Raw genomic sequence first — 111,004 nt, 5'->3', positions numbered from 1 at the left:
CGCCACACCACGTACCCGGGCGGTATCCGCGAAACGAACTTCGAGAAAATGCAAGAGCGTTTTCCCGGTCGCGCCATTCAGAAGGCCGTCAAGGGCATGCTGCCCAAGGGTCCTCTGGGCTACGCCATGATCAAGAAGCTGAAGGTCTATGCTGGTGCCGAGCACCCGCACACCGCCCAGCAGCCCAAGACGCTGGATATCTAAGGAAACGCCATGATCGGTAACTGGAATTACGGAACCGGCCGTCGCAAAACTTCGGTGGCTCGCGTTTTCATCAAGAAGGGCACGGGTAAGATCGTTGTCAACGGCAAGCCCGTCGACGATTTCTTCGCCCGCGAAACTGGTCGCATGATCGTGCGCCAGCCGCTGGAATTGACCGGCCACCTGGAATCGTTTGACATCAAAGTCAACGTCCACGGCGGCGGTGAAACCGGCCAGGCCGGCGCAGTCCGTCACGGCATCACGCGTGCCCTGATCGACTACGACGCGACCCTGAAGCCCGCACTGTCGCAAGCTGGCTTTGTGACCCGCGATGCCCGTGAAGTCGAACGTAAGAAGGTCGGCTTCCGCAAGGCACGTCGTCGCAAGCAGTTCAGCAAGCGTTAATGTTGCTGCAAAAAACCCGCTTCGGCGGGTTTTTTGTTTTTGGGCGTCTCGCGCGCTATCGCTCGGGACGCCTTGCGCGGAACTCTGCGCGCCCTCGTCAGGTCGGACAACGGGGTTAGTGCACCAAATTTGGCACGGTGCCGCATGACCCCTTTTTCGAGCGATACAATCTAGCCTCGTTCTACGAAGAGCACATCATCATGGCCCAAGCATCGAACACCCGTATCAAGGTTGGTATCGTCGGCGGCACCGGTTATACCGGCGTCGAGCTGCTGCGCTTGCTGTCGCAGCATCCCAATGTGGAATTGACCGCCATCACGTCCCGCAAGGAAGACGGGCTGCCGGTTGCTGATATGTATCCGAACCTGCGTGGCCGCGTGAAGCTGGCATTTTCCGCACCGGAAAAGGCCACCCTGACGGATTGCGACGTGGTGTTCTTCGCCACGCCCCACGGTGTGGCGATGGCGCAAGCCCAGGAACTGATCAACGCGGGCACCCGTGTCATCGACCTGGCCGCTGATTTCCGCCTGCAAGACATCCCCACCTTTGAACGTTGGTACAAGATCCCCCACACTTGCCCGGACATCCTTGCGGAGTCCCAGTACGGCTTGGTGGAACTGAACCGTGAAGCCATTGCTAAGGCGCGTGTCATCGGCAACCCCGGCTGCTATCCCACCACGGTGCTGCTGGGCTTGGCCCCGCTGCTGGAAGGCGGCAAGTCGCTGGTCGATGCGCAAACGCTGATCGCCGACTGCAAGTCGGGCGTGTCGGGCGCTGGCCGCAAGGCGGAAGTGAGCTCGCTGTTCTCGGAAGCATCCGACAACTTCAAGGCCTATGGCGTGTCGGGTCACCGCCATCATCCTGAAATCGTGGCGCAGCTGGAAAAGATCTCGGGCGGCAAGGTTGGCCTGACGTTCGTGCCGCATCTGGTGCCGATGATCCGTGGCATGTTCTCCACGATTTACGCGCGCATCCTGCCGGAAGCGCGCGACACCGACTTTCAAGCCCTGTTCGAACAGCGTTACGCCGACGAGCCCTTCGTTGACGTGATGCCTGCCGGCAGCCTGCCTGAAACGCGTTCGGTGCGTGCGTCGAACAATCTGCGTATTGCGCTCAGCCGTCCGGGCAATGGTGATCAACTGATCGTCATGGTCGTGCAAGACAACCTGGTCAAGGGTGCGGCCGGCCAAGCCGTCCAGAACATGAACCTGATGTTCGGCATTGCCGAATCGACAGGTCTGGATCAGGTGGCGATTCTGCCCTGATGCCTCGTAAGGGCGAGGGGCTGCGCGCCGCTCGCCCTGCGCGCTCTATGCCAACTGACGCTCCCGTTCCCTCGCAACCCCGCCCCGCAGGCGGGTGGCTGCGTGTGATCGCGGGTTTGCTCGTTGGCGTGTTGCTAGGCGGTTCGGCGGGCTATTTCCATGCCATGCGACAAGCCCGCCCGCAGGACGCCGTGGTGATCAGTACGCAGCAAGCCGAGGCGCAGGCGGATGCCATGCGCCAGCAAGCCACGCAGTTGCGGTACACCCAAGGCCAGTTGGACACCGCGGATGGCGAGCTCGTCATCGAGCGCGCCGCCCGCGAGGAACTCGAAACCCAGTTGCGTGCGGCGCAGGCCGAGGTCGGCCGTGTGCGCGACCAACTGGCTTTCTATGAACAGCTGCTGCCCGCCGGGCCGGAAGGCTCTGTCGATATCCGTGGGGTGCAGATCGACCGCGAAGGCGGCGGGCTGCGCTACAAGGTGCTGCTGATGCGCAGCGGCCGCAATGGCGGAACGCCGTTTGCGGGCGCCTTGCGTTTCCAGGCGACGGGCGTGCTCAAGGGCGAAACCGTAACGGTTGATTTGGCGCCCATGCAGGTCAAGGCGGAAGTGGGCCCGGTGACCGCTACCGGAGAATCCACGTCGGCCGCGTCGTTGGCCCTGCAATTCGACCAATATCAGCGCAGCCAGGGCATCCTGGCAGTGCCTGAGGGATTTGTCCCCGAAAGCGTCACCGTCAGCGTGCTCGAGGGGGAAACCGTTCGAGCATCCCGCAGCGTGAAACTGGAACTTTGAGTCTAGTCAAGCCCTGCGCTATAGTGACGCTATGCGAGCGCCGTTGCCGCTCACCGAAATATGGCCGATCCGGCCAGGAGTGAACCATGAATGCAGTAACCGAAACCGTCGATCTCCAGGCCGCCCCGCCTGTGCCCTTGGTATTTACCGACTCGGCTGCCGCCAAAGTGAAGGACTTGTTGGCCGAAGAAGGCAACCCTGATCTGAAGCTGCGCGTGTTTGTCCAAGGTGGCGGCTGTTCGGGCTTCCAGTACGGCTTCACGTTTGACGAAGTCGTCAACGAAGACGACACCGTGCTGGACAAGGCGGGTGTCCAACTGCTGGTTGACCCCATGAGCTTCCAATATCTGGTCGGTGCCGAAATCGACTACAAGGAAGACCTGGAAGGCGCGCAGTTCGTCATCCGCAATCCCAACGCCAGCACCACCTGCGGCTGCGGTTCCTCGTTCTCGGTGTAATCACCCTGAGCAGGAAAACAAAAGCCCTTCGGCATGCCGAAGGGCTTTTTGTTTGGTGCTGACCGGACGCAAGGCGCCGGCCACTGCAAGCTGGCCACTGCAAACCGGCCGCTGCAAGCCGACCGCTGCAAGCCGACCGCTGCAAGCCGACCGCTGCAAGCCGACCGCTGCAAGCCGACCGCTGCAAACCGACCGCTGCAAACCGGCCGCTGCAAGTCGGCCACTTCACGCCGGCGACTTCACGCCGGATACAGCGCACCCAGGATACGAGCCCCGCGCGCGCCAGTGACCGCAGGCAACCCCGCGGGCCGGCGTTCAACGAACGCCTGCGCGAGCCATGCGAAGGCCAGTGCCTCAACTTGTTGGGCGGGCACGCCCAGTGCATCGGTGGCCTGCACCGGGCGTTGCAGGCAATAGGCCAGTTCGCGCATGAGTCCGGCATTGCGGGCGCCACCGCCACACACAAACACCTCCTGCGTGGCCGCAGCGGCTGCGTCGATGGCGTTGGCGACCGTTCTGGCGGTGAGCCGTTGCAGCGTTGCCTGCACGTCTTGAGGGGCTGGTTTGGGGCCGTCAAATGCACGCAGCCGGTCATCCAGCCATTGCATGTTGAACAGATCGCGCCCGGTGGACTTGGGCGGAGGCAGGGCGAACCACGGCTCGCTGGCGATCAGTTGCTCAAGCAGTGGCGCCAACACCTTGCCGGTGGCGGCCCAGCGGCCATTGGCGTCATAAGGCTGGCCTAGGTGACGTTGGCACCAGCCGTCCAGGAAAACGTTGGCCGGGCCGGTGTCAAAGCCACGCACGGGCTGGCCCGGCGACAGCAAGGTCACATTGGCGATGCCGCCCAGGTTCAGCACGGCGCGGCCATGTTGCGCGCCGAAGATCGCCGCATGGAAGGGCGGCACCAGCGGCGCGCCCTGGCCACCGGCCGCCACATCGCGGCTGCGGAAGTCCGCGATCACGTCGATGCCGCTCAGCTCCGCCAGCAGCGCGGGCGCATTCAGTTGAACGGTGTAGCCGCTGTCCGGACGGTGACGAACCGTTTGGCCGTGCGCACCGATTGCCTTCACGTCGCTGGCCTGAACGCCCGCCTCCCGAAGCAGGGTGGCGACGGCATCAGCGTACAGCCGGGCCAGCGCATTGGCGGCCAACGCGGCGCGCGCGAGCTCGTCGTCGCCTGACACGTTCAAGGCCAGCAACTCGCGGCGCAGGTTCTCGGGCATGGGCAAGCTGGCGCTGGCCAGCACCTGCGGCGGCTGATCGGCGTCAAGGCGCACGAGCACGCCGTCCACGCCGTCCACGCTCGTGCCGGACATCAGGCCAATGTAGAGCGTTGCGTTCCCGTGCGTGGTGGTTTGCGTAGCGTTCACTGGCGGCCTCAAAAAGAAGAAAGGCGGCCGGCAGAAATGCGCGGGCCGCCTTTTTGGGACGATAACTGATGGGGCCGGTTAGCGGCTGGCCACGTTGGTCAGTGCGTCGGGCAGGGTCTGCTGGAATTCGGTCAGCAGTTGGATCTGCTGCTTATACGGCGCCACGGCCTGATTGAACGCGCGGACTTCCGCAGGTTCCAGGGCGCGGGCGACCGGCAGGTCCACCGACAGCGGGTCGATCGGCTGATTGTCGACGCGGAACTCATAGTGCAAGTGCGGCCCGGTGGCCCAGCCGGTGGAACCGACGTAGCCCAGCAGTTGGCCTTGCGAGATCTTGGAGCCCTTGGTGATGCCTTCGGCGATACGGCTTTGGTGCGCGTACAGCGTCGAATACTTGCCATGGTGCTTCACGATCACGACGTTGCCGTAGCCGTTCTGCCAGCCCGAGAATTCAACCGTGCCATCCGCAGTGGAATGGATCGGCGTGCCCGAAGGCGCGGCGTAGTCCACGCCCTTGTGGCCCGTCCAGGTCTTGTGGATGGGGTGCATGCGCATGCCGAACGTCGAGCTGATACGGCTGAACTTCAGGGCAGTGCGCAGGAACGCGCCGCGCAGGCTGGTGCCGTCAAAGTCGTAGTACGAACCGCTCTTTTCGTCGGGGCTGAACCAGACGGCGCTGTAGGTCTTGCCGCCGTTGATGAATTCCAGGGCCAGCACGCGGCCGGCGCCGGCGTAGCGGCCGTCGTGCGAACGCACTTCGTACACCACGCGGAATTGGTCGCCCTGACGCAGATCGCGCAGGAAGTCGATCTTGGCGCTGAGGATGTCGGCCATCTGCATGGTGACCGAGTCTGGAATGCCAGCGGAGTCCGTCGCGCCGAAGAGCGACGACTTGATCGTGCCCACGGCAACGCGGGTCTGGCGTTCGGTGCTTTCGGTGACTTCCTCGGCCTTGTAGCTGTCGCCGGCGGGGGCCACGTGCAGCATGCGCGTCACGACCTGGCCGTCGGTTTCATTGCCAGGGGTGTGGATGTAACGCAGCCAGATCAGGTTGCCCTGTTCGTCCGTGGCGGCTTGCACCGAGCGGCCCGGGTACAGCTTGTAAATGCTGCGGGCGCTGGCGTCGTGCGTCAGGAAGGTCTGCAAATTGGGGGCGTCCAGCTCCAGGCGCTGCAGCACGGCGGCCAGCGTGTCGCCCGCGCGGATGCGGGTTTCGCTGATGTACGGCGCGGCGCTGGGCGTGCTGACTTCGACTTGCTCGGCAGTCAGGGGCAGAACGCTCTGGATGATGCGGGACGGGGGGAGTTCGGTACGGTCGGGTTGCTGCACCATGCCCAAGGCGGCGGCGCCAGCAAACAGACCAATAGCGGAGACGAGAAGAGTGCGACGGAAAAGTCCCGAGCGATGGGGCTTGGGCTCAACGGGCGCAAACAGGGCAGCAACTTTGCGCTTGATGCTACTCGCCAGTTCGTGGAGGCCACGATTCATCGTGAAGATACCCTCTCAGGTGGCTTGAGCTCGCAGGGTGCGTGACACGAACGGCCCCCGCGCGCCACGAAATCCGGGGCAAGGGCTGGCGCGGGGCGCATCTTGTGAACAACGGGTGGTAGGCCGAACCGCAACTGCGTATATATGGCATTTGCGTATGATTGGGCGGTATCCTAGCTGATTCGGCTAGAATTTTCGATAGTTTTCGTCACTTTTTACACCTTTTTGTCGGCTGAAGCCGCTTTGGTCCCCCTGCCATGTCTCCCTCTGAAGCCCCTATCACTCCTGAAGTTGAAGCCGATCTGCGTATAGCTAAGCGCGGCTGCGATGAACTGCTGGTTGAATCCGAATTCGCCCGCAAGCTGGCCAAGAGCCGCGCCACTGGCGTGCCGCTGCGCATCAAGCTGGGGCTGGACCCCACCGCGCCGGACATCCACCTGGGCCACACCGTGGTGCTGAACAAGATGCGCCAGCTGCAGGACTTGGGCCACAACGTCATCTTCCTGATTGGCGATTTCACGTCGACCATTGGCGACCCCAGCGGCCGCAACAGCACCCGCCCGCCGCTCACGCGCGAGCAGATCGAGTCGAACGCCAAGACCTATTACGCGCAGGCCAGCCTGGTGCTSGAYCCGGCCMGKACSGAGATCCGYTACAACWSYGARTGGTGYGAYCCGCTGGGCGCSCGCGGCATGATCCAGCTGGCCTCGCGCTATACGGTGGCTCGCATGATGGAACGCGAGGACTTCACCAAGCGCTTCAAGGGCGGCATCCCGATTTCGGTGCATGAATTCCTGTATCCGCTGATGCAGGGCTATGACTCGGTGGCGCTGAAGTCCGATCTGGAGCTGGGGGGCACCGATCAGAAGTTCAACCTGCTGGTTGGGCGCGAGCTGCAAAAGGAGTATGGCCAGGAGCCCCAGTGCATCTTGACGATGCCGCTGCTGGTGGGCACGGACGGGGTCGAGAAAATGTCCAAGTCCAAGGGCAACTACATCGGCATTTCGGAGTCGCCCGATTCGATGTTCGGCAAGCTCATGTCGATTTCCGACACGTTGATGTGGCGCTACTTCGAGCTGCTGTCGTTCCGTTCGCTGGAAGACATCGCCGCTCTCAAGCAAGAGACGGATGGCGGACGCAACCCGCGCGATGCGAAAGTCATGCTGGCTCAGGAAATCATCACGCGCTTCCATTCCGCCAAGGCCGCCGACGAGGCGCTGGCTTCCTTCGAGGCCCGTTTCCGCGATGGCGCCATCCCGGAAGACATGCCCGAAGTGAACATCGGCGGTGCACCGGTGGGCATCCTGAAGCTGCTGCGCGAAGCGGGTCTGGTCGCCTCTGGCTCGGAAGCGCAACGCAATGTGGAGCAGGGTGGCGTGCGCGTCAACGGCGACCGGGTTGAAGATAAATCGTTGCAATTGCCCGCTGGGACATACGTCGTACAGGTGGGCAAGCGCAAGTTTGCGCGTGTTAACTTGAACCCATAATTGCGAAGTTTTGATACGCTGAGGGTACAGACAGAGGCAGGGACGCCTTTCTCGGCACTTCAAGGAGCACGACATGAAACTTTCGAGTTTGTCTTTTTCCGATCACGAGTCGATTTCGGAACGCTACGCGTTCGGCAAGATCGATGCGCAATCGCACGTCGCGCTGGCAGACAACAACAACCCGCAGTTTTCCTGGGACGATGTCCCGGCGGGAACGCAGTCGTTCGCGTTGATCTGCCATGACCCCGACGTGCCGTCGCGCCCCGATGATGTCAACCAGGAAGGCCGCGAAGTGCCGGCCGACTTGCCTCGTGTGGATTTCTTCCACTGGGTGCTGGTCGATCTGCCCGCCGACCTTCGCGAGATTGACGAAGGCGCCTTTTCCAACGGCATCACGCCGCGTGGCAAAGGCGGCCCGCTGGCGCCGATGGATGCGCGCCAGGGCATCAACTCGTATTCGTCATGGTTCGCCAATGACCACGACATGAGCGGCGACTACTTCGGCTACGACGGCCCGTGCCCGCCCTGGAACGATTCCATCGTGCACCGCTACATCTTCACGCTGTACGCGCTGGATGTGCCCAGCCTGAATCTGAACGGCTCTTTCACTGGCGAAGACGCATTGCGCGCCATGCAAAAGCACGTGCTGGCGCACGCTTCGGTCACGGGCACCTATACCCTCAACCCGAAACTTGCTCCCAAGCAGATCGGGGCGACATCGGCGTAATCCGCTACGCCAAATCAAAAAGGCCGCAATCGTTGCGGCCTTTTTTTATTTCCGGCTATCGCCGGCCTCAAACGGTGGATCGCTTCAGGCGCAGCAGCGCTATGCCGAAGGCGACGAAGATCGAGCCGACCAGGCGGTTCAGCCACACGACGATGCGGGGACGCCGCAGCGCGTTGCGGGCGCGCCGGGCCAAGGCGCCATAGGTCAAGAGCGACACCAGAGACATCGCCATGAAGATGCCGGTCAGAACGAAGAACTGCGGCAGCAGCGGCTCCTGTGCGTTCAGGAACTGCGGGAACAAGGCCGTAAAGAACAGGATGGGTTTGGGGTTCATGGCGGCGACGAAAGTGGCTTCCAGGTACAGGACGCCCGCGCGGCGTGGCGGCAGGTTGGCGGCCAAGGCTTCTGGCGGCGCAATGTGGGCGCGGCCCAGCAGATGCCGCAGGCCCACATAGATCAGGTAAGCGGCGCCCGCCACCTTCAACGCCATGAACAGCATGGCGGACGATTGCAGCACCACCCCCAGCCCCAGCATGGCCGCGGCCGACAGCAGAAATAGTCCGGTTACGTTGCCCAGCGTGGAGGGCACCACGGCGCGCACGCCGCCTGCCGCGCCGTTGCGAATGGCGAGCATGGTGGCGGGGCCTGGGCTGATGACGCTGGCGGCAGCTACTAGCGAGTAGGTTATGAGTGTGGCGCTTTGCATGAAAGTTTCTCAAGTCGGGTTGAGAGCGGTTTTCGGGCGTCGCGCGATGGCGTGGTTTTCGCGCCCGTCCGCCGTATTTTGCTCGCCTTCGGCGCATTTTGGCGGCAATTGATTCCGCTTGACGGGGTAAACTACAAGAATTCTTCGGGTTTACCCCCGACACTGCTTTCTCCTCTCTTACCGCCTCAGGAATCCCCCGTCATGTTTGACCGCAACCTCACCTTGTCCAAGGCTGACCCGGACGTTTGGGCCGCCATCCAGAAGGAAGACGTTCGCCAAGAGCAGCACATCGAGCTGATCGCTTCGGAGAACTACGCCAGCCCGGCCGTCATGGAAGCCCAGGGCACGCAGCTCACGAACAAGTACGCCGAAGGCTACCCGGGCAAGCGCTATTACGGTGGTTGCGAGTACGTGGACATGGTCGAGCAACTGGCCATTGACCGCCTGAAGCAGATCTTCGGTGCTGAAGCCGCCAACGTGCAGCCSAACTCSGGYTCGCAGGCCAACCAGGGCGTGTACATGGCCGTGCTGAAGCCGGGCGACACCGTGCTGGGCATGAGCCTGGCCGAAGGCGGCCACCTGACGCACGGCGCGTCGGTAAATGCTTCGGGCAAGCTGTACAACTTCATCTCGTACGGCCTGGACGAAAACGAAGTCCTGAACTACGCGCAAGTCGAACAGCTGGCCAAAGAACACAAGCCCAAGCTGATCGTGGCAGGTGCATCGGCCTACGCCCTGCACATTGATTTCGAACGCATGGCCCGCATCGCCCGTGAAAACGGCGCGCTGTTCATGGTCGACATCGCCCACTACGCCGGTTTGGTTGCTGGCGGCGCCTACCCCAACCCGGTCCCGCACGCTGACTTCGTCACGTCGACCACGCACAAGTCGCTGCGCGGCCCGCGCGGCGGCGTCATCATGATGAAGGCCGAGCACGAGAAGATCATCAACTCGGCGATCTTCCCCGGCATTCAAGGCGGCCCGCTGATGCACGTCATCGCCGGCAAGGCCGTGGCGTTCAAGGAAGCGCTGGAGCCCAGCTTCAAGGACTACGCGCAACAAGTGGTCAAGAACGCCAAGGTGCTGGCCGACACGCTGGTCAAGCGTGGCCTGCGCATCGTTTCCGGCCGTACCGAAAGCCACGTCATGCTGGTTGACCTGCGTGCCAAGGGCATCACGGGCAAGGAAGCGGAAGCCGTGCTGGGCCAGGCCCACATCACGGTCAACAAGAACGCCATCCCGAACGATCCGGAAAAGCCCTTCGTGACCAGCGGCATCCGTCTGGGCACGCCGGCCATGACCACGCGTGGTTTCACGGAAGCCGACGCTGAACTCACCGCCAACCTGATCGCCGACGTGCTGGACAACCCGCGCGACGAAGCCAACATCGCCGCCGTGCGCGCTCGCGTCAATGAACTGACGTCGCGCCTGCCGGTTTACGGCGCGAAGTAAGCGGTTTTGATATCGGCCCGGCGGGATATCCCCCGCCAGGGCCAGACCAAAGGGACGGCCCCGTCAGGCGCCGTCCCTTTGCTTTCGTGGCGGCAGCGGCTATCCTCCACCGATTCCGTCCTGGATATTGGGGACGAATTAGCCCGTATTGGCGCTTCCCGAGCGGCGCATCGTTACAATATGCTTGTTTTTTGCAATCCGTGCCTTTAGGGAACACACATGCGGTGTCCATTTTGCGGCAATGCCGAAACGCAGGTTGTCGACAGCCGGGTCTCGGAAGAGGGCGACGCCATCCGCCGCCGTCGCCGCTGCCTATCCTGCGACAAGCGATTCACCACGTATGAACGGGTGGAACTTGCCATGCCTTCCATCGTCAAGCGCAATGGCAGCCGCAGCGACTACGACCCGACTAAACTCCGCGCCAGCTTGAGCTTGGCGTTGCGCAAGCGCCCCGTCAGCACGGAAGACGTGGATGCCGCCGTGGCGCGCATCGAAGAACAGTTGCTGGCAAGCGGGCTGCGCGAGGTGCCGTCCGAACAGATCGGCGAACTCGTCATGAACGAACTGCGCAAGCTCGACAAGGTGGCGTACGTGCGTTTTGCGTCCGTCTACAAGAGCTTTGAGGACATCGGCGAGTTCGTTGAAGCCATCCGCGAAATGCAGGGGCCGTTGTTGCCGGGCAAGCTGCGCAAGGAATAAAAGCCCCGGCTGGGCATTTGGCAGGAACATAACGGCGCTGCGGCGCCGTTATTCGTTTTGGCTCGGGCGCTGCGGCGGCGTGATTCGAATTGGCACGTGTGCGGCGGCGCGATTCGTTTTGGCACGGGTGTGCCGCAGCGCCGTTATTGCATGGGCGCCGACCGCGCCAGGCTGGGCGTAAGCGGCTGAAATTTGCGCCAAACGCGGCGCATGTGCTGCGCCGAGCCAAAGCCGGATTTTTCCGCCACGCGCTCCAGGTCCAAGCGGGTTTCGCGCAGCAGGTCGCGCGCCAGCGCCACGCGGATTTGATACAGGTAATCCATCGGCGTGCAGCCGGCGTGTTCGCGAAACAGCCGCGTCAGGTGGCGGGCGCTGGTGTGCGCCTGGTCTGCCAGCGATTGCGCGGACCACGGCGCGGCCGGGTTGCGCACCACGGCGTCCTGCACCCGATGCACGCCGGGGTGCATGTGGCTGCGGTGCTCGAGCCAGGGCGACAACGTGGAATCCGTGCCTGCGCGGCGCTGATAGACCACCATGTCGCGCGCGACCTCACTGGCGACGCGCGGCCCGCAATGGCGCGACACCATATGTAGCGCCAGATCGATGCCGGCCGTGATGCCGGCGCTGCTGACCAGGTTGCCATCTTCAACAAAGATGCGGTTGTCGTGCACGCGGGCGCTGGGGTCGATGCTGGCCAGTTGTTCCAGGCAGGAATGGTGGGTGGTGCAGTCGCGTTGCCGCGTCAGCCCGGCCGATGCCGCGAATAGCGCGCCCGCGCAGACCGTCATCAGCGTGAACTCGTCTGCGGGATGGCGCTGGGCCAGCCAGTCGATGATGGCGTGGGCGTCGGGGTCGTCCAGCCGGGTGTGTTTACCCACCACGCCGGAAATAATGACAAGCGCCTGTGGCGGCAAGGCGGCAGGCAGCGGCTGAATGTGCGCCAGATGCAGCCCGGGAATGCCGCTTTCCACCTCTTTCGACGGGCCGCAGAAATGCTGCTCGAACGTGCCGGGACACAGCTTGTTGGCCACCCGGAAAGCCTCAGCCGGGCCAGCAAGGTCCAGCAGAACGATGCCCCGCGGCAGCACAAAGTACACGGGAATCATGCGGCTTTCCGATGGGTCAAGCGGCAAGCGCGTCGGCGGCGCGCACGATGCGGGCAAAGCGGCCTTGCAGCACAAGTTCGGTGTGGTCGCGGATTTCGGCGGGCGTGTAGTGCTTGCCTGACGGGCTTTGCATGGCGAAAGTCAGCGTGGCGTCGGTGGGAAACACGACTTTGAAGCCGGCGTCGCTGGCGTGCCGCGACGTGGTTTCGCAGCACTGTTCAGTGCGAATGCCGCTGACGATGATGCCTTCGATGCCGTTGTCGCGCAGCCAATCATGCAGCGTCGCGCCGTTGGCGTCTTTGGCGTACAGCGAGGAATGCACCGTCTTGTGGAACACGGCGGCGGGCGCAATGCGCACTTCTTCAAGCGTCTTGACGTGGCCTGAAGCCAGCGAGAACGGGTTGGCGGGGTCCGTGGATGGGCTGATATGGAACACCTGAAGCACCGGAATGCCTTGGGCCGTTGCCGAATCAATTAGCCCCTGGATCTGTTCCACAAAAGCCGGATACTCGGTTTCATCCCAAAACGGACGTTGCCGGAAGGAATCTTGTACGTCGATGACGATCAGTGCTTGTTTCATGTTTCGGCCTCCGGGCCTGGGATATCAGCAGGTGTAGCGCTATTCTGAAACGGAAGTCCCGCCCGCGCGAGATCGTCCCAAGCCACCTGGCGGCCCAAAACGGACATTCGCTGAGCATACCCCTTCCGGCAGCGCCGGGTTGCACCACGTCATCCGGGCCCGGACATACAATTCCTGCCATGACGACCCCAAGCGAACCCGACGATATCTTCTGGATGCGACGCGCCCTGGCGCTGGCCGAGAGCGTGCTCTACACCACCGCGCCCAACCCCCGTGTGGGATGCGTCATCGTGCGCGATGGGCGCGTGCTGGGCGAGGGTGCTACGCAGCCCCCCGGCGGGCCGCACGCCGAAGTCTGCGCCCTGCGGGACGCTCAGGCCCGCCAGGAAGCGGTTCAGGGCGCCACGATGTACGTCACCCTGGAACCGTGCAGCCATTTTGGCCGCACGCCGCCGTGCGTGGATGCGGTGCTGGCCGCCAAACCCGCGCGAGTCGTCGTGGCCATTGGCGACCCGAATCCGTTGGTCAACGGGCAGGGGCTGGCCCGTTTGCGCGCCGCCGGCATCGAGGTGACAACCGGTGTGTGCGCCGAAGAGGCCTTGGCCATCAATGCCGGTTTCATTTCGCGGATGAGCCGCGGCTTGCCCTGGGTGTGGATGAAGATGGCGGCGTCGCTTGATGGCCGCAGCGCCTTGCATAACGGCATGTCTCAATGGATTACCGGCCCCGAGGCCCGCGTGGATGGCCACCGCTGGCGTGCGCGCAGCTGCGTGGTGCTGACCGGCATGGGCACCGTCCTGAAAGACGATCCGCAACTCAACGTGCGCGGGGTGGACACGCCGCGCCAACCGCGCAAAGCGGTCGTGGATGGCCGTTTCGATATTCCCGAGGACGCTCGCCTGTTTGACGGCGCGGAAGTCATCCTGTTTACGGCCCGTGAAGATGCCGCCAAAGCCGCACGGCTGGCCGACAAGAATGCCCGAGTCGTCGTCCTGCCTGGCCAGGAGCCAGGCCGCGTGGACTTGCCCGGCGTGATGGACTGGTTCGCAAAAGAGCAGTTCAACGAGGTGCATGTCGAGGCCGGCGCGGGATTGAGCGGCGCGCTGGTGGCCTCGGGGTGCGTGGATGAGCTGCTGCTGTATCTGGCGCCGGTGCTGCTGGGTGACGCCGCGGGAATGGTGCAGCTGCCGATGCTCGAACATCTGGATGCGGCGCGCCGATACGAATTCATCGACACGGCGCGCGTGGGGGCGGACCTGCGCCTGCGTGCGCGGGTCGCAGGCACGTGGCAGCAACTCATGCAGCGCGTGGCGTTGCCGGCGGTGACCTAGGCCTGCGTTTTCTCGTGTGTTGGCTTGGCGGTGCGCTTGGGGGTGCGTTTAGGCATGCGCCAGGCAAACACGCATCCCCCGCCTGCAACAATCACCAACAGGCCCACCGCAAGCAGCAAGCCGGCATGATCGCGCCGTAAGCGTTCCCATGCCTTCCAGGCTTGTGTGTAGTGGAACCACGCGGCCCCCCGGAAATCAGGCTCGGCGCACTCGCGGCCGAACGTGCCGCTGAACGGCACCTGGGCGCCTTGATTCACATACCGCAGATAGATTGCCGAGGCGCGGTCGGGCGAGTCGTCGATGATGTAGCGCGCCCCTTGGCAAAGCACGGCCGCGAAGGCTTGGGAGCGGTTTGGCAATTGCCCGGCCGCTTGCAGTGCGTGGTCGGCCGCGATTTGGCGATAGTGAAAGCGGCCATAGGGGCGCGCTTCGCTAGCGGCAAATCGTTGACGTTCTTCGGGCGTGACCAGCGGACCCGGCAAGGCAGCGTCGGCGCGTTGGGCGGGTGTATCCGGCGTCTGACTGGCGTCGGCCCCCGCCGACTGGCGCCAGGGTTCGGGGCTGCGGCCCGCGCCGTAGGTGTAGTTGCCGTCATACACCGCGAAATCGGGGTCCTGTTCGTAACCCATGATCTCCAGGCCGTTACGGCGCGCGAGGCGCGCGGCGGTAAACCAGGCTTCGGCCCGTGCTGTCCGGCCCCATGCGTTGCCCGCTTTGTGAAGGGCTGCAATGTACTCCTCGACCTTTTGGTGGCGGCTGGAAGGCCTAACGCGCCAGACACCGGCCGCATCATCGGTGAGATCCGCGAAGCGGGCATCCGCGTCCGAGGGAAAGTAAGCCAACGCCTGGTCCATGCGGCCTTCTCGCATCAGACGGCGCGCGAGCAGCAGGCGCAGGCGGTCGCCATCGGGAATGGGGTGCTTCACCGCCCACTCGTAGAAGCGCTGGTAGTCGAATTGCAGAAAGCCCGGCGGGGTGGTCGGCATGGCGGATGCGGGCACGTGCTGATCCACGTAATGCTTGAGCTCATCTACCGTCAGCACGCGCTCGGCCACATACGCCGCGTCGTTCCAATAGGGCGACTGGAGCCAACCCCCTTCTGGCAAGTCGGCAGCAGACGGATCGTTGGCGTGCAGCAGCAAGTCCAGCGCTTCGACGTACTGGCCGCGCGACAGCGCCAACACGCCACGCTCGGCCGTTAGCCGGGCGATGCCGGGGGCGTCGATGCTGTGCTCGTCGGCGTTCGGAAAGCTGCTTGCGGCGCGTGCGTAGGCTTGCGCCGCGGCGGCCATGTCTCCCCGACGGATCGCCAGTTTGGCGCGAATCCACCAAGCTAGCGGGGTGTCCAGACGCTCGGCCAACGGTTGCGCCAGGTCATAGCGACCGACCCGATACGCTAACGCGGCCACGCGATCCGCGTTCTGATTCTTGCTCACATCCTGCTTGGCCAGCGCGGTGGCAAGGACCTGCAACGCCGGGTTGGGCGTCACATTTCCCCTGCCTGCCAACGCGGCCGCATCTGCATAACCCCGTTGGCCGTTCACTTCATACGTGGCGAAAATGTCATAGGCGCTGTCGGGATTGCCGTCGACGATGTCGCCCACCCGCGCCAGCGCATAGGCCACCAGCAAGCGTTGCGAGACCGGGTCGTCGATCAGCCGGACGGCGCGGGCAGGCGCGTTCAACGCCCAGCTCGCAATTAGGCGTAACGACGCCTGCCCGCTGCTGGAGCCCCGCGCGGCCTGCTCGGCATACAGCTGGATAGCATGCTTCAACGCTGTGGCAGGAATGGCGTCCGCGCACGAGGTGGCTGACTGGAAATCCTCGTACGTGCAGCCTCCTTGCGAGCCCCTCAGCAAGCCGCGTGCCTCTTGGCCAAAGCTGGCGATGGCGAGTCCCCACGGGTCAGGCGCGCCGTCTCGCGCCAATTGGCGGACGCGGGCATAAGCGGCAGCAGCGGCAGCAGCGGCAGAAGCGGCAGAAGCCGGCCCCGGAGGCGTGGCGTCGACGGGCATTGCGGCTGATGCGCCATTTTCCAGCTCGGCCAGCATGTAGGTAGCCCAGACGCTGCGCGCAGCGCCTTCGTTGCCCGGCAGCGCAAGAATCGCGTGCAGGCGTGCTCTGGCGCGGGATACGGCCACGTCGGTCTCGTCGTTCGCGGCAGCAAGGATATCGACGGCGGCAGCGGTATATAAACGCACGGCCTCTGGCAGCGTGGCGCCCGCCGCATAAGCCTGATCGCCGTCCGGCAATTGCCGCATCGCGCGCACGGTGGCGCGCTGCGCGGGGCTCAGCGCGGGATCGAAGTCTTCGGGAATGGCGTCCTGCCTATCGTTGCCGCCAGGCAGCGTTCGTAATTCCTGAGCGCGTAACGCGTCAGCCGGCACCACCAAGCGCGATGCCTCATAACTGAACGAATTGGCAGGCGTGCTGCGTAGCGTGCCCGCGCGGTCGTCCAGCAACTGCGCGGGAAAGTCCGGCCCGCAGGCAACGACGATTCCAGCGCCGATGGCGCAGGTCAACAGGGCAATTCGAGCGATGGTTTTACGGTTTTGCATGGAAAGTGGTGGGTGGCGTGTCGCAGCGTATCCAGCCGATATTGCGCAGGCTGCCGGCGCGCAGCAGGCCGTCATGCGCACGACGCAGATACCAGCCGGCGTTGTCTTGCTCAAGCGTGTAACCATTGATGCCGTCGGCGGCACGGCAAACGCCGTCCCAACGGATAATGAAGGGAAGCGTGGCATCGGCATTGCCGGTGTTGGACAACACCAGGTCAAGCGTCCCCGCGGTTGTGGCGCGTTGGACGAAGACTTTAAGCTCCGCCTGCAATGATTGGCGCGTCAATACCGCGCGCCACGTCGCCAGGCTCCACGCGCGTTCGTCGAGTGCCGTGGGCAGGCGAAACCAGACGATGCCGGTCAATCCTGCGGGCCGATCCTGGCGGATCTGCTCGGCAAAAGCCGCCATGGCAGCGGGCGCGGCGACGAGTTCGGTGGCGCGGGTTGCGGTGGTCAGCGTGGGCCGTTCGCTTTCGATTGCGATGATGTTGCCGTCGTCATCCCACGAGACACGGCTGCCATACGTTGGCAATGCAATCCGCCAAGGGCGCTGCGTGCGGCCGGCAAAAGCGCTGATCCACGCCTGTGCGCGCTTGGCGTCAAACAAGCCTTGTGTCGGGTTCAGCACGGCGTGAACCTGCAACATCGACTCATCAGGCACCTTCAGCAAGGCGTCGAGATCGGGGCTGTTTAACCATGTTGGCAAGGCGGTAATTGATAGCGGCGTGCCTGGTTCAAGGCGGTTTTTCAACGCCGTCAGAAAGCCGCGATAGGCCGCAAGCTTCGATGTTGCGCAGTCGTAATCGATTTCAACACCGGCCAGCGGCACGCCGGCTGCGCGCCAGGCCAGGGTTGTCGCGGCAATTCGCACCAACGTTTCGTCAACGTTCAGCGCATCTACGCGTCCATCCAAACGCAACACCATCACCGCCGGTTTTTGTGACGCCGCCAGCGCATTCACGTCAGGCCGGGCATCGATCCATCTGCCGCCAGCGCTCATCTCGGCGATCAGCACGCGCCAGGTTCGCACGGCATCTGCACTTGCCGCCAGGGCTTCCTGCACCGCCGGCGTCCAGCGCCGTTGCCATACATATGCATCATTCGGCAGGTCTGGAAGTGGTTTCCCGCAAGCTCCCAGCGCCATCAAAACTATGGCGAAAGCTGCGGCGGCGGCGAGTCTGGCCGCAGGCAATGCGCGGTTCCTGGTCAAGCCGAATGCGTGCCACAAGCGAAGCAACATGACGCTGCGAATCAAGGTGTGTAGTCAGAAAGCGAGAGATGCTAGCACTCTGCTTCATCGGCTGCTAATTCAGTGCTTGCATGGCGCGTTGTGGAAGATTCGCGTCGTATTCAACGTGGCAATTGCATCAAGTTTGCGAGCGATTCACACGCGCGAATTTTCATGATGAAAATCCGTATCACTATTTTGGGTGATGTGCCAAATGAATTGCCACAAAACGGTCAATTGGCTTTAGCATAGGCCCATGACTTGGCGATACGTGCTTACGGCCATCACCGCAAAGTGCCACGCGCCCTCGTCACCACGGATTCCCGTGCCGCGATATCGGCGCTTTTTCACAACCGAACCGGCACGCTGCTGAACGCAATCCCAAGGGGCCGTTCAGACCGTCCGCTGCCATCGCATAGCGGGCGCATCGGGTTAACGCCCGAATCATAAGAATCCACCGGGATATCGCTCATCCCTTCAAATCATTGCTGACCATTTCATGTGCGGCCGCACCAGGCGTGCGTGCCATAGCGATAAGCTGAAGGCGTGCGAGTTAACTTATTCACGTAAGTTGCATTCCCTGACGGAACTTGTGTCCGCCGGATGCAGCCTAAATGGAAAAGGCCCCAACGTGCTTCATGGATGATGTGTGGCGAAAGCAACATAACACCTGGCCGACAATGCTTATCGCGAGTTTGTCTAGTAAAGCGCAAGCACTAAGGCACAATGGGGACACGTAGGGATGTGCTGAATTTTTCGCGTGTTGTAGGAGGTTTCCGTGCAAAACATCGTCGAAGGCTTCAAGTCGCAGTATGCAAGAGAGCAGGAGTCAGAGCTTTCCCTTGAGGAATATCTGAACCTCGCCAAACGCGATCCCATGGCGTACGCCAGCCCCGCTGAGCGCATGCTGGCGGCGATCGGCGAACCCGAAACCGTGGATACGCGCAACGACCCACGTCTTTCCCGCTTGTTTTCCAACCGGACCATCCGGCGCTATCCGGCGTTCCAGGAGTTCTACGGCATGGAGGACGTGATCGGTCAGATCGTCGCGTTCTTCAAACATGCCGCTCAGGGGCTGGAAGAGCGCAAACAAATCCTCTATCTGTTGGGCCCTGTCGGCGGCGGCAAGTCGTCTATCGCGGAACGGCTGAAGGCGCTGATGGAAAGCTATCCCATCTATGCCTTGAAGGGATCGCCGGTCAACGAATCGCCGTTGGGTCTGTTCCATCCGGAACGCTTCGGCGACACGCTTGAAAAGGAATATGGCATCCCGCGGCGTTACCTCACGGGCATCATGTCGCCTTGGGCGGTCAAGCGCCTGAAGGAGTTTGACGGCGACATTTCACAGTTCCGTGTCGTGCGCTTGAACCCGTCGGTGCTGCGTCAGATCGCCATCGCCAAGACCGAGCCGGGCGACGAGAACAATCAGGACATTTCTTCGCTGGTGGGTAAGGTCGACATCCGCAAACTCGATCGCCATTCGCAAGACGATCCGGACGCCTACAGCTATTCCGGCGGCCTGTGCCTGGCGAACCAAGGCTTGCTTGAGTTCGTGGAGATGTTCAAGGCCCCGATCAAGATGCTGCATCCGCTGTTGACGGCCACCCAGGAAGGCAACTTCAAGGGCACGGAGGGCTTCTCCGCGATTCCGTTCAACGGCGCGATTCTGGCTCACTCGAACGAGTCCGAATGGCAGACCTTCCGCAACAACAAGCACAACGAAGCGTTCCTTGATCGTATCTATATCGTCAAGGTGCCGTATTGCTTGCAGGTGTCGGAAGAGGTCCGCATCTACGAAAAGCTGCTGCATCACAGCTCGCTGTCCAAGGCGCCGTGCGCACCTGGAACGCTGGACATGATGGCGCAATTTTCCGTGCTGACCCGCCTGAAGGAACCCGAGAACTCCAGCATCTATTCGAAGCTGCGCGTGTACGACGGCGAAAGCCTGAAGGACGTCGACCCGAAGGCCAAGGCCTTGCAGGAATACAAGGACTACGCCGGTACGGACGAAGGCATGAACGGGGTGTCGACGCGTTTCGCGTACAAGATCCTGTCCAGCGTCTTCAACTACGACCAGACGGAAGTGGCCGCCAACCCTGTGCATCTGATGTATGTGCTTGAGCAACGGATCGGCCGCGAGGACTACCCCGAAGAAATCCGCCGCCGCTACCTGGAGTTCATCAAAGGCTTCCTGGCGCCGCGCTACGCGGAGTTCATCGGCAAGGAAATCCAGACGGCTTACCTGGAGTCGTATTCCGAGTACGGCCAGAACATCTTCGACCGCTACGTGACGTTTGCCGATTGCTGGATTCAGGACGAGGAATTCCGCGACCCTGAAACCGGTGAAAGCTTCGATCGCAGCGCGTTGAACGACGAGCTGGAAAAGATTGAAAAGCCAGCGGGTATTGCGAACCCGAAGGACTTCCGCAACGAGATCGTGAACTTCGTGCTGCGGGCGCGCGCCAACAACAACGGCCGCAACCCGACCTGGACCAGCTATGAAAAGCTGCGCGAAGTGATCGAGAAGAAGATGTTCTCGAACACGGAAGATCTGCTGCCGGTGATTTCGTTCAACGCCAAGGCTTCGGCCGAGGACAAGTCGAAACACCAGAGTTTCGTGGATCGCATGGTGGAAAAGGGCTACACGGAAAAGCAGGTCAGGCTGCTGTGCGAGTGGTACCTCCGCGTGAGGAAGTCTTCCTGAGCGAGGTGAATCATGAATTCACTGATCGATCGCCGTCTTAACGGGCGCAATAAAAGCGCCGTCAACCGCGAGCGTTTTTTGCGGCGCTACAAGGACCAGATCCGCAAGGCGGTGCACGGGATGATCCGTGACCGCTCGATTCAGGATATGGATCAAGGCGGAGAGATCAACCTGCCCGCCCGGGATATTTCCGAGCCGACCTTTCGGCACGGATCGGGCGGCGACCGCGAGATGGTGCACCCTGGCAATCGTGAATTTGCCAAGGGCGACACCATCGACCGGCCGCAGGGCGGGCAGGGTGAAGGCGGCTCGGAGCCGGGCGAGGGTGAAGCGGTAGATCAATTCACCTTCAGCCTGTCTCGGGCCGAATTCCTGAACCTGTTCTTCGAGGATCTGGAACTGCCTCATCTGGCGCGCAACCAGCTGGGCGAAGTCAGCCAGAAGAAATGGCAGCGCGCGGGCTACACCACCACCGGTTCGCCCAGCATGTTGAGCATCAGCCGCACGCTGAAGTCTTCGCTGGCGCGGCGGGTGTCGCTGAACGTGAAGGCGCGCGCAGATCTTGAAGATGCCGAGGAAGCGCTTGCCAAGGCTCGCGCGGCGGGTGCGCCCGCCGCCGAGATCCGCACGCTGGAACAAGACGTCGAGGACTGCCGCGAGCGTCTTGCCCGCGTGCCGTTCCTGGACGATCTGGACTTGCGCTATCGCAACCGCGTGTCGGTCGCCATTCCGATGGCGCGTGCGGTCATGTTCTGCCTGATGGACGTCTCCGGGTCCATGGACGAAGGCAAGAAGGACCTGGCCAAGCGCTTCTTCACGCTGCTGTACTTGTTCTTGTCGCGCAAGTACGAGCACGTGGACCTGGTCTTCATCCGGCATACGGACAACGCCGAGGAAGTGGACGAGCAGACGTTCTTCTACGACCCCAAGAGCGGCGGCACGATTGTGCTGTCCGCGCTGGAGCTGATGCGCGAAATTCTGGAAAAGCGCTATCCGCCCTCGGCGTGGAACGTGTACGCGGCGCAAGCCAGCGACGGCGATTCGTTTGGCGCCGACGCGGGCAAGAGCGCGCGCTTCCTGGCGGAACACCTGTTGCCGTCGACCCGGTATTTCGCCTACATCGAAATTCCCGACTCGCAAGAGGCTCGCAAGAGCAGCCTGTGGGCGGAGTATGAACAGAAGTTGGAGCCGCATTTCGTCATGCGGCGCATCTGCGATCGCGGCGAAATCTTCCCCGTGTTCCATGACCTGTTCAAGAAGGAAACCGCATGAATGCCATCGTGGGTGCTCTCGTAGAGCCGGGATCGGCTGGCGGCGCTCGGCCGATTTCCCAGGGTTCCGAATGGACGTTCGAACTGATCCAGTCCTATGACGACGCGATCTCCAAGGTCGCTGCGGAATATGGGCTGGACACCTATCCGAACCAGATCGAAGTCATCACTTCGGAACAGATGCTGGACGCCTATGCCTCGGCGGGCCTGCCTATTGGCTATCCGCACTGGTCGTACGGCAAGGAATTCATCCGCAACGAGCAATACTATCGCCGCGGCATGCAAGGGTTGGCGTACGAGATCGTCATCAACTCCAACCCCTGCATCTCGTATCTCATGGAAGAGAACTCCATGACGATGCAGGCGCTGGTGATTGCGCACGCGTGCTATGGGCACAACTCGTTTTTCAAGGGCAATTACCTGTTCCGCCAATGGACGGACGCGGATGGCGTGCTGGACTATCTGGTGTTTGCACGCAAGTACGTGATGTCGTGCGAAGACCGCTACGGCATCGATGCGGTGGAGGCGTTGCTGGATTCCTGCCACGCGCTGTCGCATCACGGGGTTGACCGCTACAAGCGGCCGGCGCCGATGTCGTTCAAGGAAGAGGCCGCGCGCCAAGCCGAACGCAAGGAACACGCGCGTCTGCAATACAACGACTTGTGGCGCACGCTGCCGCGTCTTGAAGCAGACAAGGACACGCGCGTGGATGCGTCGGTCTTCCCGCCGGAGCCCGAAGAAAACCTGCTGTACTTTATTGAGAAGTACTCGCCCAAGCTGGCGCCGTGGCAGAAGGAGCTGGTGCGCATCGTGCGCAAGATCGCCCAGTACTTCTATCCGCAAACGCAGACCAAGGTCATGAATGAAGGGTGGGCCACGTTCTGGCACTACACCATTCTAAACCGCCTGCACGAAAAGGGGCTGGTGAACGACGGCTTCATGATGGAGTTTTTGCAAAGCCACACCAACGTGGTCAGCCAACGCGGCTTTGACGAGCGCGGCTATGGCGGCATCAACCCCTATGCGCTGGGCTTTGCGATGATGTCGGACATTCGCCGTATCTGCGAAGCGCCCACGCCCGAAGACCGCCGCTGGTTCCCGGACATCGCTGGCGGCGATTGGCTGAAGACCCTGGACTTCGCCATGCGCAACTTCAAGGACGAGTCCTTCATCTCGCAATACCTGTCGCCGCGCCTGATCCGCGAATTCCGCTTCTTCGCCATTTCAGATCATCAATCGAATCCGAAGCTGGAAGTCGCGGCCATTCATAACGATGAGGGCTACCGCGACATCCGCCGTCTGCTCGCCGCGCAGCACAATCGCGACAATCAGGTGCCGGACATCCAAGTGGTGCGCTTTAACCGCGACTCCGACCGCTCGTTGGTGTTGCGGCATTTGAAGAGCCGGAGCCGCCCGCTGGCGGGTGACGATGCCGAACAGGTAATGAAGCATCTGGCGCGGCTTTGGGGCTTCAAGGTCAGGTTGGAAGAGACCGAGCCGGACGGCACGATCAGTTCCTACCGTGAGCAGGAAGCGCCAGCGTCGATGTAAAGGCCGGATGATGGAAGCCGGGACGCCTCCAGGGCGTCCCTTTTTCTTTTAACGTTGGGCTCGCTTGTGTCCGCTACCCAGAATCTGCTAGAATCGCGGATTCGCAAATTTCGCAATGCTGGTTTACGCATAGTGAAGTGTTGATGTTGCGTTCATCAGCAAGCGACAAGGACAGGTGGCCGAGCGGTTGAAGGCGCACGCCTGGAAAGCGTGTATACGTCAAAAGCGTATCGGGGGTTCGAATCCCCCTCTGTCCGCCAAGATTCGTACCGGTATTGCCCAGCAATGCCTTGAAACCCGCACCAGCCTTAGCTGTGCGGGTTTTTTCTTGCCCAGGCTTGCCCATTAAGCACCACTGGAAGCACCCCTTTTTCCGGGTAGCTTTTCGATCACCACGGCGCTCCGATGGTGCGCGGCGCTGGCGCTGCTTCGCGCGTGACCTCTGACACCTTCACGTTTGACGACGCTGTACCCGTCATGGATCGGCGCGACATTCTGGATTACCTGGAGTGTTTGGATAACCTACTCTGGTACTAGCAACCAGTTAGTTTTGAAGGTCTAGCCAAGTCGTTTCGAGCCAGCACGCACCACAGCAGCGCCTTCATCGAGCGCCGTCTCATCCGCACGGGGAAGGATGGTCAGGTTACGCCATTCGCTGGCCAAATTCACGCGCGTGGGTGTGGAACCCGGCACGCACTTCTTTGTGCCGCACTCGCGCATCGAGCATCCATTCGAACCCGGCAGTGTCCGGCATTTGCGAAAGGCAGACATCAATCAGGAGGTGTACGGGCTGCCGGAATACCTCAGCACGCTTCAAAGCGCATGGTTGAACGAGAGCGCCAAGTTGTTCCGGCGGCGCCTACATCAACGGCAGTCACGCGGGTTTCATCGTGTACTTTACCGATGACGGCGCAAGCCAAGAAGACGTCGATTCCATCCGCACGGCACTGAAGAATTTAAGGGGGCGGGCAACTTCCGCGATCTGTTTCTCCACTCTCCCAACGGAAAGAAGGATGGCGTTCAGATCATTCCGCTCAGCGAAGTGGCGGCGAAAGACGAGTTTCTGAATATCAAGGCGGTCACCCGCGATGACGTGCTTGCAGCGCACCGCGTGCCACCGCAGCTCATGGGCATCGTGCCGGGCAACACGGGCGGATTTGGGGCCGTGATGCCCGCTGCTCAGGTGTTCGCACGCAATGAGATTGAACCGCTCCAGGCCAGGTTGTCCGAGTTGAATGAGTGGCTTGGTATGCCCGTCATGAAGTTCAGGCCATACATCGTTGGCGTCCAGACCGAGGACGGCACGGGCGACCGTTCGCCGCGCGTCTAGAGGCGGTCACCCTCAACACCAAGCCCCGCACTCGCGGGGCTTTTTTTTGTCCGTGCCGCGCTTACTCGTGCTCGCCGCGTCTTGCCCCGGGCTTGATGGCCAACGGCTCGTTTAGGCACGGTTCACCGGCCACATACCGCCGAAGCTCCGCAACACTGTCGATGATGTCCTGGCGGTGTCGTAGGCTGCCTGCGCTCTTCAAGCCGGCGTCCAGGGCCACGATGACGCGCTGAAGGCGCCAGATTTCCCAGGCTAGGGCACAGGCCTCGGCGGTGGGGTTTCGCGCGTACAGCTCGCGTATGCGGGCCGCATGCAGGGGCGCGGGAGGGGTCCGCTCGAACGCGTCCATATAGTGCCTCTCAACTACTGTACAAATACACAGCATATCGGGCATCACGAGGTCTGGCGCGCAGTTCTCCCCCCGCCGCGCCTGCGCGCTAAATGTGCGAGAAAAGACTCAACCATACGTCACCCCTTGCCGCCAGCGTTAACGCGCACTGCAAGTTGCCGCCAGCCTGGGAGGAGCGACGCAGAACGACGCGTTAGAGACGCATCTTTGTAGGATCTCGCATCGAGCAGGCGATAACATGCTGTGACATTTCAATCGGAGGGGCGCGCTGTGAAGAAGTTATGGCTTTTGACGTCGGTGCTGGCGCTCTTGGTGGCATGCGCAATCGTTCTGACTTGGGGCGGGTGGTTGCCGTACCCATCGGCAGTCACGAATCTGGAAAGCCGTGGGCAGTTCGGCGATAGCTTTGGGGTAGTTAATGCGTTCTTGTCCGGGTGTGCTTTTGTTGGCCTATTGGTGACGATCGCATATCAGCAACGACAGATATCCTCTCAGGGCGCGGAGATGGAAAGGCAGGCCAAGCGTGACGCCGTCGCCCAGTTTGAAGAGACCTTGTACCGCCTGCTGGGCCTGTATCAACAAAGCGTAAGTGACGTCGTCATCACACGCAGCAATCAGACATACAGGGGCAGAGACGCGTTGCGACATTGTGCACTCGCTGCGTGCAGGGAAATAAAAAGAAGCGGCGCTAGCTCATTGCCGCACGACGTAAAGACCCGGATGCGCAAGGGCAGTGCAACCGTAGAAGACAAGCTGTTGTTCGACCATCTTTGTATTCAGAATTTCATGCACATTGAGCATCTTGCCCTGATCCAAAGGCGGGTGATCTCAAATCTCGTGTTGCTGTTGATGCACCTCGAGCGCCGCATTCCGGAAGGGATAGACCGCGAGCATTACCGGAGGCTGGTGTCAGCTCAGCTCACTCACGTAGAGGTCCAATACATCTTTCTAGTTGCACTGGCCTTTGCGAATGAGGAAGAGCTTCGGGCGCTTTTGAATGAGGCTGAAATTTTGAAGCGCGATTCAAATCCCTTCAGTCTTGATCTGCACAGGCAAATGTACCTTCACTTCTACAACGTGGACCCGGGCGCGAAGGTGCAACCTCGAACTATGCCATTGCCCAAATCCAGGAAGAGGGAGCTAAAGCGTTCAGCCCTGCTAAGGCGCGTTCTCGTGGATCGGGGGTTGCAGCCCGACCAGCAAACCGGCGCGGATGTTTGATCAGATATAGACCGGTTGCTTATCGCGCTTCCGGCGCTGTGTATATTGACGCGCTCAATTCTTGCTCAGATTTAGGGAGGGGCTGGGGAAAACCTAACCTTCCTAACCGGGGCCGAAAATGATGTTTAAGTCATTGATTTATATGAATAATAATGGTTAGGCTTGAAACCTAACCTGACCTAACCTAGAACCTAACCTCACTGTAAGTCATTGATTTATATAGATATCTATTTTTTATGAGGTTAGGGTATCGAAACCTAACCGGGTTAGGCTTCGGTTAGAAAAAAGTTAGGTTTCTTCAAGGCTCGGAAACCCGCATGAATAAAGGCTCTCCGGCCATTTCGCTATGGGTGGTTAGGAAGGTTAGGTTTTTCCCAGCCCCTCCCGTAATTTTTGGAGGAGCAGCTTTCCCACGCCCGTTGGTGCATCATTCACCTCCATTCCTCCTGATTCCCGCACCGTTTTCATGGCCATCAAACTCAGCGAAAAGTATTTGCGACAGATAACTGACGTTGTTAATTCCGCCTCCGTTGCTAGGTGGTGGGATGTGCTGGAACAGCCGCAGTTCGATAACTTGGTGCTCAGTGTGGCGAAGCTCCATCACCTGCGTCTGTCAGAACGCGATGCGCATATGGCCCTTATTCGTGGCCTTTTGGATTGTATGGATGGCTTTGATCTGCCCTCGCTTAAGTCGCCGGTGCCTGAAGAACTAGAGCGAAGGGTGAGAAATGCGATTTTCGAGAAGCTGCGTACTCTCATTGAGTCGTTCCCGTGGGACTTCGAGGTCAAATTTCCGTTGCCGAGGTTCGAGAATTTCGGCCCCTTTGAATTTGACCTTAGTGAGTCGGTCGTCCTTCGGAACGCACTCGATGAGCCGCAACCTCATGGACTTCAGGCGCTACGAGTCTCGACGGGCAGGCGGCTCATACAAATTTGCGTGAAGGCAAACGGATATGCCGATTCCGATCCGGGTGGAAACGCGGTCAGCCAAGCTATCAGTCGAGCAAAGCAGGTCCTCTACTTCCTGGATACTTTTTCGTTGTCGACTTGGTTCCATGGCGACGTGCGTTCAGAGGAAACATACGCCATGGTGTCGCAGGAGAGGGTGGCTATCCGACTTCCCGATAGCCTTACGAACTATCTTTGCGGTCTAACGCCCAAGTCGGATCTGATGACGATTTATGGCGACGAGTCTGGAACCTTGCTAGGCGGGGCGCTGCGCGCCGCAGATACACCAGAAGAGCGAGTGGAGGCACTGAGTCTGAAACTAGATGCGGCCAAAACTTTTTTTTCTCGCGAAGCACACGCGGACTTTGAGGCAATCGGGGCCGCGATGGAGTGGTACATCGATTCCGTCACTGCCGACAATCAGACCTTTGCATACATTGCCGCTTGTATTGGATTAGAAGCTCTACTCGGCTACGGTACGGATGATCCGTCCGACAAGATGGAAGCAATGTCCGTTAGATTGAGTGACCGTTATGGCTTCCTACTAGGAGTGGGGAGAGCTGATAGGGAGAAGCTTTCTAATGAGTTTCGCGAAATGCTGAAGCTTAGAGGCAAGCTTGTCCACGCGCGCAACAAGAGACTGAATGCTGATCAGCGGGCGAAGCTGTATGGAGTGCAAAACATGCTTTCGAGTGTGATTCGCCAGGAGGTCAAAACGATGACAAGCACGAATACGAAGCGTGCTTAAAGAATGCTATGTAAGCAGGTACAAAATCGGGTACTTAGTAATATCCATACTGTGTAGATCACTGTTTTATGCGGGGTTCCGGCGATTGTACGAGTGACCCTCTGTCCGCCAGAATATGAAGGCCCCCGAATTCATCGAATTCGGGGGCCTTTTTGTTTGCCGCGCCGTCGTGGCCACAGGCTTTACAGGTAGACCAGTGAAATGGTGGCGCTGCCGTCAAAAGCAATGTCGGTGCCGGTCGGCAATGCGCTGCTGCGGTTAATCGTCGGGACGACGGTCAGCGCACCATTGACCGAGGTGATCGGAACGGGTGTGCCGTTGCCGCCGCCCGGCGATCCAATCACGAACGAGTACGTGAAATTGGGGCTGATGTAATGGCGCGAGGGGATGTCGGCTCGCCAGGTTTGCAGGTTGGCGCTGTAGATGACGTAGGCTTTGGAACCGTTCGCCATAATGTCGGGGTCCTTGAACCCAAACATGTAGCCCCCGATGGGGATTTGGGCGTCGTCCGCGCCAGCAACGGTTCCGAGCCCGTAGATGAAGTCGTCTGTGATGATGGAACTAGGGGTAGCCCAGGCGTTGACGTTCAGATCCGCCTTAGGCACTTTGCTGCTTGCGCGATTATCGACAACACGCAGCCCGATTCGGGTTTCGCCGTTGCAGGTGACTTGCAGGCCGATCGCCTTTTCGCCCACTTTGGTGCCATCGGGAGCGAGCGAGTTGAAGGGCCGCTCGCCGAAGTCCAGCCGGCCGTCGCTGTCCAGAGTGAGGTCGCATGATGGCGGTGTGAGGCGGCCAGTGACCGTAAGGTTTGCCGAGGGGGCCGCTTGAGTCGTTGCGGTTATCAGAACGCTCGCGGCAAAAAGGCAGCGCAGCGCGTGTGGGGATCGTGCCAGATAATTCATGAACATCCAGGGTCAAAAGGGAAAGAAGCACGCAGTCTTGGACCTGGCCGCCTTGCGGTATAGCGGCATGCGCCTGATACGGCTTGGCGGTCAGTCGTCGCGAAGGGGCGGCGTCAGAGGTAGCGCAGCGTGAAGGTGACCGAGCCGTCTATCGGAATCTCTTTCGCGATGGGTAGTGCGGCCGGTTTGTTCAGCAGCGGCAGAACCGCCAGGCTGACCGATGCATTCGTGATGGCTGCGGCGGCAGCCGGGGCGCCGAATGAATACTCATCCACCAAATTCAGGTTGATGCTGTCCTGAGCCGAATGAACCGGCCAGGAGGACGAGCTGCCAGCCGCGCGCGCCAAAATCTGCATGGTGTCGACGGCCGGCGGCTTGCCGTCAATCAGAGAGGCTTCGGGGCGAATCAGTAGCACTGCTGCGCCGATCTTGACGTCATCGATGCGGCCCAGCCCCCACGCATGAGGCATGCCGTTTTCGGGGTTTTGGTAGGGCCATTTCAGGCCCGCTGCGATCGCTTCCTGGTGCGTAATGGTGGAGTTCGCACGATTGTCCTGTGCCGTGAACGCCACGCGCGTTGGCCCGCCGCAGGCAATCTCCAGGCGGGAGTGCTGTTCTTTGAGCAGAGTGCCGTCAGGGTCCAGGGTTCGAAATGGGATATCGCCGAAATCGACCCCGCTTGCACCGTCGACGCTGACGTTGCAAGCGGGCGGAGTAATCTGTCCACCCACGATAAGGTTGGTTTGCGTAGTGTTGGCCTGGGCGCCGCCGACCGCAGTCAGGGCGAGGCAGGCGCATAGGTGAGGCAGATTTTTAATCATAGGAGCTGGCGCAAAGCGCTCTCTTTTAAAAGTCCAAATTCCGGCTACAGGTAGCGCAATGTGAATGTGATTGAGCCGTCCAGGGGGATTTCGTCCGCTGAGGGCAAGGTTGACGGTTGCCCGATCAGGGGGGCAAGCCCGAGCGCCACTTTGGCATTCGTAATGCGTCCGGGGGGGCCACCCGCCGCGCCGAATGAATATTCAAAGTTGGGGCTGAGGTTGACCGAGTAATGCGATGACGCGACTGACCAGCTGCTGCTGCCTGTGGGCCGCGCGATGATCTTTTGCGCACCTGCCTGGGTCAAGGGCGTGCCGTCGATGGTGGTGGTGGGCGGGTTGATCAGGACGATCAAGGCTCCCGTCTTGATGTGATTGCCGTCTGCAAAGCCCAGGCCCCAGGAATATTTGGGGCCGTTCTCGGGGTTTTGGTACGGCCAGTTCAGGCTGGGGGCTTCCTGGATGGTGATGCCGGACCCGGCACGATTGTCTTGGGCGACAACGCTGACGCGCGTGGGGCTGCCACAATCGATCTGCAGGGCAGCGTCTTTTCCGTCAAGCTTCGTGCCGTTGTTGTCCAGCGCGTTAAACGCAATAACGCCGAAGTTGAACGTTGAGTCGCTGCCAAAATGGACGTTGCACGCGGGCGGAGTCAATTTCCCAGTGATGGTGAGATTGTTACCGCTGATAGCGGGTGCAGCAGCCGTTAGCGCGGCAAGCACAATGCCGAGTTTGAGATGGGTTGTCATGAACGTTCCTAATTGCCAGGCATGCCGGGTCATGGCAGCAACGATCCGATGTGGCCGTGGCGAGCGCGAAGCAGGACGCGGCGCGGGCGGCTCCTGGGAGACGCTTTGTCGGACTGCACGGGTTTCGGTGATCGACAGCGGAGGGCTCCACAAGGCCCTCCGCACGGATTTCGGTGACCGACCGCGGAGGGCTCCTCAGAGCGCCATCCGCGTTGTCTTTACAGGTAGATCAGCGAAATGGTGGCGCTGCCATCAAAAGCAATGGCGCTGCTGGTCGGCAAGTCGCCGGAGCGGTTGATCGTCGGGACGACGGTCAGCGCGCCATTGAGGGCGGTAATGGCGATAGGCGTGTAGTTGCTTGCGCTGGGAGCACCGATCACGAAGGAGTACGTGAAATTGGGGCTGAGGTAATTGCGCTGCGGTACGTCGAATTTCCAGTTGCGCTTGTCGGCGCTGTAGACAACGTAGGCTTTGGAGCCGTTCGCGGTAACGTCGGCATCCTTGAAGCCAAACATGTAGCCGCCGATGGGTACCTGGGTGTCGCCGGCGCCGGTAACCGAACCCAGCCCATAGATGAAGTCGTCAGTGATCAGCGCGTTGGAGCTGCCCCACGCGTTGGCGTTCAGCGCAGCCTTCAGAACCTTGCTGCTGGCGCGGTTGTCTACAACATGCAGCCCGACACGGGTGGCGCCATCGCAGGTGACTTGCAGGCCGATGGCCTTTTCGTTCAACTTGGTGCCGTCGAGGCTGAGCGTGTTAAATGCACGCTCGCCAAAATCCAGATGCCCATTGCCGTCCAGCGTAAGGTCGCATGACGGCGGCGTGATGCGGCCGGTGACCTTCAGTTCCGCAGAGGTGGCCGCTTGGGCCGTTGCAGTAATCAAAAAGCTCGCGGCTAAGAGGTAGCGCAGAGCGTGCGGGGTTCGTGCTGAGTGATTCATGGCCATCCAGTTCAGATGTGGGGTGGGGGTAAACCACACACTCTAGGAAATGGCCGGCTTCCGGTATATAGGCGTGGGCCTAATCTTTACTGGGGGCGCGCAGATGGCTGCGCTACTATTGTTCACGCTGGTTTTGCGCTTAGCGAACAGCCGTGGAAAGTCTTAGGTTTGTCTTGGAATTCCATATTGTTAGCGTCTCAAATTCATCCGTTGCGTATCGCCCTACTTGATGACCACCCGGTAGTGCGGGCCGGGGTGGCCGCCTACCTGTCGCAAAATCGCGACATCGTCGTCTTGGGCGAGTACGAGTCCAGCCGCGACTTGATCTTGGCGTCGAGCACGCAGTTGGCCGATGTGCTGCTGATCGACTATTCGCTGGGCCCGACCGAGATGGATGGCATCTCGTTGATCAAGACGTTGCGCATCAAGTTTCCCGCAGCTCGCATTCTGGTGCTGTCCGCCCTTTATGACCCCGCCACGGTGGCGCTTGCCCTGCGTTCGGGCGCACATGGCTTCGTGGGCAAGGGTGGCGGCGCAGACGAAATCGTACGCGCCGTGCGCAAGGTCGCGGCGGGTGGCACGTACTGCGATGACCAAATGACTTACCTGCTTTCGGGCGCCACCACTGCACCTCAAGAACTGCAGCCAGCCGAGTGCGACCTGTTCGATGGCGCGTCCTTGTCTGCACGCGAGCGCGAAGTGATCCGCTGCTTGTTGGAAGGGATGACCATTTCGGAGATTGCGGCCAAGTTCGGACGCAGCCCCAAGACCATCAGCGCCCAGAAGGCCACCGCCTATCGAAAGCTGGGTGTGACGACAGACAACGCCTTGTTCAAGCTGCGCGGGATCTTGTAGTGCGTGGAGTGCCGCGTTGCTTGACGCACCGTGGCGCGGCGCCGCTTAACGCGCCGTAGCGCGCTCGGCATCCAGCAATTCGAAAAGCAGGGTGGTAGACCATTCAGTCTGGTCATGGACGCGAACATCGGTGTCTCTGACTTCTGGCGTCAGATCGATCTGTGCCGTGAACGTGCGTCCGCTGCGGCCGTGTTCCATGACAGCGACATCGCCCGGGCGCAGCGCGACTTGGGTTTGCGGACCGTGGTGAGGAATCTCCAGATTGATCAGGCGCGTGTCCTGGCCGTCTATCCTTCCCTGGCTCAGCACCACCCGCAGCTCACCCGCCTGGGCAAAACGCGCCGCACCGTCATTGCGGGTGGGCGCCGTGACGCGCAAGGCCAGGGGGCGAGGCGTGGGGCAATGAATCGTCAGCGGCACCGTGCGGGGTTGCAGCACGTAGCGGCGGCCTTCAAGAAAGGTCAGTTGGCCCGCAGTGAAGCTGCCATAGTCCACAACGCTCTGGCCGACGCTGATCTGACAGCCAACCTGCGACGGCACGGCCGGGCCGGGCGACAAGCGGGCCGGTTGCGAAGCAGCCGCCTGGCTGCTTGTCAGCAGCCAGGCCGTCATCATCAACGCGGCTAGGCGCGGCGTGGAGTGTGTGCGGCGAGTGGGCGTCATACATTTTCCTCTGTGGCGGGTGGGGCGTTGTCAGGATTCGACTGCGGTTCGCAGGTGGCTTGCGCGCGCTCGTACAGCGCATCCAGGTCAGGGGATGCCGCCAGGTTGTACAGGAGTTCGCATCTGGCGCCATCAGCCGCCGCCACGGTCAGCGGCGCGGCAAGCGCCTGAGCATCTGGCAGGAATATCTGACCGCCGCCGCCTACGAGCGTGATGAACGAACCGGTGGCGCTAAGTACGGCGGCGCCCTTGGGTACGACCTCTCCACCAGGGTAGGTTGCAGTCAACAAGGTGCGGCGCACTTTCACCACCGCGAAATCGATGGCCGATACCGAGCCGCGCGCGGGCTCCAGGCCGTAACGGCCATTGATCAGGTCCACGTTGCGCGCAAGCGTTGCGGTGGCCACCTGGATTTGTCCGTCTCGGTAGGCGGGCAACGAGGGAATGACGGCCCGGCCCCAGGGGTCGGTCCAGACGCTGCCGGAGGGCGTATTCAGGCGCACGCCGGACAAGTCTCCTACCGATGCGATGGCGAACGTGTCCTGCACGCGATAGGGCGAGAAGCTCAGCCCTTGCGCATGGCCGACGAGCGCACCGCGTACGCGTGTGGAATGACTGTATCCCCCGCTGAAGCTGCTGGCGGCAAGGTTGAGTTGCGTGAAGGCGGAGTTAACGCCGAGCGAGCCCGAGTAGCTGGCATGGCCGTTGGAGTTGGAGGAGGCCGAGAGCGAATAGGTGGTGCGGTCATCAATCGCCGCGCTGGTATTGACCCCGTAGCTGGTGCCGTTGTCTTGCCGCTGCATGGACGCACTGACGCTTTGCTTGCCCAGCGGAAAACTGAGGTTCAAGTACATGAAGCTGCCTTGATTGCGATGGCTGGAACCCACATCGCGTTCAAATGACAGAGACACGCTCGTGCGGTGAAAGGTCTTGCCCCAGTTCAACATGCCGCGCCGCGATGCGTGGCCCCGCGTATTGAGGGATTCGCTGTAGTTCGCGCTGAAGCCGCCCAGGGTGGAATGGCTCCAGCCCAGCCCGGCGCTGAGTTGCTGTTTGACGCGGTCGTCGCGATAGCGAGGCGCGCGAGGATCGTCGTGCGGCAGGGGGCGAGTTTCGCTCGTGCTTTGGATATCGCTATAGCCGTCCGTGCGCCGCAATAAAGAGACGTTCGAGGACAAGCCGGGCAGCAACATGGCGGAACCCGACAGCAGAAACTGCGCGCCGCTGCGACCCGTATGGGCGTTGTGGGACCACTGGCTTTGCAGCGCTGCCTGAGCGCTGGCGGGCAGAATCACGTCGGCGCGTGCGCCAATCGCGCGGTAATCGCGGCTGAACATGCCGCCCGCGGTCAAGTTGGCGCGAGAGCCCAGCGAGACGCCATACTCGGCCGATGCGACAGGGGTGGCGCCGCTATTCGAGAAGCCGGTCTGGCGCAACATGCCCAGTCCGCCGCTAAAGCCGACGGGGGCGCCCAGCCGGTCGACTTGCAGCGCGGCCGCCGGAACGATGAAGTCGCGGACTTCGCCCGATGTCTCGTGAATGACGACTCGGATATCTTGGGTCAGCGAACGCGGCACCACGTCGCTTAGCGTGAAGGGGCCTGGCGGCACGATGGTTGATGCCAGGGGTATGCCGTTTTGCAAGACTTCCACCCGCGCCTGGGTGTGGGCGATGCCTGAAATAGGCGCGCCTTCCTGCGTCCGGGTTTGCAGCGCGGTCTCGGGAAACAGTTGAACGCCGTTGACGGGAACGCCGCCAAACAACGCGCCCTGCAGGTTGATTTGCCCCGCTTGAAGGGTGGTTTCCTTCGTGTGGAACGTGCGCTGCGCATAGGCGTCGAGATGGTTCCAGGTCGACTTTCCGCCCACGCTGGAATAGGTGTTGTTGCTGCGAAGAATCCAGTCGTTCGCGTTCAGGCCGAATTCTGTGTATGCCTGCAGATAGCGATTCGCGCCGCTCAGATGGCGGGTCTGGCTGGACAGCACGTCGTAGTTAAGGATGACGGCACGCCCGCCCGATTGATAGGACACGGTGCTTTCACGCTTGGCCACGGCGCCAGGCGGGGCCACGATTTCCACCGCCATGCGCTCGGGTTGCAAGTCGATGGTTGTCGTGGGCCACGCACGCAAGAAAGCGTCAGGACAGGGGGCCGCGTCGCCGCCTTGTTCCTGGGGTGTCTTCAGCTGAGCAAGCGTCAGCAGATCATGGGTCAGGCACAGTTTGCCTTGGGTGTCGAACGTGGCTTGAGCGCGGCCCATCGGGCGGCCGTTCACGGAGATGCTCACCGTGTGAACGCCTTGCAGGAAACGCGCGCCGTTCTGAAAGTGCGAGGCGATGGCGGGGTTCAAGCCCCGGCTCTTCAGGATTTCGAGGTCAAATCCGCCGCCTTCGGCCTGTGCGCTTGCAGGATCGTGCGCGCAGAGCATCAGGCTTGCGGCGGCAAAGGCGCCACTGCAAGCCGCGCGGGCGCGCAGACGGAACGAGGTAGCCATCATCAAGCTCGACACGCCCAAATTGGGCCGTGGCATTTTCAGCGCTTGATCGGTGCGTCGAAAGACGAGACTTGATAGCCATAGACGGTGGCGGGATAAAGACGCACGGTCGTCTCGCCTTGCAAGCCGGCGCCTGCTGCGCGCAGTTCCAGCGTTTCGCCTGGCAACACGTAGGTCTTGGGCAGGATCAGCGGCTGGTTCGAAGGCTGCACGTGGACTTGCTGGTCCATCCGAACGACGTAGGGGCTGGGGTTGCGCACCGTCAGCTTGCCGTCTTGGGCCGCCCAGACGAGCTTCTTCCAGGGAGCGTTGTCGGCGGCGACGCCCTTGGGCAATGCGATGAGCGGCAGATCCTGGCGTATGGTCAGGCGCAGCTTGTTGGTCTGCTCGCCAGATTGCGGGATGCCTTCGAAGACGGCGCGCTTCATGCGTTGCGCGCTCAAGGGCTTGTCGTTGGTCAACAGGAAGCGCACCAATTGCGTCTTGCCTGGGGCAAGGACGGCGGCCGGCGGAGACACCGTGACCCAGTCGTCTTGGTCTTCCTGAATATGTTCGATCATGGACACCAACAGCACGGGCTCATCGCCGGTGTTCTTGATGCCGATCGTGCCTTCGCCGGTGGCTTCGTCCACGAGCACCACGGAGGTTTCGGGCTGGATGCCCATGGAATGCGCTTGGCTGACGGGAAAGAGGGCGACAAACAGCATCGCCGCGAGAACGCGGGAAAAGGAATTCTTGAACATTGGAGATCGCTAAGGCAGCGGCCCGGCGGGCCTGAGAAGCGTTGCAGTGTAGGGATGGGCTCGCGGCCTTGATATAGGCGTGGGCCTATTTCCCGTACCTTGCTTGTCCAATGCCGGGGCGGGCCTTGCGGCCTCGCCCCTTCACGCGCCGCAGGAAGCGGCTCGGGTATTATCAAGCCCTTGCGCTGGGCCTAGCCTTTGCGGTTTTCGTATGAGGTGTCCAGCACATCGTCCTCGGGTGTGATGACGCCGGGTTCACCAGGTTGTGCGATGGCGCGCCCATCGCGTGGCATGCCCGCCACTTGTTTGCTTTGATCGGGCATCGGCAGCGTTTCCGTGCCTTTGCGCGGGTCGACGGGCGCGCGGGGTTTGTCTTCCGCGGTTTTGTCCACGGCTTGGGGATCAGGTGCAGTTTTCAACATGGCGCTTGCTCCGCTTGCGGGCGTCCCAGGATGGCGACGCGCCTGGATATCTGCTTTCATCTTAGGTCTCGGAGCGCGCGTCGCGGCCATTGCGGCTGTCACGTTTGCAAGCGGCTGTTGCAGGGTCAGAACCTTATAATTTCGCGCGCCTCGCGGTTTAGCGGCCAGCGCTTGTCCAACCTTATTTCTCCGCCCACTTTGACCGAATCCGTCGAACGCTCTGTCCATGCTGAACTCGTCGCCGTGTTGGTCGCCGTGACCAACGGCGAGCCGCGCGTGTTGACGACGGATGATGCGCGCGCTCTGCCGGCGGGGCCTTTCGAGTTGTCGCATCGGTCCTTGCAGGCCGGGTTGCGCGCCTGGGTAGAGACCCAGACGCATCATCCGCTGGGCTATGTGGAACAGCTCTATACCTTCGCCGATGGCGACCGCTCCGATGAGTCGGGCGGGCGCGTCATGTCGGTCAGTTACCTGGGCCTGACGCGCGAAGCGGGCGAGACCGGCGTGGCGCAAGTCGGGTGGCAGGACTGGTATCGCTATTTCCCTTGGGAAGACCGGCGGGCCGGTACGCCTGCGCTGGTCGAGGAGCTGATCGTGCCGCAGTTGGCGCAGTGGTGCGAGGCCAGCGCCGACCTGGCGGTGCGCACGCGCCGTCATCAGCGCGCCGCGATCACGTTCGGGCTGGAGGGGGCCGCGTGGAACGAGGACATGGTGCTGCAACGCTACGAGCTGCTGTTCGAAGCCGGGCTGGTACCCGAGGCCGCGCGGCGCGGCGGCGGCAAAGCTGTGCTTCCGGGCGAGCCTATGCGCCATGATCATCGGCGCATTCTTGCGACCGGCATTGCGCGCTTGCGGGCCAAGATCAAATACCGGCCCGTGGTGTTTGAATTGATGCCGGCCGAGTTCACCTTGCTGCAGTTGCAACTGGCCGTCGAAGCGCTGGCGGGGCGCGGCCTGCACAAGCAGAATTTCCGCCGCCTGATTGAACAACAGGCGCTCGTTGAAGAGACGGGCGAGATGGCCACCGGCACCACCGGCCGGCCGGCCAAGCTGTTCCGATTCCGGCGCGATGTGCTGGCCGAGCGCGCCATTGCTGGCAGCAAACTGCCCCTGTCCCGTGCACTTTGATGCTTGACAGTGCTTATGCTCGTCTTTAGCATAAGTAGTGCGCAATCCTTGCGCGCCTTTTTTTAACTCACAAATACTCAAAATGAGCATTAAAGCCGAAGCGCCCTCGACCGCCTCCCGTCTGGCTGTTCCGCCCTTGCCCGACGTCATGTTGGAGCCGCTGGTGCGCGCGGCCCTGTTGGAAGACTTGGGGCGTGCGGGAGACCTGACGACGGATGCCATTGTGCCGGCGGACGCGATCGCGCAAACGCGGTTGGTTTCGCGGCAGGAAGGGGTGCTGGCCGGTCTGGATCTGGCCCGGCTGGCCTTTCGCGCCATGGACCCGAGCCTGGAATTCATCGTGTCGCAGCGTGATGGCTGCGATCTGGCGCCGGGGACGGAAATTGCGCGTATCCGCGGCAACGCCCGCGCCATGCTGACTGCCGAGCGCGTGGCGTTGAACTTCCTGTGCCACCTGAGCGGCGTGGCGAGCGCCACGGCGTCGATTGCGCGGGCGATCTCCAGCTACGGTGCGCGCGTGACCTGCACCCGCAAGACGATGCCGGGCCTGCGGGCTGTGCAGAAGTACGCGGTGCGCGTGGGCGGCGGCAGCAATCACCGCTATGGCCTGGATGACGCAGTGCTGATCAAGGACAACCACATCGCGCTGGCGGGGGATGTTGCCACCGCCGTGCAGCGTGCGCGCGCGGGCGTTGGCCACATGGTCAAGATCGAGCTTGAAGTGGACACGCTGGCGCAGCTTGAGGTGGCGCTGTCGCTGGGCGTGGATGTGGTGCTGCTGGACAACATGAGCCTGGACGATCTGCGCCGTGCCGTGGCCATGTCGCGCGGCCGCGCGATCACTGAGGCCTCGGGCCGCATCACGCCGGATACGGCCGCCGCTGTCGCCGCCACGGGCGTGGATCAGATCGCCGTGGGGTGGCTGACCCACAGCGCCAAGGTGCTCGATATCGGCCTGGATGCCTGAACCATCATGAAACGTCTGCTTCGATCGTCTCTTGCACTATCGGCGCTGTCCCTGGCGGCTTGCGGCAATTCGCCGTCGGGTGAAGTGGTTGCCGATGCGTCCTTCCCCACGCATCCGATCACAATCGTCGTGACCTTTCCACCTGGCGGCGGCACCGATCTGCTGGCGCGGCGTATTGGCGCCTCGCTGCAAGAGCAACTGGGCCAGCCCGTGGTGGTGGAAAATCGCCCCGGCGCCAGTGGCAACATCGGCGCGCGCATCGTCGCGGAAGCGCCGCCTGACGGCTATACGCTGTTGATGGTGAACAGCTCGTTTGCGATCAACCCCGGCGTGTATCGGAACCTGGGCTTTTCGCCCAAGCGGGATTTCACCGCAGTCATCAACGTGGCGTTCGTGCCTTCCGTTTTTGTGGTGCCTGCGGCGTCGCCGCTGGTGCAGCTGGATGATGCGCTGGCGGCGGCGCTGCCGGGCAAGCCCTTGCCGTTCGCCTCCTGCGGCAACGGTACGCCGCAGCATTTGGCGGGCGAGATGTTGGCGAGATCCAGCGGCGCGGTGTTGCAGCACGTGCCGTACAAGGGCTGCGGGCCGGCGCTGACTGATGTCACGGCGGGGCAGGTGGGGATGGGCATCGTGACGGCATCAAGCGCCGCACCGCTGATTGCCGCTGGCAAGCTGCGCGCTTTGGCAGTGACTTCCCCTGCACGTTCGCCGCTGATGCCGACCGTGCCCACCGTGGCCGAACAAGGTATTGCGGGAGTTGCGCTGGATCAGTGGCATGGCCTGCTGGCGCCGGCCGCCACACCGCCTGCCGTCGTCGAAAAACTGAATGCCGCCGTGGCGAAGATCGTGCGTCGGCCAGATGTGCAGGCGTCATTGCGGGAACAGGGCTTCACGCCGGCCAGCAGCACGCCGCGGGAATTCCAGTCGATGATCAATGCCGACATCGACCGGTATACGGCATTGACCGACGCGATTGGGTTGCGGGCGGACTGATGGGGGGACGGCGGGCAGGTGCGGCCGGCGAGGCGCGGCGGGCCAGGTGTGGCTGGCGAGGCGTGACCAGTCAAGTGCGACCCGCCAGGCGCGACCGGCCAGGTGCGGCCGGTGAGTTGCTGCCGGTAAGGCGTGGCCCGCCCAGGCCCGTCAGGCCACGGCCGTCTTGGCGTGCTGTTCCAGCTTTTCCTTCAGGCCGGGTTCCAGCTTGAGCTGGCGCGCCAGTTCGTCCAGGTAGGCGCGTTCCATATAGCTTTCCTCGTCCACGACGAGCAGGCTGGCCAGGTACATCTCGGCCGCCATTTCCGGGGTGCGCGCTGACTTCGCCACTGCAGCGGGGTCCAGCGGACGCGATAGTTCGGTTTCCAGCCAACGCTGGTCCTGGGCGTCGGACGACAGTTTGGACAATTCCGTTTCCAACAAGGCGCGTTCTTCGGGGCCGATATGTCCATCGGCCTTGGCCGCGCCGATCATGGCGGTCAGCACCGCGGTGCTGTGCTGTTCGGCCTCGGGCGCGGGCAGGCGGTCCAGCGTTTGGGGCGGGGTGGCCGGCGCACCGCCTGCCTGATTGCGTTGCCAGTCGCCGTAGGCGCGATACGCCAGCGCGCCGAGTGCGGCCATGCCGCCATACATGGCGACTTTGCCGCCGATCTTGCGGGCCTTCTTGCTGCCCATCAACAGGCCTAACGCGCCCGCGCCCAAGGCGCCGCCGCCCAAACCGGTCAGAAAGGAACCTTTGCCGCCATTGCCTGCACCGCCGGTTGCGCTTTGCACGCGGTTGGTGGCGTCGGAAAGCAGGCCTTGGCCCGATTGCAGTAGTTGATCCAGTAGTTGTCTGGCGCTCATGAGTCCCTCTTTATGTGTGCATGAATGCGGATAGGGATATCCGACACCCATCATCGCGATAAGTTCAGGTTTCTGTCAGTAAGCAAACCCGTCGGCGGGTGCTACAACGGGGGCTGGGGCGCCCGCGCCGGGCGTCCACCCAAGGAGAGTGATCCATGAGCATCCGCGTCCGTCAGAATGCGCCCAATACCCTGCAATTCACGGCGACGGCCGAAGGCCACGACTTGCCGCTGGCGATGCCGCAGCCGCAAGGCGAAGGCCCTGATCCGCATGATTATTTCGACACCGCGCTGGGCGGCTGCAAGGCGATGACCCTGATGGTCTACGCGCAGCGCAAGGGGTTGCCGCTGGAATCGGTGGGGGTGGAAGTGGTGCGCGACGCCGGCGAGGAACGCAAGGGCATCTACCGGCTGACGGCCAAGCTGACGCTGCACGGCAAGCTGTCTGATGCGCAGATCGACGAGCTGCTGGGGATTGCGGAGAAGTGCCCGATCCACAAACTGATGACGGCGGTGGATGTGCAGGTGTCCACGCTGATCGTGCGGCCGGCCTGAGCAGCCTGGCTGGGAAGACGGCCGGGAAAGAACGGCGGGGAAGAACGGCTGTAAAGAACGGCTGTAAAGAACGGCTGTAAAGAACGGCTGTAAAGAACCGCTGGAAAGAACGGCGAGGCGGGGCGTTTGGCGCCCCGCCTCGCCAGGCGATCAGTCTTCCATGCCCGGGACGATGGTCGAGAAACCGGCGTCCACATGGGTGATTTCACCCGTCACGCCGGCGGCCAGATCCGACAGCATGAAGGCGGCGACGTTGCCGACATCGTCAATCGTGACGTTGCGGCGCAGCGGCGCTTGCGATTCCACGAACTTCAGGATGGCCGAGAAGTCCTTGATGCCGCTAGCGGCCAGCGTCTTGATGGGGCCGGCCGAAATGCCGTTGGCGCGAATGCCGCGCGGGCCCAGCGCCGTGGCCAGGTAGCGCACGCTGGCTTCCAGCGACGCCTTGGCCAAGCCCATCGTGTTGTAGTTGGGGACCACACGCTCGGCGCCCAGATAGGTCAGCGTCAGTACCGAGCCATTGCGGCCTTCCATCAGCGGCAGCGCAGCCTTGGCCATGGCGGCGAAGCTGTAGGCCGAGATGTCGTGGGCGATGCGGAAGCCTTCGCGCGACAGGCCGTCCAGGAAGTTGCCGGCGATGGCTTCGCGCGGCGCGAAGCCGATCGAGTGCACCAGACCGTCCAGGCCGTCCCAGTGCTGGGCCAGTTCGGTGAACGCGCCTTCGATCTGGCTGTCTTCGGCCACATCGCAGGGCAGCACGATCTTGCTGCCGAATTCGGCGGCGAATTCGCTCACACGGTCTTTGAAGCGGTCGCCCACATAGGTGAACGCCAGTTCGGCGCCTTGCTGGTGACAGGCGCGCGCAATGCCGTAGGCGATGGATCGGTTCGAAAGCACCCCGGTGACCAGGATGCGCTTGCCGGCGAGAAAGCCCATGTTTGTTCCTTTGATTTTTTTCCTGCGAAAAGACCGCCTATTTTAAGGAGTTTGGCGGCTTCGCGTGCTTGGAAAAACGGCGCCCGGGTGGGGCGCCGTCGAGTTCGTGCAGGTGGCTGCTGTCAGTCGAGCCTGTCAGCCGCGCCCGTCAGTCGGGTCTGTCAGCCGCGGGCGTTGGTGCCCGGCACGCGCAAGGCCGTGCCGACCTTCAGCGCGCTGCCCTTCAGGTTGTTCAGCGAGCGCAGCGCGTCAACCGTGGTGCCGTACTGCTTGGCCAGCGAGAACAGCGTGTCGCCCTGGCGGACCTTGTGGGTGCGCACGTTCGGGCGGGCGCTGGCCACGCGGGCGGCGGGCGCCGGCGCGGCGCGGCCACGCGGGGCCACGGCCTTGTTGTCGGAAGGCGCCTGCTCCAGCGCGCCCACCGGAGCCGCCAGCGACGCCAGCTGCACGCCACCGGTGCCCGGTTCGCCCGGCACCAGCAGCGCCTGGCCCGAGGCCGCCTTCTGGCGCGAGCCGATGTCGTTGGTTTCACGCAGCTTGGACTCCGTCACGCCAAAACGCTTGGCGATCGACGCGTAGGATTCGCCACGGCGCGAGTGGTAGATCTTCCAGGCGCTCAGGTCGCCCTTGTAGTTCGTGAGGTTCGCGTTGAAGATTTCGACGCGGTCGGCCGGCAGCAGCAGGGTCGGGCCGTGATCGCCACGGATGACCGGGCGGTTGAACGAGGGGTTCAGCGCCTTGAATTCGTCCAGCGGCATTTCGGCCAGCTTGGCGGCAATTTCCAGGTCGATGTCGCTGTTCTTCTGCACCGTCACGAAGTACGGCGTGTTGCCCACCGGGGGCAGCGCCACCGCGTAACGCTGCGGGTCGGCAATGATGTTCTTGATGGCCTGCAACTTGGGCACATAGTTGCGGGTTTCATCCGGCATGTTCAGCGACAGGTAGTCGGTGTTCTGGCCGGCCGCTTCGTTCTTGGCCATGGCGCGCTGCACCGAGCCTTCGCCCCAGTTGTAAGACGCCAGCGCCAGGTACCAGTCGCCCTGCATCTCGAACAGCTTTTCCAGATAGTCCAGCGCGGCGTTGGTCGACGCGATGGGGTCGCGGCGTTCGTCGCGCCACCAGTCTTGCTTCAGATTGAAGTGCGTGCCGGTGGCCGGCACGAATTGCCACAGGCCAGAGGCCTGAGCGCGCGACAGGGCGGTCGGGTTATAGGCGCTTTCCACAAAGGGCAGCAGCGCCAGTTCCGTCGGCAGGCCGCGGCGGTTGATTTCGTCAACGATGAAGTACAGGTATTTGCCTGCGCGTTCGGCCATGCGCTGAACGGCCTCGGGGTGGGACGCGTAATAGTCGGTCCACTGCTGCGAGAGGTCGGTGTTCAGGTTGGGGATGGCGAAACCGCGGCGGATGCGGTCCCAGGCGTCGCTCGGCGGGTTGGTCAGGTCAACCGTTCGGGACGTATCCCGGGCGATGTAACGCCCTTGGGAATTGGTGGTGAGGTTCTTGCTATCGGGGGCTTTGGTTCCTGCGCAACCGGCGAGGACTGCCAACATGAGTGGCAGAAGGAGTCGGGATAGATTCATCAGGCGGTCACTTGAAATCGTTCTTCCATTCACGCAGGGAGGCGAAGACCTCTACCGGCGTAGGTTGATTGCGTCCGGCCCAGCTGGCTGCGGCTCGGATGACGTCGACTTGCTGCGTGCGCAAAAACGGGTTCGTCTCGCGTTCCTGACCGATGGTCGACGGAAGCGTGGGAAGACTCTCTGCTCGTAGTTGCTGGGCTCGCTGATACCACTGTTGCAGGGTGCGGTTGGCGGGGTCCACAGCCAATGCCCAGCGCAAGTTCGCTAGAGTGTACTCGTGTGCGCAAAAAACCTGTGTATCTGGCGGTAAAACGGAAAATTTTTCCAAGGAATCATGCATTTGCGCAGGAGTTCCCTCGAAAAGCCGGCCGCAGCCGCCCGCAAACAGGGTGTCGCCACAGAATAAAACGGGTTCTATTCCGGCCGCCCGGCCGGTGTACGCGATGTGGCCGGCGGTGTGGCCCGGCACGTCCAGCACGCCCAAGTCCAGGTCCAGTTCAGGCAGCAGCACGCGGTCGCCTTCCGAGAGCGGCACGTCGCAGCGCGGCAGCCGTTCCCGCGCCGGACCGTATACGGTAAGGTCCCCGATGCGTGACAATTCAAGCACACCGCCCACATGGTCGCCGTGATGGTGCGTGAGTAGAATGGCGCGCAGCCTCAAGCCTTCTTGCTCGAGCCATTTCAGTACCGGACCGGCTTCGCCCGGGTCCACCACGGCGGCGTTTTCACCGTGGACGATGGCCCAGATGTAGTTGTCAGAGAAAGCGGGTAGAGGCAAGACCGCGGCATGGCGCTCGCGGCCGCCTGCGGGGGCGGTCAAGGCTTGCATGAGATTCGAAGGAATAGAACGTGGCAGAAGAAACACCGCCGATTGTAGAACTGGCCGAATGGTTCCAGACGCCACCGGGGCAGTACGCCCTGGCCTGGGAACGGGCCCAGTTTGACGCGGCTGTCGCGGATGTCTTCGGATATTACGCCTGGCAGGTCGGGATGGCCGACATGAACCTGCTGCGCGCCAACCGCATGCCTTTCAAGGGCTACGTAGGCACCGAGACCCCGACGGCGGAAAGCATCGCCAACTGGCAGTCTCGCGTGGTGCTGGCCGAACCCGAAGCGCTGCCGTTCGAATCCCAAAGCGTTGACTTGCTGATCCTGCCGCATGCCTTTGAATGCACACAGGACCCGCACAACGTGCTGCGCGAAGTCGAACGCGTGCTGGTGCCCGAAGGGCGGGTGGTGATTTCGGGTTTCAACCCCTGGAGCATGTGGGGCGCGCGTACGCGCATGCCCGGCATGGAACCCTGGCTGCCTCAGCCGCCATCGGCCCAGGTGTCGCTGCCGCGTCTGAAAGACTGGTTCAAGCTGCTATCGCTGGAAGTCGAGGAAAGCAGTTTTGGCTGCTACGCGCCCGCCTGCCGCAGCGAAAAATGGTTGCAGCGCTGGGGCTTTCTGGAGTCGGCCGGCGCACGCTGGTGGAGCGTGGGCGGGGCGGTCTATATGGTGTCGGCCGTCAAGCGCGTGGCCAGCATGCGTATCATCGGCCCCGCCTGGAAGACCAAGCCCAAACGGGCGCGCGCCGCATCGGTGGTGGTCAACCGCCAGGCGGATGACGCTGTCGACCCGTCATGAAGGGTGGGCCAGTAACCCTCTTGCGGGCCGGCCCGGCATTCCCCTGATGGGCGTTGCGCCCGGATATTTACTTTGCACGAACAAGGATTACAAAGCAGCCCCATGCAGGACAACAAACCGAACGACCAGAAAGTGGAAATGTGGACCGACGGGGCCTGCAAGGGCAACCCGGGTCCGGGCGGTTGGGGCGTGCTGCTGCGTGCCGGCGGCCATGAGAAAACCCTGCACGGCGGCGAACTCCAGACCACCAACAACCGCATGGAGCTGCTGGCGGTTATCGAAGGCCTGCGCGCGTTGAAACGCCCCTGCGTCGTCACCATCCACACCGACTCCCAGTACGTCATGAAGGGCATGATGGAATGGCTGGCGAACTGGAAGCGCCGTGGCTGGATGACGGCCGATAAAAAGCCGGTCAAGAATGCCGAGCTTTGGCAAGCGCTGGACGATCAAGTCCAGCGTCATCAAGTGTCGTGGCGCTGGGTGCGCGGGCATACCGGCGACCCCGGCAACGAACGCGCGGATCAGCTGGCCAATATGGGCGTGGAAGTGGCCCGGCGGGCCTGACGGCATCGGGATATACCCTGAAATCCGCCTTGAGGGGCGGATTTAGTTCTTTCATCCGGCTTCTGGATTGTTCCAGTATGTAAATTCGGGTGCTACAGTGCCATCCCTCATTCCAGTTCCTGCGGCGTCGTCCTAGTGGGGAAATCCGGTCCGCGCCGCATCACCGCCACATTCGCGCATGAAAAAAGCTGTACTGCTGGCCGCCGTTGCGGCCGGGTTGGCCGCGGGGGCCGCATTGGGCGTTTTTGTGCCGCGATGGCTCGCGCCCGGGGCAGCGCCTGCCCAAACTGCCGCCAAAACCCAGGTCACCCCCGCCGCTCCCGTCCGGGTCGAAGTGGCTTCCGTCAAAGAAATTCCGTTTGCGCGCGGCCTGTCGGCCGTGGGAAGCCTGCGTTCCGACGAGTCTGTCGTGTTGCGCCCGGAAGTGGCGGGCCGCATCCAGTCGATTGAATTCAAGGAAGGCCAGCCGGTTACCCGCGGCCAGACGCTGATCCGGCTGGACGACTCCGTGCCGCGCGCCGAACTCGCGCAGGCGCGCGCCAACCTGACGCTGGCGCAGAGCCATTACCGCCGCGCCGTGGAATTGCAGGGCAAGGGATTCGTCAGCCAGCAGGCCCGCGACGAATCCGCCAGCACGCTGAAAGTTCAGGAAGCCGCCGTGGCGCTGGCGCAGGCGCGGCTGGACAAGATGACGATTTCGGCGCCGTTTGGCGGCATCGCCGGGCTGCGCAGCGTGTCCGTGGGCGACTACGTGAACCAAGGGCAGGACCTGGCGCCGTTGGAAGCCATCGACCCGCTGAAAGTGGACTTCCGCGTGCCGGAAATGTATTTGAGCAAGGTGGGTGTTGGCCAGCAGCTGACGCTGCGCCTGGACGCGCTGCCGGGCCAGGAACGCCAGGGCCTTGTTTACGCCGTCAGCCCGCTGGTGGATGCGGGCGGCCGCTCGATTCTGCTGCGCGCCACCGTCGACAACAAGGATTCGGTGCTGCGCCCGGGCATGTTCGCGCGCGTGCAATTGCTGTTCAATCAGGACAAGGCGCTGGTGGTGCCGGAAGCGGCGTTGTCGCCCTCGGGCGAGACCCAGTACGTGTACCGGATCAAGGATGGCCGCGCCGAACGGCGCGAAGTGACCATCGGTGAACGCCGCGAAGGCCGCGTCGAAATCTTGACCGGCGTGGCGGCGGGCGATCAGCTCGTGGTGGCGGGCATACAGCGCGTGACGGACGGCGCGGCCGTGAACGTCGTCGGCAGCGGCACGTGAGGCCGGCTCACATTTTTTCTTGGCGGTGACGCAATGCGTATCTCGGAAACTTGCATCAAGCGGCCGGTGTTTGCGTCGGTGCTATCGCTGATCATCGTGCTGATCGGCCTGATCTCGTACTCGCGGCTGACGGTGCGCGAATATCCGAAGATCGATGAGCCCATCGTGTCGGTGGACACCACCTACAAGGGCGCCTCGCCCGAGGTGATTGAGTCCCAGGTGACCAAGCCACTGGAAGACCAGCTGGCGGGCATCGAGGGCGTGGACGTGATGACGTCCCGCAGCCGTTCCGAACGCAGCCTGATCAACATCAAGTTCAACCTGTCGCGCAACCCGGACGCGGCGGCGGCCGAAGTGCGGGACAAGGTTTCGCGCGCCCGGCGTTTCCTGCCCGACGAAATCGACGAGCCCATCATCGGCAAGGTCGAAGCCGATTCCCAGCCCATCATCTACATCGCGGTGGAATCGGGATCGTTCTCGGCCATCCAGACGTCTGACTACATCAACCGCTACATCAAGACCCGGTTGTCCGTGTTGCCGGGCGCGGCGGAAGTCCGCGTGTTTGGTGAACGCCTGCCGTCCATGCGCATTTATGTCGACCGCGACAAGCTGGCCGCTTACGGCCTGACCGTGCAGGACGTGGAAGCGGCGCTGCGCAGCCAGAACGTGGAAATTCCGGCGGGCCGCATTGAATCGCGCGCTCGGGAATTCTCGGTGGTGTCATCCACCGACCTGCAAACGCCCGCGCAATTCGAAGACGTGATCGTGGCCAACGTGAAGGGCTATCCGGTCCGGCTGCGTGACGTGTCCAAAGTGGAAATCGCCGCCGCCAGCGACCGCGTGCTGTCGCGCTTTAACGGCAAGCCCGCCATCAACATCGGCGTGACGCGGCAGTCCACCGCCAACCCGCTGGAATTGTCGAAGGCCGCGCGCCAGGAAGTCGAGCGCTTGAACGAGACGCTGCCGGCCGGCATGAAGCTGACCATCGCCTATGACTCGTCGGTGTTCATCGAACGTTCCATTGATTCCGTCTTCCACACCATCGGCGAAGCCATCATTCTGGTGGTGCTGGTGATCTTCTTTTTCCTGCGCAACCTGCGCGCGAGCATCATCCCCATCGTCACGATTCCGGTGTCGCTGGTGGGCGCGTGCGCGCTGATGTACTTCTTCGGCTTTTCGATCAACACGCTGACCCTGCTGGCAATGGTGCTTGCCATTGGCCTGGTGGTGGATGACGCCATCGTGGTGCTGGAGAACATCTACCGGCACATCGAAGAGGGCATGCCGCGCAAGGAAGCGGCGCTGCGCGGCTCCAAGGAAATCGGCTTCGCGGTGGTCGCCATGACGATGACGCTTGTCACCGTGTACGCCCCGCTGGCGTTTGCCACCGGGCGCACGGGGCGGCTGTTCATCGAATTTGCGCTGGCGCTGGCGGGCGCGGTGTTGGTGTCGGGCTTTGTGGCGCTGACGCTGACGCCCATGATGTGTTCCGTGCTGCTGCGCCATGAAAGCAGCCACAGCCGCTGGTACAACCTGATCGAAGGCTGGCTCAATGCATTGAGCAACGGCTACCGCCGCCTGCTGGGCGCGTCGTTGCGCCATCGCTGGCTGGTGGTGGTGATCGGCCTGGCCGTGGCGGCCGGCAGCGGCGTGCTGTTCAAGGTGGTCAAGAGCGAACTGGCGCCTATCGAAGACCGCGGTGTGGTGTTCGGCATTGTCAGCTCGCCCGAAGGCGCCACCTTGAACTACACGCTGGACAGCATGCTGGGCATCGAGAAGTTCTATTCGCAGATTCCGGAAGCCAGCGGCAGCCAGGTCACCGTGGGCTTTCCGACCGTGACGGACGGCACCGCCATCCTGCGCTTGAAACCGTGGGAAGAACGCGACCGCAAGCAGCAGGCCATCACCCAGCAACTCCAGCCGCAATTTGCGTCGCTGCCAGGCGTGCGCGCCTTCCCGACGAACCCGCCGTCGCTGGGGCAGTCTGCGCGATCCAAGCCGGTGGAATTCATCATCATGAGCCAGGCGTCGTATGCGGAACTGTCGCGCCTGACCGAAGTATTCCTGACCGAGCTGCGCAAATATCCCGGCTTGCTCAACCTGGACACGGACCTGCGCTTGAACACGCCTGAGCTGCGCGTGCGGGTGGACCGCGACAAGATGGCCGACGTGGGCGCCAATGTGGATACCGTGGGCCGCACGCTGGAGTCGATGCTGGGCGGCCGTCAGGTCACGCGCTACAAGGACGAGGGGGAGCAGTACGACGTGATCGTGCAGGTGACGCCGCGCGACCGCGCCAACCCCACCGATATTTCGGGCATCTACGTGCGGGCGCGTGATGGCAGCATGGTGCAGCTGGATAACCTGCTGGGCGTGCATGAAGGCGTGTCGCCGCAGTCGCTGAACCACTTCAACCGCCTGCGCGCAGTGAAGATCGACGCCGCCGTTGCGCCGGGCTACGCGCTGGGTGAAGTGCTGACGCACATGCATCAGGTGGCGCGTGATGTCTTGCCCAACACCATCATTACCGACCTGGACGGGCAGTCGCGCGAATTCCGCGATTCATCCGGCAGCATCTATCTGGTTTTCGGCATGGCGCTGGCCTTCATCTACCTGGTGCTGGCCGCGCAGTTCGAAAGCTGGCGCAACCCGTTCATCATCATGCTGTCCGTGCCGCTGTCCATGACGGGCGCGCTGCTGGCGCTGTGGCTCACGGGCGGCACGCTGTCCATCTATAGCCAGATCGGGCTGATCACGCTGGTGGGGCTGATCACCAAGCACGGCATTCTGATCGTGGAATTCACGAACCAATTGCGCGACGAGGGCCGGGAGCTGTTCGCCGCCGTCACCGAGGCCAGCGTGCTGCGTCTGCGCCCGATTCTGATGACGACGGGCGCCATGGTGCTGGGCACGGTGCCGCTGGCGCTCTCCACGGGCGCGGGGGCGGAATCTCGCCAGCAGATCGGCTGGGTTCTGGTCGGCGGGCTGATGCTGGGTACACTACTGACCTTGTTCGTCGTGCCGGTGGCCTACACGCTGATTGCCACCGCACGCAAGAAACCCGGCCATGCCGGCAGCGCAGAGCATCCCCCGGCCCACCCGCCGGGCGCCCACACGCCGCCGGCTTCGGCCAATGCAGCGTCGGAATAAGTCATGCGCCAGATCATCTTTGACACGGAAACCACCGGACTGGACCCTGCCCAGGGTCATCGCATCGTTGAGATCGGTTGTGTGGAAATGGTCAACCGGATGTCCACGGGCAACAACCTGCACATCTACCTGAACCCGGACCGCGACAGCGACCCCGAGGCCTTGGCGGTGCACGGGCTGACAACGGAATTCCTGTCCGACAAGCCCCGCTTCGCCGATGTGGCGGACGAATTCGTCAAGTTCATCCAGGGCGCGGAACTCATCGCGCACAATGCCGCGTTCGACGTGAAGTTCTTCAACGCCGAATTGGCGAAGACGGGCCGCGGCCCGATCACCGACTACTGCGAGACGGTCACTGATTCGCTGCTGCACGCCCGTTCGCTGTTCCCGGGCAAGCGCAATTCGCTGGACGCGCTGTGCGACCGCTTCGGCATTTCCAATGCGCACCGCACGCTGCACGGCGCATTGCTTGACTCGCAGTTGCTGGCGGAAGTCTGGCTGGCCATGACGCGCGGGCAAGACGCGCTGCTGATCGATGTGGACGACAACGATGGCGCAGGCAGCAATGGCATTGTGCTGGCCAAGTTCGACGCGTCGGGCCTGGTGGTGCTGAAGGCCAGCGACGCCGAGCTCGCCGAGCACGAAACCTATCTGGCGGCGTTGGACAAATCGGTGGGCGGCGAGTGCGTGTGGCGCAAGATGGATGCGCCGGTCGCGGCGGCATAAATAATTTTCTAAGGCGACTTGCGCACGTTTTAAAAAACATGCTATTATTTCGCCTCTTTCAGGGTGGTTAGCTCAGTGGTAGAGCACTGCCTTCACACGGCAGGGGTCACAAGTTCGAAACTTGTACCACCCACCAAAGACCCTTGGAAGACAACGCAGGTGTAGTGAAGTTAAGTTTGTATAAGCGTGTTCGAAAGAGCGCGGGTTGTATGAATGAACTGAAACGAGCGCCATGGGTTGTCGACAAGCCGCACCGGGGGTGCAAAGCAATCAAGCCAACCTTAATCGGTTGGCTTTTTTGTTTTCCGGAGCCTTCTTCGGATTGATTCCGGGGTCATCGCGGGATCATCTCGGGCTCATCGCGGGCTCATCTCTTGATGTGGCGCAAACCGAGCTTTCGCGATTGCGTCGCAGCGCATGCCATTGGACGATCACCCTGCCTATCATGGTGATAACGAAGACAGTGCGTGGCCAAAAGAATGGCCAAAAGAATGGCCAACAGGAGACCTCCATGGATGCCCACACCAATACCATGTTGATCATTGTCGTCACGGGCGTGGCGCTGATGCTGGTCGGTTTCGGGCTGCGAGACCGCAATCTGGGGATGGGCCTGATGGGCGTGGGCCTGATTACGGCCCTCGGCACCATCCTGTACAAGGCCTACATCACTTTTTATTGAGCCGCGCGAGCAGCGAGTCCAGCTGATTGGCGAACGCCTTGCGGTCGGCCTGGCTGAATGACGGCGGGCCGCCCGTGTCCACGCCGCTTGCGCGCAATTCTTCCATCATGTCCCGCACCGCCAGCCGTTCCCGGATAGTCTCTGGCGAATAACGTTCGCCGCGCGGGTTGAGCGCCATCGCGCCTTTTTCCAGCACTTCAGCCGCCAGCGGAATATCGCCAGTGATCACGAGATCGCCCGGCTCCGCGCGCTCGACGATGTGCGCATCGGCGACATCAAAGCCGCGTGGCACCTGCACAGCGCGGATGAGCGGGGAAGGCGGCGTGAAGAGCATCTGGTTGGCGACCAGGGTCAGCGGCACCTGCCAGCGCTGCGAGGCGCGAAACAGGATGTCTTTAATGACCCCGGGGCAGGCGTCGGCATCGACCCAGATGTGCATTGCGCTTATTCGCCCAGCGACTTCTGCAGCAGCTCGGCCACGATGTCGTTGGTGGACACACCGCGTTCGGCGGCCAGGGCGCGCAGCTTGTCAGCATGGGCTTGCGACACTTTCAGCGGAAACGGCACCAGGCCGGCGGCTTGATCCAGCTTGCGCTGTTCGCGGCGGTCGGGGGCCTGCGAGGCGGTGCCGAAGCGGTCGGGCGTGGAGGACTGCTTCAACTGGCTGGCCAGCTTCAGGGCCTGGTTCTTTTGGAGATCAAATTTATTCATGGGAATTCCTGATTAGGAGCGCAATCATAAGCGCATCCGGCATCAACGCGGTTTGGCGTGCTCCAGCGCGGCCAAACCTTCCTCGGCGCCGTCGTGCAACGGCACGGTCAGCCCACGCCGGGCGTTGGCCACCGAGACCTGCGCGCCTTGCGTCGAGCCGGCAGCCAGCAGGTCCTGGCCGGTCTGGTAGACGGCGCGCACCACCATCAGCGCTTCGTCGCGGGTCAGGTTGGCCGTGGTCAGCAGCAGCGCCGCGGTGCCGATGGTGGGAATCGGTTCCGGTTGATTCGGATACGTGCCCGCCGCAATTTCCAGCGGCATCAGGTCGGCATCGGCCTTCGTCAGCGATTTGATGGCGGCCGGGTCCAGCGGCAGCAGCTTCAATTTCGCCTGGGTCAGCGCGTCGCGCAGGGGCGTGGCGGGTACGCCGATGACCTGCGCGGCGGCATCCACCGTGCCCGCTTGCAAGGCCGGCAGCGACGCCGCGAAGGGCGTGTCCGCGATCTTGTAGTCGCGCCCCGCTTGCAGGCCATGGGCCGCCAGCACGTTTTCCAGCGTGGCGCGCACGGCGGACCCTTCCGGCCCTAGCGCAATGGTCTTGCCCTTCAGGTCGCGGATGGTGCGCAGCGCCGGATCGTCGCGCACGACGACGTGGACAAGTTCGGGATACAGGCTGCCCAGAGCACGCAGCCCGGTGAACGGGCCTTCCGACGCGAACGGGCCACGGCCTTCGTAAGCCATGCGCGCGGTGTCGCCTTGGGCCAGCCCGACCACGGCGTCGCCGCTACGCAGCAGCGCAATGTTCTCGGCGCCGCCGCTGGTAATCAATGGCGCCACACGGATCTGATGGGTGCGCGCCACCGCGCTCAATGCGCGGGCAAAGGCCAAGTACTCGCCCCGGTCCGGTCCGCCCGCCAGCGGGTAGCCCTGTTGCAATCGGGCCAGCCGGCCATTGATACGCGCCACCGAGCGCTCCAGCTCCTGCTGCACCACGTGTTGCGCGGTGCTGGAGGCGCTGTAGGCGACCGAATGGGTGATCTGATCCAGCGTGTCCAGCAGCCGCTTGGTGACGGGCGGGGGGGCGCCAGTATCCAGCGAGGGGGCTTCGGCCGCCTTGAAGCCGGCCGGCGTCACCAGCTTCCAGTCATCGCCTTCCTGCCGGTAGATGGCGCTGGCGTGCGCGACGATACGGTCACCCGCCTGATTGCCGCCGGACTTCACGCCACTGATGCTGCGCGGGCCTGCACCCAGCAAGGTCACCAGCGACGCCGCACCCGGCTGATCCCAGGCGCCCAACGCGATATCCCGGCCCACGCCCAGCTCAACGTCGTAATAGACCACGCGGCGGGTTTCGCCAGCGGGCGCGGTGCTGTCGGACGCCGACCCCATGCGTTTGAGTTCGGTGATGCGGAACAGGCCGTCGCCGTAAGTGGAGGCAAGCACGCGCTCGACATCGGCGCGCAACGCATCCGTGTCTGGTGCGCGGCCGCAGGCGGCCAGCAGCAGGCACAGCGCAATCAGCAGATAGCGTTTGAAGTGGACCATGCTCACATCCCTCCCACGAACGGCAAGGAGATCAAGGACGTCAGCACGATCACGTTCAGGATGTCGACGAGGAATGCACCCGTGACCGGCACCACGATGAACGCTTCCGGCGCGGGACCGTGACGGCGCGTCAGCGCCTGCATGTTGGCAATCGCGGTGGCGGTTGCGCCCAGACCGAAGCCGCAGAATGCCGCCGACATGATGGCCGCTTCGTAATCGCTCTTGAGAATGCGGAACACCACCCAAGCTGCGTACAGCGCGCAGAACAAGGTCTGCACGATAAGCATCAGCGCCAGCGGACCTGCCAGGCGGGCAACGCTGGATAAGTCCAGCGTCATCATCGTCATGCCCAGGAATAGCGACAGTGAAATCGTGCCGATGATTTCGGTTGCGCGGTCATCCAGTTTCAGCCCCAGGCGCGCACCGCCATTGCGGATGATCACGCCGGTGGCCAGGCACCACAGGAAGTTCGGCAGGCTGACGGGCGCGTCTTCAACCAGCATCGCAAGATAACCGCCGAACACCAGGCACACGAATGCCGCCGTCAGCGACACGATGTACGAGCCGGCGGTGGACGGCGCGGCTTCCTCTGCCAGGGCGGCGGGGGCTTGCCCCGATTGCGCCGCCTGGGCTTGATGGTCCAGGCTGCCCGCCAGCTTGTGCCGGCGCATCAGCCATTCGGCCACCGGGCCTCCGACAACGCCGCCCAGCACCAGCCCCAGCGTGGCGGACGTCATCGCCAGCGCCATCACATCCTGAATATTGTTGAAGTCGGCAAAGCGCGTGGCATAGGCCGCACCGGTGCCGTGTCCGCCCACCAAGGTGATCGTGCCCCCCAGCAAGCCCATGAGCGGATGCATGTCCAGCAGCCAGGCCATGCCCAGACCCACGGCATTCTGCAAGACAAGGAAGGGAATCAGCGCCAGCAGGAATGCGATCAGGCGCGGGCCGCCTTTGGCAAGCAGCTTCAGGTTGGCGGTAAGCCCGATGCTGCCGAAGAACAGTAGCAGCAGCGTGGGCCGGATGCTGGTCTCCAGCGAGACCGAGACGCCGCCCCAGTTCGACAGCAGATACGCAATGACGGCGAATAGCAGGCCGCCCACGATGGGGTCGGGAATGCTGTAGCGGGCCAGGATACCGATCTTGGTGGTCAGCACGCGTCCAACGACGAGTACCAGGCAGCAAGCCAGCAGGGATTGAACGGGCGAAAGCGAAATCATATGGGCCTTCGCGCCCCAGACAGGGCGCCGCAATTCAGACTATCGGAACCGTTGCCGCCACATCATTCGAAATGTGCGCCTATCTTACGGCCACGCAGGCCGCAATGTATAGGGACGGGGCAACGCGCGTGCTCCCGCGTGGCGGGAGCCGCGTAATTGAAGGGGTTAAAGCGGAATGGCCCGGGCCATGTAGCGGGCCTGCGGACCGTAGCCCGCCAGCTTGTCGGCCAGCTCGGCGGCCAAGCGCTCGCCCTGTTCTGCGACCGGGTGGTAACCCTGGCGCAGCCAATAGCTCACGGCGGATTCCAGCGACACGAGGCTCGCGCGACGCAAGCCGTGATCCATCGCTGCCGACGCCGCGGTCCGCAGTAACGCCTGGCCCACGCCCAGGCCTTGCGCCGCAGGCACCACGGCGCAGTCATGCAGGAACCAGTGGTCGGCCTGCGCGGGCAACGTGGTCAGCGCCACGTCCAAGGCGGGCGGCAGCCCGGCATCCCAGGGGTAGGAAATCAGATAACCCAGCAGGGTGTCGTCGTCCTGCGTTCTGGCCACCCAGCAATACGCAGGCGCCAGCGCCAGGCGGTTCAGGAAGAAGGCCGCGCTTTCCAGCAGAAAGTCGGGGTAGGCCAGGGTCTGGGCATCCAAAATGCCGTCCACGTCGCTGGCCAGCATAGGGCGGACTCGGTATTGCATGACAACCTGTGAAAACAAAATCTGGGCGCATTTTACCGATGTCGGCGTTTGGGGCAGGGCGCCACTTTACGCAGCTTCACAAATCGGGGACACAGATTTACGCGATGTTTACGCGGCTTCATCGTTTTCAGCGTGCCGCTGCCTAGAATTCTCTTGCGGCATCGTGCGTGCAAGCGTGTGCCGCATTTCATGAAAATTCGACGAGGCGCTGCGCATACTGCTCGGCATAGCGTCCTGTATTTCGATCAAAGCGTCTTATGCACATCCAATTCCGGTCCGACCCGATTCCTCAGCAAGTGCTGACCAAAGCGTATCCCCTGGAGTCGCTCTGGTCATCTCGCGTTGCGGCCGTGCCGTATGACACCTGCGTGACGTGCGTCATTCCCTGCCTGAACGAGGCCGAGAACCTGCGCGTCTTGCTGCCCTTGTTGCGCGTGCGTCTATCGGCGCTGTGCACGGGCTGGGAAATCATCGTTGCCGATGATGGCAGCACTGACGGCACCGAGGCGCTGATGGCGGAATGGACGCAGCACGAGGGTTTTCGCTACGTGCAGCTGTCGCGTAATTTCGGCAAGGAAGCGGCGCTTAGCGCTGGCCTGGAAGCGGCCACCGGCAACGCCGTGATCTGCCTGGACGCCGATTTGCAGCATCCTCCCGCCCTGATCGAACAAATGCTTGCCCGCTGGGCCGCCGGCGCCGAGATGGTGTATGCCGTGCGCGAAACCCGTGAAGATGAGTCGTGGTTGAAGCGTTCTGGCGCCCGTTGGTTTTACAAGCTGCTGAGCAGCGCGCGTGGCGTCGATGTGCCCGCGCATGCTGGTGATTTCCGCCTGATGGACCGCAAGGTGGTGGACGCACTGATCGCGTTGCCCGAACGCACTCGTTTCATGAAAGGCCTGTACGCATGGGTGGGCTTCAAAGGTGAAGCACTGCCCTATACCCCCGACGAACGCATGCACGGCAATAGCCGCTTCAGCGGGATGCGATTGTTCCGCCTGGCTCTGGACGGGCTGACGGCATTCACGACGTGGCCTCTGCGTCTGGTCAGCCTGGTGGGCGTGGCCTTTGCATTGGTGGCGATGTCGTACGCGGCCTATCTGGTGGGTGACTACCTGATGTCGGGCAACCCCGTTTCCGGCTGGACGACTATCGTCACCGCGGTGTTGTTCTTTGCGGGCGTGAACCTGATCTCGCTGGGCGTGGTGGGTGAATACGTTGCCCGTATCTTTGATGAAGTGAAGGGCCGGCCGTTGTACGTCGTGCGCCGCCGTCAAGGCAAGGCGTCGAACGCGGACTCGGCTACAGGCTGAGCATGGCCGTCGGCCCCGTGTCCGTGGCGCGCTTCGAATGGACCCCGCCCGCGGGCCGATTCCTGCTTGTCGTTGGCGTGTGGCTGGCATTGCTGGCTTGGATTCGGCCGTTGACGCTGCCTGACGAAGGCCGTTACGCAGGCGTGGCGTGGGACATGCTTCGCAGCGGTTCGCACGCCGTGCCGTTGCTGGACGGCATGCCTTACTTTCACAAACCCCCGCTCTATTACTGGCTGACAGAACTGTCGTTCACGGTATTCGGCGCGCATCCCTGGGTGGCGCGGCTGCCGTCATGGCTGGCCGCCTGGGCGTCATCGGCGGCGCTGTACGCCTTTGTGCGCCGCTATCGCAATCACGCGGCGGCCACGCTGACCGTTCTGATCCTGTGCACGATTCCGTTCTTCTATGGCGGCGCGCAGTTTGCAAATCTGGACATGCTGGTCGCCGGCATGATCACGCTGTGCGTGCTGGCCGCGGTGGACACCATTCTGCGGCAAGAGCGCGGGCAGCCCTATCGCGTCATGTCGTTGGCCGCCGCCGCGCTGGCCGCGTTGGCGGTGTTGGCCAAGGGCTTGATCGGATTGGTGTTGCCCGGCGTCATCCTGTTGATCTGGATGGCATGGCGCCGCCGTTGGGCAGGTCTGGCAGCGGTGATGTGGCCGCCAGCGCTGTTGCTCTTCGCCATCGTGGCGGTGCCGTGGTTCGTGCTGATGCAGCTGCGCTTTCCGGGCTTCTACCATTACTTTTTCGTCTATCAGCATTTTCAGCGCTTTGCGGCAAGCGGCTTCAACAATGCGCAGCCGTTCTGGTTCTACTTGCCGGTCGTGGCGGGCTTGAGCCTGCCGTGGTCGCTGTGGGGCGGCGGCATCATGCGCAAGGTGTTTTGGCAGGACGATGCCACGCGAGACTTGCGCCGTTTGGCGTTGGTCTGGTTTGCGGTGGTGATCGCATTTTTTTCCGTGCCGCAATCCAAGCTTGTCGGCTATGTGCTGCCGGCCTTGGCGCCGCTGGCGTTTTTGCTGGCCGAAGTCATCCTGGGCGCATGGCGCGAGGAAGGCGGCGACGCCACCGCGCCGCGTCTGATCAAACTTAGCGCGGGCGTCGCGGCTGCGATCTGCGTCGTCGCCGTCGGGGTGGCCGCCCACAATGCGCGAGGCAGCGCCGGGCCCCTGGCCACGGTAGTGCGTGAGCACGCCCGCCCGGACGATACCTTTGTCGCCCTGCATACCTATCCCTTCGACCTGGCGCTCTACGCCCAAGCGCCGCGCCCGACGTGGGTGGTGGACGACTGGCTGGATCAGGACGTGCCGGTGCGCGATAACTGGCGCAAGGAACTCTACGATGCCGCAACGTTTGATCCCGCGCTGGGCAAGGAGCTGCTGGTCAGCTCCGCGGAATTCAGCTCGCGGCTCTGCGCCGCACCGGACGGCGCGCGCTATTGGGTCTGGGGCAGCCGATCTGACGGCCCCGTTTACGCGCCATTGCGGGGGCTGGACCCAATAGCAAGCGGTGTGAAGACCGTGATGTGGCGCGTGGACATTGACGACGCGTTCAGACAGCGGGCTTGTGGCGGAACGCCCAAAGCCGGCTAGCGATGAAGGTCGCAAACGCCAGCCCGATCAGAATCAGGGCCAGCAACAGGTCGTACGGAATGGCGGTGGTATGCAGCAACAGCGCGTAGGCGGATTCATTGATGGCGAAGCCCACGGCTGAAATCAGAAAGAAACGACGGACGGCTATCGTCCAGGGTGTTTGAGAATGTCTGAAGGTAAGCCGGTAGTGTCCGGCAAAAGAAACGACGAAGGCGATCAGCCAGCCGACCAGGTTGGCCGCCAGTGGTGGAAGGCCAAGCAGTTCGACACAGCCCACGGCAACGGCCCAGTGGGTGGCGGCGGCGGCGCAACCCACTGCGATGAAAAGGCTGATCTGCTGAAGAAAGGCGCGCATGGGTGCCGTGGTGAAATGGGAATGCGAGGTGCAGCGATGAGCAAACGTATCGTGGTCTGCGGTGACGATTTTGGCATGAATGCCGATATCGATGAAGGCATGATCGCGCTGGCCGGCATGGGCCGTATCAGCGCGGTAAGCGGCTTGTCGTTGGGCCCCACATTTGCGCAGAATGCGGGCCGTCTGGCGGCGCAAAATGTGGACATTGGCCTGCACGTGAATTTCTCGGAAAACCTCAGCGCCGATGCTGCGCCGATGCCGTCGCTGCGCAAGCTGATCTTCAGCGCCTATGCCGGCCGGCTTGATCCGGCGTGGATCGATGCGCAGCTGAATCTTCAGTTTGACGCCTTCGAAGCGGCGTTTGGCCGCGCGCCCGATTACGTGGATGGCCACCAACACGTGCATCAATTGCCCGGCATCCGTGAACAGGTGCTGGCGCAATTGAAGCGCCGCTATGGCGACGCCATGCCGTGGTTGCGCCAGACCGCGCCGGGCGCACTTTGCGGTATCCCCCTGAAAGAATCGATCAAGGCGCGCATCATCGGCGCCTTGGGTTCAGGCGCGTTGGCCCGCCAGGCGCAACAGGATGGGTTGCGCACCAATCGCCGGCTGCTGGGCGTGTATGGATTCGAAGGCGGCAAGCGGCGCTACGCTGACCTGTTGCAGAACTGGCTGTTCAACGCGCGCGACGGGGACTTGTTGATGTGCCACCCCGCCATGGATTGCAAGGACGGCAGCCCCATGTCGCGCCAGCGCCGCGCCGAGTTCGACGTGCTGGCCAGCCCCAAGCTGGGTGAGTGGATAAGCGCCAACGGCGTGCGCATCTCGCGCTTGCCGGCCACGGCGCGTTGATATCGTGCGTTGGTACGGGGCGTTGATACGGGGCGTTGATACGGCGCCTTGATATGGCGCCTTGATACGGCGCGGTGATACGGGGGCGTGCCGTTTAATGTCTAACCGCGAGCCAGGCTTTCCAGCAGCCACGCGCCTGCAGGGCCCAGCGCGCGGCGCGTGGACCACACGGCGTCTACGCGGATGTGGCGAGGCCAGCCCGGCACCGTCAGTTCGACCAATTGGTCGCGCCCGAAACGTTGGATCATCCAACGCGGCAATTCCGTCCAGCCAAATCCCAGGCTGGCCATTTCCAGCAGCATCAGATAACCCGGCGCCGACCACGTTGCGTGCGGCGGCGCGGTGTCTTTGTCGTTGAGTTCAAAAGTGCTCAGGCGCAATTCGCGTTCGGTTCGCAGCTCATCGGTGGTGACGCACGGGCGGCCCGCCAGCGGATGGCTGCGCCCCACGCACAACACAATTTCCGACCGCTCGGCCAGCGTCGCGTATCCCACATCCGGCGGGTAGGTGTCTTGCGCGGCCATCAGGCCCAGATGCGCGCGGCCTTGCTGCACCAGCGCCACCACGTCTTCGTATTCGGCGATCAGGCATTCGAAGCGCAGCGCGGGGTAGCGCTGGTCGATCTGGCTGAGCATGTTCTCAAACGTTTTTGACTGGAAGGTGTCCGACAGCACCACGGTCAGGCGGGGCTCCAGCCCTTCAGCCAACTGGTTGGCGCTGCGGTTGAAGCGGTCGTTGGCCGCCAGCACCTGCAATGCCTGACCCAGCAACACCTGGCCGGCTTCGGTCAATGACGGCTGGCGCTGGCTGCGATCAAACAGCGCCACGTTCAGGTCCACTTCCAGATTGGCGATGGTTTCGCTGATGGTGGACTGGCTTTTACCCAGCTTGCGGGCGGCAGCTGAAAACGAGCCTTCAGAGGCCACTTGGGCGAAGGCCGCCAAGGATTCAAGCGAGTGGCGCATTGGTATCGGTTTTTCCGATGGATAGTATCTTTATCGTACCGGAAATATCGACGAAAATCGCTCCCACTTTATTGAAACGACCTCGGTGGGTCATGACGCAAGCCAAGAAAACCCTGAAAGAACGCTTTTTCCACGCATTTTTGTTTGAAATTCTCGCCATCGGTCTGTGCGCGCCTGCCGCAGCCTGGGCCATGGGCAAATCCCTGTTTGAAATGGGCGTCCTCACGGCCGTCATCGCCTGGATCGCGCTCGTCTGGAACATGATCTACAACGCCGGCTTCGACCGCGTTGAAAACCGGTTCGGCTTCAAGCGCACGATGCGCGTGCGCGTCGTTCACGCCTTCGGCTTTGAACTTGGCCTGATCCTGATCGTGATTCCGCTGGCGGCGTGGTGGCTCAGCATCAGCCTGTGGGAAGCCTTTGTGCTGGACATTGCGCTGGTGCTGTTCTATCTGCCCTACGCCTTCCTGTACAACCTGGCCTACGACCGTTCGCGCCCTCGCGTGATGGCGTGGCTGAAGCGGGGCCGCGCGGACGCCGTTGCGCCTGCGGCTGCCACCCTTGGCACGCCAGAGGTCGCACCGGCCGCTACGCGTCAATCACCTTGCGCGTAAACATCTCCAGGTAGTCCATTAACGAATCCGCGCCCTTGATGGCCGCGGATTCGTTGCCTGTGGCGATGCCCTGCGCCATCAGCATGTGGCGGCGGGCGCCTTCGGCAATATCGCCCTCGTGCTGGTAGGCGTACCAAAAGCGCCGGCACTGAATGATCAACGGTTCCACCGCGTTCACGGCGGACACATTGCGGCTGGCTTCATGGCAGACGTAGTCGAGCAACTGGTCGGCATGCATGTAGTCGTCCAGGTTGCCGCCTTCGGAAGCCCGGATCATCTGCGCCGCGCAATCCACGATCTGGGTGCGTTGCGGGGGCGTGGCGCGGCGCGCGGCGCTGGCGGCAATCAACTGCTCCAGCGCGCGGCGGGTCTGGATCAAGTCCATGTGGTCCGCCAGCTGGATCATCGATACGCGCAGGCCGCGCCGGGGTTCCTGGCGGATCAAGCCGGCCGCGACCATGCGCAGCAGCGCCTCCCGCAGGGGCGTGCGCCCCAGGCCGGTTTTCTCCACCAGATCCGCTTCCACGACCGCACTGCCAGGCTGCAATTGCAACGTGGCGATCATGCTTTCGATCTGGTCGTACGCGACATCCGCGGCGCGTCGTTTGGGTTCTGCTCCTGCCATCAATTATTGTTTTCCTTCGTTTTGCGCCACTGCGTGTAGGCCAGCCATTCGCCGACGAACCCGCGTCGGAAGAACGACACGCACAACACGAATATCAGCCCGATGACGATGGTGACGACATCGCCCAGGGTGGCAAGGTAGTTCTGCAAGCTGACGACCAGCGTCGCGCCGACCACCGGGCCCCACACGGTGCCGATGCCGCCCAACAGGGTCATCAGCAGCACTTCGGTGGAGGTAGCAAGGGACACATCATTCAGCGCTACCAGTTGCAGCACCAGCGCCTTCAGCGAGCCGGCCAGACCGGCGACCGAGGCCGACAGCACAAAGGCCAGCAGCTTGCACCGATCCGTATCGTAACCTAGCGAAATCGCGCGCGGCGCGTTGTCCCGGATGGTCTTGAGCACCTGGCCGAACGGCGAATGAATCACCCGGTAGACGAACAGAAAGCCCAGCACGAAGACGCCCAGCGCGAAGTAATACATGTTGGTGTCGATGCTCAGGTCCACCAGCCCCAGGAACTTGCCGCGCGGAATGCCCTGCATGCCGTCTTCACCGCGCGTCCAGCCCACCTGCACCGCCATGAAGTACGCCACCTGCGACAGCGCCAGCGTGATCATCGCGAAATAGATGCCCGTGCGCCGGATGGCCAGCCAGCCGATGGCATAGCCAATGGCGGCCGCCATCGCCACGCCGCAGAGGATGGCGATCTCGGGCGGCAGGCCGCGCGCGCCGAACAAGATCATCATTTCGCCCGCGGCGTAGCCTGCCCAGCCGAAAAACGCCGCGTGGCCGAACGACACCAGGCCGGTGAAGCCCGTGAGCAGGTTGAAGGCCAGCGCAAACAACGCGAAGCACAGCACCTTCATGACAAACACGGGGTAGATGATCTGGGGAAAGAACGGCACCAGCAGGGCAGGCACCAGCAGCAAGGCCAGGATGCGGATGGAAAATGGAATGCGCGACACCTTATTTCTCCTTGCCGAACAGGCCCGCGGGGCGCATCAGCAGCACAACGGCCATCACGATGAACACGACAACGGTGGACGCTTCCGGGTAGAACACCTTGGTCAGCCCTTCCAACAGGCCCAGCGCCAGACCCGTGACGATGGCGCCCATGATGGAACCCAGTCCGCCAATCACCACCACCGCGAACACGATGTTCAACAGGTTCGACCCCATCAGCGGGTTGATCTGCATGACGGGCGCGGCCAACACGCCCGCCACGCCCGCCAGCGCCACGCCGAAGCCATAGGTCAGCGTGATCATCACCGGCACGTTCACGCCAAACGCCTGCAGCAGCTTGGGGTTTTCAGTGCCTGCGCGCAGCATCGCGCCCAGCCGGGTGCGCTCGAACAGATACCAGGTGGCGATGCATAGCGTCAGCGACGCCACCACCACGAAGCCCCGATACGCGGGCAGGAACATGAAGCCCAGATCGAAACCCCCTTGCAGGATCTCGGGCGGCTCGTACCCCACGCCGGATATGCCGTAGAAGTAGCGAAAGCCGCCTTCCATCATCAGTGCAATGCCGAAGGTCAGCAGCAGCCCGTACAGGTGGTCCAGGTGATAGAGCCGTTTGAGCAGCGTCTTTTCGATCACGACGCCCACCGCGCCCACGACCAGCGGCGCAAGAATCAGCGCCGCCCAGAAGTTGATCTGCACGCCGGGGCCCAACAGTTGCGGCAACTGCGTGAAGCCGATCCACGCCAGGAACGCCGCCATCATGAACTGCGCACCGTGCGTGAAGTTGACGATGTTGAGCAGGCCGAAAATGATGGCCAGGCCCATGCTTAGGATGGCGTAGAAGCAGCCGTTGATCAGCCCCACCAACAGTTGGGCCAGCAGCGCGGGAAGCGAGATGTCGAACATGATGGGCTTACGACTTGTTCAGCGGGCAGGCGGCCTGGGGCTTGGGGAATACCTCGTCGCCCTTGAGCACGGATTTCACGTTGTAGTAGTCCCACGGGGCCTTGGATTCGGCGGGCGTCTTCACCTGCAACAGCAGCATGTCGTGCACCAGCGCGCCGTCGGCGCGCAGTTTTCCGTTGCGGATCACGGCGTCGTTGATGGTCATTTCGCGCAGCTTGGCCATCACGGCGGGCGCGTCGTCAGTGCCGGCCGCTTCAATCGCCTTCAGGTAGGACAGCGTGGCCGAATACACACCGGCTTGCGAGGCCGTTGGCATCTTCTTGGCTTTTTCGAAGAACTTCTTGGCCCAGGCGCGCGAGGCGTCGTCGTAGTCCCAGTAGAACGCTTCGGTCAGGTACATGCCCTGCGCTTTGGGCAGGCCCATGCTGTGCACGTCCGAGATATAGGTCAACAGCGGCGCGACGATCTGCTTCTTGTTGATGCCGAACTCGTTGGCTTGCTTCACGGCGTTGACGGTGTCGTTGCCGGCGTTGGCCAGCGCAATCACGTCCGCCTTCGAGGCCTGCGCCTTCAGCAGGAACGACGAGAAATCGTTGCCCGGGAACGGGTGGCGCGACACGCCCACCACGGTGCCGCCATTTTCCTGGATGACTTCGGTGGCGTCCTTTTCCAGCGAGTGGCCAAAGGTGTAGTCAGCGGTGATGAAGTACCAGGTCTTCTTGCCTTCCTTCACCAGTGCGCGCGCCGTGCCGGCTGCCAGCGCATAGGTGTTGGTCGTCCATTGCGCATTCAACGGCGAACATTTTTCGCCCAGGATCGCGGTGGACAAGCCTGCCGACGGCATCGTCACGCGGTTTTTCTGCTTGGCAATTTCCATCACGGCCAGCGCGGTGGACGCAGTGGGGAAGTCGGTGATCATGTCGACCTTGCCCTGGTCGAACCATTCACGCGCCAGGTTGGCGGCGACGTCGGGCTTGTTCTGGTGGTCGGCGGCAATCACTTCAACCGGCTTGCCCAGCACCTTGTTGCCCATCTCTTCGGCGGCCAGGCGCGCGGCTATCACCGAGCCGTTGCCGGCCAGGTCGGAATACACGCCGGACAGGTCGGTCAGCACGCCGACCTTGACGACGTCGTCGCTGATCTTGGCTTGCGCGTGCGCGGCGCCCGCAGGCACCGCGCCGGTGAAGCCCAGGACGAACAACGCTGCTGCGATTCGATTCAATTTCATCTGACTACGCTCCGTGGAGGAATGGGGGACTGCGGTCGGAAGGAGTACGGCGGAAATCTCAAATACCGAGCAAGGCGTTCAGCTTGTCTTGCGATTGCTGGACCTCGGCGCGGTCGATCACGGCTACCACCTGGCCGTGCTCAATGACGTAATGGCGGTCGGCCAGGTGCTGGGCGAAGCGGAAATTCTGTTCGACCAGCACGGTGGTGTAGCCGCGCTCTTTCAGTTGCCGGATCACGCGGCCCAGCGATTGCACGATGACGGGCGCCAGGCCTTCGGTGATTTCATCCAGCAACAGCAAGCGGGCGCCGGTGCGCAGGATGCGCGCCATCGCCAGCATCTGCTGTTCGCCGCCTGATAGCCGCGTGCCGGGGCTGTGCGCACGCTCTTTCAGGTTGGGGAACATCGTGTAGATCTCTTCCACCGACATGCCGCCTGGCCCCACCGAGGGCAGCAGCATGAGGTTTTCCTCCGCGGTCAGCGACGCGTAGATGCCGCGCTCTTCCGGGCAATAACCGATGCCCCGGCGCGCGATCTTGTGAGTGGGCATGCCCACCGTTTCCTGTCCTTCGACCTTGATGGAGCCGCTGCGGCGGCCGACGAGGCCAAGGATGGATTTCAATGTTGAGCTGCGGCCCGCGCCGTTGCGCCCCAGCAGCGTGACGCATTCGCCGGGCTTCACGTCCAGATCGATGCCGTGCAGGATGTGCGATTCGCCATACCAGGCGTGCAGGTTGCGAATTTCAAGCATGTTGCCGGACGCGCCGGCCAGGGCTTCATTCATCGTCGGCTCCCATGTAGGCTTCACGCACGGCCGGGTTCTCGGACACGGTCGCGTAGGGGCCTTCGGCCAGGATCTCGCCTCGCTGCAAGACGGTGATGGTGTCGGAGATGTCCGCCACCACTTTCATGTTGTGTTCCACCATCAGGATGGTGCGCCCCGCCGACACCTGCTTGATCAGATGTTTGACGCGGTCCACGTCCTCGTGGCCCATGCCCTGCGTGGGTTCGTCCAGCAGCAGCAGCTCGGGCTCCAGCGCCAGCGTGGTGGCGATTTCCAAGGTGCGTTTGCGGCCATAGGGCAGGTCACCCGCCGCCACGTCCAGATGCGTGCGCAGGCCCACCTGGTCCAGCAATTCCTCAACGCGGTGATGCAGGCTTTCCAGCGTGCTTTCGGATCGCCAGAAGCAATAGTCCACGCCCAGTTTGCGCTGCAAGGCCACACGCACGTTTTCGCGCACGGACAGCTGAGGGAACACCGCCGAAATCTGGAACGAGCGCACGATGCCGCGGCGCGCGGTTTGCGCGGGGCGCTCCTGCGTGATGTCCACGCCGTCGTACAGGATTTCGCCGCGCGTCGGAATGTGGAACTTGGTCAGCAGATTGAAGAACGTCGTCTTGCCGGCGCCATTGGGGCCGATCAGCGCATGGATGGCGCCGCGCCGCACGCTCAGGTCGACGTTGTTGACCGCCACGAATCCGCGGAATTCCTTGGTCAGGCCACGTGTCTGAAGGATGATGTCGCTTTGCATGGTGTCCGATAGGCGTGCGTGGGACAGGGCCTGGCGCGCGGCGGCTAAGCCGCGCGCCAACGCGTTCGTGCTGCGGTTGGCTCAGCCGGAGCCGGCCGCTTACGTCGATTGGTATTGCTTGGGGCGCTTGGCGATGGCGGCCTGGATGATGGCGGTGCAACGCTCGCGTTCGGCGCCGACCAGCGGCAGACGCGGACGGCGCACGTGTTCGTTGCCCACACCGGCCAGCGTTTCGGCCAGCTTGATGTTCTGCACCAGCTTGGTGGAAACATCCAGGTGCAAGAGCGGCGTGAACCACTGATACAGCGCCAGCGCCTCTTGCCACTTGCCGGCTTTCATCAGGTCATACAGCGCCACGGTTTCACGCGGGAAAGCGGTGACAAGGCCTGCCAGCAGGCCGTCTGCGCCCAACGCCAGCGCTTCGAACGACAGGTCGTCCACACCGATGAACAGCTGATAGCGGGTGCCCAGCGCATTGCGCAGATCGGTCACGCGGCGGATGTCGTCGCTGCTTTCCTTGATGGCGACAAGCCACGGGCAGTCGGCCAGTTCGACCATGTGCTCGGGCTTCAGGTCCACGCGGTAAGCGACCGGGTTGTTGTAGATCATGCAGGGCTTTTGCGCCGCTTCCGCCATGGTGCGGATGCTTTGCATGGCTTCACGCGCGTCGGCCACGTAGATCAGCGATGGCATCAGCATGAAGCCGTCCACGCCCAGCTCGACCGCGCCCTTGATGAAGCGCAGCGCTTCGCGGGTGCTGGTTTCGGACACGTTGGCCAGCACGGGAATACGGCCGGCGCTGACTTCGATGGCGCAGCGCGTGACCTCGAGCTTTTCTTCCAACGTCAGGGTGCTGGCTTCGCCCAGCGAGCCGCAGGTGACAAAGCCGTGAACGCCGTTGTCGATCAGGAAGGCGAAGTGCTTGCGCATCGCTTCGAAGTCGAGGGTTTCGTCGGCATGGAACTTACTGGTAACGGCAGGAAATACGCCCTGCCAACGCACGTTACTCAACTGGCTTCTCCTGAAGATGCCGTCGCTGCCAAAGCGGCGCGGCGAGCAGGAGCAAAGTCTAATATTCGTTAAATATATTTAGTAGATATTTTTATATAGGAGTTTCCCGAGAACGGGTTTTCCCGGCGGTCAGAACAAGCAGGGGGAGAAGGCCGCGTCAGCGTCAGCCGGACTTGCGTTTGTAGGCGCGTGAGGCGTCTTGCATGAAGGCCTTCACGGCGGCGTCGTATTGCGGCCCGCTGCGGAAAGCGCCCGAGTGCGACGCGCCTTCGATCTTCACCAGCCGCTTCAGATCCGGCGCCACGTTGCGAGCGGCAGCGAAGAGTTCGTCGCTCATGGTGTGCGGCACGACGCGGTCAGCGGTGCCGTGCATGAACAACATGGGCGTGTGCATCTGGGCCAGCTTGTCGACGGACGCAAACGGCTGCGTTACCAACAGGCTGGCGCCCGGCACCTTGCCCCAGCGCAGGGTGCCGAGCATGGCGCCGATGCTGGTGAAGCTGGATTCCACGATCAAACCCGCGAATTCCGGCTGTTCGGGCCGGGCGGCCAGATCGATGGCGATCGCCCCGCCCAGGCTGTGGCCGTAGACGAAGCGGCGTGCCGGGTCGGGTTGCAGGCGGGCCAGCTCCTTCAGCCCAGCCATCGCGTCTTCCAACGCACTTTCTTCCGACGGCAGGCGCGGGGTGGATGCGCCAAAGCCGCGGTAATCGATGGCCAGCACCGAATAACCCATGCGGGTCCAGCCGTCGATGCGGAAGGCGCTGCCGTTCAGGTTCCAGCGCGCGCCATGCAGGTACAGCACCGTGGGTGCGTCGGCCTTGGGGCTTTGCCAGTACCAGGCGCGCACCTTATCGCCGTTGGCTAGCGCCAGATCGTAGACCTCGGTGCCGGCGGAGGGTTCGCGCCACCAGGTTTGGGGTTCGGATTGGGGCGAAAAGATGGTCTGGCGTTGCCAGGAGTCCAGGTGCGAGCAGCCGACGACGCTGGCGGCGGTGACGACGGCTACGGCAACGAGCCGGCGGATGGGGAGACGCCGGGCGGAAAGGCTGCGGGGGGAAGGGCGGGGCAGGGCGGGCATGAAAAATATGACCCGATCGGGCCGGCTGGGTTCCGCATCAGAATACTCCGGGATGCACCTCGCGCGTCAATGCCAGCCACGCCTGCGCCGCGTGCGACAGATAGCCGCCGCGCCGCCAGACCAGCACCATTTCCCAGTCCGTGCCCGGGTCGCGCAGGGGCACGCGGCACACGCCTGCGTGCAGTTCTTCTCGAGCCGTGATGCGCGGCAGGAACGCCACGCCCAAGCCGGCCGCCACCAGCGCCACGATGAAATCGATCTGGCCGCTGCGCGCGGCGATGGTGGGCGCAAAGCCCGCACGCTGGCAGGCTTCATGGATGATGCGGTTCAGCGCAAAGCCTGATTCGAACAGGATGAACGGCGATTCACGCAGCTCATGCAGGCCGACAGATGCCGCGTGCGCGTGCGGATGGTCGGCGGGCATCAGCGCCACCAGCGGTTCGCGCGCCACCGGCTGCCAGTCCACATGATCCGGCACGGGTTTCAACGAGGCCGCCAATTCGATCTCACCCGCCATCACCATTTCTTCCAGCCGGCGGCTGCCGTGTTCCACCAGGCTGATTTCGATGTGCGGATACCGGCTGCGGAATCGCGCAAACATCGGCGCGAAAAGCGAACTGCTGCCAAGCGGCGGCAGCCCCAGCCGCAGCACACCACGTTTCAGGCCCTTGAGTTCGTCCAGCTCGGCGTACAGATCATCGCGTTCGGCCAGCATCGTCAGCGCCCGCCGGTACACAATTTCGCCCGCTTCGGTCAGCCGCAGGGGCTGTGCGTGGCGATCCAGGAGCGGCATGCCCAGCTCGTCTTCAAGCTGGCGCACCGCCTTGCTGACGGTGGGCTGCGTGGCGTAGATCACTTTGGCTGCCTGGGAAAAGCCGCCCTGGCGGACCACTTCCACCAGGGCGCGCAAGGGGCGCAGGTCCATGGCTATGCCTATCTGGAATGGGGAGTATTCATCGAATTCATTTTATCTATGGGCAGGGCGGGCGTAAAACATCAGCTTGCCGCTGGTACCTGTCTGCCCCTCCATGTCTCGCCCTCGCCCTCGTCGCCTCCTTACTCCCGTCCGCATGCTGCGCGTTGCCCTGCGCCGCAGCCGCGTGCTGCAAATTGCGCTGATCGTCGTGTTTTCTTTGCTGGGCCAGGCCGTGGCCGACGCGCTGGGTTTGCCCGTTCCGGGCGGCGTCATCGGCATGGCGCTGGTGCTGTTGCTGCTGGCCACTCGCCGGCTGCGCGTGCGCAACGTCCATCGCGGCGCGAGCTGGCTGCTGGGCGAGATGCTGCTGTTCTTTGTGCCAGCCGTGATGTCGCTGTTGGACCACCGCGAATTTCTGGGGGTGCTGGGGCTGAAGCTGCTGGCCGTCATTCTGCTTGGTACCGCCTTGGTCATGACCGGCACGGCGTTGACGATCGACCTTTGCTATCGCTGGATGAACCGCCGTGCCGTTTGAATTCAACCTGGTGTTCTGGCCGCTGGCGACGGTGCTGGCCTACGTGTGCGCGCGCCTGTTTTATCGCCGCTATGCGTACTGGTGGACGTCGACGCTGGTCGCAGCGCCGGCCTTGCTGCTGGGCTTGGCGATTGCGCTGCACACCGGATACCGCGACTACATGTCTGGCTCGCATTGGTTGATGGCCATGCTGGGGCCCGTGATCGTGGCGTTTGCGCTGCCGCTGTACGAGCAGCGCGCGCTGATTCGGCGCTACTGGCCGGTGCTGGTGGCGGGCGTGGCGGTGGGTAGTTTGATTGCGGGTGTCAGCGCCTGGGTGCTGGGCAGCTTGCTGGATTTGCCGCCCGGCTTGCGCCTGAGCTTATTGCCGCGTTCAGTCGCCACGCCGTTCGCGCTGGCGGTGTCGTCCCATGTGGGCGGCGTGCCCGACCTGACCGCCGTGTTCGTGATCGTGACGGGTGTGTTCGGCGCGGCCATCGGCCAGTTGATGCGGCGCTGGTTGCCGCTGCGTTCGGCGCTGGCGCGCGGCGCCTTGTTTGGCATGGGCGCACACGGCGCCGGCACAGCAAAGGCCCGCGAACTCGCGGCCGACGAGGGCGCGGTGGCGGGCCTGGTGATGGTGATGGCGGGGCTGTTCAACGTCCTGGTGACGCCCGCCGTCGTCGTGGGATTGTTGGCCGCCTGACGCTGGCGATCAATGCACCAAGTCCAGCGCCACCGGATACAACGACGCCACCAATAGCAAGGCCATGCCCACATTGAAGGCCCGAATCGCCCAGGGCTTGTGCAGCACGCGGCGCAGCGCGGTGCCGAACGTCACCCACACGCCAATGCTGGGCAGGTTGACCACGCCGCAGACAATCGTGGCGATGACCAGGTTGGCGAAGAAGCCGTTTTGCGGCGTGTAGGTGGCCACCACCCCCACCGCCATCACCCACGCTTTCGGATTGACCCATTGAAAGGCCGCCGCTTGCAGGAACGTGAACGGTTTGCCACGCGCTTCGCCATCTTCCAGGCCGCCGGAGTTGGCGATCTTCCAGGCCAGATACAGCAGGTAGGCGGCGCCGGCGTATTTCAGAATGGTGTAGAGCTGCGGCACTTGCTGGAATACCGAGCCCAGCCCGATGCCCACCAAAAAAATCATCAGCGTAAAGCCCAGGTTCACGCCCAGCAGGTGCGGCATGCTGCGGCGAAAGCCGAAGTTCAGGCCAGAGGACGCCAGCATCACATTGTTGGGTCCCGGCGTAATCGAGCTGACCAGCGCGAACAGGGCCAGCGGGCCCAGCAGCGAGGCGGAAGCCAGGGGCACGTCGGCCCAGTTGGTCGGGAACAGATTCATTTTTTGGTCCTTACGATGGCACGGCGTCCGCCGGCAATAACGGCGATCACGGCGACGGCGAACACGAAGGTTGCCGGCTGAACGGATTCGCCAAATAACAATGCGGCCGCCACGACGGTCAGGAAAGGCTGCAACAACTGCACCTGCCCCACCCGGGCGATTCCGCCCACGGCCAGGCCGCGATACCAGGCAAAAAAGCCCAGAAACATGGAGCCGAACGCCAGGTAGGCGCAGGCTGAAACGACTGCGGCGCTGGGCCAGTGGGCGTGCGCGGCCATCCAGCCGACGGGCGCCACAACGACCGGGGCACTGATCGCCAGCGCCCAGCAAATGGTGCGCGAACCGCCCAGCGTGCGTGCGGCGCGTGCGCCTTCCGCATAGCCCATGCCGCCCAACACTACCGCCACCAGCAGCCAGAGATAGCCGGTGGTCAAGACGCCGTCGCCTTGCCGCAGCGCGTAGGCCGTCACCAGCGCGGCGCCGGCCACGGCCCACCCCCAGAATACGGCGGACGGCCGTTCACCGCTACGCAGCGCGGCGAACGCGGCCGTCGATAGCGGCAGCAGCCCGTTGAACACGGCGCCGTTGGCAGACGGCACGGTCTGCATGGCCAGTGACGACGCCAGCGGCCAGCCCACCACGATGCCCAGCGCAGCCAGGATCACGCCAGGCCACTCTGTGCGCGTCGGCAGCCGGCTGCGCGTGATCCACAGCAACGCCACTGCGGGCACCGCAGCCACCAACGCGCGTCCCAGGCCCACCAGCAATGGGGCCAGTTCAGCCACGGCCAGGCGCGTCATGGGCAGCGTCAGCGAAAAGACCAGCACCCCTAGAAAACCATAGCCATAGCCTTCCCATACGGACGGCGGCGTGGCCGGTGCGGTCTGGGCCGAAGGGTAAAGTGATGAGCGCGTCATGATGGCTGCGAAAGAAAGAGTCGGGGCGGAAGAATCTGCTATTGCGGGCTTGCCGTATTGCTGTCACTCTACGCATAGTTATCGGTACAGTACCGATACACTTCTACATGTCACTTTAATCACTGGCCTGGTCCATTCCCCATGACAGTTGCTCCTTCCCCTGGGTCTACTCCCGCCCCGTCCCCCGCAGCGTCCTTGCCCTGGATGCCCGTGCGCCAAGCCGACGCCTCGCTTGTCAGCCAATTGGCCGACGGCCTGGCGCGCCGCATCGACGAACAAGGGTTGCGGCCCGGCACCCGCCTGCCGTCCATTCGCAAAATGGCCGAACAGTCTGGCGTCAGCCGCTTCACGGTGGTTGAGGCGTATGACCGGCTGGTGGCCCGGGGACTGGTGCAGTCCCGCCGCGGGGCAGGCTTTTTCGTCCGCGCGCGCAGCGGGCCGCTGGCGGCGGTGGCGACGGCCCCGTCGTCCCCCTTGTCGCCCACCGCGCGCGTAGACATCGCCTGGCTGCTGCGCAGCATGTTCCGCGAAACCACCGGCCCGGGCATGCCCGGTGGTGCGGGCTTGCTGCCGGCCGATTGGCTGGACCCCGACATGGTGGCCGCTGCCGTGCGCGCCGTGGGGCGCTCGGTGCGGGCGAACCTGGTCAGCTATGGCCATCCCCAAGGCTTTGCGCCGCTGCGCCAGCAGATCGCCGCGTCCTTGCAGAACGACGGTGTGCCGGCCCACCCCGAACTGAATCTGTTGACCACCAACGGCGTCACCCACGGCCTGGACCTGATCGCCCGCCACTTGGTGAAGCCCGGCGACACGGTGTTGGTGGAAGACCCGGCGTGGTTCGTTATCTTTGGTCGGCTGGCGGCATTTGGCGCGCGCCTGATCGGCGTGCCGCGTGGGCCGGATGGCCCCGACATCGCCCTGTTGGAACAGTTGGCGGCCCAGCACAAGCCCAAGCTTTTCATCATCAACAGCGCCGTGCATAACCCCACGGGCCATACGCTGTCGGCGGGTGTCGCCTACGACATCCTGCGCATCGCCGAGCGCCACGATTTCATGGTGGTCGAAGACGACACCTATGGTGAACTGCACCCCGGCGGCGCCATGAAGCTGGCGGTGCTGGACCGGCTGAACCGCGTCATCCTGGTCAGCGGCTATTCCAAGATGCTGGCCGCGAGCCTGCGTGTGGGCTATGTGGCCGCCAACCCCGAGATCCTGCAAAAGCTGGCCGACCTGAAAATGCTGGCGGGCCTGACCTCGCCCGAACTGGGCGAACGCGTTGTCCACCGGGTGCTGATGGAAGGGCAGTACCGCCGCCATATCGAACGCGTCCGGACGCGGGTGGACGCCGCGCGGGAGCGATGCCTGAAAGGGCTGCTGAAGCTGGGCCTGACCGTGCCGCACGAGCCGAATGCGGGCATGTTCGTCTGGGCCGATTGTGGCCGCGACACCGAAGTGCTGGCGCGCGTAGCGGCCGACCAGGGGGTGCTGCTGGCCCCGGGCACCTTGTTTTCACCGTCGCAGGCGCCGTCGACGATGCTGCGCTTTTCGGTTTCCATTGCTGATGACCGCGGAATCTGGACCCAATTGGAAAAACTCTTCGCGCAAAACGGCTCCTACAATCAATAATACGCAGCTGAATATTTGAAGGAACCGCCATGTCCGCACCGATCAAACCCCTGACCGAAAACTTCGCCGTCGCGCCGCAACTGGGCCCTGACGACATGGCCGATGTGGCCGCCGCCGGCTACAAGAGCGTCATCATCAACCGCCCCGACTTCGAAGGCGGCCCCGACCAGCCCACCGCCGCCGACGTATCCAAGGCCGCCGAAGCCGCTGGCCTGAAGATTGAATACCAGCCCGTGGTGGGCAGCGCCATGACCGTTTCGGACGTGGTGCGCTTCGCCGAACTGCTGAAGACCCTGCCGGGCCCCGTGCTGGCCTATTGCCGCACCGGCACCCGCTGCACCAATTTGTTCGCCGCCGCCCAGCAATTGGGCTGACGCGGCGTTTGACGCGCATCAAGCCCGCAGGGTTCGCTTGATGTGAACCTGACGGCTTTCCAGTAGCATAAAGATTCCTCTCAAACAGGAGCAGGCAAGATGTTCAAGAAGATCCTGATTCCCACCGACGGTTCGCCGCTGTCGGCACAAGCCGCCAACGCGGGCATTTCCTTTGCACGCTCGGTTGGCGCCGAAGTCGTCGCCCTCTACGTGACGCAACCCTTTGCGGCCACGATCGGTTTTGACGGCATGGCTGCCGCCTACGCCATCACCGACGAAGACTACGAAAAGGCATCGGCCGAACAAGCCGACAAGTACCTGAAACAGATTACCGACCGCGCCGACACCGGCGGAGTCAAATCCGAAGCGCGCGCCGTGTCCAACTTCAACGTGGCCGACGGTATCGTGCAAGCCGCCGCCGATTCCGGTTGCGACCTGATCTTCATCGGCAGCCACGGCCGCAGCGGCCTGTCGCGTCTGCTGCTGGGCAGCGTCACCGCCAAGGTGCTGTCGCTGGCCACCACCGCCGTGCTGGTGTATCGCGTGAAGGAAGAAAAGAAGTAAGCGTGCGGCCGCAGGCCAACGCAACAGCCCCTCTTCGGAGGGGCTTTTTTTATGCCGCGCGCCGGGCAGGGCATACCCCGGTATGACCTGGGCAAACCAATGACGCGCAGGTTCCCTCGTCAAAGGTAGTGGCAAAGCTTGTATCTTGACGCGCGGCGCGTAATATTTACGCATCAGTGCGGGCGCAGTGACGCTTCACCCCATCACGACACGCGGCATGGCGCCCGCCGCGGCAACGCCCGGTCGGGCTTGCCGTTTTGCATAGTGGTTCCCTGCAAGGAAGAGGCCATGACCCGCAAGACGCGTATCGAGCTTTACCGCAATATTGGCATCAGCGCCCATATCGACGCGGGCAAAACGACGACCACCGAGCGCATCCTCTTCTACACCGGTATCACCCACAAAATCGGCGAAGTCCATGACGGCGCCGCCGTGATGGACTGGATGGAGCAAGAGCAGGAACGCGGCATCACCATCACGTCGGCCGCCACCACCGCCTTCTGGAAAGGCATGGCGGGCAACTACCCCGAACACCGCATCAACATCATCGACACGCCGGGCCACGTGGACTTCACCATTGAAGTCGAACGGTCCATGCGCGTGCTGGATGGCGCTGTCATGGTGTACGACGCGGTGGGCGGCGTGCAGCCGCAGTCTGAAACCGTCTGGCGGCAGGCCAACAAATACAAGGTGCCGCGTCTGGCCTTCGTGAACAAGATGGACCGTGTCGGCGCTGATTTCTTGCGCGTGCAGCGCCAGATCGCCGAACGCTTGAAGGGCGACGCCGTGCCGATCCAGTTGCCTGTCGGCGCCGAAGATCATTTCGAAGGCGTGATCGACCTGGTCAAGATGAAGGCCATTCTGTGGGACGACGCCAGCCAGGGCGTGAAGTTCACGTATGTGGACATCCCTGAAAAATTGCAGGCCGAGGCGCAGAAATGGCACGACAAGATGGTCGAGAAAGCGGCCGAAGCCAACGAGACGCTGCTTGAAAAATACCTGTCTGGCGAAACCCTGACGGAAGACGAGATCAAGCTGGGGTTGCGCACGCGCACCATCGCCAACGAGATCGTGCCCATGCTGTGCGGCAGCGCGTTCAAGAACAAGGGCGTGCAGGCGATGCTGGACGCCGTCATTGATTACATGCCGTCGCCGGTGGACGTGCCGGCCATCAACGGCCACGACGAACGTGACCGCGAAATCGAGCGCCATCCCACCGACAGCGAACCGTTCTCGGCGCTGGCCTTCAAGATCATGACGGACCCGTTTGTCGGGCAGCTGGTGTTCTTCCGCGTGTACTCCGGCGTGGTGAAATCCGGCGACCCGGTCTACAACCCGATCAAGGGCAAGAAGGAACGGCTGGGCCGCATCCTGCAGATGCACGCCAACGAACGGCGCGAAATTACCGAGGTGTATGCGGGTGATATCGCGGCGGCCGTCGGCATCAAGGACGTCACCACCGGCGACACGCTATCTGACCCGGCGCACATCATCATTCTTGAGCGCATGGTCTTCCCCGAACCCGTGATCTCGCAGGCGGTGGAACCCAAGACCAAGGCCGACCAGGAAAAGATGGGTATCGCCTTGAACCGGCTGGCGCAGGAAGACCCGTCATTCCGCGTGCGTACCGACGAGGAATCGGGCCAGACCATCATCTCGGGCATGGGCGAGCTGCACCTGGAAATTCTGGTTGACCGCATGAAGCGCGAGTTCAACGTCGAAGCCACGGTGGGCAAGCCGCAGGTGGCGTATCGCGAAACCATCCGCAAGGCCTGCAACGAGGTCGAAGGCAAGTTCGTCAAGCAGTCGGGCGGGCGCGGCCAGTACGGCCACGTGGTGCTCAAGCTTGAGCCGCAAGAGCCGGGCAAGGGCTACGAGTTTGTTGACGCCATCAAGGGCGGCGTGGTGCCGCGCGAGTTCATTCCGGCGGTCGACAAGGGCATCCGCGAATCGCTGAACAATGGCGTGCTGGCGGGCTATCCGGTGGTGGATATCAAGGCGACCTTGTTCTTCGGTTCGTACCACGACGTGGACTCCAACGAAAACGCTTTCAAGATGGCGGGCTCGATGGCGTTCAAGGAAGGGATGCGGCGCGCGGACCCGGTGCTGCTTGAGCCGATGATGCAGGTTGAGGTGGAAACGCCGGAAGACTTCACCGGCAACGTCATGGGCGACTTGTCGTCACGGCGCGGCATGGTGCAGGGCATGGAAGACATCGCGGGCGGGGGCGGCAAGGTGGTACGCGCCGAAGTGCCGCTGGCCGAGATGTTCGGCTATTCGACATCGCTGCGGTCGCTGACCCAAGGGCGCGCGACCTACACGATGGAGTTCAAGCACTACGCCGAAGCGCCGCGACAAGTGGCGCAGGAAGTGATCGCGGCCCAAGGCTCGGGCCGCTGATCGGGCAGTGTCAGGCGCGGGCGGCGGCGGTGGCCGCCGTCGGCGCGATGGCCTCGTTTGCACGCATGCGCGACGAGGCCAGTTTTACGCCGATCAAGATCATCACGAAGCCATACGCATGGAACAACTGCGGGGCTTCACCCAGCAAGGGCCACGCGAGCAGCGCGGCGTAAACCGGCACCAGGAACATCGACAGCCCGGCGGTTGCCGGACCCGCCTGGCTGATCAGCCGCCCGTAGACGTAGTACGCGCCCAGGCTGGGCACCACCGCCAGGAACAGCAGCACGGCCGCCAGCCGGGGATCGGTCCACGGGGGCGTCGCGCCCGCCGCTGCTTCGATGCCAGCAAACGGCGCCAGCGCCAACACACCACCCAGCATCATCACCGCCAGCCGGGCGCTGGCCGGCACGGCCGGCAAGGGCAGCCGCTTTTGCAGCACGGTGTAGAACGCCCAGCCGGTGGCGGCCAGCAGCACCCACAAGTCACCCTGGCCGAACGCCAATCGGGCCAACGCCTGCGTATCGCCGCGTGACAGCACGACCAGCACGCCGCCCAAGGCCAACGCCAGGCCGGCCGCACGCAGCGCCGACAGCGGCTTGCGCCAGATCAGCGCTTCCAGCAGCGCCACCAGGATGGGGCTGCACGAAAAGATCAGGGCGATATTGGTGGCGCTGGTGGTCTGCGCGCCGATGTATTGCGGCGCCACGGCCACGCCCATGCCCAGCACGGCCAGCGGCAGCAGGGCGGGCAAGCCGCGCCACAACGCGCGGCGATGCGTCCGCAATGCGGGGGCGGCCAAGGGCAACAGGATCAGCAAGGCTAGCAGCCAACGGCCGAAGGCAAGGAAAACAGGGGGAAGGCTGGCGTCGTGCGCCCAGCGGGCGGCGACCATATTCGAGGCGAATAGCGCCGGGGCGGTCAAAAGCATGGCGGCGCCGGATAGGCCCAGACCGGTTCTTGCGGGGACTGCTGCTGCGTGAGACATGGTTTCCAGCCGCGCGGATCGGCGCGCGGGTTGCTGCGTGGGAACTGCCGGCGCTTCTGCCGGGTTGTGCCGCAGCGAAAGCGCCGAAATCCGACGGGCGGGATAGATGCCCGTCTTGCTGGAAAGTCTACGGCCAGGGAAACAAAATAGGTTTCCTGATTCACGCCAGTTTGGCGCTTTATGGAAAATATCTATCTTGTAGAATTGATTTTTACAGAGATATTCTCTTTGCAGGTGCGCCGCCCATGTCCACTCCTCCCAAAATCGACGATACCGACCGCAAGATCCTGCGCGCGCTGCGCTCGGATGGCCGGCTGACGAACCTGAAGCTGGCGGAGCAGGTGGGCTTGTCGCCCACACCCTGTTGGAACCGCGTGAAGGCGTTGGAAGAGGCGGGGGTGATTGAGGGCTACGCGGCCCTGCTGAACCAGAAAGCGTTGGGCTTGCCGGATACGGTGATGATCGAAGTGACGCTGGAGCACCACGACGACGAGACGCTGGCGCGGTTCGGCGAAGAAATCACCCGGCTGCCCGAAGTGGTCGAAGCCTTTCTTGTCACAGGCGAATATGACTACCTGATCAAGGTGGCCGTGGCCGGCACCGAAGGCTACGAGGAATTCCTGCGCAAGCGCCTGTACAAGCTGCGCGGCGTGCGCCACAGCCGGTCTACATTTGTGCTGCGCCGCTTGAAGCACACGCCTTCGGTCGAACCGTGAGCGCGGGGGCGTTCAGCCCCCCAGAAATTCCTGGATGGCGCCGTTGAAGGCGCGCGGGTTGCCCAGGTTCATGCCGTGCGACGACCCCACGACGGTGACCCGATGCGCGTGCGGCAGCCATTGCGACAGCGCATCCAGCACGGCAGGATAGGGCGCGGGGCTGAGCGCGCCGCCGATCAACAGGGTTGGTAACTTCAGCGTGGCGATCTGTTGCGGCGTCAGGGTTTCCGGCTTTTCGTCGGCCTGGCCAAAGAGCGTGCCCACGTTGTCGCGCACCATCTCTTTGAACCACGGCACCATGCGCTGCCAGGTGTCTGGCCCCGTCACGGTGTCCACGAACAACGCCAGGCCTTCCTCGATTTCGCCTTGCCGGATCAACGCCAAGGCGCGCTGGCGAAAGCCGCCCCGCGCATCATCGCCACGGGGCAAGGGCAGGCCGGGATCGGCCAGCGTCAGGCTGCGCAGCGCATCGGGCTGGCGCAAGGCCACTTCCAGCGCCACGCGGCCGCCGCGCGAATGGCCCACCAGATGGGCGGGGCCGCCTGCGACGGTATCAATGAATTCCAACACATCGTCTGCGTGCTGATCGATGGAAAACCCATCGCCTTCGCCGTCCCAGGATTCCGGCCAGTAGCGGCGCAGGCACACCGCCAGCACGCGGAACGATTTGCCCAGCGGCGCCATCTGCGACTTCCAGTAGCGGCAGTCAGACAGGGAACCGTGCACCAGCACCATGGGCGCGCCGCTGCCGTATTCGGTGTAGGACATGGCGTAGCCGCCGATCAGGGCGGTTTGCAGGGGCAAGACGGGTTCGGAACGCATGAGGGGCAGGAAGGGGAAAGCCAGGTCCGCATTCTAGCCCGGCGCGGCGTGACGCCAGTGCGCGCCGCCGCTGATAAACTCGTTCGCAGTCTTACACGGAGCCCATCACGATGTCCCCTGAGTCTCTTGCTGCCTTGCCCGAATCGGCCCAACGCGTGGCCCGTCTGTTGCTGGAAATCGGTCACGACAAACCCGTCGTGGTCCTGCCGCAAACCGGCAAGACATCGGCGGAAGCCGCGGCGGGGCTAGGGTGTGAGGTGGCGCAGATTGCGAAGTCAATCATCTTCCGGCGCGCTGCCGACAATGCGCCGGTGCTCGTCATCGCCAGCGGCGCCAACCGCGTGGACGAGGCCAAGGTCGCCGAGCAGGTCGGCGCATTGGCCAAGGCCGACGCCAAGTTCGTGCGCGACAACACGGGTTACGCGATTGGCGGCGTCTGCCCCATCGGCCATGCCGTCAAACCGGTGATGCTGTTGGACGCTGACTTGTTCAATTACGACAGCCTGTGGGCCGCGGCCGGCCATCCGCACGCCGTGTTCAATCTGACCCCGCAGCAGTTGGCTGACATGACCGGCGCGCCGGTGGTGGATGTGGCTCAGCGCGCCTGAATTCAGTACTTGAGCCCTAGCAGCTGAGTTCCTGCGACTGAGCCAGCACGCGGGTCCCAGCGCCTGTGGGACGCCTGCTTCAGCGCGGGTGCTCGTCCAGCCCGTCGATCAGTACTTGCCGCAAGCCTCGCGAGCAGGCCTCGACCCGAGCTTGCACGCCATACACGGCCGCAAGCGATGCAGGCGTGATGACGTCCGCCGGCTTGCCTTGCGCGTGCAGCCGGCCTGCCTGAATCATCACGGCGCGGTCGGCGTGCTGTAAGGCCACGTTCAAGTCGTGCAGCACGATGACGCTGATCAGCCCGTGTTCCTGCGTTTCCTGCTTCAGCAGGCGCATCACGTGGAATTGGTAATTCAAGTCCAGGGCAGACAGGGGTTCGTCCAGCAGCAGCACGCGCGGATGGCGGATCAGCGCTTGCGCCAGCCCGACCAACTGCTTCTGTCCGCCAGACAGCGCATCCAGGTAATGCATCGCCAAGTGCGCGATGCCCAGCCGATCCAGCAGCCGCTCGATAGCGGCCATGTCCACGGGGGGCGCCAACGCGTTGTGGCTGGCATTGGCCGCGACCAGCACCGATTCAAAGACGCGCAGGTGCACGGCGGCCGGCAGGCTCTGCGGCAGATAAACCATGTGCTGGGCGCGTTCACCGACGCCCAGCCGGTTCAAGTCTTGGCCGTTCAGCAAGACGCGCCCGTGGCGGGTACGAACGAGCCCGGCCAGCGCCTTGAGCAAGGTGGATTTGCCGCTGCCGTTCGGGCCGAGCAGGGCGGTGACTTCCCCCGCCGCCAAGGCCGGAATCGATAGCGAGTGCAACACGTCCTCGCGGCCATAGCCCGCGCTTAGTTGATCGATATCCAGGGGGGCTCCGCGCGTCATGGCAGTTGCCGGCGCAGCACCACCGCCACGAAAAAGGGAATGCCGACCAACGCCGTCACGATGCCCACGGGTACGACCACATCTGGCAGCAGATTTTTCGAGACGACGGAAGCCAGGGACAAAATCAGCGCGCCCACCAGCGCGCTGCCCGGCAGATAAAAACGATGGTCTTCACCGAACAGGCGGCGCGCAATGTGCGGGGCCACCAATCCGATGAAACCAATCGTGCCGACAAAAGCCACGGCCAACGCCGACAGCAGGCTGACGCGCGCCAGCGCCGCGACACGCACCCGGCGCACGTCCACGCCGAAACTGGCGGCGCGGTCTTCGCCCAAGCGCAGCGCGGTCAGCTTCCAGGATTGGCGCATCGCCACCGGCAGCGTCAGCACGATTGCCGTCACCATCACGCCCACGCTCGTCCAGCTGGACCGCGCCAGGCTGCCCATGGTCCAGAACACCAGGCTCTGCAACGCTTCCGCGCTGGCCAGGAACTGCACCAGCGACACCAGTGCATTGAACGTGAACACCATCGCAATGCCGAACAGCACGACGCCCGACGTGTTCATGCCGCTCCATCGGGCGACGGTGTCCAGCAACAATGCCGCCCCGATTGCAAAGACGAAGGCGTTGCCCCCGATCAGCCAACCGCTGGGCACGCCTGGAATGCCAAATTGCAAGACGATCGCCAGCGACGCGCCCAAGGCGGCGGCCGACGACACGCCCAGCGTGTAGGGGCTGGCCAGCGGGTTGTTCAGGATGGTCTGCATTTCGGCGCCTGCTAGCCCCAAGGCCATGCCCACCAGGGCGGCCATCAAGGCGGAAGGCAGTCGGATGTCCCACACGATGACGCGGTAGGTGGCGTCGGCGGCTTCCGGCCCGCTCAACGTTCGCCACAGCTCGCGCCAAGGCAGGCCCGTTGGGCCGATGGTGAAGTCGATCAGCAGCGCCATGAAAATCGCCGCCAGCAGCAGGGCGATAAGCCCTGCGCGGCGGCGCAGGATGTGCCGGTACGCGCTGACCGCGCTAGCGGCGTGGCGCATTACTGCAGCAGTTGCAGGCGGCTCTTGGCCGTGCTTGCCGCGGGCGAGTTCGGGTAGTCGCGAACGATGCGCTGCAGCGACGCCTTGGCGCCGGCGCGGTTGTTCAGTTCGATCTGGCCGCCGGCGATGATCAGCAGGGCGTCCGGCGCGCGCGCGTTGTCGGGCGACTTCTGCACCATGGCGGTCAGCTGTTCGATGGCGCCCTTGAAGTCCTTCATGCCGTAGCGGCTACTGCCCAGGTAGAACTGTGCGCTGGGGGCCAGCTGGCTGTTCGGGTAGAGGGCGGTAAAGGCGGCCAGCGATTCGGCGGCGTCCTTGTACTGGCCTTTGCGGAACAGGTCCATGGCGCCGTCATAGGCGGCTTGTTCTTGCGGGTCGCCGGCAGCGGTGCCCGGCGGGTTCGTGCCGCTGGGTGCGCCCGGCTTGGCGCTGGGCTGTTGGCGGGACACCAGTTCCAGCTGGTCGCGCAGTTGGGCGACTTCCTGTTGCAGGGATTGAATCTGGTCGGCCAATTGCAGCTTGGCGCGCTGGCTTTGCTCGTTCTGCTGCTGAACCTGCTGACGCAAATCCAGAATGGCCTTACGAGCCTCGTCATCGGAAAAAGCGTGAGCGGGCGCCGTCAGGGCCGCAAGCACCAGGCCAGTGGCCACCATCAGAGGACGCAGAGACAGAACGTTATCGCGCATGAATATTCCCGGGTATAAAAACAAACGTCGGGACGGCCGGCTGACCGTCCCGACGCGTGGTAGGGCTCTTGGACTAAGCGAAAAGCTTAACGCAGATAGTTGATATCGGCGCGGCGGTTTTCAGCAAAGTCGGCTTCCGACGTACCCGTCGACTTCGGCTTTTCTTTACCGAAGCTGATGGTTTCGATCTGGTTGTCGCTGACGCCCAGCAGGGTCATCATGCGACGCACGGCGTCTGCACGACGCTGGCCCAGGGCCAGGTTGTACTCAGCACCGCCGCGTTCGTCGGTGTTGCCTTCGATCTTGACCTTCTGCTGCTGGTGCGAAGCCAGGTAGCGGGCGTGGGTTTCGACCAAGCCGCGGTACTGGTCCGACACGGTGTAGCTGTCGAAATCAAAGTACACCGAGCGCTGTTGCGCCAGGATGCTTTGGGGGTTAAAGGGATCAAGGATTTGGCCAGAGGCCGAAGATCCTTGGCCAGCGCCTCCGCCCTGACCCGCTTTATCGTCGAGAGGGACGGAGCTGCAAGCTGCCAGCGTGGCAGCCAGAGCGGCAATGGTCAGGCTTTTGGCAATGCGCGACTTCATGATAGTTCCTTTGCAAAGAGAGTCACACGTGTTATCGGGTAAATGGGCCCCAAGTCGGTTCACGTATTTCCCCGTTCAGTACCGAAAGCGTCTGCCGTACGCGGCCATCGCTCGAGACACCCGCAAGTACGCTACGGCCATTTTGGATAGCGGCGTAAAGGACTTGCATGCCATTCGGCGCGAAACTTGGCGACTGATCGTCACGACCATCAGTGATCAAGGATTCGGAGCCTGAGGACAGGTTCAACGACGCGATTCGAAACGCGCCGTCGCGTCTTGCAACGTACAGCAGCGTCGATCCATCGGGGGAAATTCGGGGTGATATGTTGTAACCACCATTAAACGTGAGGCGGCGTGCGTCGCCACCTGTCGAGCCGGTCTGGTAGATTTGCGGCCCGCCGCTGCGGTCACTCGTAAAGATAATGGAAGCACCGTCTGGCGTAAAGGTCGGTTCGGTGTCAATCCCGGGAGAACGCGTAACTCGCGTGGGATTCGACCCGTCGGACGCGCCAACGATGTAAATTTGCGACAAACCATCACGCGTCAACGCCACGGCAAGCTTGGAGCCATCGGGCGACCAGGCGGGGGCGCTGTTGTTGCCCTTGAAGTTGGCAACGGGAACGCGGGCGCTGGTAGCCAATGTGTGCACGTAGACAACCGGCTTGCCGGACTCGAAGCTCACGTAGGCCAGCTTGGCGCCATCGGGCGACCAGGACGGCGAAATGATGGGCTCGCGCGAACGCAGGGCCACTTGCGGGTTTTGCCCGTCAGCGTCGGCCACTTGCAGTTCGTAGGTCGCGCCCTTCTTCAGCACGTAGGCGATGCGCGTCGAGAACACGCCGCGAACGCCGGTGATCTTCTCGTAGATGCGGTCAGCAATCTGGTGCGCAACGCGGCGCAGTTCTTGCTCGGTGCCAGAGAACGCCACGCCATCCAGTTGGCCCTTCTTGACCGTGTCGGCCAAGCGGTAGCGCACGTCGTAGCGGCCATCGGCGCCACGGGTGATGCTGCCGTAAGCCAGGAAGTCGGCGCCTTTACCGCGCCAATCGTCATGGGCGATGGGGGAGTCGACGTTCAGGCCGGAGCCGGCGGCGTTGATCAGGCGGAACTGGCCCGTGCGGGTCAAGTCAGCGCGGATCACTTCGGCCAGGGCGCGGCCGTGGGTGTCATCAACGGCGAAATCGGCGATGGCGACGGGATACTGCGTCGCGCCAGTGCCAGAAATATCAACACGCAATTGCGCATGGGCGGGTTTCACTGCCATCAGGCAGAGCGCGAGGATCAGCAAGCCGAGCCCATACGATCGCCAGAGAGCGAGGAGCGAACCTCGTCGGCTATAAGCGGGAGTCATATTCATCAATCTCCTGTCAATCATACATTTTGTGCACTACGTCAATGAACTTGTCGTAGCCGCCCGTGGAGGGCTTCGGGAAGGGGTTGCAACGGCGGATGCCGGTTTCGACCGCGCGGTCGAATGCCGGATTGCCCGACGATTCGGTCAGCGACACGCCGTTCACCTTCCCGTCAGTGCCTAACTGTACCCGGTATTGTGCCGTCGGATTGGTGCTGCCGGCCCGCGGCGGAGGCTGATATGCCACGCCCGGCAGGATGCAAGCGCGCACCTTTGCGGCATAGCCGTTATCGCGTCCACCGCCCGCCTGATTGCGGTCAGCCGTGCCGCCGGGGATGCCGGCTGCGCCCAGGGCGTCGTTGCGGAATGCGTCCTTCAACGCCTTGTCGGCAGCCGCCTTCTTCGCGGCAGCGGCCTTCTCGGCGGCCGCTTTTTCAGCAGCAGCCTTCTCCGCAGCGGCCTTCTCTGCCGCCGCCTTTTCGGTAGCCGCCTTTTCAGCGGCAGCCTTCTTGGCGGCGTCGTCCTTGGCCTTCTTTTCAGCAGCGGCCTTGTCGGCAGCGGCCTTCTCGGCGGCAGCCTTGTCAGCAGCGGCCTTTTCAGCCGCAGCCTTCTCGGCCGCTTTCTCGGCGGCAGCCTTTTCCGCAGCCTGGCGTTCTTGCTCCAGGCGCTTCTTCTCTTTCAGTTCAGCCTGCTTGCGTTCCTCTTCGAGGCGCGCCTTTTCCTTGGCTTCCGCTGCCTGGCGAGCCTTCTCTTCCTGCTCGCGCTTCTTCTTGGCTTCCTGAATGGCGATCTCGGGGTCCACTTCCTCGGTCTTCGGCTGAACCTGGGGTTCAGGCTTGGGCGGAGGAGGGGGAGGAGGCGGTGGCGGCGGCTCGGGCGCCTTTTCAGGCTCCGGCTGCGGCTCGGGCTTGGGTTGCGGCTTGGGCGGTTCGGGTTGGGGCGTGGGCGGCGGGGCGACGGGCGAATTGCCGTCAGCCCAGAGTTGGACCTCGACGGGGCCGGGGGCCTCCGTGCGCCAGTTCACGCCAAAGATCAAGGCGACCAGCAGCAGCAAGTGCACCGCCACAGCCAGAATGAGCGCATTCCGGTTGTCGTTGTTGGGCGGGGTGGCGGGTGGGCCGCTGCGGTGTCGAATTATGGGTGGCGTCATGGGCGTTGCGTGCCGGACATGCCGGCGGAAGGCGGCACGTTAGCGTTTTTTCGCGGATGCGGGCTGGGAGGAACCGGCGGCGGACTGATCCACCAGCAGGCCCAGGCGGGTGATGCCGTTGGTGCGCAGTTCGTCCATCACCTTCACGACCGTCTCGTAGGGCACCTTGCCGTCGGCGGCGATGACCACCGGCGTTTCCGCGGTAATACGCGAACGCACTTGCGCCACCAGTTCGGGGCGCGCGATGTCCTGCAGGGTTGCGCCGGGTTCGCGCATGCGCAGGGCGATCTTGCCATCTTCCGAAATCTGGACTTCCAGCGGCTTCACAGGCACGTCCGAGGCCGCCCCGACCGAGGGCAACTGGATCAGGCCCGGCGTGATCAGGGGCGCGGTCACCATGAAGATGACCAGCAGCACCAGCATCACGTCGATGTACGGCACCACGTTGATGTCGGCCTTCATGCGGCGGCCGGACCTGCCGCGTGAGCTTACCGAGGGCATTAGCGCACCTGCCGTTGCAGAATGTTCAGGAATTCATCGACGAAGCTGTCGAAACGGATCGAGATGCGGTCGATGTCATTCGTGAAGCGGTTGTAGGCGACCACGGCGGGGATGGCGGCGAACAGGCCGATGGCGGTAGCGATCAGCGCTTCCGCGATACCGGGGGCCACCGAAGCCAGCGTGGCTTGCTGCATGTTCGACAGGCCGATGAAGGCGTGCATGATGCCCCAGACCGTACCCAGCAGGCCGATGTACGGCGACACCGAACCGGCCGAAGCCAGGAAGTTCAGGTGCGATTCCAGCGAATCCATTTCGCGTTGGTAGGCGGCGCGCATGGCGCGGCGCGGGCCGTCGAGCAGGGCGGTGGCGTCACCGGCGGAGTTACCGCGGCGGGCCTTCAGGAATTCGGTCATGCCGGCATCGAAGATGCGGGCGAGGGCGCCCTGTTCATCGCGGCGCGAGGCCACGGCCTGTTGCAGCATGGACAGGTCGCCGCCCGACCAGAAGTCGTCTTCAAAGCGGCGCGTCTGGGTATGCGCGCGCTTGATGGCCAGGCGTTTGGCGAAAATATAGGTCCAGGACATGATCGAAATGCCCAACAGCATCAGCATGATCAGCTGGACCGGCACGCTGGCGTGCGAAATCAGCGAAAGCAACGACATGTCGTTGGTGACTTGCATGGTTATTCCTGAATGAATTCCAGTTTTGCGCGAACGTCAGCCGGCAACTCCGCCGGCCGCATGTGAATGGCGTCGACACAGCAGACTTGGATGTTGCCTTCGGCAAGCAGTTCCCCGTCGCGTTCCGCGCGCTGCGCGAAGTGTATCGAAGCGCGGCCGAGTTTGGTGATTCGGCTGCGTATGGTAAGCAAATCGTCTAGCTTGGCCGGTTTCCGGTAAGACATGTCCAAGGAGCGGACAACAAATAAGCGTTGTTCGCTGGCGGCCAGGCTGGACTGGTTGACTCCCAGGTTGCGCAGCCACTCGGTGCGTGCGCGTTCCAGGAATTTCAAGTAGTTAGCGTAGAAAACCACCCCGCCCGCATCCGTGTCTTCGTAATAGACACGGACTTGCAGGAGGGATTCGGCAGACTTCGGATCGGTCACGGTACGGATAGGCAATGAAGCGGGGTCGGGACGCGGGAAGTCCGTAGCTACTATGGGGTTTAAAGGGTGTCGAGTTTCGTCAGCACCGCTTCAAGCGCGGACTCTACCGGAATCTTGGCCGCTTCGGTTTCCCGACGCGCTTGCAATTCCACCACACCATCGTTCAGGCCGCGTTCTCCAACTGTTACACGCAGCGGGGCGCCAATCAGTTCCCACTCGGCAAACATGACGCCGGGGCGGGCATCGCGGTCGTCCAGAATGACGTCCACGCCGCGCGCCAGCAGCGATTCATAGAGCTTCAGGGCAGTGTCACGCACCGTTTCACTTTTGCCCCAGCCCACCGGGCAAATTACCACTTCGAACGGGGCAATGGCGCGGGGCCAGATGATGCCGCGGGCGTCGTGGTTCTGCTCGATGGCGGCGCCCACGATACGGGTCACGCCGATGCCGTAGCAGCCCATTTCCAGTGTGGCCGGCTTGCCGGTTTCGTCCAGGAAGGTGGCTTTCAGGGCTTCGGAGTACTTCTTGCCCAGGTAGAAAACGTGTCCTACTTCGATGCCGCGCTGGATGGAAAGCGTGCCCTTGCCATCCGGCGACGGGTCGCCCGCGACCACGTTGCGCAGATCGGCCACGAGCTCGGGCTCGGGCAGGTCGCGGCCCCAGTTTACGCCCTGGATGTGGAAATCTTCTTTGTTCGCGCCGCAGACGAAATCGGCCATGTTGGCAACCGTACGGTCGGCAATCACGTGCACCGGCTTGGCCGTCTTGACCGGACCCAGGTAGCCGGGCTTGCAACCGAAATACTCGACGATCTCGCTTTCGGTGGCGAAGCGGAAGCCCGCCAGGCCCGGCAGCTTGCCCGTCTTGATCTCGTTCAGTTCGTGGTCGCCGCGCAAGAGCAGCAGCCAGATGTCGACTTTGCCCTTGTCGCCGTCGGTGGCCAGGACGATCGACTTGATCGTCTTTTCCAGCGGCAGGCCCAGCAGCTTGGCCACGTCTTCGCACTTGGCCGCGCCGGGGGTGGCGACCTCGGCCATGGCTTGGGTGGCGTCACCGCGGGTCGGGTACAGCGCCACGGCTTCGGCCAGCTCGATGTTGGCGGCGTAGTCGGTGTCGGCGTTGTAGACCAACAGATCTTCGCCGGTGTCGGCGATAACCTGGAATTCATGGCTGCGCGTGCCGCCAATGGAGCCCGTATCGGCCGCAACGGCGCGGAATTCCAGGCCCAGACGGCTGAAAATCCGCATGTACGCGGCGTACATGTTGTCGTAGCTCTTGAGCGCGCCCGCCTCGTCACGGTCGAAGGAGTAGGCGTCCTTCATGGTGAATTCGCGGCCGCGCATCAGGCCGAAGCGCGGACGGCGTTCGTCACGGAACTTGGTCTGAATGTGATAGAAATTCAGCGGCAACTGGCGATAGCTGTGGATTTCGTTGCGCGCGATGTCCGTGATGACTTCCTCGGACGTGGGCTGCAGCACGAAGTCGCGCTGATGGCGGTCTTTGATGCGCAGCAGTTCAGCGCCGTACTGCTCCCAGCGGCCCGATTCCTGCCAGAGTTCGGCGGGTTGCACCACCGGCATCAGCAGCTCGATGGCGCCCGAGGCGTTCATTTCCTCGCGGACGATAGCCTCGACCTTGCGGATGATCTTCAGGCCCAGGGGCATGTAGGTGTAGATGCCGCCCGCGAGTTTGCGGATCATCCCGGCCCGGGTCATCAGCTGGTGGCTGGCGACTTCGGCTTCGGAAGGGGCTTCTTTGAGGGTGTTGATGTGGTAGTTGGATGCGCGCATGTTTAAAGGTGGCAGCAGATACGTATAATCGACTGTAATTGTATTGAATTCGGTGGGGGTGGCCCATGCTTGACCGCGAAGGCTACCGCCCCAATGTCGGCATCATTCTCGTCAACAGTCGAAACGAGGTCTTTTGGGGCAAGCGTATCAGGGAACATGCATGGCAGTTCCCCCAGGGCGGCATCAAATATGGCGAAAGCCCGGTGCAGGCCATGTATCGCGAACTCCATGAAGAGGTGGGCTTGAAGCCCGAGCATGTCCGTATTTTGGGGCGTACACGCGATTGGTTACGTTATAACGTGCCCGATCACTTCGTCCGGCGTGAGTGGCGTGGCCACTATAAAGGACAAAAACAGATTTGGTTCTTGTTGCGCCTGGTAGGACGTGACAGTGATGTGTGCTTGCGCGCGACGCAGCATCCGGAATTCGATGCCTGGCGCTGGAGCCAGTATTGGGTGCCCCTGGACGCCGTGATCGAGTTCAAGCGTGACGTCTATACCCAGGCGTTGAACGAGTTGTCGGCGATCCTCTTTCGGCGTCATCACGAAACCCGCTACCTGCGCCAGCGCGTGCATGGGCAGCGGGCAGCAGAGAATTTGCCCGAAGGAACGGACGGTCATGCGCATATTGTTGGTTGAAGACGAACGGGACATGGCGTCCTGGTTGATGCGCGCGCTCGCCCAGAGCGGGTTTGTGCCAGACCATGCGGCAGACGCCCGCACGGCCGAGGCATTCATGGCAGGCACGGAATATGACGCCATCGTCATGGACCTGCGCCTGCCCGACAAGCACGGGCTGGTCGTCTTGCGTGAAATGCGCAACCGCGACGACCGCACGCCCGTGCTGTTGTTGACGGCCCAGGGCGCATTGCAGGATCGGGTCCGTGGCCTGAATCTGGGCGCGGACGATTTCCTGACCAAGCCTTTCGCGTTGGAAGAACTGGAAGCGCGGCTGACCGCGTTGGTGCGCCGCAGCCGTGGCCGCCAGCATCCGCGCCTGCAATGCGGCTCGCTCTCGTACGACAGCGAAAGCCGCGCCTTCACGCTGGACGGTTCCTTGCTTTTCCTGACGCCCCGCGAGCATGCCGCGCTGGCCGCGTTGCTGACTCGCAGTGGCTACCCCGTGGACAAGTCACAATTGTTCGGCAAAGTCTTCACGCATGACAGCGAAGCCAACCCCGACGCCATCGAGGTCGTGCTGCACCGTCTGCGCAAGAAGCTCGCCGGCAGCGACGTGCGCATCGTTACCGTACGCGGATTGGGCTACATGCTGGAAAGTGTCGCCAGCGAATCCGCCGAATCGGAATCCTAAGTGAGCCTGCGGATTCCGGGGCTGCCGCGCGTCGGCATCCGCGCGCTGCTGATCATCCTGCTGCTGCCCGGCGTGGTGGTATTGCTGGTCATCGACAGCCTGAACGACTACCGCACCCTGGCCGAGATCACCAACGAGGCGTATGACAGCGCCTTGGTGGAGCCCGCGCGCGTGCTGGAAAGCAGCCTCGAATTCACGCCGGACGGCAACTTGCAAGTGGCCACGCCGCTGTATGCGCAGGTGATGCTGGAATCCCGCGCGGGCCTGCGCAAGTATTTCCGCATTGAACAGATTGATCCCCCGCTGCCGGACGGTTCGCCCGTGCCGACGGACCAGGGCAAGACGCTCTTGGGCATGCCCGAAATGCCGCGTCCCCCGACCTGGCCGCGTTCCAACGGCCAACCCATCTTCTACGACGGCGTTTATCGCAATGATCCGGTGCGCGTCGTGTCGGTGGTGCGCGATCTCTATTATCAGGGCCAGCATCGTCAGGTGCTGGTTGTGGTGGCGGAAAGCACGGGTAAGCGGATCGAGGCCGAGAACAACGCGCGGCGCCAGGAAATTCTGCGTGATGCGCGAATGCTGGCGCTGGTGGTGGTGCTGGTGTGGTGGGGCGTGTCGTGGGCGTTGAAACCGTTGCGCCGCCTGCGTGCCGATATCCGCAATCGCCGTCCTGACGATCTGACGCCGCTGGACGCCTCGCGCGTGCCTAGCGAGGTGTCGCCGCTGGTCGACGCCGTCAATCACCACATCGCCCGTTACCGCCGCGTGTTGGATGAGCAGTCGCATTTTCTGGCGGACGCGTCGCATCAGCTGCGCACGCCGCTGGCCATCATGTTGACGCAGGCGCAGTACGCGCTACGTGAGCGCGACCCGGCGCGTACCCGCGAAGGGCTGCGCGCCATCGTGGACCAGTTGGGCCGCACGCGCCGCCTGACCGAACAGCTGCTGTCCTTGGCGCACGCCAACCAGGCGGATCAGTTGCCGCGCCAATTGCTCGACATGAATGCCGTGTCGCGCGAAGTCGTGCTTCAGTACTTGCCGCTGGCACACGAGAAGCAGCAGGATCTGGGTTGGGTGCAGGCTGTTTCGGAAGCGGGGCTTGAAGTTGCCGCGCCGGTATCGGGCAACGAGGCCGAGCTGCACGAAGCCCTGTCCAATCTGGTGCACAACGCCATTCATTACGCGCCGGTCGGCGCGCGCATCACCGTGTCGGTCAACCGGCTGGAGCATCGCGCCGAGGTCTCCGTGTCCGACAATGGCCCCGGCCTCGACCCCGACTTGCGCGGTCGTGCCTTCGCCCGTTTCGAACGCGTGGGCACGGACAAACCTGTCACGTCCAGCGGGTCTGGTCTGGGGTTGGCCATCGCGCGCGCCTATGCGCGCCGAAATGATGGCGACATTGAACTGCGCGATGGCGAGCCCAATGCGCAAGGCGGAGTCGGCCTGGCGTCGGTGCTGTGGCTGCCGCTGGCGCCCACCGTGTCGCAGTACCCGCGGCCGCTTGATGTCGAGCTGAAAGGCGAGCAATAAAGCGAGCATCAAAGCAGGCAATAAAGCAGGCAACAGAGCAGGCATCGACGCAGGTCACAAAGCAGGCATCGAAGCAGGCATCGAAGCAGGCATCGAAGCAGGTCACAAAGCCGGCATCAAAGCCGGCAACGTCGCCGCTTTCACCCCCCGGCTTTCAAATTTTTTTCTCTTTTCCCCCTTTCTTACGCAGCATCCACTCAGGGATTACCCCTGAATTCAGGAATGCGACAGCGCATAGAAAGCGGATTAGCAGCTTCCCTCCGTAATCTGCGCTCCGGCTCGTTGTTAAAGGGCCGGGCGAGGCTCGTGTCGAGCGCCGCATCAAGGGCCGGCACGGTCCTGCACCAGGAAGGAGGATGGAAGTGCAAAAAAATATCAACAGAAAGGACTACTACGGCGGCGCGCTGATGGTCCTGATCGGGTTGGGGGCGATATACGGCGGCACCGACTATCACATCGGGTCGCTGAGCCACATGGGCCCGGGGTTTTTTCCCGCCGCACTTGGCGGCTTGCTGGCGCTGACGGGCGTGCTGATTGCAATCTCTGCGAGGTCGGGCGAACCGTCGGCGCCCGCACCGGCCGAAGGCCATCCGCACGGCTTGCCGGACATGCGCGGCAGCATCTGCATCTTGCTGGGCATTCTGGCCTTCTTGCTGCTGGGGCATTACGGCGGCCTGCTGCCGGCGACGTTCGCCATCGTGTTCATCTCGGCACTCGGTGACCGCAAGAACACCATCAAGCAAGCCATCCTGCTGTCGGTCGGAATGTCCGCGATTGCGGTCGTCGTTTTCTGGTGGGCGCTGCAACTGCAGCTGCCGCTGTTTCGTTGGGGTTGACGCGCCATGATCTCTCAATCTTTGATGGACCTTTGGTACGGCTTCGGTGTCGCGTTCCAGTGGCACAACCTGATGTGGTCGTTCTTTGGCGTGCTGGTGGGTAACCTCATTGGCGTGCTGCCCGGCATGGGCGCCTTGTCGGCGATTTCCATTCTGCTGCCGCTGACCTACGTCATGCAGCCCGTGCCTGCCATTCTGATGCTGGCCGGTATTTTCTACGGTTCGCAATACGGCGGCGCCATCGGCGCCATCCTGCTCAACCTGCCTTCGCATCCGCCGCACGCGGTCACCTGCCTTGATGGTTATCCATTGACCAAACAAGGCAAGGGCGGAACTGCGCTGGGCATCACGATGATCTGCTCGTTCTTCGCGGCATCGGTTGGCATCATCGTCATGATCTTCGCGTCGCCCTTGCTGGTCGAAGTGGCGTTCAAGTTCGGCCCGACCGAGATCTTCTCGATCATGTTGCTGGGCTTGCTGGCAGGCGCCACGATGTCGCGCGGCTCGCCGCTCAAGGGCGTGGCGATGACGCTCTTCGGCCTGATGTGCGGCGTGGTGGGCACGGACGTGAACACCGGCACCATCCGTTTCTCGTTCGGCCTGCTGGACTTGTCCGACGGCCTGGAGCTGGTGGCGATCTCGATGGGTCTGTTCGGCGTGGCCGACTTCCTGATGAGCGTGAACCGCATGACCATCATCGGCAGCGGCGCCAAGCTGCGCATTCGCGACATGCGGCCGACGAAGCAGGAATTGAAGACGGCGTTCTGGCCCATGGTGCGCGGCACCGCGGTTGGCACGTTGTTCGGCGCCATGCCCGGCACCGGCCCGACCATCACCACGTTCGTGGCCTACGCGTTGGAACGCAAGATCTCGAAGACGCCGGAAAAATTCGGCACCGGCATGATCGCAGGCGTGGCTTCGCCGGAAGCGTCGTCGCACTCGAAGACGCAGGTCGACTTCATCCCCACGATGAGCCTGGGCATCCCCGGCGACGCGGTGATGGCGCTGATTCTGGGCGCGCTGCTGATCCAGGGCATTCAGCCTGGCCCGCAGCTGATCACCGAGCATCCGGACATCTTCTGGGGCCTGATCGCCAGCTTCTGGGTGGGTAACGTGCTGCTGATGGTGCTGAACGTGCCGCTGATCGGCGTGTGGGTCAAGCTGCTGCAAGTGCCGTACCGCTATCTGTTCCCGTCCGCGTTGTTCTTTATCGCGGTGGGCGTGTACAGCACGCAGAACAGCCTCTTCCAGATTTGGGAAGTGCTGGCCTTCGGTGTGATCGGCGCTATCTTGATGACGCTGGAATTCTCGGTGGCCCCCATCTTGCTCGGCTTCGTGCTGGGGCCGATGGTGGAAGAGAACTTCCGCCGCGCACTGCTGCTGTCGCGTGGGGATCTGGCGGTGTTCGTGCAACGCCCGATCAGCGCCTGGTTCATCGCTGCCAGCGCCTTGCTGATCCTGCTGCAAGTGTGGGCGTTCCTGCGCCGCGGCAAGGGCAAAGGCAAGAACAAGCCTGAAGTGCCGCAAACGGTTTAAGCGGCACTTACCAAGCGGTACTTACGCTTGCGTGGCAACGGCCCGGCTTCATGCCGGGCCGTTTGATTTGTGAGTCGCCATCCTGCATGCTTGAGGTTTCCGAAAGCCCTGAACCCGACACCATGCACATTCTCTTTGCCTGCCCCCATCACGATCCCGACGTCTGGGTGCCGCGCCTGGAAGCCTCCATGCCCGGTTGCCGCATTTCGGTATGGAACCCTGACGGCCCGCCTTCGGGCGCGGAAGTCGCCCTGGTCTGGCGTCCGCCGGCAGAGCTCTTCAAGCACGAGACGGGCATCACAACCCTGTTCAACCTTGGTGCGGGCGTTGATGCGTTGTTGAAGATGCCCGAGATCCCCGAGCACGTGCGCATCGTGCGCCTGGAAGACGCCGGCATGTCGGTGCAGATGGCCGAGTACGCCTTGTATGCGCTGTTGCGTGTGTCGCGCGATTTTGAAGCTTTCGATCAGGCGCAGGCCCGTCAGCATTGGGATACGCGTGAAGGCACGGCGCAATCGGATTGGCCCGTGGGCGTGCTGGGGCTGGGTCAGGTTGGTGCGCGTGTGGCGCAGACGCTGGCTGAATTCGGTTATCCGGTTGCCGGGTGGTCGCGTTCGCCGCGCGATATTACCGGCGTCGAATCCTTTGCTGGCGAAGCCGCGCTGCCGGCGTTCCTGGCCCGTACGCGCTTCCTGGTGAATGTGCTGCCGCTAACGCCCGATACGCGTGGCATTCTGAACCGCGACACGCTGTCCCAACTGCTGCCCAATGCGCACCTGGTCAACGTGGGCCGCGGCGAGCATCTGGTGGAAGACGATCTGGTGCAGATGCTGGAAGAAGGCGAGATCGCGGGCGCCACGCTCGATGTGTTCCACTCCGAGCCCTTGCCCCAGGATCACCCGTTTTGGCGCGATCCGCGCGTCCACGTCACGCCGCATATTGCAGCGCGCACACTGCGCGATGAAAGCATCGCGCAAATCGCGGGCAAGGTCGCGCAGCTGATGCGCGGCGAAGCCATCACCGGTGTCGTCGAACGCACGCGGGGTTACTAACCTTTTACTGAGCGGCAGTTGCAACGGGGACCACGGCCTTTTCCAGCCGTTGGTACATCGACGGCAGCCGTTGCGACAGGAAATCCAGCAAGGTCCGGACGGCGGGCATCATGCCCCGCCGCGACGGATAAATGCAATGCACGATCCCCTCTGGTGATTGCCATTGCGGCAGCACTGGCACCAGCTGACCGCGGCGCAATTCCTCTTGCGTCGCAATTGACGGCAGYAGCGCAATGCCCCGGCCGCGTACCGCTGCTTCCGTCAGCACGATGAAGTCATTGCAGGACAGTTGTGGCTTGAGCTCAATCTGCACCTCTTCGCCCTTGTCGTTGCGCAAGGGCCAACGCACCTCGTTTTGCGGATCAGAAAAGCTCAGCGTCGTGTGCGACGCCAGATCTTGCGGCGTGTCGGGCGTGCCGTGACGTTGCAGATAACCGGGGCTGGCGACGAGCGTGCCACGCGCCGTGCCCAGATGACGCACGACCAGTTCTGCGTCGGTATCCAGCTTTGTGCGCACGCGCAGCGCCAGGTCGACGCCTTCGCGGATCAGGTCCACGCGTCGGTTCGTCACCAGCAACTGCACCGATATCGCTGGCCACGCATCCAGGAATTCCGGCAGCAGCGGCGCCAGCACGTCCTGCGCAATGGATACGGGGCAACTCACGATTACCGGGCCGGCGGGCTCTGACTGCAATTGCCGCATGGCGTCGTCCGCAGCACGCGCGGAGGCCGCCATCTCGCGGCAGTAATGCAGATAACGTTCCCCCGCTGATGTCAGGCGCAGCCGGCGTGTCGTGCGTTGCAGCAGGCGCACGCCAAGGCTTTCCTCCAGATGGGAAATCCGGCGTGACAATCGGGATTTGGGAATATCCAGCGCGCGAGCCGCAGCGCTGAAGCCGCCTTGCTCGACGACTTGAGAGAAATAGTAGAGGTCGTTTAGATCTTGCATGATTGTTCTATTCCTGGAACGAACAGTTCATCATACCTGGGTTTATGCGAACAATGAACGGATCTACAGTGACGCCATGCATTCGGGATCTGCCAACGCCATTCGGCGTCAAGCCCTAGTCCAAAACGCTTTCAAGCATCGGGCGTGGCGCTGACAGATCCTGGCCGTCCGCCCAAGGCGGACCATCCCTGGAGAAATTTGCAATGAAAACCCTCGTTATCCTTTCCTCGATTCTCGGCGACCGTTCCAACAGCAAGCAATTGGCCGATCACCTGATTGCGCGCGTCAAAAACGCCAACCCGGCCGCGGCCGTGAAGGTGCGCGACATCGGCGCGCAACCCATTCCTTACTTCGATGGCAATACCGCTGGCGCCCTGTTCACGCCGGCCGATGCTCGCAGCGTTGAGCAACAGCGCATCGTTGAACTTAGCGATACGCTGGTCGCCGAAGTGATGGAAGCCGACCGCATTGTGTTTGCCGTGCCGGTCTACAACTTCAACCTGCCGGCCCAGTTCAAGAGCTATCTGGACTACCTGGCCCGCGCCGGCGTCACGTTCCGTTATACGCCCGAAGGCGTGCCGGAAGGCCTCGTCAAGGGTAAACAGGTGTTTGTGTTGACGGCACGCGGCGGCAAGGCTGAAGGCACGCCGTCGGACACGCTGACGCCGTACCTGCGCCAGATGCTGAGCTTCCTGGGCATGAACGACGTCACGTTCATCGCCGCTGAAGGCATGGCGATGGGCGAAGTGGCCGCGCTGGAAGGCGTGACGCTGGCCAAGCAACGCATCGACGCGCTGCTGCTGGATGCCGTAGAAGCGGACCTGGCCGCGTAATCGGGTGCCGCGCAAGCGGCATTGCGCTGCCGACGTGCCAAAGTAAAAAGGCGAGCCGCAGGGCTCGCCTTTTTCATGGCCGCTGCTACGCGGCTAAGAACACGCCGCGCGGCTTAGTCGCGCAAACGCTTGATCAGGCTGGACGTATCCCAGCGGCCGCCGCCCATCTTTTGGACGTCGCCATAAAACTGATCCACCAGCGCCGTCACCGGCACGCGCGCGCCGTTGTTGCGCGCCTCGGCCAGTACCAGGCCCAGGTCCTTGCGCATCCAATCCACCGCGAAGCCGAAGTCGAACTTGTCGTCGACCATGGTGCCGCCCCGGTTTTCCATCTGCCAGCTTTGTGCCGCGCCCTTGCTGATCACATCCAGCACCAGCTTCATGTCCAGATCCGCCGCCTGGCCAAAGGCCACGGCTTCGGACAAGCCCTGCACGAGGCCGGCGATGCAGATCTGGTTGACCATCTTGGCCAGCTGTCCGGCGCCCGATGCGCCCACCAGCGTGACTGCGCGGCCAAAGCTCTGCGCCACCGGCTTGATGGCGTCGAACACGGCTTGTTCACCGCCGCACATGATGGTCAGCGCGCCATTGACGGCGCCGGCCTGTCCGCCCGAGACGGGCGCGTCCACGAAATTCAGGCCCAGGCCCTTGGCTTGAGCGTAGAGTTCGCGCGCAACATCGGCGGACGCGGTGGTGTGGTCGACGAACACGGCGCCCGGCGCCATGCCAGCGAACGCGCCGTCGGGTCCCAGCACCACGCTGCGCAGGTCATCGTCATTGCCCACGCAGGCGAAGACGATTTGTGCACCGGCAACGGCTTCACGCGGCGTCGCGGCATGGCGGCCACCGAACTCGGCGACCCAGGCTTGCGCTTTGGCGGGCGTGCGGTTGTAGACGGTCACGTCGTGCCCGGCGCGGGCCAGGTGGCCGGCCATGGGCAAGCCCATGACGCCCAAGCCGAGAAAAGCGACTTTCTGTGCTACGACCGCGTCGTAGCTCTTGGTACCGATCGTTGCCATGCAGGGGACTCCACGCTAGGTAGGTAAGGTCAGTCTGAGGACAGTAACCTTAACGCAATCAAAAGCCGGCGGCGAGTCCATCTCGACGGCTATCGCTGGCGCTGACATACCCGTCCACAGCGGGGTCGCCCAGCCGCCAGATGAATTGGCCCGATCCGAAGTCCATGTAGGGGTCGTCGATGCCTTCCAGCACATGGCCACGCGCGCGCAGCCCTTGGGCCACGGCAGGCGCAAGGCCGGCTTCGGCGTCTACGGCCAGCCCATGGTTCCATTTCCAGCGAGGCGCGTCGCAGGCGGCCTGCGGCTGCTGGCCATAGTCCAGCATGCGCACGAGCGTCTGCACCTGCCCCTGCGGCTGCATATTGCCGCCCATGACGCCAAAGCTCATCACCGGCGCCCCGTTACGCATCAGGAACCCGGGGATGATTGTGTGGAAGGGCCGCTTGCCGCCCGCCACCACATTGGGGTGATCGGGCTGGGTGCTGAAGCAGTGTCCACGGTTTTGCAGGCTGACACCCGTACCCGGCACCACCACGCCTGAGCCGAAGCCCATGTAGTTCGATTGGATGAAGCTCACCATCATGCCGCGCTTGTCGGCCGCGGTCAGGTAGACGGTACCGCCCTGCGGCGCATGGCCCGAGGCGAAGGCCTGGGCCACATTGGGGTCGATCAGCCCTGCGCGCTCGGCCAGATAATCGGGGCGCAGCATCTGCTCGGGTGTCATGCGCATGTGGCGCGCGTCGGCCACATGGGCGTAGACATCGGCGAATGCCAGTTTCATGGCTTCGATCAGCAGGTGCTGGGTGTCGGGGTGGTCGATCGGGCGGGCCGCCAGATCAAAGTTCTGCAAGATGCCCAGGGCAATCAGCGCTGCGATGCCCTGGCCGTTGGGCGGAATCTGATGCAGGGTGTGGCCGCGATACGGCTGGCTGATGGGGGCGACCCATTCCGGCGCGTAGTCCCGCAGGTCGGCCAGTGTCAGCGCGGCGTCGTGGGCTTGCGCGTGCGCCACGAGCTTATGCGCGGTTTCGCCTTCGTAGAAGTCACGTCCGCCGGTTGCGGCAATGCGCTTGAGGGTTGCCGCGGCGCCTTGCAGCACGAAATGTTCGCCGATGTGGGGCGGGCGGCCTCGGGGTAGAAAGTGATCCGCGAATCCGGGCTGGGGATGCAGCACGTCGGCCTGCGCCGCCCACTTTTCTTGCACCATGGGCGACACGGCGTAGCCGCGTTCAGCGTATTCGATGGCCGGCGCCAGCACCTCCGCGAACGCCAGCGCGCCCAACTTTTCATGCAATGCGGCCCATCCCGCCACGCAACCCGGCACGGTGACGCTGTCCCATCCCCGCATCGGGATCACGCCTTGATGCTTGCGGCGGAAGTAATCGACGTTCCAGGCGGCAGGGGCGGTGCCTGATGCGTTCAATCCATGCAGCTTCGAACCATCCCAGACGATGGCGAAGCAATCGGAACCCAGTCCGTTACTGACCGGTTCGGTCAATGCCAGCGTCGCGGCAGCGGCGATGGCGGCATCAACGGCATTACCGCCTTGAGCAAGCACTCGCAACCCGGCCTGGGCGGCCAAGGGTTGCGAAGTGGCGACCACGTTGCGGGCGAACACCGGAGTCCGGGTGGTGGAGTAGGGGTTGTGCCAGTCGAAATTCATGCCGAATCATCGCGTGGGGTAAACCCGTAGCTTACCGTAGATAAATCGCAATCAAACACAGTCAGTAGTAAGTGGAATTTATTAGTAGCTTTTGGCGGGTGTGCATTTTGAGCGCGCAAAGAAAAACCCCCGGACGGTGCCGGGGGTTCTTTGAGAGCAGGACTGCCGCCGCAAGGACGGCAAATCGGGCTTTACTCTTCTTCGACGAAGGTCTCTTCGCGCTTCTTGCGAATGGCAGGCAGAGCCACCAGGATCACCAGGATCGCGGCCACGGCCAGCAGGGAAGCCGACAGAGGACGGGTCACGAAGGTGGTGAAATCGCCACGCGACAGCAGCAATGCACGGCGGAAGTTCTCTTCCATCATGGGGCCCAGAACCAGGCCCAGCAGCAGCGGTGCGCCTTCGCACTTCAGCTTCGACCACACGTAGCCGATCACACCGAAGATTGCCGTTGTGAAGATGTCGAACGAGTTGTAGTTCAACGAATACACACCGATCGTGCAGAACACCAAAATCGCCGGGAACAGGATGCGGTAAGGCACCTTCAGCAGCTTGACCCACAGGCCGATCAGCGGCAGGTTCAGCACCACCAGCATCAGGTTGCCGATCCACATCGAGGCGATCAGGCCCCAGAACAGCTCCGGGTGGCTCGTCATGACTTGCGGGCCGGGCTGGATGTTGTGAATCGTCATTGCGCCAACCATCAGCGCCATCACGGCGTTACCCGGGATACCGAGCGTCAGCAGCGGAATGAACGACGTCTGGGCTGCAGCGTTGTTTGCCGATTCCGGGCCTGCCAGGCCGGCCGGGTGGCCCTTGCCGAAGCGTTCCGGATTCCGCGAGATCTTCTTTTCCAGCGTGTAGGAAGCAAACGACGACAGCACGGCGCCACCGCCGGGCAAGATACCCAGGGCCGAACCCAGGGCGGTACCGCGCAGCACTGCCGGGTACGCTTCCTTGAATTCCTGCTTGTTCGGGTACAGCGAGCCGATCTTGTCGGTGATGTCGACGCGGTTTTCCTTCTGCTCGAGGTTGGTCATGATTTCGGCAAAGCCGAACACGCCCATGGCCACGATGGCGAAGTCGATACCGTCTTGCAGTTCGGGAATGCCGAAGTCGAAGCGGGCAACGCCAGAGTTGACGTCGGTGCCGACCATGCCGAGCAGCAGGCCCAGGATGATCATCGAGATCGCCTTGGGCAGCGAGCCCGAAGCCAGCACCACGGCGCCAACCAGGCCCAGGCACATCAGCGAGAAGTACTCGGCGGGGCCGAACTTGAAGGCGACTTCAGCCAGCGGGGGCGCAAACGCAGCCAACAGCAGCGTGGCGACGCAACCGGCGAAGAACGAGCCCAGAGCGGCGATAGCCAGCGCGGCGCCAGCACGGCCATTACGGGCCATCTGGTGACCGTCCAGCACGGTCACCACCGCGGACGTTTCCCCTGGCAGCGCCACAAGAATTGCCGTGGTCGAACCGCCGTATTGCGCGCCGTAATAGATGCCTGCAAGCATGATCAAGCCGGCAATCGGGGGCAACACATACGTGATCGGAAGCAGCATCGCGATGGTCGGGACCGGGCCAATACCCGGCAGCACGCCAATCAGCGTACCCAGGATGCAGCCCAGCAGTGCGTAGGCCAAGTTCTCGGGCGTAAACGCTACCGAAAAGCCCAACATCAGGTTGTCAAACAATTCCATGACCGGTTGCTCCTTAGTTCATGCCCAGAAAGGACGGCCACAGCGGGAAGATCAGCCCCAGCCCCTTGACGAATGCCAGATACGAGAACACCACCAGGAAGATCGCGTTGGCGACGGCGACCTTCAGGCTGAACTCATGGCTGGCCAGGCTGCTTACGACAACCAGGATGAATACCGAAAGGTAGATGCCCAGCGGCTTGAGGATGAAGCCGTACAACACCACCGAACCCACGACGAGAAAAACAATGCGCCAGTCGAACTTGTCGACATGCGTTTCGTGCGCTTTCTTGGAAAGCGAGCCAAGCAGCACGATGGCGCCCAGCAAAGCCAGAACAATGCCTAGCCAGAAAGGAAAGTACCCTGGGCCCATTCGGGCGGCAGTACCCATTTGGTAGCTGCTGGCTTGCCAGGCGAATCCCAGTCCAAGGGCGATGAACATCACCCCAGACCAGAAGTCCTGTCGATTGCGTAGCTGCATGATTGGTTGGCTCCTGTTTACAGCATGTAGATAAAAAAGTTTGTAGCCGGATGGGACCCGCCGAAAGGCGAGTGACAGGCACAAAAAAGGCACTTCGGGGTGCCATTAGTTATTCTGAAAGCGACGGCGTGGTTTCTTGAAAGGGCGAATGGTAATGGACGCCTGCCACGCTGCAAACCCTGTAAGCTCGGTGAAAGGCTGGGGTTTTCCCTAGAATTCGGGAACTCCCGACCCCCAGATGTAACCTCGCGGCAGGTTTGAGGGTTTTTTGAAAGCTAAGTGAAAGTTTATAGAAAGAAATGCGAAAGCCAGATCGGCCGGATGCGGGGAATTTGGAGGAGGGGGACTTTTCTTCAGGGGCCGGAATCGGTTAGCCTCGCGCCGCCCGAAATCACAACCGTATTTCCTACTGAATATTGCCGGGTTTCTCACCTTGCGTGAAGAGGCCCGGTTCAACTCAGGATGGTTTACGATAGCGCCCATGCTGCAAGATCTAGACCAACTCGCCGCCCGAATCGGGCAACTGGTGCAACGCACCCGCCAACTCCACGCAGAGCGTGACGCGTTGCGCCTCCGCCTGAATGACTTCGAAGCTGAGCAGCGCGTGCTCAAGCAGCGCGCCGCCGAGCGCGAGGCTGAAATCGTCACGCTGAAAAGCAAGCTTCAAGATCACGACGGCGCGGTCACCGCGATGCTCGAGCAGGCACAGCAGGCCGAAGTCGCCCTGCGTGAACAGCTCGCTCGCGAAGCCACTGAACGTCAATCGCTCGAATCGCGTTTCTCGGCACGAGAAACCGAGCTGCAGGGCAACCTGCAATCACGCGACACCGAATTACAGCGCTTGCGCGTGGCCGCCGCCGCAGCCCGCGAGCGCATCGACGCCGTGCTGGCCCGTCTGCCGGGCGCACCGTCTGGAGAGCAACACTAATGGAACGCGTAGATGTCACCATCCTGGGGCGCGACTATTCCCTGGCCTGCTCCGCTGAAGAGAAGCCCACGCTGATGGCCGCCGTGCGCCACGTCGATCAACTGATGTTGCGCATTCAAGGCACCGGCAAGATTTCCAGCAACGAACGCATCGCCGTGATGGCTGCTTTGCAGGTCGCAGGCGAGCTTCTTGCTATGAAAGCACCCGACGGTCCGCTAGGCGGTTTGGCGGTCGGCGACTTCAAGCGTAGAATTGAGGACATGAACGCAGTACTCGATGACGCCTTGTCGGGTCAGGAAAAACTGCTCTGACCGTTCATAAGCTGTATTCAAGAATTTTCAGTTTGTCCCTGCCGTGTTCGTGACTAGGCCATACATTCTCTGAACCTATGCTTTCGGCATATGGTTGCGGGAGTGTGGAGCTGGAGTGATCGTCTCTCGTAGACGAACCCGACGCTCCGCGGAACGCGACCACCTCTTACCCTAGGGTTCGAGATGCCGGCCTTGACGGCACAGGCGGGGCATTTACCCAGCGGGCCTGCCATTAGCGCAGGTCCGCGCCGGGCACCTCATCTCTCCCTCCGCTCTTCCTCCCCCTGGTTTTTTCCTTTAGTCCTCCCTCCTAGGACCAGTCCATGTTCAAACACCCTGTTTTTTCGCTGACGAAACTCGGCGCAGCGTGCGCAGCCGTGGCCGCCATTGCCGCCGTTCAACCCGTCTATGCGCAAACGCCGGCCACCGCGCCAGCCGCCACGGAATCGTCCACGAACCGCTCACCCGAAATGACGTTGCAGGCRACTGCGTCGTCCGAGGTCAAGCAGGACACCGTCCGTATTTCGCTGTCGGCGGAAGTCGAGGCGCCGGATCAGCCGGCCGCAGGCAAGAAGTTGACGGCCGCATTGGACGACGCCGTCAAGCGCGCGCGCGACACCAAGGGCGTGGAGGTTCGCACCGGCGGCTACAACGTCTGGCCGAACACCAATAGCAAGGGGAAGATCAGCTCCTGGCGTGGCCAGGGCGAAATCGTTCTGGAATCTAAGGACTTCGAAGCGGCCGCCGCGCTGGCGTCCAAGCTGTCGGACAAGACCGCCATTTCGAACATCAGCTTCTCGCTGTCGCGCGAAGCGCGCGAAGCCGAAGAACGCAAGCTGCTGAAAGAAGCCGCGCAGGCCTTCAAGGACCGCGCACTGGCCGCAGCCAATGCGTTCGGCTTTTCAGGCTACCGCTTGTCCAAATTGGAACTCGGCGGTTCGGGCGGCCCGATGCCGATGCCGCGCATGATGGGCGCCGCAGCCATGGCCAAGGACGCCTCTGGCGGCTACAGCCCGGACGTCCCGCTGGAAGCGGGAGACGTCACGGTCAGCATCGCCGTCAACGGGACGATCGTTTTGCAGTAAGACTGAACATGATGGCGCCCAAGGCGACCATCGGCAGGGACAGCCACTGTCCCATGCTCAAACCACCCGCGAGCAGACCCAGGAAGTTGTCGGGCTCGCGGGTGAATTCCACCAGGAAGCGGAACGTTCCGTATCCCATCAGGAAAAGCCCGCTCACTTGTCCCAGCGGACGCGGCTTGCTCGAAAACCACCACAGCAGCACAAACAGCACAATGCCTTCCAGGCCCAGCTCATACAGCTGAGACGGATGGCGCGCGAGCCCGTCGCCGCTGTCCGGGAACACCATCGCCCACGGCACGTCGGTGGGGCGGCCCCACAGTTCACCGTTGATGAAGTTGCCCAGGCGGCCGAATCCCAAGCCCAGCGGAATCAGCGGCGCAATGAAATCGCTGATTGCAAAAAAGGGCAACTTCTTCTTGCGTGCGAACAGCAGCATGACGACGATCACACCGATCAGGCCGCCATGGAACGACATCCCGCCTTGCCACAAATACGCGACTTCCAGCGGATGGGCCAGGTAATACGACGGCTTGTAGAACAGCACATAGCCCAGCCGGCCGCCCAACACCACGCCCAGCACGCTATAGAAGATCAGGTCTTCAAGATCCTTCACATTCAGTGAAGTGGTGTGGCCGCTGGTGATGCGACGGCGGCCCAGCACATACACCAGGGCGAATCCCGCCAGATACATCAGCCCGTACCAGTGGATGGCCAGCGGCCCGATCTGCAAGGCTACGGGGTCGAATTTTGGATATTGCAGCATGTTCTGCCCGACACAATAAAGTTGAATGATAATAACCGGCGAGCACTGAAGATTCGCATGCATGCAAGCGAGCCAGCTTCCCGGGTGCGTTCGCCATGTCCGCGCCCCGACGGCCGACAGGAGAGACAGACCATGCCGAACAACGAACGTTCCCGCCACATCACCCACGGCGTCGCGCGCGCGCCCAACCGCGCCATGTACTACGCGCTGGGCTACAAGGAAGCCGACTTCGACAACCCGATGATCGGCGTGGCCAATGGCCATTCCACCATCACCCCGTGCAACAGCGGCTTGCAGCGTCTGGCCGACGCCGCCATCGACGCCATCCGCGCGTCCAGCGCCAACCCTCAGGTGTTCGGCACGCCGACTATCTCGGACGGTATGTCCATGGGCACCGAGGGCATGAAATATTCGCTGGTCTCGCGCGAAGTCATTGCGGACTGTATTGAGACCGCCGCGCAGGGCCAGTGGATGGACGGCGTGGTGGTGATCGGCGGCTGCGACAAAAACATGCCCGGCGGCATGATCGCGCTGGCCCGCACCAATGTGCCGGGCATCTACGTCTATGGCGGCACCATCAAGCCCGGGCATTACAAAGGCAATGACCTGACCATCGTTTCGGTGTTCGAAGCCGTGGGCGAATACACGATGGGCCGCATGCCCGAAGCCGACTTCAAGCAGATCGAGAAATGCGCGATCCCGGGCTCCGGTTCCTGTGGCGGCATGTACACCGCCAACACCATGAGCTCCGCCTTCGAGGCCATGGGCATGAGCTTGCCGTACTCCAGCACGATGGCCAACGAAGACGACGAGAAAGTCGTGTCCGCCGCGGAATCGGCACGCGTGCTGGTCGACGCGGTCAGGCGCAACTTGCGGCCGCGCGACATCATCACGCGCGAGTCCATCGAGAACGCCGTGTCCGTCATCATGGCCACGGGCGGCTCCACCAATGCCGTGCTGCACTTCCTGGCGATCGCGCACGCAGCCGAAGTGCCGTGGACGATTGATGACTTCGAACGCATCCGCAAACGCGTGCCGGTGTTGTGCAATTTGAAGCCCTCGGGCAAGTATGTCGCCACCGATCTGCATCGCGCGGGCGGGATTCCCCAGGTCATGAAGCTGTTGCTCAACGCAGGGCTGCTGCATGGCGACTGCATCACGATTAGCGGCAAGACCATTGCTGAAACCCTGGCACACGTGCCGGACGCACCGCGCGCGGATCAGGACGTCATCATGCCGATCGACCGCGCGCTGTATCCGCAAGGGCACCTGGCCATCCTTAAGGGGAATCTGTCGCCCGAAGGCTGTGTGGCTAAGATTACCGGGCTGAAGAACCCCGTGATGACCGGCCCCGCGCGCGTCTTTGATTCCGAAGACGACGCGATGACTGCCATCATGGCCCAGCAGATCAAGGATGGCGACGTGGTGGTCATCCGCTATGAAGGCCCCAAGGGCGGACCCGGCATGCGCGAAATGCTGGCGCCCACGTCGGCGCTGGTGGGGCAGGGCTTGGGCGAAACCGTTGGGCTCATCACCGACGGCCGCTTTTCCGGCGGCACGTGGGGCATGGTGGTGGGTCACGTCGCACCCGAGGCATTTGTTGGCGGCCCGATCGCTCTGATTCAAGAGGGCGATTCGGTTACCATCGATGCCCACAAGCTGTTGTTGCAGCTCAATATCAGCGACGAAGACCTGGCGGCTCGTCGACAGGCCTGGGTCCCGCCCAAGCCGCGTTATACACGCGGTGTGCTCGCCAAATTCGGCAAGCTCGCCAGCACCGCGAGCCGTGGGGCAGTAACCGATGCATTTGAAGATTAGTGTGTGGCTGGCCGTGGCCGGCGTCTTGAGCGCTGGCGCGGTCCACGCGCAAACCACTGGCCTGGATCTGGCCAAGAGCAAAGCCTGTATGGCCTGCCACCAAGTGGAAACCAAGCGCGTGGGTCCGCCGTTGAAGGGCGTGGCGGAACGTTATGCAGGGCAGGGCGACGCCATGGTGGACTACCTGGCGGGCAAAATCCGCGGGGGCGGCCGGGGCGCGTGGGGCGCCGTGCCCATGCCCGCCCAGACGCACGTCAGCCAGGAAGACGCCCGCCTGTTAGCCGAATGGATCTTGTCGCTGGCGCCGCCCAAGCAGTAGCCTTATTCTCTATGCCCCGCGCATGAAGCCGGGGCGCCGGCCGCAGGTAGCGGCCGACTACAAGAAAGGAATCGTCATGGCAGAACAACCCTCTCCGGGCAACGAAGTCGCCGTTCTTGGCGGCGGCTGCTTCTGGTGCGTTGAAGCGGTCTTCACTGATCTGCGGGGCGTCAAAAGCGTGCTGCCCGGCTATAGCGGCGGGCACGTCGACAATCCCAGCTACGAACAGGTATGCGGCAAGGACACCGGCCACATCGAAGTCGCCCGTGTGGAATTCGATCCTGCCGAGTTGTCGTTCAGCGATCTGCTGCGCGTCTTCTTCGCCACGCACGACCCCACCACGCCGGGTCGTCAAGGCAATGATATCGGCCCGCAGTACGAGTCGGCGATCTTCTGGCAGAACGAGTCGCAGCGCGAGCAAGCGGAAGCCGTCATTGCCGAGGTCGAGGCGCAACAGGTTTACGACGCGCCGATCGTCACGAAGCTGCTGGCGCCCGCCAAGTTCTGGCAGGCCGAGGACTATCACAGCAACTACTTCGCGCTGCATCCCGAGCAGGGCTATTGCCAGTTCGTGATCGCGCCCAAGGTCGCCAAGTTTCGCAAGCAATTCCAGGACCGCCTGACGCGTTGAGTCCGGTTTGCTCGTTCGGTTTCGAGCGGGCAAAAAAAACCTCACCACCAGGTGAGGTATCAAAGCCAGCGCCGATGCCCGAGCACCAAGCGCTGGCGGGGGAAGTCCTTACTCGACCGTCTTCACGACGCCGCGGCGCATCTGGTCCAGTTCGATCGACTCGAACAACGCCTTGAAGTTACCTTCACCAAAGCCGTCGTTGCCCTTGCGCTGGATGATCTCAAAGAAGATCGGCCCGATTTGATTTTCAGTGAAGATTTGCAAGAGCAGTCCGCCGCCGGGGGCGCCATCCAGCAGGATGCGGTTCTTCTGCAAGCGCGCCACGTCTTCGCCATGGTTAGGCAAGCGGCGATCCAGCAGCTCGTAGTACGTTTCGGGCGTGTCCAGGAACACCACGCCCGATTCGCGCAGGGCTTCAATCGTGCTGTAGATGTCATCCGTTGCCATGGCGATGTGCTGAATGCCTTCGCCGCGGTACAGGTCCAGATACTCCTGGATCTGGCCTTTCTCTTCCGTGCCTTCTTCGTTGATCGGAATGCGGATGTTGCCGCACGGCGAGGTCATGGCCTTGGACTTGACGCCCGTTACCTTGCCTTCGATATCGAAATAGCGCACTTCGCGGAAATTGAACAGGCGTTCGTAGAACTCCGACCACTCGGCCATGCGGCCCTTGTGGACGTTGTGCGTCAGGTGGTCCACCAGCGTCAAGCCGGCGCCGCGATGGTTCAGGTCAGCTTGCGCGTTGCCCGGGTCCACCGGCACGAAGTCGACGTCATAGATACTGATATCGCCGATACCGCCGTGGCCTTCCTTGCCTGTCCAGCGATCAACCAGATAGATCAGCGAATCGCCAATGCCCTTGATGGCGGGAATATTCAGTTCCATCGGGCCGCTATGCGAGTCGAAACCCCAGGCGCCCAGTTCGAGCGCGCGCTTATACGCGGCATTGGCGTCTTGCACGCGGAAGCCAATCGCACAGATCGACGGGCCATGCAGGCGCGCGAAGCGTTGAGCGAAAGAATCCGGTTCGGCATTGATCAGGAAGTTGACACCGCCTTGGCGGTATAGCGTCACATCCTTGTGGCGATGTTTGGCGATGGCTTTGAAGCCCAGCAGCTCGAACACCTTGCGCAGCGCGGCGGGGTCCGGCGCGGCGTACTCGATGAATTCGAACCCGGCGGTGCCCATCGGGTTGTCCCAGGGTTGGAAAGCGCTGCTCATAGGTCTGCTCCCTTGCATCATTTTTCAGGACGACTTGTTCTTCAAGTCTAGACGGAGATTGTAGGAAGGAAGCTCAGGCAGACAATTGCAAAGATGGCTCAATACATGCGCCATTGAGCAATAATATTGCCGTCAATAAATAATTTGGGGCTAAAAATGTCTGACATCGAGCTAGATCGGACAGATCTAAGGATTTTGGCTGAGTTGCAGAGGGATGGCAGGCTCAGTAACCAGGAGCTGGCTGACCGGGTTTCGCTCTCGCCCAGCCCTTGTCTGCGCCGGGTTCGCCGCCTGGAAGAGAAAGGCTTCATCAAGAAGTACGTGGCTCTGATCGACGCAGAAAAGGTCGGGCTGGGGTTGCTTGCCTACGTGAACATCCGATTGAACAAACATAGCGGCTCCAGCCATGCGCCCATGAGCGACTTTGCCCGCGACGTGCAGCTTTGGCCGGAAGTGGTTGAGTGCTATGCCATGTCGGGGGATATGGACTACCTGCTGCGCATTCAGGTGGCTGACTTGGCGCATTTCTCCAAATTCGCGATGGACACGTTGATGCGCCACCCTGCGGTCATCGACATGCGATCTTTCTTCGCGCTGCAGCAGATCAAGGAGACCACCGAGCTCAGGCTGTGAAGGGTTTTTGCCATCTCTATATATAGAGGGTCTATAAGGCGGGCCTAACGGATGCGTTTCGGCAGGGGAGTAGCCCTAACTGGCAGGGGGAGTAGCCCTAACTTTTAGTGCGCGCCTACCTAGCGCCTACTTAATTGGCACCCTCCTATATATAGAGTGGAGAAGAACCCCCCGGCAAACGTGGGCGTGCCCTGTGGGAAGGGCCTGCTGAGGCAATGCGGCTGGGATTGCGGGTACTGGCTTCGGTGCGTCCCCTAAAAACTTCATCTTTCTGCAAAAAGGGTGTCATCTTGGGCGCACACGGAAAATTTCCGTGCTATAGTCTCGCTCCTTCGCAGTTCAGACAGTTTTGAACCGCGAAGCCAAGGCAAGCGCAACAGGCCGAACGAGGGTCTCCAAAAGGAGAAACGAGCCAGGTCTGCCGCGAAGCGATCAGAAATGAGAGCTAAGCGGTTATTGCAAGGATTGCAGCAAATTAGGCAAAAGCCAGTTGCACAATCTGCAAAAATCGTGCTATAGTCTTGGGCTTGGCTGGTGATGTTGATCAAGGGTTTACCCGGATCTAATTGCTAGCCACCTGAGCAGTAACCAGCCCCTGAATTCAGGGCCAAAGCTAGCGCGAAAGCAAAAGCGGCGGGGTTGCAAGATAGGATGCAAATTAGGCAAAAGCCGGTTGCATAATCTGCAAAAGTTGTGTTATAGTTTCAGGCTTGGC

The 111,004-nt window shown here is 62.8% G+C and carries 108 protein-coding genes, 2 tRNA genes, 1 other RNA gene and 1 pseudogene (1 of these 112 cut by a window edge); 56 read left to right on the top strand and 56 right to left on the bottom strand.

Annotated features, from left to right (window positions below; genetic code table 11):
• From rplM to erpA, 5 genes are all read left to right on the top strand, one after another.
• On the top strand, positions 1–204 hold the 3' portion of the coding sequence (rplM, locus tag AC1DSJ_RS24325; RefSeq protein ID WP_006217309.1) for a 50S ribosomal protein L13. 225 nt of this gene lie to the left of the window's left edge; only the last 204 of its 429 coding nucleotides appear in the window; its start codon lies beyond the left edge, outside the window; its stop codon occupies positions 202–204.
• Positions 205–213: 9 nt separating this feature from the next.
• The gene (gene rpsI, locus AC1DSJ_RS24320) at positions 214–606 is read left to right on the top strand and encodes a 30S ribosomal protein S9 (protein ID WP_006217310.1); all 393 of its coding nucleotides are present in this window, start codon (positions 214–216) and stop codon (positions 604–606) included.
• Between the two features lie 200 nt (positions 607–806).
• A complete protein-coding gene (gene argC / locus AC1DSJ_RS24315; protein WP_054427373.1) occupies positions 807–1,871 on the top strand; it encodes an N-acetyl-gamma-glutamyl-phosphate reductase in 1,065 nt (354 codons plus the stop codon).
• Positions 1,872–1,918: 47 nt separating this feature from the next.
• Positions 1,919–2,665: a DUF6776 family protein gene (locus tag AC1DSJ_RS24310; protein ID WP_054427283.1), complete on the top strand. Its 747-nt coding sequence runs from the start codon at positions 1,919–1,921 to the stop codon at positions 2,663–2,665.
• Between the two features lie 86 nt (positions 2,666–2,751).
• Positions 2,752–3,123: an iron-sulfur cluster insertion protein ErpA gene (erpA, locus tag AC1DSJ_RS24305; RefSeq protein ID WP_006217313.1), complete on the top strand. Its 372-nt coding sequence runs from the start codon at positions 2,752–2,754 to the stop codon at positions 3,121–3,123.
• A gap of 239 nt (positions 3,124–3,362) precedes the next feature.
• Here the strand turns inward: erpA and AC1DSJ_RS24300 are convergent, their stop codons facing one another.
• Together AC1DSJ_RS24300 and AC1DSJ_RS24295 are read right to left on the bottom strand one after the other, a co-directional pair.
• Positions 3,363–4,496, bottom strand: coding sequence for an anhydro-N-acetylmuramic acid kinase (locus AC1DSJ_RS24300; RefSeq protein WP_427950016.1), 1,134 nt, complete (start codon positions 4,494–4,496; stop codon positions 3,363–3,365).
• A 78-nt stretch (positions 4,497–4,574) separates the two neighbouring features.
• The gene (locus tag AC1DSJ_RS24295; RefSeq protein WP_054427285.1) at positions 4,575–5,984 is read right to left on the bottom strand and encodes a M23 family metallopeptidase; all 1,410 of its coding nucleotides are present in this window, start codon (positions 5,982–5,984) and stop codon (positions 4,575–4,577) included.
• Between the two features lie 257 nt (positions 5,985–6,241).
• On the opposite strand from AC1DSJ_RS24295, the gene tyrS reads away from it, so the two are divergent.
• On the top strand, positions 6,242–7,471 hold the full coding sequence (gene tyrS, locus AC1DSJ_RS24290; RefSeq protein ID WP_476760400.1) for a tyrosine--tRNA ligase: 1,230 nt from the start codon (positions 6,242–6,244) through the stop codon (positions 7,469–7,471).
• Positions 7,472–7,544: 73 nt separating this feature from the next.
• Positions 7,545–8,198 carry a YbhB/YbcL family Raf kinase inhibitor-like protein gene (locus AC1DSJ_RS24285; RefSeq protein ID WP_054427287.1) on the top strand — a complete coding sequence of 218 codons (654 nt, stop codon included), beginning with the start codon at positions 7,545–7,547 and terminating at the stop codon, positions 8,196–8,198.
• A 67-nt stretch (positions 8,199–8,265) separates the two neighbouring features.
• On the opposite strand, the gene AC1DSJ_RS24280 is transcribed toward AC1DSJ_RS24285, so the two are convergent.
• The gene (locus tag AC1DSJ_RS24280) at positions 8,266–8,904 is read right to left on the bottom strand and encodes a LysE family translocator (protein WP_054427288.1); all 639 of its coding nucleotides are present in this window, start codon (positions 8,902–8,904) and stop codon (positions 8,266–8,268) included.
• A 201-nt stretch (positions 8,905–9,105) separates the two neighbouring features.
• On the opposite strand from AC1DSJ_RS24280, the gene glyA reads away from it, so the two are divergent.
• Both glyA and nrdR read left to right on the top strand, forming a co-directional pair.
• Complete coding sequence (gene glyA / locus AC1DSJ_RS24275; protein WP_054427289.1) at positions 9,106–10,356, top strand: serine hydroxymethyltransferase; 1,251 nt, start codon at positions 9,106–9,108, stop codon at positions 10,354–10,356.
• Positions 10,357–10,575: 219 nt separating this feature from the next.
• The gene (gene nrdR, locus AC1DSJ_RS24270) at positions 10,576–11,055 is read left to right on the top strand and encodes a transcriptional regulator NrdR (protein ID WP_054427290.1); all 480 of its coding nucleotides are present in this window, start codon (positions 10,576–10,578) and stop codon (positions 11,053–11,055) included.
• A gap of 143 nt (positions 11,056–11,198) precedes the next feature.
• Here nrdR and AC1DSJ_RS24265 read toward each other — a convergent pair whose 3' ends face one another.
• Entirely contained in the window at positions 11,199–12,161 is a 963-nt protein-coding gene (locus AC1DSJ_RS24265; RefSeq protein ID WP_054427291.1) for a GlxA family transcriptional regulator, read from the bottom strand.
• Between the two features lie 16 nt (positions 12,162–12,177).
• Positions 12,178–12,741, bottom strand: a complete 564-nt coding sequence (locus tag AC1DSJ_RS24260; RefSeq protein ID WP_175171653.1) for an isochorismatase family protein — start codon at positions 12,739–12,741, stop codon at positions 12,178–12,180.
• Positions 12,742–12,920: 179 nt separating this feature from the next.
• On the opposite strand from AC1DSJ_RS24260, the gene ribD reads away from it, so the two are divergent.
• Entirely contained in the window at positions 12,921–14,072 is a 1,152-nt protein-coding gene (gene ribD / locus AC1DSJ_RS24255) for a bifunctional diaminohydroxyphosphoribosylaminopyrimidine deaminase/5-amino-6-(5-phosphoribosylamino)uracil reductase RibD (protein ID WP_441372313.1), read from the top strand.
• Here the strand turns inward: ribD and AC1DSJ_RS24250 are convergent.
• Together AC1DSJ_RS24250 and AC1DSJ_RS24245 are read right to left on the bottom strand one after the other, a co-directional pair.
• The gene (locus AC1DSJ_RS24250; protein ID WP_441372312.1) at positions 14,069–16,630 is read right to left on the bottom strand and encodes a hypothetical protein; all 2,562 of its coding nucleotides are present in this window, start codon (positions 16,628–16,630) and stop codon (positions 14,069–14,071) included. The two genes, ribD and AC1DSJ_RS24250, sit on opposite strands and share 4 nt — an antisense overlap.
• Positions 16,617–17,660 carry a DUF3142 domain-containing protein gene (locus AC1DSJ_RS24245; protein WP_441372311.1) on the bottom strand — a complete coding sequence of 348 codons (1,044 nt, stop codon included), beginning with the start codon at positions 17,658–17,660 and terminating at the stop codon, positions 16,617–16,619. The genes AC1DSJ_RS24250 and AC1DSJ_RS24245 overlap by 14 nt, the downstream gene beginning before the upstream one ends.
• 985 nt (positions 17,661–18,645) lie before the next feature.
• On the opposite strand from AC1DSJ_RS24245, the gene AC1DSJ_RS24240 reads away from it, so the two are divergent.
• The 7 genes and pseudogenes from AC1DSJ_RS24240 to AC1DSJ_RS24210 all read left to right on the top strand — a co-directional run bounded on the left by AC1DSJ_RS24240 (position 18,646) and on the right by AC1DSJ_RS24210 (position 27,980).
• Positions 18,646–20,562: a PrkA family serine protein kinase gene (locus AC1DSJ_RS24240; RefSeq protein ID WP_391568539.1), complete on the top strand. Its 1,917-nt coding sequence runs from the start codon at positions 18,646–18,648 to the stop codon at positions 20,560–20,562.
• 12 nt (positions 20,563–20,574) lie between these two features.
• Positions 20,575–21,834: a YeaH/YhbH family protein gene (locus AC1DSJ_RS24235; protein WP_054427296.1), complete on the top strand. Its 1,260-nt coding sequence runs from the start codon at positions 20,575–20,577 to the stop codon at positions 21,832–21,834.
• On the top strand, positions 21,831–23,384 hold the full coding sequence (locus AC1DSJ_RS24230) for a SpoVR family protein (protein WP_054427297.1): 1,554 nt from the start codon (positions 21,831–21,833) through the stop codon (positions 23,382–23,384). Before AC1DSJ_RS24235 ends, AC1DSJ_RS24230 begins: the two co-directional genes overlap by 4 nt.
• 169 nt (positions 23,385–23,553) lie before the next feature.
• A tRNA-Ser gene (locus AC1DSJ_RS24225) sits at positions 23,554–23,644 on the top strand.
• Positions 23,645–23,789: 145 nt separating this feature from the next.
• A pseudogene (locus tag AC1DSJ_RS24220) lies at positions 23,790–24,714 on the top strand (phage portal protein).
• Positions 24,715–25,333: 619 nt separating this feature from the next.
• Positions 25,334–26,284, top strand: coding sequence for a hypothetical protein (locus AC1DSJ_RS24215; RefSeq protein WP_146073928.1), 951 nt, complete (start codon positions 25,334–25,336; stop codon positions 26,282–26,284).
• Between the two features lie 466 nt (positions 26,285–26,750).
• Entirely contained in the window at positions 26,751–27,980 is a 1,230-nt protein-coding gene (locus tag AC1DSJ_RS24210) for a hypothetical protein (RefSeq protein ID WP_441372310.1), read from the top strand.
• Positions 27,981–28,162: 182 nt separating this feature from the next.
• Here the strand turns inward: AC1DSJ_RS24210 and AC1DSJ_RS24205 are convergent, their stop codons facing one another.
• The 4 genes from AC1DSJ_RS24205 to AC1DSJ_RS24190 form a co-directional block, all read right to left on the bottom strand.
• On the bottom strand, positions 28,163–28,885 hold the full coding sequence (locus tag AC1DSJ_RS24205) for a DUF1120 domain-containing protein (RefSeq protein WP_441372309.1): 723 nt from the start codon (positions 28,883–28,885) through the stop codon (positions 28,163–28,165).
• A gap of 113 nt (positions 28,886–28,998) precedes the next feature.
• Complete coding sequence (locus tag AC1DSJ_RS24200; protein WP_082387267.1) at positions 28,999–29,706, bottom strand: DUF1120 domain-containing protein; 708 nt, start codon at positions 29,704–29,706, stop codon at positions 28,999–29,001.
• A 44-nt stretch (positions 29,707–29,750) separates the two neighbouring features.
• Positions 29,751–30,485 (bottom strand): DUF1120 domain-containing protein, encoded by a 735-nt coding sequence (locus tag AC1DSJ_RS24195; RefSeq protein ID WP_346553304.1) that lies wholly within the window; start codon positions 30,483–30,485, stop codon positions 29,751–29,753.
• 185 nt (positions 30,486–30,670) lie between these two features.
• Positions 30,671–31,399, bottom strand: coding sequence for a DUF1120 domain-containing protein (locus AC1DSJ_RS24190; RefSeq protein WP_082387269.1), 729 nt, complete (start codon positions 31,397–31,399; stop codon positions 30,671–30,673).
• Positions 31,400–31,603: 204 nt separating this feature from the next.
• On the opposite strand from AC1DSJ_RS24190, the gene AC1DSJ_RS24185 reads away from it, so the two are divergent.
• A complete protein-coding gene (locus tag AC1DSJ_RS24185) occupies positions 31,604–32,248 on the top strand; it encodes a response regulator (protein WP_254600749.1) in 645 nt (214 codons plus the stop codon).
• A 45-nt stretch (positions 32,249–32,293) separates the two neighbouring features.
• On the opposite strand, the gene AC1DSJ_RS24180 is transcribed toward AC1DSJ_RS24185, so the two are convergent.
• From AC1DSJ_RS24180 to AC1DSJ_RS24165, 4 genes are all read right to left on the bottom strand, one after another.
• Complete coding sequence (locus AC1DSJ_RS24180; protein WP_054427303.1) at positions 32,294–32,911, bottom strand: DUF1120 domain-containing protein; 618 nt, start codon at positions 32,909–32,911, stop codon at positions 32,294–32,296.
• Positions 32,908–35,439, bottom strand: coding sequence for a fimbria/pilus outer membrane usher protein (locus AC1DSJ_RS24175; RefSeq protein ID WP_441372308.1), 2,532 nt, complete (start codon positions 35,437–35,439; stop codon positions 32,908–32,910). Before AC1DSJ_RS24175 ends, AC1DSJ_RS24180 begins: the two co-directional genes overlap by 4 nt.
• Positions 35,440–35,441: 2 nt before the next feature.
• Positions 35,442–36,146 (bottom strand): fimbria/pilus chaperone family protein, encoded by a 705-nt coding sequence (locus AC1DSJ_RS24170; protein WP_054427305.1) that lies wholly within the window; start codon positions 36,144–36,146, stop codon positions 35,442–35,444.
• A gap of 191 nt (positions 36,147–36,337) precedes the next feature.
• Complete coding sequence (locus AC1DSJ_RS24165) at positions 36,338–36,568, bottom strand: hypothetical protein (protein WP_054427306.1); 231 nt, start codon at positions 36,566–36,568, stop codon at positions 36,338–36,340.
• 198 nt (positions 36,569–36,766) lie between these two features.
• Here AC1DSJ_RS24165 and AC1DSJ_RS24160 point away from each other — a divergent pair, with 198 nt between their 5' ends.
• From AC1DSJ_RS24160 to AC1DSJ_RS24150, 3 genes are all read left to right on the top strand, one after another.
• On the top strand, positions 36,767–37,696 hold the full coding sequence (locus AC1DSJ_RS24160; protein ID WP_391568540.1) for an NUDIX hydrolase: 930 nt from the start codon (positions 36,767–36,769) through the stop codon (positions 37,694–37,696).
• A gap of 82 nt (positions 37,697–37,778) precedes the next feature.
• Positions 37,779–38,663, top strand: coding sequence for a carboxylating nicotinate-nucleotide diphosphorylase (gene nadC, locus AC1DSJ_RS24155; RefSeq protein WP_175171645.1), 885 nt, complete (start codon positions 37,779–37,781; stop codon positions 38,661–38,663).
• A 6-nt stretch (positions 38,664–38,669) separates the two neighbouring features.
• Positions 38,670–39,656 carry a tripartite tricarboxylate transporter substrate binding protein gene (locus AC1DSJ_RS24150; RefSeq protein WP_175171644.1) on the top strand — a complete coding sequence of 329 codons (987 nt, stop codon included), beginning with the start codon at positions 38,670–38,672 and terminating at the stop codon, positions 39,654–39,656.
• A 150-nt stretch (positions 39,657–39,806) separates the two neighbouring features.
• Here the strand turns inward: AC1DSJ_RS24150 and AC1DSJ_RS24145 are convergent, their stop codons facing one another.
• Positions 39,807–40,502, bottom strand: coding sequence for a tellurite resistance TerB family protein (locus tag AC1DSJ_RS24145; RefSeq protein WP_054427309.1), 696 nt, complete (start codon positions 40,500–40,502; stop codon positions 39,807–39,809).
• 155 nt (positions 40,503–40,657) lie between these two features.
• Between AC1DSJ_RS24145 and AC1DSJ_RS24140 the strand changes: the two genes are divergently transcribed.
• Positions 40,658–41,056 carry an OsmC family protein gene (locus tag AC1DSJ_RS24140; protein ID WP_441372307.1) on the top strand — a complete coding sequence of 133 codons (399 nt, stop codon included), beginning with the start codon at positions 40,658–40,660 and terminating at the stop codon, positions 41,054–41,056.
• Positions 41,057–41,206: 150 nt separating this feature from the next.
• Here the strand turns inward: AC1DSJ_RS24140 and fabI are convergent, their stop codons facing one another.
• From fabI to gloB, 3 genes are all read right to left on the bottom strand, one after another.
• Positions 41,207–41,992, bottom strand: coding sequence for an enoyl-ACP reductase FabI (fabI, locus tag AC1DSJ_RS24135; protein WP_175171643.1), 786 nt, complete (start codon positions 41,990–41,992; stop codon positions 41,207–41,209).
• Positions 41,993–42,153: 161 nt separating this feature from the next.
• On the bottom strand, positions 42,154–43,572 hold the full coding sequence (locus tag AC1DSJ_RS24130; protein WP_054427312.1) for a transglycosylase SLT domain-containing protein: 1,419 nt from the start codon (positions 43,570–43,572) through the stop codon (positions 42,154–42,156).
• A gap of 7 nt (positions 43,573–43,579) precedes the next feature.
• Positions 43,580–44,401 (bottom strand): hydroxyacylglutathione hydrolase, encoded by an 822-nt coding sequence (gloB, locus tag AC1DSJ_RS24125; RefSeq protein WP_175171642.1) that lies wholly within the window; start codon positions 44,399–44,401, stop codon positions 43,580–43,582.
• Positions 44,402–44,421: 20 nt separating this feature from the next.
• Here gloB and AC1DSJ_RS24120 point away from each other — a divergent pair, with 20 nt between their 5' ends.
• From AC1DSJ_RS24120 to AC1DSJ_RS24090, 7 genes are all read left to right on the top strand, one after another.
• Positions 44,422–45,201, top strand: a complete 780-nt coding sequence (locus AC1DSJ_RS24120; RefSeq protein WP_054427314.1) for a class I SAM-dependent methyltransferase — start codon at positions 44,422–44,424, stop codon at positions 45,199–45,201.
• Between the two features lie 102 nt (positions 45,202–45,303).
• On the top strand, positions 45,304–45,765 hold the full coding sequence (gene rnhA, locus AC1DSJ_RS24115) for a ribonuclease HI (protein WP_054427315.1): 462 nt from the start codon (positions 45,304–45,306) through the stop codon (positions 45,763–45,765).
• A 178-nt stretch (positions 45,766–45,943) separates the two neighbouring features.
• Positions 45,944–47,026 (top strand): efflux RND transporter periplasmic adaptor subunit, encoded by a 1,083-nt coding sequence (locus AC1DSJ_RS24110; protein ID WP_427948473.1) that lies wholly within the window; start codon positions 45,944–45,946, stop codon positions 47,024–47,026.
• Between the two features lie 33 nt (positions 47,027–47,059).
• Entirely contained in the window at positions 47,060–50,176 is a 3,117-nt protein-coding gene (locus AC1DSJ_RS24105; RefSeq protein ID WP_054427317.1) for an efflux RND transporter permease subunit, read from the top strand.
• Positions 50,177–50,179: 3 nt separating this feature from the next.
• Positions 50,180–50,902 carry a DNA polymerase III subunit epsilon gene (gene dnaQ, locus AC1DSJ_RS24100; RefSeq protein ID WP_054427318.1) on the top strand — a complete coding sequence of 241 codons (723 nt, stop codon included), beginning with the start codon at positions 50,180–50,182 and terminating at the stop codon, positions 50,900–50,902.
• A gap of 61 nt (positions 50,903–50,963) precedes the next feature.
• Positions 50,964–51,038: transfer RNA gene (locus AC1DSJ_RS24095), tRNA-Val, on the top strand.
• 375 nt (positions 51,039–51,413) lie between these two features.
• Positions 51,414–51,581, top strand: a complete 168-nt coding sequence (locus tag AC1DSJ_RS24090; RefSeq protein WP_175171640.1) for a hypothetical protein — start codon at positions 51,414–51,416, stop codon at positions 51,579–51,581.
• On the opposite strand, the gene AC1DSJ_RS24085 is transcribed toward AC1DSJ_RS24090, so the two are convergent.
• The 5 genes from AC1DSJ_RS24085 to AC1DSJ_RS24065 all read right to left on the bottom strand — a co-directional run bounded on the left by AC1DSJ_RS24085 (position 51,568) and on the right by AC1DSJ_RS24065 (position 55,729).
• Complete coding sequence (locus AC1DSJ_RS24085) at positions 51,568–52,020, bottom strand: YaiI/YqxD family protein (protein WP_175171639.1); 453 nt, start codon at positions 52,018–52,020, stop codon at positions 51,568–51,570. The genes AC1DSJ_RS24090 and AC1DSJ_RS24085 overlap by 14 nt on opposite strands.
• A 5-nt stretch (positions 52,021–52,025) precedes the next feature.
• Positions 52,026–52,292 carry a hypothetical protein gene (locus tag AC1DSJ_RS24080; protein ID WP_054427321.1) on the bottom strand — a complete coding sequence of 89 codons (267 nt, stop codon included), beginning with the start codon at positions 52,290–52,292 and terminating at the stop codon, positions 52,026–52,028.
• A 42-nt stretch (positions 52,293–52,334) separates the two neighbouring features.
• Positions 52,335–53,837: a TAXI family TRAP transporter solute-binding subunit gene (locus tag AC1DSJ_RS24075; RefSeq protein WP_346553299.1), complete on the bottom strand. Its 1,503-nt coding sequence runs from the start codon at positions 53,835–53,837 to the stop codon at positions 52,335–52,337.
• A gap of 2 nt (positions 53,838–53,839) precedes the next feature.
• Positions 53,840–55,057, bottom strand: a complete 1,218-nt coding sequence (gene gltS, locus AC1DSJ_RS24070; protein WP_054427323.1) for a sodium/glutamate symporter — start codon at positions 55,055–55,057, stop codon at positions 53,840–53,842.
• Between the two features lie 165 nt (positions 55,058–55,222).
• Positions 55,223–55,729 carry a GNAT family N-acetyltransferase gene (locus AC1DSJ_RS24065; protein ID WP_054427324.1) on the bottom strand — a complete coding sequence of 169 codons (507 nt, stop codon included), beginning with the start codon at positions 55,727–55,729 and terminating at the stop codon, positions 55,223–55,225.
• Positions 55,730–56,007: 278 nt separating this feature from the next.
• Between AC1DSJ_RS24065 and AC1DSJ_RS24060 the strand changes: the two genes are divergently transcribed.
• Positions 56,008–57,060 carry a glycosyltransferase family 2 protein gene (locus AC1DSJ_RS24060; protein ID WP_054427325.1) on the top strand — a complete coding sequence of 351 codons (1,053 nt, stop codon included), beginning with the start codon at positions 56,008–56,010 and terminating at the stop codon, positions 57,058–57,060.
• A 2-nt stretch (positions 57,061–57,062) separates the two neighbouring features.
• Positions 57,063–58,652 carry an ArnT family glycosyltransferase gene (locus AC1DSJ_RS24055; RefSeq protein ID WP_441372306.1) on the top strand — a complete coding sequence of 530 codons (1,590 nt, stop codon included), beginning with the start codon at positions 57,063–57,065 and terminating at the stop codon, positions 58,650–58,652.
• On the opposite strand, the gene AC1DSJ_RS24050 is transcribed toward AC1DSJ_RS24055, so the two are convergent.
• Positions 58,612–59,007 carry a GtrA family protein gene (locus AC1DSJ_RS24050; RefSeq protein WP_441372305.1) on the bottom strand — a complete coding sequence of 132 codons (396 nt, stop codon included), beginning with the start codon at positions 59,005–59,007 and terminating at the stop codon, positions 58,612–58,614. The two genes, AC1DSJ_RS24055 and AC1DSJ_RS24050, sit on opposite strands and share 41 nt — an antisense overlap.
• 36 nt (positions 59,008–59,043) lie before the next feature.
• Here AC1DSJ_RS24050 and AC1DSJ_RS24045 point away from each other — a divergent pair, with 36 nt between their 5' ends.
• Positions 59,044–59,859 carry a ChbG/HpnK family deacetylase gene (locus AC1DSJ_RS24045; RefSeq protein WP_175171634.1) on the top strand — a complete coding sequence of 272 codons (816 nt, stop codon included), beginning with the start codon at positions 59,044–59,046 and terminating at the stop codon, positions 59,857–59,859.
• A 101-nt stretch (positions 59,860–59,960) separates the two neighbouring features.
• Here AC1DSJ_RS24045 and AC1DSJ_RS24040 read toward each other — a convergent pair whose 3' ends face one another.
• Positions 59,961–60,824 (bottom strand): LysR family transcriptional regulator, encoded by an 864-nt coding sequence (locus tag AC1DSJ_RS24040; RefSeq protein WP_054427327.1) that lies wholly within the window; start codon positions 60,822–60,824, stop codon positions 59,961–59,963.
• Positions 60,825–60,916: 92 nt separating this feature from the next.
• Between AC1DSJ_RS24040 and AC1DSJ_RS24035 the strand changes: the two genes are divergently transcribed.
• Positions 60,917–61,438, top strand: coding sequence for a multidrug/biocide efflux PACE transporter (locus AC1DSJ_RS24035; RefSeq protein ID WP_054427328.1), 522 nt, complete (start codon positions 60,917–60,919; stop codon positions 61,436–61,438).
• Here AC1DSJ_RS24035 and AC1DSJ_RS24030 read toward each other — a convergent pair.
• From AC1DSJ_RS24030 to AC1DSJ_RS23990, 9 genes are all read right to left on the bottom strand, one after another.
• Positions 61,413–62,063 carry a GntR family transcriptional regulator gene (locus AC1DSJ_RS24030; RefSeq protein WP_441372304.1) on the bottom strand — a complete coding sequence of 217 codons (651 nt, stop codon included), beginning with the start codon at positions 62,061–62,063 and terminating at the stop codon, positions 61,413–61,415. The two genes, AC1DSJ_RS24035 and AC1DSJ_RS24030, sit on opposite strands and share 26 nt — an antisense overlap.
• Entirely contained in the window at positions 62,063–63,028 is a 966-nt protein-coding gene (locus AC1DSJ_RS24025; protein WP_175171633.1) for a branched-chain amino acid ABC transporter permease, read from the bottom strand. Before AC1DSJ_RS24025 ends, AC1DSJ_RS24030 begins: the two co-directional genes overlap by 1 nt.
• A 1-nt stretch (position 63,029) precedes the next feature.
• Entirely contained in the window at positions 63,030–63,932 is a 903-nt protein-coding gene (locus tag AC1DSJ_RS24020; RefSeq protein WP_054427331.1) for a branched-chain amino acid ABC transporter permease, read from the bottom strand.
• A 7-nt stretch (positions 63,933–63,939) separates the two neighbouring features.
• Positions 63,940–65,160, bottom strand: a complete 1,221-nt coding sequence (locus AC1DSJ_RS24015; protein ID WP_054427332.1) for an ABC transporter substrate-binding protein — start codon at positions 65,158–65,160, stop codon at positions 63,940–63,942.
• A gap of 58 nt (positions 65,161–65,218) precedes the next feature.
• The gene (locus AC1DSJ_RS24010; RefSeq protein ID WP_054427333.1) at positions 65,219–65,944 is read right to left on the bottom strand and encodes an ABC transporter ATP-binding protein; all 726 of its coding nucleotides are present in this window, start codon (positions 65,942–65,944) and stop codon (positions 65,219–65,221) included.
• Complete coding sequence (locus tag AC1DSJ_RS24005; RefSeq protein WP_054427379.1) at positions 65,937–66,692, bottom strand: ABC transporter ATP-binding protein; 756 nt, start codon at positions 66,690–66,692, stop codon at positions 65,937–65,939. Before AC1DSJ_RS24005 ends, AC1DSJ_RS24010 begins: the two co-directional genes overlap by 8 nt.
• Before the next feature lie 99 nt (positions 66,693–66,791).
• Entirely contained in the window at positions 66,792–67,703 is a 912-nt protein-coding gene (locus tag AC1DSJ_RS24000) for a dihydrodipicolinate synthase family protein (RefSeq protein WP_054427334.1), read from the bottom strand.
• A 163-nt stretch (positions 67,704–67,866) separates the two neighbouring features.
• Positions 67,867–68,784 carry an alpha/beta hydrolase gene (locus tag AC1DSJ_RS23995; RefSeq protein WP_441372303.1) on the bottom strand — a complete coding sequence of 306 codons (918 nt, stop codon included), beginning with the start codon at positions 68,782–68,784 and terminating at the stop codon, positions 67,867–67,869.
• Between the two features lie 37 nt (positions 68,785–68,821).
• On the bottom strand, positions 68,822–69,709 hold the full coding sequence (locus AC1DSJ_RS23990; protein ID WP_175171630.1) for a LysR family transcriptional regulator: 888 nt from the start codon (positions 69,707–69,709) through the stop codon (positions 68,822–68,824).
• A gap of 103 nt (positions 69,710–69,812) precedes the next feature.
• Between AC1DSJ_RS23990 and AC1DSJ_RS23985 the strand changes: the two genes are divergently transcribed.
• Together AC1DSJ_RS23985 and AC1DSJ_RS23980 are read left to right on the top strand one after the other, a co-directional pair.
• Entirely contained in the window at positions 69,813–70,235 is a 423-nt protein-coding gene (locus tag AC1DSJ_RS23985) for a CidA/LrgA family protein (RefSeq protein ID WP_342067448.1), read from the top strand.
• Positions 70,225–70,920, top strand: a complete 696-nt coding sequence (locus AC1DSJ_RS23980) for an LrgB family protein (protein WP_441372301.1) — start codon at positions 70,225–70,227, stop codon at positions 70,918–70,920. Before AC1DSJ_RS23985 ends, AC1DSJ_RS23980 begins: the two co-directional genes overlap by 11 nt.
• Before the next feature lie 9 nt (positions 70,921–70,929).
• Here the strand turns inward: AC1DSJ_RS23980 and AC1DSJ_RS23975 are convergent, their stop codons facing one another.
• On the bottom strand, positions 70,930–71,574 hold the full coding sequence (locus AC1DSJ_RS23975; protein ID WP_054427339.1) for a LysE family translocator: 645 nt from the start codon (positions 71,572–71,574) through the stop codon (positions 70,930–70,932).
• A complete protein-coding gene (locus tag AC1DSJ_RS23970) occupies positions 71,571–72,491 on the bottom strand; it encodes a DMT family transporter (RefSeq protein ID WP_342067446.1) in 921 nt (306 codons plus the stop codon). Before AC1DSJ_RS23970 ends, AC1DSJ_RS23975 begins: the two co-directional genes overlap by 4 nt.
• A gap of 210 nt (positions 72,492–72,701) precedes the next feature.
• Here AC1DSJ_RS23970 and AC1DSJ_RS23965 point away from each other — a divergent pair, with 210 nt between their 5' ends.
• The 4 genes from AC1DSJ_RS23965 to fusA all read left to right on the top strand — a co-directional run bounded on the left by AC1DSJ_RS23965 (position 72,702) and on the right by fusA (position 77,455).
• Positions 72,702–74,117 carry an aminotransferase-like domain-containing protein gene (locus AC1DSJ_RS23965; protein WP_156337011.1) on the top strand — a complete coding sequence of 472 codons (1,416 nt, stop codon included), beginning with the start codon at positions 72,702–72,704 and terminating at the stop codon, positions 74,115–74,117.
• Between the two features lie 29 nt (positions 74,118–74,146).
• The gene (locus tag AC1DSJ_RS23960; protein ID WP_054427342.1) at positions 74,147–74,491 is read left to right on the top strand and encodes a protein tyrosine phosphatase family protein; all 345 of its coding nucleotides are present in this window, start codon (positions 74,147–74,149) and stop codon (positions 74,489–74,491) included.
• Positions 74,492–74,590: 99 nt separating this feature from the next.
• On the top strand, positions 74,591–75,055 hold the full coding sequence (locus tag AC1DSJ_RS23955) for a universal stress protein (RefSeq protein WP_054427343.1): 465 nt from the start codon (positions 74,591–74,593) through the stop codon (positions 75,053–75,055).
• Positions 75,056–75,343: 288 nt separating this feature from the next.
• A complete protein-coding gene (fusA, locus tag AC1DSJ_RS23950; RefSeq protein ID WP_441372300.1) occupies positions 75,344–77,455 on the top strand; it encodes an elongation factor G in 2,112 nt (703 codons plus the stop codon).
• Between the two features lie 10 nt (positions 77,456–77,465).
• Here fusA and AC1DSJ_RS23945 read toward each other — a convergent pair whose 3' ends face one another.
• Positions 77,466–78,383: a DMT family transporter gene (locus AC1DSJ_RS23945; RefSeq protein WP_441372299.1), complete on the bottom strand. Its 918-nt coding sequence runs from the start codon at positions 78,381–78,383 to the stop codon at positions 77,466–77,468.
• 302 nt (positions 78,384–78,685) lie between these two features.
• On the opposite strand from AC1DSJ_RS23945, the gene AC1DSJ_RS23940 reads away from it, so the two are divergent.
• A complete protein-coding gene (locus AC1DSJ_RS23940) occupies positions 78,686–79,156 on the top strand; it encodes an Lrp/AsnC family transcriptional regulator (protein ID WP_175171626.1) in 471 nt (156 codons plus the stop codon).
• A gap of 12 nt (positions 79,157–79,168) precedes the next feature.
• On the opposite strand, the gene AC1DSJ_RS23935 is transcribed toward AC1DSJ_RS23940, so the two are convergent.
• The gene (locus AC1DSJ_RS23935; protein WP_441372298.1) at positions 79,169–79,978 is read right to left on the bottom strand and encodes an alpha/beta fold hydrolase; all 810 of its coding nucleotides are present in this window, start codon (positions 79,976–79,978) and stop codon (positions 79,169–79,171) included.
• Between the two features lie 110 nt (positions 79,979–80,088).
• Between AC1DSJ_RS23935 and AC1DSJ_RS23930 the strand changes: the two genes are divergently transcribed.
• Positions 80,089–80,586 carry a YbaK/EbsC family protein gene (locus AC1DSJ_RS23930; RefSeq protein WP_054427380.1) on the top strand — a complete coding sequence of 166 codons (498 nt, stop codon included), beginning with the start codon at positions 80,089–80,091 and terminating at the stop codon, positions 80,584–80,586.
• A 79-nt stretch (positions 80,587–80,665) separates the two neighbouring features.
• Here the strand turns inward: AC1DSJ_RS23930 and AC1DSJ_RS23925 are convergent, their stop codons facing one another.
• The 10 genes from AC1DSJ_RS23925 to AC1DSJ_RS23880 form a co-directional block, all read right to left on the bottom strand.
• Positions 80,666–81,463, bottom strand: a complete 798-nt coding sequence (locus AC1DSJ_RS23925; protein WP_441372297.1) for an ABC transporter ATP-binding protein — start codon at positions 81,461–81,463, stop codon at positions 80,666–80,668.
• A complete protein-coding gene (locus tag AC1DSJ_RS23920) occupies positions 81,460–82,503 on the bottom strand; it encodes a FecCD family ABC transporter permease (RefSeq protein WP_441372296.1) in 1,044 nt (347 codons plus the stop codon). The genes AC1DSJ_RS23925 and AC1DSJ_RS23920 overlap by 4 nt, the downstream gene beginning before the upstream one ends.
• The gene (gene ybgF / locus AC1DSJ_RS23915) at positions 82,503–83,189 is read right to left on the bottom strand and encodes a tol-pal system protein YbgF (protein WP_054427350.1); all 687 of its coding nucleotides are present in this window, start codon (positions 83,187–83,189) and stop codon (positions 82,503–82,505) included. Before ybgF ends, AC1DSJ_RS23920 begins: the two co-directional genes overlap by 1 nt.
• Positions 83,190–83,275: 86 nt before the next feature.
• A complete protein-coding gene (gene pal / locus AC1DSJ_RS23910; RefSeq protein ID WP_006217420.1) occupies positions 83,276–83,776 on the bottom strand; it encodes a peptidoglycan-associated lipoprotein Pal in 501 nt (166 codons plus the stop codon).
• A gap of 31 nt (positions 83,777–83,807) precedes the next feature.
• A complete protein-coding gene (gene tolB, locus AC1DSJ_RS23905; RefSeq protein WP_441372324.1) occupies positions 83,808–85,127 on the bottom strand; it encodes a Tol-Pal system beta propeller repeat protein TolB in 1,320 nt (439 codons plus the stop codon).
• A 16-nt stretch (positions 85,128–85,143) separates the two neighbouring features.
• On the bottom strand, positions 85,144–86,277 hold the full coding sequence (gene tolA, locus AC1DSJ_RS23900; RefSeq protein WP_054427351.1) for a cell envelope integrity protein TolA: 1,134 nt from the start codon (positions 86,275–86,277) through the stop codon (positions 85,144–85,146).
• A gap of 39 nt (positions 86,278–86,316) precedes the next feature.
• A complete protein-coding gene (locus tag AC1DSJ_RS23895; RefSeq protein ID WP_054427352.1) occupies positions 86,317–86,778 on the bottom strand; it encodes an ExbD/TolR family protein in 462 nt (153 codons plus the stop codon).
• Entirely contained in the window at positions 86,778–87,458 is a 681-nt protein-coding gene (gene tolQ, locus AC1DSJ_RS23890; protein WP_054427353.1) for a protein TolQ, read from the bottom strand. Before tolQ ends, AC1DSJ_RS23895 begins: the two co-directional genes overlap by 1 nt.
• Positions 87,459–87,460: 2 nt before the next feature.
• The gene (gene ybgC / locus AC1DSJ_RS23885) at positions 87,461–87,883 is read right to left on the bottom strand and encodes a tol-pal system-associated acyl-CoA thioesterase (protein ID WP_054427354.1); all 423 of its coding nucleotides are present in this window, start codon (positions 87,881–87,883) and stop codon (positions 87,461–87,463) included.
• 59 nt (positions 87,884–87,942) lie between these two features.
• Complete coding sequence (locus tag AC1DSJ_RS23880; protein ID WP_175171624.1) at positions 87,943–89,673, bottom strand: proline--tRNA ligase; 1,731 nt, start codon at positions 89,671–89,673, stop codon at positions 87,943–87,945.
• A 65-nt stretch (positions 89,674–89,738) separates the two neighbouring features.
• Here AC1DSJ_RS23880 and AC1DSJ_RS23875 point away from each other — a divergent pair, with 65 nt between their 5' ends.
• The 6 genes from AC1DSJ_RS23875 to AC1DSJ_RS23850 all read left to right on the top strand — a co-directional run bounded on the left by AC1DSJ_RS23875 (position 89,739) and on the right by AC1DSJ_RS23850 (position 95,941).
• Complete coding sequence (locus tag AC1DSJ_RS23875) at positions 89,739–90,311, top strand: RNA pyrophosphohydrolase (protein ID WP_006217428.1); 573 nt, start codon at positions 89,739–89,741, stop codon at positions 90,309–90,311.
• Positions 90,292–90,984 (top strand): response regulator, encoded by a 693-nt coding sequence (locus AC1DSJ_RS23870; RefSeq protein ID WP_054427356.1) that lies wholly within the window; start codon positions 90,292–90,294, stop codon positions 90,982–90,984. The genes AC1DSJ_RS23875 and AC1DSJ_RS23870 overlap by 20 nt, the downstream gene beginning before the upstream one ends.
• A complete protein-coding gene (locus AC1DSJ_RS23865; RefSeq protein WP_245636468.1) occupies positions 90,985–92,517 on the top strand; it encodes a sensor histidine kinase in 1,533 nt (510 codons plus the stop codon).
• 356 nt (positions 92,518–92,873) lie between these two features.
• Positions 92,874–93,353 carry a tripartite tricarboxylate transporter TctB family protein gene (locus AC1DSJ_RS23860; protein WP_082387271.1) on the top strand — a complete coding sequence of 160 codons (480 nt, stop codon included), beginning with the start codon at positions 92,874–92,876 and terminating at the stop codon, positions 93,351–93,353.
• A 6-nt stretch (positions 93,354–93,359) separates the two neighbouring features.
• On the top strand, positions 93,360–94,889 hold the full coding sequence (locus AC1DSJ_RS23855) for a tripartite tricarboxylate transporter permease (RefSeq protein ID WP_175171622.1): 1,530 nt from the start codon (positions 93,360–93,362) through the stop codon (positions 94,887–94,889).
• Positions 94,890–95,011: 122 nt separating this feature from the next.
• Positions 95,012–95,941 (top strand): 2-hydroxyacid dehydrogenase, encoded by a 930-nt coding sequence (locus tag AC1DSJ_RS23850; protein WP_441372323.1) that lies wholly within the window; start codon positions 95,012–95,014, stop codon positions 95,939–95,941.
• 4 nt (positions 95,942–95,945) lie between these two features.
• Here the strand turns inward: AC1DSJ_RS23850 and AC1DSJ_RS23845 are convergent, their stop codons facing one another.
• Positions 95,946–96,890 (bottom strand): LysR family transcriptional regulator, encoded by a 945-nt coding sequence (locus AC1DSJ_RS23845; protein WP_427945023.1) that lies wholly within the window; start codon positions 96,888–96,890, stop codon positions 95,946–95,948.
• Between the two features lie 203 nt (positions 96,891–97,093).
• Between AC1DSJ_RS23845 and AC1DSJ_RS23840 the strand changes: the two genes are divergently transcribed.
• Positions 97,094–97,723, top strand: a complete 630-nt coding sequence (locus tag AC1DSJ_RS23840; protein WP_441372295.1) for an FMN-dependent NADH-azoreductase — start codon at positions 97,094–97,096, stop codon at positions 97,721–97,723.
• 113 nt (positions 97,724–97,836) lie between these two features.
• On the opposite strand, the gene AC1DSJ_RS23835 is transcribed toward AC1DSJ_RS23840, so the two are convergent.
• The 4 genes from AC1DSJ_RS23835 to AC1DSJ_RS23820 form a co-directional block, all read right to left on the bottom strand.
• Entirely contained in the window at positions 97,837–98,742 is a 906-nt protein-coding gene (locus AC1DSJ_RS23835; protein ID WP_054427360.1) for an NAD(P)-dependent oxidoreductase, read from the bottom strand.
• A 58-nt stretch (positions 98,743–98,800) separates the two neighbouring features.
• Positions 98,801–100,405, bottom strand: a complete 1,605-nt coding sequence (locus AC1DSJ_RS23830) for a gamma-glutamyltransferase family protein (protein WP_441372294.1) — start codon at positions 100,403–100,405, stop codon at positions 98,801–98,803.
• Positions 100,406–100,596: 191 nt separating this feature from the next.
• Complete coding sequence (locus AC1DSJ_RS23825) at positions 100,597–102,102, bottom strand: tripartite tricarboxylate transporter permease (RefSeq protein WP_054427362.1); 1,506 nt, start codon at positions 102,100–102,102, stop codon at positions 100,597–100,599.
• Between the two features lie 13 nt (positions 102,103–102,115).
• The gene (locus AC1DSJ_RS23820; RefSeq protein WP_054427363.1) at positions 102,116–102,580 is read right to left on the bottom strand and encodes a tripartite tricarboxylate transporter TctB family protein; all 465 of its coding nucleotides are present in this window, start codon (positions 102,578–102,580) and stop codon (positions 102,116–102,118) included.
• Between the two features lie 481 nt (positions 102,581–103,061).
• On the opposite strand from AC1DSJ_RS23820, the gene AC1DSJ_RS23815 reads away from it, so the two are divergent.
• From AC1DSJ_RS23815 to AC1DSJ_RS23800, 4 genes are all read left to right on the top strand, one after another.
• Positions 103,062–103,508, top strand: a complete 447-nt coding sequence (locus tag AC1DSJ_RS23815; RefSeq protein ID WP_054427364.1) for a hypothetical protein — start codon at positions 103,062–103,064, stop codon at positions 103,506–103,508.
• The gene (locus AC1DSJ_RS23810) at positions 103,508–103,819 is read left to right on the top strand and encodes a cell division protein ZapA (RefSeq protein WP_006217444.1); all 312 of its coding nucleotides are present in this window, start codon (positions 103,508–103,510) and stop codon (positions 103,817–103,819) included. The genes AC1DSJ_RS23815 and AC1DSJ_RS23810 overlap by 1 nt, the downstream gene beginning before the upstream one ends.
• A gap of 32 nt (positions 103,820–103,851) precedes the next feature.
• Positions 103,852–104,034: non-coding RNA, 6S RNA (ssrS, locus tag AC1DSJ_RS23805), on the top strand.
• A 108-nt stretch (positions 104,035–104,142) separates the two neighbouring features.
• On the top strand, positions 104,143–104,904 hold the full coding sequence (locus AC1DSJ_RS23800; RefSeq protein ID WP_054427365.1) for an SIMPL domain-containing protein: 762 nt from the start codon (positions 104,143–104,145) through the stop codon (positions 104,902–104,904).
• On the opposite strand, the gene lgt is transcribed toward AC1DSJ_RS23800, so the two are convergent.
• Positions 104,879–105,667: a prolipoprotein diacylglyceryl transferase gene (gene lgt / locus AC1DSJ_RS23795; protein ID WP_054427366.1), complete on the bottom strand. Its 789-nt coding sequence runs from the start codon at positions 105,665–105,667 to the stop codon at positions 104,879–104,881. The genes AC1DSJ_RS23800 and lgt overlap by 26 nt on opposite strands.
• Positions 105,668–105,799: 132 nt before the next feature.
• Here lgt and ilvD point away from each other — a divergent pair, with 132 nt between their 5' ends.
• The 3 genes from ilvD (at position 105,800) to msrA (ending at position 108,435) form a co-directional block, all read left to right on the top strand.
• Entirely contained in the window at positions 105,800–107,485 is a 1,686-nt protein-coding gene (gene ilvD, locus AC1DSJ_RS23790; RefSeq protein WP_054427367.1) for a dihydroxy-acid dehydratase, read from the top strand.
• Positions 107,469–107,804 carry a c-type cytochrome gene (locus AC1DSJ_RS23785; protein WP_054427385.1) on the top strand — a complete coding sequence of 112 codons (336 nt, stop codon included), beginning with the start codon at positions 107,469–107,471 and terminating at the stop codon, positions 107,802–107,804. The genes ilvD and AC1DSJ_RS23785 overlap by 17 nt, the downstream gene beginning before the upstream one ends.
• A 76-nt stretch (positions 107,805–107,880) precedes the next feature.
• Complete coding sequence (msrA, locus tag AC1DSJ_RS23780; protein WP_054427368.1) at positions 107,881–108,435, top strand: peptide-methionine (S)-S-oxide reductase MsrA; 555 nt, start codon at positions 107,881–107,883, stop codon at positions 108,433–108,435.
• Positions 108,436–108,543: 108 nt separating this feature from the next.
• Here msrA and hppD read toward each other — a convergent pair whose 3' ends face one another.
• Entirely contained in the window at positions 108,544–109,656 is a 1,113-nt protein-coding gene (hppD, locus tag AC1DSJ_RS23775; protein WP_175171617.1) for a 4-hydroxyphenylpyruvate dioxygenase, read from the bottom strand.
• Between the two features lie 156 nt (positions 109,657–109,812).
• On the opposite strand from hppD, the gene AC1DSJ_RS23770 reads away from it, so the two are divergent.
• The gene (locus AC1DSJ_RS23770) at positions 109,813–110,289 is read left to right on the top strand and encodes an Lrp/AsnC family transcriptional regulator (protein WP_054427370.1); all 477 of its coding nucleotides are present in this window, start codon (positions 109,813–109,815) and stop codon (positions 110,287–110,289) included.
• Positions 110,290–111,004: the final 715 nt, after the last annotated feature.

Source organism: Achromobacter sp. 01N37, assembly GCF_056399725.1.
This window is presented reverse-complemented; position numbering and strand designations above follow the sequence as displayed.

What these genes read in the sequence shown, in the direction of transcription:
- nrdR (WP_054427290.1), top strand. Translation starts at nt 10,576, where the DNA reads ATGCGGTGTCCATTTTGCGGCAATGCCGAAACGCAGGTTGTCGACAGC.
- AC1DSJ_RS23820 (WP_054427363.1), bottom strand. Translation starts at nt 102,580, where the DNA reads ATGCAGCTACGCAATCGACAGGACTTCTGGTCTGGGGTGATGTTCATC.
- AC1DSJ_RS23825 (WP_054427362.1), bottom strand. Translation starts at nt 102,102, where the DNA reads ATGGAATTGTTTGACAACCTGATGTTGGGCTTTTCGGTAGCGTTTACG.
- pal (WP_006217420.1), bottom strand. Translation starts at nt 83,776, where the DNA reads ATGAAGTCGCGCATTGCCAAAAGCCTGACCATTGCCGCTCTGGCTGCC.
- hppD (WP_175171617.1), bottom strand. Translation starts at nt 109,656, where the DNA reads ATGAGCAGCGCTTTCCAACCCTGGGACAACCCGATGGGCACCGCCGGG.
- AC1DSJ_RS24075 (WP_346553299.1), bottom strand. Translation starts at nt 53,837, where the DNA reads ATGGTCCACTTCAAACGCTATCTGCTGATTGCGCTGTGCCTGCTGCTG.
- lgt (WP_054427366.1), bottom strand. Translation starts at nt 105,667, where the DNA reads ATGCTGCAATATCCAAAATTCGACCCCGTAGCCTTGCAGATCGGGCCG.
- rpsI (WP_006217310.1), top strand. Translation starts at nt 214, where the DNA reads ATGATCGGTAACTGGAATTACGGAACCGGCCGTCGCAAAACTTCGGTG.
- AC1DSJ_RS24060 (WP_054427325.1), top strand. Translation starts at nt 56,008, where the DNA reads ATGCACATCCAATTCCGGTCCGACCCGATTCCTCAGCAAGTGCTGACC.
- AC1DSJ_RS23975 (WP_054427339.1), bottom strand. Translation starts at nt 71,574, where the DNA reads ATGAATCTGTTCCCGACCAACTGGGCCGACGTGCCCCTGGCTTCCGCC.
- AC1DSJ_RS23895 (WP_054427352.1), bottom strand. Translation starts at nt 86,778, where the DNA reads ATGCCCTCGGTAAGCTCACGCGGCAGGTCCGGCCGCCGCATGAAGGCC.
- AC1DSJ_RS24265 (WP_054427291.1), bottom strand. Translation starts at nt 12,161, where the DNA reads ATGATTCCCGTGTACTTTGTGCTGCCGCGGGGCATCGTTCTGCTGGAC.
- AC1DSJ_RS24110 (WP_427948473.1), top strand. Translation starts at nt 45,944, where the DNA reads ATGAAAAAAGCTGTACTGCTGGCCGCCGTTGCGGCCGGGTTGGCCGCG.
- rnhA (WP_054427315.1), top strand. Translation starts at nt 45,304, where the DNA reads ATGCAGGACAACAAACCGAACGACCAGAAAGTGGAAATGTGGACCGAC.
- AC1DSJ_RS24140 (WP_441372307.1), top strand. Translation starts at nt 40,658, where the DNA reads ATGAGCATCCGCGTCCGTCAGAATGCGCCCAATACCCTGCAATTCACG.
- nadC (WP_175171645.1), top strand. Translation starts at nt 37,779, where the DNA reads ATGAGCATTAAAGCCGAAGCGCCCTCGACCGCCTCCCGTCTGGCTGTT.
- AC1DSJ_RS24295 (WP_054427285.1), bottom strand. Translation starts at nt 5,984, where the DNA reads ATGAATCGTGGCCTCCACGAACTGGCGAGTAGCATCAAGCGCAAAGTT.
- ilvD (WP_054427367.1), top strand. Translation starts at nt 105,800, where the DNA reads ATGCCGAACAACGAACGTTCCCGCCACATCACCCACGGCGTCGCGCGC.
- AC1DSJ_RS24145 (WP_054427309.1), bottom strand. Translation starts at nt 40,502, where the DNA reads ATGAGCGCCAGACAACTACTGGATCAACTACTGCAATCGGGCCAAGGC.
- fabI (WP_175171643.1), bottom strand. Translation starts at nt 41,992, where the DNA reads ATGGGCTTTCTCGCCGGCAAGCGCATCCTGGTCACCGGGGTGCTTTCG.
- AC1DSJ_RS23955 (WP_054427343.1), top strand. Translation starts at nt 74,591, where the DNA reads ATGTTCAAGAAGATCCTGATTCCCACCGACGGTTCGCCGCTGTCGGCA.
- AC1DSJ_RS23835 (WP_054427360.1), bottom strand. Translation starts at nt 98,742, where the DNA reads ATGGCAACGATCGGTACCAAGAGCTACGACGCGGTCGTAGCACAGAAA.
- AC1DSJ_RS24235 (WP_054427296.1), top strand. Translation starts at nt 20,575, where the DNA reads ATGAATTCACTGATCGATCGCCGTCTTAACGGGCGCAATAAAAGCGCC.
- AC1DSJ_RS23990 (WP_175171630.1), bottom strand. Translation starts at nt 69,709, where the DNA reads ATGGACCTGCGCCCCTTGCGCGCCCTGGTGGAAGTGGTCCGCCAGGGC.
- AC1DSJ_RS23770 (WP_054427370.1), top strand. Translation starts at nt 109,813, where the DNA reads ATGTCTGACATCGAGCTAGATCGGACAGATCTAAGGATTTTGGCTGAG.
- AC1DSJ_RS23860 (WP_082387271.1), top strand. Translation starts at nt 92,874, where the DNA reads ATGGAAGTGCAAAAAAATATCAACAGAAAGGACTACTACGGCGGCGCG.
- AC1DSJ_RS23815 (WP_054427364.1), top strand. Translation starts at nt 103,062, where the DNA reads ATGCTGCAAGATCTAGACCAACTCGCCGCCCGAATCGGGCAACTGGTG.
- tolQ (WP_054427353.1), bottom strand. Translation starts at nt 87,458, where the DNA reads ATGCAAGTCACCAACGACATGTCGTTGCTTTCGCTGATTTCGCACGCC.
- AC1DSJ_RS23945 (WP_441372299.1), bottom strand. Translation starts at nt 78,383, where the DNA reads ATGCTTTTGACCGCCCCGGCGCTATTCGCCTCGAATATGGTCGCCGCC.
- AC1DSJ_RS23850 (WP_441372323.1), top strand. Translation starts at nt 95,012, where the DNA reads ATGCACATTCTCTTTGCCTGCCCCCATCACGATCCCGACGTCTGGGTG.
- AC1DSJ_RS23840 (WP_441372295.1), top strand. Translation starts at nt 97,094, where the DNA reads ATGAAAACCCTCGTTATCCTTTCCTCGATTCTCGGCGACCGTTCCAAC.
- AC1DSJ_RS24165 (WP_054427306.1), bottom strand. Translation starts at nt 36,568, where the DNA reads ATGTTGAAAACTGCACCTGATCCCCAAGCCGTGGACAAAACCGCGGAA.
- AC1DSJ_RS24065 (WP_054427324.1), bottom strand. Translation starts at nt 55,729, where the DNA reads ATGCTGGCCAGCGACGTGGACGGCATTTTGGATGCCCAGACCCTGGCC.
- AC1DSJ_RS24005 (WP_054427379.1), bottom strand. Translation starts at nt 66,692, where the DNA reads ATGCAAAGCGACATCATCCTTCAGACACGTGGCCTGACCAAGGAATTC.
- ybgF (WP_054427350.1), bottom strand. Translation starts at nt 83,189, where the DNA reads ATGCGCGATAACGTTCTGTCTCTGCGTCCTCTGATGGTGGCCACTGGC.
- AC1DSJ_RS24170 (WP_054427305.1), bottom strand. Translation starts at nt 36,146, where the DNA reads ATGTTCAAGAATTCCTTTTCCCGCGTTCTCGCGGCGATGCTGTTTGTC.
- AC1DSJ_RS23855 (WP_175171622.1), top strand. Translation starts at nt 93,360, where the DNA reads ATGATCTCTCAATCTTTGATGGACCTTTGGTACGGCTTCGGTGTCGCG.
- AC1DSJ_RS24205 (WP_441372309.1), bottom strand. Translation starts at nt 28,885, where the DNA reads ATGAATTATCTGGCACGATCCCCACACGCGCTGCGCTGCCTTTTTGCC.
- AC1DSJ_RS23785 (WP_054427385.1), top strand. Translation starts at nt 107,469, where the DNA reads ATGCATTTGAAGATTAGTGTGTGGCTGGCCGTGGCCGGCGTCTTGAGC.
- AC1DSJ_RS24195 (WP_346553304.1), bottom strand. Translation starts at nt 30,485, where the DNA reads ATGACCCGGCATGCCTGGCAATTAGGAACGTTCATGACAACCCATCTC.
- AC1DSJ_RS24175 (WP_441372308.1), bottom strand. Translation starts at nt 35,439, where the DNA reads ATGCCACGGCCCAATTTGGGCGTGTCGAGCTTGATGATGGCTACCTCG.
- AC1DSJ_RS23830 (WP_441372294.1), bottom strand. Translation starts at nt 100,405, where the DNA reads ATGAATTTCGACTGGCACAACCCCTACTCCACCACCCGGACTCCGGTG.
- AC1DSJ_RS24210 (WP_441372310.1), top strand. Translation starts at nt 26,751, where the DNA reads ATGGCCATCAAACTCAGCGAAAAGTATTTGCGACAGATAACTGACGTT.
- gltS (WP_054427323.1), bottom strand. Translation starts at nt 55,057, where the DNA reads ATGATTTCGCTTTCGCCCGTTCAATCCCTGCTGGCTTGCTGCCTGGTA.
- AC1DSJ_RS24050 (WP_441372305.1), bottom strand. Translation starts at nt 59,007, where the DNA reads ATGCGCGCCTTTCTTCAGCAGATCAGCCTTTTCATCGCAGTGGGTTGC.
- AC1DSJ_RS23995 (WP_441372303.1), bottom strand. Translation starts at nt 68,784, where the DNA reads ATGCCCGCCCTGCCCCGCCCTTCCCCCCGCAGCCTTTCCGCCCGGCGT.
- AC1DSJ_RS23870 (WP_054427356.1), top strand. Translation starts at nt 90,292, where the DNA reads ATGCGCATATTGTTGGTTGAAGACGAACGGGACATGGCGTCCTGGTTG.
- AC1DSJ_RS24010 (WP_054427333.1), bottom strand. Translation starts at nt 65,944, where the DNA reads ATGAATGAAGCCCTGGCCGGCGCGTCCGGCAACATGCTTGAAATTCGC.
- AC1DSJ_RS24045 (WP_175171634.1), top strand. Translation starts at nt 59,044, where the DNA reads ATGAGCAAACGTATCGTGGTCTGCGGTGACGATTTTGGCATGAATGCC.
- AC1DSJ_RS23880 (WP_175171624.1), bottom strand. Translation starts at nt 89,673, where the DNA reads ATGCGCGCATCCAACTACCACATCAACACCCTCAAAGAAGCCCCTTCC.
- AC1DSJ_RS23925 (WP_441372297.1), bottom strand. Translation starts at nt 81,463, where the DNA reads ATGACGCGCGGAGCCCCCCTGGATATCGATCAACTAAGCGCGGGCTAT.
- AC1DSJ_RS24030 (WP_441372304.1), bottom strand. Translation starts at nt 62,063, where the DNA reads ATGGCAGGAGCAGAACCCAAACGACGCGCCGCGGATGTCGCGTACGAC.
- AC1DSJ_RS24105 (WP_054427317.1), top strand. Translation starts at nt 47,060, where the DNA reads ATGCGTATCTCGGAAACTTGCATCAAGCGGCCGGTGTTTGCGTCGGTG.
- AC1DSJ_RS24310 (WP_054427283.1), top strand. Translation starts at nt 1,919, where the DNA reads ATGCCAACTGACGCTCCCGTTCCCTCGCAACCCCGCCCCGCAGGCGGG.
- AC1DSJ_RS24035 (WP_054427328.1), top strand. Translation starts at nt 60,917, where the DNA reads ATGACGCAAGCCAAGAAAACCCTGAAAGAACGCTTTTTCCACGCATTT.
- fusA (WP_441372300.1), top strand. Translation starts at nt 75,344, where the DNA reads ATGACCCGCAAGACGCGTATCGAGCTTTACCGCAATATTGGCATCAGC.
- AC1DSJ_RS24285 (WP_054427287.1), top strand. Translation starts at nt 7,545, where the DNA reads ATGAAACTTTCGAGTTTGTCTTTTTCCGATCACGAGTCGATTTCGGAA.
- AC1DSJ_RS23985 (WP_342067448.1), top strand. Translation starts at nt 69,813, where the DNA reads ATGTCTCGCCCTCGCCCTCGTCGCCTCCTTACTCCCGTCCGCATGCTG.
- AC1DSJ_RS23875 (WP_006217428.1), top strand. Translation starts at nt 89,739, where the DNA reads ATGCTTGACCGCGAAGGCTACCGCCCCAATGTCGGCATCATTCTCGTC.
- AC1DSJ_RS24230 (WP_054427297.1), top strand. Translation starts at nt 21,831, where the DNA reads ATGAATGCCATCGTGGGTGCTCTCGTAGAGCCGGGATCGGCTGGCGGC.
- AC1DSJ_RS24040 (WP_054427327.1), bottom strand. Translation starts at nt 60,824, where the DNA reads ATGCGCCACTCGCTTGAATCCTTGGCGGCCTTCGCCCAAGTGGCCTCT.
- AC1DSJ_RS24130 (WP_054427312.1), bottom strand. Translation starts at nt 43,572, where the DNA reads ATGAATCTATCCCGACTCCTTCTGCCACTCATGTTGGCAGTCCTCGCC.
- AC1DSJ_RS24180 (WP_054427303.1), bottom strand. Translation starts at nt 32,911, where the DNA reads ATGACGCCCACTCGCCGCACACACTCCACGCCGCGCCTAGCCGCGTTG.
- AC1DSJ_RS23930 (WP_054427380.1), top strand. Translation starts at nt 80,089, where the DNA reads ATGTCCCCTGAGTCTCTTGCTGCCTTGCCCGAATCGGCCCAACGCGTG.
- AC1DSJ_RS24015 (WP_054427332.1), bottom strand. Translation starts at nt 65,160, where the DNA reads ATGAAATTGAATCGAATCGCAGCAGCGTTGTTCGTCCTGGGCTTCACC.
- ribD (WP_441372313.1), top strand. Translation starts at nt 12,921, where the DNA reads ATGACGACCCCAAGCGAACCCGACGATATCTTCTGGATGCGACGCGCC.
- AC1DSJ_RS23960 (WP_054427342.1), top strand. Translation starts at nt 74,147, where the DNA reads ATGTCCGCACCGATCAAACCCCTGACCGAAAACTTCGCCGTCGCGCCG.
- AC1DSJ_RS23935 (WP_441372298.1), bottom strand. Translation starts at nt 79,978, where the DNA reads ATGCGTTCCGAACCCGTCTTGCCCCTGCAAACCGCCCTGATCGGCGGC.
- AC1DSJ_RS24200 (WP_082387267.1), bottom strand. Translation starts at nt 29,706, where the DNA reads ATGATTAAAAATCTGCCTCACCTATGCGCCTGCCTCGCCCTGACTGCG.
- AC1DSJ_RS23810 (WP_006217444.1), top strand. Translation starts at nt 103,508, where the DNA reads ATGGAACGCGTAGATGTCACCATCCTGGGGCGCGACTATTCCCTGGCC.
- gloB (WP_175171642.1), bottom strand. Translation starts at nt 44,401, where the DNA reads ATGCAAGCCTTGACCGCCCCCGCAGGCGGCCGCGAGCGCCATGCCGCG.
- AC1DSJ_RS24090 (WP_175171640.1), top strand. Translation starts at nt 51,414, where the DNA reads ATGGATGCCCACACCAATACCATGTTGATCATTGTCGTCACGGGCGTG.
- AC1DSJ_RS24260 (WP_175171653.1), bottom strand. Translation starts at nt 12,741, where the DNA reads ATGAAACAAGCACTGATCGTCATCGACGTACAAGATTCCTTCCGGCAA.
- AC1DSJ_RS23970 (WP_342067446.1), bottom strand. Translation starts at nt 72,491, where the DNA reads ATGACGCGCTCATCACTTTACCCTTCGGCCCAGACCGCACCGGCCACG.
- dnaQ (WP_054427318.1), top strand. Translation starts at nt 50,180, where the DNA reads ATGCGCCAGATCATCTTTGACACGGAAACCACCGGACTGGACCCTGCC.
- AC1DSJ_RS23920 (WP_441372296.1), bottom strand. Translation starts at nt 82,503, where the DNA reads ATGCGCCACGCCGCTAGCGCGGTCAGCGCGTACCGGCACATCCTGCGC.
- AC1DSJ_RS23940 (WP_175171626.1), top strand. Translation starts at nt 78,686, where the DNA reads ATGTCCACTCCTCCCAAAATCGACGATACCGACCGCAAGATCCTGCGC.
- AC1DSJ_RS24020 (WP_054427331.1), bottom strand. Translation starts at nt 63,932, where the DNA reads ATGTTCGACATCTCGCTTCCCGCGCTGCTGGCCCAACTGTTGGTGGGG.
- argC (WP_054427373.1), top strand. Translation starts at nt 807, where the DNA reads ATGGCCCAAGCATCGAACACCCGTATCAAGGTTGGTATCGTCGGCGGC.
- tolB (WP_441372324.1), bottom strand. Translation starts at nt 85,127, where the DNA reads ATGACTCCCGCTTATAGCCGACGAGGTTCGCTCCTCGCTCTCTGGCGA.
- AC1DSJ_RS24250 (WP_441372312.1), bottom strand. Translation starts at nt 16,630, where the DNA reads ATGCAAAACCGTAAAACCATCGCTCGAATTGCCCTGTTGACCTGCGCC.
- AC1DSJ_RS24190 (WP_082387269.1), bottom strand. Translation starts at nt 31,399, where the DNA reads ATGGCCATGAATCACTCAGCACGAACCCCGCACGCTCTGCGCTACCTC.
- msrA (WP_054427368.1), top strand. Translation starts at nt 107,881, where the DNA reads ATGGCAGAACAACCCTCTCCGGGCAACGAAGTCGCCGTTCTTGGCGGC.
- AC1DSJ_RS24280 (WP_054427288.1), bottom strand. Translation starts at nt 8,904, where the DNA reads ATGCAAAGCGCCACACTCATAACCTACTCGCTAGTAGCTGCCGCCAGC.
- tolA (WP_054427351.1), bottom strand. Translation starts at nt 86,277, where the DNA reads ATGACGCCACCCATAATTCGACACCGCAGCGGCCCACCCGCCACCCCG.
- AC1DSJ_RS24150 (WP_175171644.1), top strand. Translation starts at nt 38,670, where the DNA reads ATGAAACGTCTGCTTCGATCGTCTCTTGCACTATCGGCGCTGTCCCTG.
- erpA (WP_006217313.1), top strand. Translation starts at nt 2,752, where the DNA reads ATGAATGCAGTAACCGAAACCGTCGATCTCCAGGCCGCCCCGCCTGTG.
- AC1DSJ_RS24055 (WP_441372306.1), top strand. Translation starts at nt 57,063, where the DNA reads ATGGCCGTCGGCCCCGTGTCCGTGGCGCGCTTCGAATGGACCCCGCCC.
- AC1DSJ_RS24085 (WP_175171639.1), bottom strand. Translation starts at nt 52,020, where the DNA reads ATGCACATCTGGGTCGATGCCGACGCCTGCCCCGGGGTCATTAAAGAC.
- AC1DSJ_RS24080 (WP_054427321.1), bottom strand. Translation starts at nt 52,292, where the DNA reads ATGAATAAATTTGATCTCCAAAAGAACCAGGCCCTGAAGCTGGCCAGC.